Raw genomic sequence first — 115,343 nt, 5'->3', positions numbered from 1 at the left:
TATCGGTTGAGACTTCTTCACTCGAAAGTACTACACCAAATGCTGTGCGTGCAGAAGTCGATATTATGCCTTTGTCAGAGGGGATGTTGTTTGTTAAAAAGCGAAATCATATTCTGTTAAGCCATTATAAGTATGCTTTATTACCTTTATGGCTAGCTGATATTGAGCAAGATGCGGCATTGACTGGTAAGTCTTTACTGTTACCTGTTCGAGTAAATTTAGACTCGGTAAATAAGCAAGCGCTTGAGAAGAACCAATCTTGGCTAACTTTACTTGGGTTTGATATTCAGTTTTTTGAAAAATATATTATGGTCAAAAAGTTACCTCTCAATATATATAGCATTGATGTGGCTGAGCTAATCAATCGCACGTTAGAATGTTGTGCAAATGAGTTTAGTGATATTCAGGATTGGCTGGAATGGTTATATGAGCAGACTCCAACAAGTTATTTTGTTAGTGACAGCTTTACTAATTTACAAATAAAAATACAAAACAATACACAATGCCTTTCAGCAATAGAGAGAAAAGCAGTTAAACTAGACAGTAGTATGTTTAAAACAATTTTAGAGCAAGGCGCACAGTGAGTAAGTTACCTGTCATTACCCTAATGGGGCCAACAGCTGCTGGTAAAACAGCACTGGCAATTGAGTTATGTCAGCATTTAGACACAGAAATTATCAGTGTCGATTCTGCGCTGGTGTATAAAGGGATGGATATTGGTACTGCAAAGCCAAATGCGGAAGAGTTAGCCCAAGCACCACATAAACTAATTGATCTGATTGATCCTAAAGAAAGTTACTCGGTTGCAGAGTTTAGACGCGATGCCATTGAATGCATCGATGCGCTTCATGCTCAAGGTAAAGTACCTATTCTGGTTGGCGGTACCATGATGTACTTTAAGGGCTTAATTGAAGGGTTGTCACCTCTGCCTGAAGCGGATGACAAAGTGCGTGCCCAATTAGAGAAAGAAGCCAATGAACTAGGTTGGCCCGCTCTTCATGCTCTTTTGACTGAAGTTGATCCAGAAGCTGCAGCAAAAATAAGTGAAAACGACTCTCAACGCATTAACCGTGCACTAGAGGTGTATCGTTTATCGGGTAAAACCATGACTGAGTTACAGCAGCAAAAGCAGCCAGAGTTACCTTATACGTTTCATCAATTCGCTATCGCACCTTCTGACCGTAAAGTCTTACATGAAAGAATCGAAAAAAGATTTAAAATAATGTTAGATCAGGGGTTTAAAAATGAAGTTTTGACCTTATATAAGCGAGAAGACCTACATTTAGATTTACCGTCGATACGTTGTGTTGGATATCGACAGATGTGGGAACACTTAGCCGGCGAATACGATCACGATGAAATGTTATTTAAAGGAGTCGCAGCGACTAGGCAGCTAGCAAAGCGGCAATTAACTTGGTTGAGGGGATGGCCAAACGTGACTTGGTTAGAGACTGATGCGCAAGAAAACTTGCAACGTGTTCTAACTTCGCTAAGCTATTAGTAGTTGATAAATCAAGCTGTTCGAGTTTTCTCAACAAAGAAAATATAATAACACCTAAAACGAAGGATAAGACAATGGCAAAAGGCCAATCTTTACAAGACCCATTTTTGAATGTATTACGTCGTGAACGCATTCCTGTTTCAATTTTTTTAGTTAACGGCATCAAATTACAAGGTAAGATCCAATCTTTTGATCAATTCGTAATCTTACTTGAGAACACAGTAAACCAAATGGTTTACAAACACGCTATTTCAACAGTCGTTCCTGCTAGAGCAGTTAATTTCCAATCTGCGCAGAGCGGTGAGAGTTCAGATAACTCTGGTAGCGAAGAAGGTAATTATTAATTTATTAGGAGCGTAATGCTTGTTTGACCGTTATGAAGCCGGCGAACAGGCAATCTTAGTCCATATTGACTTTCAAAACGAAGGAGATCGAGAAGATCTCAAAGAGTTAGAAATGTTGGTATCTTCTGCTGGTGTTAGAAGTTTGGCGGTTGTGCAAGGCAGTCGCCAAGCACCAGATGCTAAATTGTTTGTCGGAACCGGTAAAGCAGAAGAGATTGCTGAGATTGTCAAAATCCACAATGCAGATGTCATCATCTTTAATCACCAGCTCAGCCCCTCTCAAGAAAGAAACTTAGAGAGTATCTGTAAGTGTCGTGTATTAGACAGAACGACGCTGATTTTAGATATTTTTGCCCAGCGAGCACGTACTCACGAAGGTAAGTTACAAGTCGAGCTTGCCCAACTTAGACATATTTCAACTCGTCTGATCCGTGGTTGGACCCACTTAGAGCGCCAAAAAGGCGGGATTGGCTTACGAGGCCCAGGTGAAACTCAGCTTGAAACCGATCGCCGTTTATTAAGAGAGCGTATAAAAAGTATACGAAAAAGGCTTGAGAAAGTAGCCACGGTTCGAGAGCAAGGTAGACGTGCACGTAGTCGAAATGAAGTGCCTACTGTGTCGTTAGTGGGTTACACCAATGCGGGTAAGTCTAGCTTATTTAATTTTGTTACTGATGCTGAGGTTTATGCAGCAGATCAGCTCTTTGCGACACTTGACCCAACGCTTAGAAAGTTAGAGATAGACGATATTGGTCCTGTCATTTTTGCTGATACGGTAGGATTTATAAGACATTTACCACACGATTTAGTTGCCGCCTTTAAAGCGACATTGACTGAGACTCGTGAGGCCGATCTACAATTGCATGTGATAGATGTTGCTGACAACAGAAGAAAAGAGAACATAGAAGAGGTACAATCGGTTCTTAAAGAGATTGAAGCAGATGAAATTCCTCAGCTTTTAGTCTATAACAAGATTGATCTCTTAGAAGATGTTAAGCCAAGAATTGATTTTAACGACGAAGGAGTGCCAATTCGCGTGTGGTTGTCAGCACAAACTGGCGAAGGCACTGAATTACTACTAGAGGCGATCTCTAAGCTACTGGCAAAGAAAGTGTTTGCTCACACACTTTGCGTACCACCTGCATCAGGCAAATTACGTGGTTCGTTGTTTAATTTAAATGGTGTAAAACAAGAAAACTATGATGAGCAAGGCAATTGGCTGCTTGATGTACGTATCCCACAAGTTGATTGGGAAAGACTGAAAAAAGAACAAGGTGCAAATATCGAGCAGTTCATCGTTTCAGATTAAACAAAGACTGTTACGATTTTCTTCGCATAAAGATATAAGTCATGCGAGATATTTGTTAGATTTAACTTAATTCATTTTAGATAACAATGGAGTATAGCTATGGCCTGGAATGAGCCGGGTAAGAATGGCAATGATAACGATCCGTGGAAAAACCGCGGTGGTAAAGATCAAGGCCCACCCGATCTTGACGAAGTATTCCGTAAATTCGGCGATAAGTTTGGCGGTATTTTTGGCGGCAAACCTGGTGGTAGTAACGGTGGTTTAGGCGGTGCAGGTATTACCTTTGTATTGCTAATCGCTATCGTTGTTTGGGCTCTAAGTGGTATTTATACCGTGAAAGAAGCCGAGCGAGGCATTGTATTACAGTTTGGTAAATTCGACCGAATTGCAGAGCCAGGCTTACGCTGGAAGGCAACGTTTATTGAACAAGTGATCCCAATCGACATCGAAGCAGTTCGCTCGTTATCGGCGTCAGGCTTCATGCTGACTGAAGACGAAAACGTAGTAAGTGTTGAATTCGAAGTTCAGTATCGTGTTGTAGACCCAACGCTATATCGCTTTAGCGTGACAGATGCTGATCACAGCTTACAACAAGCGCTTGATAGTGCGCTTCGTTATGTTGTTGGTCATTCACGCATGGACCAAGTGTTAACAACGGGTCGTGAAGTCGTTCGTCAACGTACATGGGACGAGTTAAATAAGATTATCGAACCGTACAACCTAGGCTTAATCGTCACTGACGTGAACTTTAAAGACTCTCGTCCGCCAGCTGAAGTAAAAGATGCGTTTGATGATGCGATTGCTGCACAAGAAGATGAAGAACGTTTCATTCGTGAAGCAGAAGCATATGAAAGAGAAATCGAGCCGCGTGCACGTGGTCAAGTTACTCGTATGACGCAAGAAGCTGAAGGTTACAAAGAGCGTATTATTCTTGAAGCACAGGGTGAAGTCGCACGATTTGAGCAGCTTTTACCTGAGTACCAAGCGGCGAAAGAAGTAACTCGTCAGCGTCTTTACATCGATATGATGGAAGAAGTATTAGGTAGCAGTAGTAAAGTGTTGGTTGATGTCAAAGGTGGTAACAACATGATGTATTTACCGCTTGATAAGATCATGCAGCGCAGTGGTCAACAAGGCGCCATGACACTACCAAATGCGAGCGACCTTAATCAATTACGTCAAACTTTAGGTCAGCAATCACGTAATAATAGTACTGTGAATAGCGCTAGAGACCGTTTTTCAAATGACAGATATAACAACAGTGGGAGATAAGCGTTATGAGAAATTTTAGTTCTATCCTCTTAATTGTTGCCGTGTTGATGTCATTTTCATCGGTGTTTGTTGTTAAAGAAGGTCAACGTGCGATTGTTTTACTATTCAGTAAGGTGCAAAAAGACAGTGAAGACAATGCGGTTGTATACGGCCCAGGTCTTCATTTCAAAGTACCTTTCTTTAGCCAAGTAAAGCAGCTTGATGCGCGTATTCAAACGCTTGACGGTGCACCAGATCGTTTCGTAACGAGTGAGAAAAAAGACTTAATTGTTGACTCATTTGTTAAATGGCGAGTGAACGATTTCAGTGCTTACTACCTGCGTGCGCGTGGTGATAAGCAATATGCTGAAACGCTACTTAAGCAAAAAGTGAACAACGGTCTGAGAACTAACTTTGGTAACCGTACAATCAAAGAGATTGTTTCTGGTGAGCGTAGTGAGTTAATGGCAGAAGCCTTGGTGCAAGCATCTGAGAGTGCAACTGAGTTAGGTATAGAAGTTTTAGACGTTCGTGTAAAACAAATTAATCTACCTAATGAAGTGAGTGAGTCAATCTTCCGTCGTATGCGTGCTGAGCGTACCGCGGTAGCTAAAGAGCACCGCTCTGAAGGTCAAGAAAAAGCTGAAACAATTCGTGCAGAAGTAGATCGTCGAGTGACAGTTATGCTTGCTGACGCTGAGCGTAATGCGCGAAGCGTACGAGGTGAAGGCGATGCAACAGCGGCTAAGATTTACGCTGATGCATACAATAAAGACGCGGAATTCTTCGGTTTCGTTCGTTCTTTAGAAGCATATAAGAAAACCTTTAATAACAAAGGCGATGTTATGGTGCTATCACCAGACAGCGAGTTCTTTGATTATATGAAGGATGCGAAAGGCGCGAAGTAATTTTCGCTACTTTCTAATTTAAAAGCCCTGAATTTTTCAGGGCTTTTTTGTTGCATTTCAAAACATTGTTCTATTCGCGCTCACAGTACAGAAAAAATACCACTTTTACGGTTATCTTCGTTGTCATTTTCTGGTAAAATCCTCGCCTAATTTTTTCTAAGTGATATTGCAATGGGTAAAAACGTCGTTGTACTAGGCACCCAATGGGGTGACGAAGGTAAAGGTAAAGTAGTTGATCTACTAACAGATAAAGCTTCTCTTGTTGTGCGTTATCAAGGTGGCCACAACGCGGGTCATACTTTGGTGATCAATGGTGAGAAAACAGTTCTACACTTAATCCCGTCAGGTATTTTACGTGACAATGTTAAGTGTGTAATTGGTAATGGTGTTGTGTTAGCACCTGACGCGTTAATGAAAGAAGTTGGTATGCTTGAAGAGCGTGGCGTACCTGTTCGTGAACGTCTACTTATCAGTGAAGCATGTCCTCTGATCTTGCCTTACCACGTAGCATTAGACCAAGCGCGTGAATTAGCGCGTGGTGAAAAAGCGATTGGTACAACTGGTCGTGGTATCGGTCCTGCCTATGAAGACAAAGTGGCTCGCCGCGGTCTTCGTGTTGGTGACCTATTCAACCCAGAGCAGTTTGCTGCAAAACTTAAAGAAATTCTTGAATACCATAACTTCACATTAGTTAACTACTACAAAGTAGACCCAGTTGACTTCCAGAAGACTTATGACGATGCAATGGCTGTTGCTGACATCTTAAAAGCTATGGTTGTAGATGTAACTGAACTTCTTGACCAAACACGTGAAGCTGGCGACAACATCTTGTTTGAAGGTGCTCAAGGTACACTTCTTGATATCGACCACGGTACATACCCATATGTAACGTCGTCAAATACAACCGCTGGTGGTGTTGCGACGGGTGCAGGTTTCGGTCCACTTAACCTAGATTATGTACTTGGTATCGTTAAAGCTTACACAACGCGTGTAGGTTCTGGTCCATTCCCTACAGAGCTTTACGATGGTCTTGATAAGCAAGATCCAGTCGGTAAGCACTTAGGTGATAAAGGTCATGAGTTCGGTGCGACAACTGGTCGTTTACGCCGTACAGGTTGGTTTGATGCAGTTGCAATGCGTCGCGCTGTACAGATTAACTCAATTTCTGGTTTCTGTTTAACTAAGCTAGACGTTCTTGATGGTGTTGAAACGATCAAGATCTGTACAGGTTACCAGTTAGAAGATGGCACAGTAACAAACGTTACACCACTTGCAGCTGAAGGCTACGAGAAAGTAACACCTGTTTACGAAGAAATGCCAGGTTGGTCTGAAAATACATTCGGTGCAACGTCAGTAGAGCAGCTTCCTGAAGCGGCTATCAACTACATCAAGCGTATCGAAGAGATCACAGGCGTACCAGTAGATATCATCTCTACAGGTCCTGACCGTATTGAAACAATGATTGTTCGTAACCCATTTGGTGCGTAATTCAATCTTGTTTTAAAAAAAGCTGCTTCGGCAGCTTTTTTTGTGCCTGAATCTTTTCGTGCTGTTTAACTTTGGTATATTTATTGAATGATCTGAGCGTCATTTATCTGGGTGAGTGTTTATGTTTCAAAAGCGTCATTTTATCGGCTTATTATTAGCCAGCATCAGTCAATTCTCTTTTGCACAGCCTGAAGAGTTAAAAGCCGTGCCGCTTTACACCCAAGCTGAATTAATTGAATTAATTAAAAAGAATCAGCATTTGAAGCGTGTAAAAGACGATGAATGTCAGCTAGTTCAAGATATCGAAGCTCGTGCAGAAACTATGGCTTTGCCCTCGTATCAATTTTTATATGGTGACATGCTGGCCTATGCAGTATGTGTAGAGCGCGACGTTGAACTTGGCCTTTATTATATGAAACAGGCAGCAGAGCAGGGTTTGGCGTCCGCATTGGAGCAGTTAGGTAGATATTACGATGTGGGGCAACTCGTGCAAGCAGATAAGGCGATGGCTATCACTTATTTGCGTGAAGCTGCAGCACAAGGTGACTTAAAAGCACAGATGCGTTTAGTGCGCTTATTTAACGAAGGTCATGGCAGCCCAAGAGATTACGAAGACGCTTATAGATGGTTATTTCACTCAGTGGTAGCAGACAAAAAGACCCACAAACAAATAGAGCAAGCATTGGCGAATTTAGCTAAAAAGATGCCTGAGAGTTTGGTTCGTAGAGCAAGGTTACCAATGTAAAGTTGGTAACCCGACTCACTAGTTATCAGCTCATAGCTTCAGATTCATTTTGTAGATATGAATCTTTCAGTACGCTCATCTTTGGAGGTTGTAAGGCGACAATTTTATCTCCCTCTTTTGGTACATATTTCTGCTCACTTACAAAAGGTCGAATTTCAAATTTTTCGTCATCCTTACTGTTGTCTTCAATGATAAATAAGGGCATAGCTTCCTTATTAATTTCTTGATACTTTTGCCAATCGAACTCTTCAGTTAGCTTAGTTGCGCTGATTTTTCCGCCTTTTGAGATAAGGCTACTTAGTTTGGCAAAGCTGCCAGAATCACCAAACAATATTTGCCTAGATAAAAAGGTCGCACTGTCTTTGTTTGCTTTGGCATGGTTTGTTGATGAACGCAATGAAAATACATTTTGTTCGTTTAACAAATGAGAAAAATATTGTACACCAAGTGCATTATGGTGACGGTTAGGAGAGAGAGCGAGTACTTTGTTTAACTGCGTCATTGGTAAGTAACGCTCAGCATGCTCAGATTGCGGGTTGCCATAGTAGCACTGTAAACCGTCCATTCGAGCCATTTTACAGTTTTCCCAAGCAGGATCTGATAAATGCACACTGATGTTTTGCTCTTGTAAACCTTTACCTATGGCTCTTGCAACATGATTTGCGCCAATAATAAGAAGCGTGTTTGGACTTGGCTGACGTACGCCTAAAAACTTAGCAAAGGGGGTGGCTGTTAGGCTTTGCAGTACCACTGTGACTATGATGACTGTAAAAATCAGCGGCACGATTTTTTCGGCATCAGGTATCCCTTTTTCAATCATACTTAGTGCAAAAACAGAACCTACAGCGGCAGCGACAATACCTCGAGGTGCAATCCAAGATAGCAGCACTCGAGATTTAAGAGATAGGTCAGAATTAAACGTTGAAACTGCAATACAAATAGGACGAGCAACGAATAAAACGATGGCGATAAAAATCACAGTATTTAAACCCAGTAACATAATATCGCTAATTTCTAACCTTGCAGCCAAGAGTATAAATAGGCTGGAGATTAAGATCATCGATAAATCTTCTTTGAACTCTAATACAGAATCAATTTCTAAATCATCTTGGTTACCCAGCCAAATACCAAACACAGTTACAGCTAACAGGCCAGATTCATGGCTTAAGTGATTTGACAGTGAAAAGCTAAACAAGACAAGAGCTAGGATCCCAAACTTGTGTAACTCATATGGCAGCCATTCTTTTCTAATTAATAGTGTAGTGAGCCAGCCACTGACTATGCCTATCCCGAGTCCAACCCCGAGTGTTGAGAAGAGGGCCCACATGGTATGACCAAACACCCCACCACTGCCGACCAAACTGACGGCTTCAAAAACGAGCACAGCAAATAATGCACCTATGGGATCAATAACAATACCTTCCCACCTCAATACACGGTCAATGTCTTGGTTTGGTCGCATTGCGTTGAGCATGGGGGCAATCACTGTCGGCCCTGTTACAACTAAAACCGCGCCTAAAATAGCAGCGACTCGCCAATCAAGTTCTAATATGTAGTAACCAGCTAAGGCAATGATGATAAAGGTTGCCAGCATACCTATTGAACATAGATTTCTGACTATTTTCCCTATTCCTTTGAGTTCTTTGAAATGAAGTGTAAGTGCGCCTTCAAAAAGGATAATTGCAACAGAAAGAGAGACTACAGGAAAAAGTAAATCACCAAGTAGCAAATCAGGATCGAGTTGACCACTAATAGGACCCAACACTAGCCCAACTAGCAATAAGAATAAAATTGCAGGTACTTTAAAGATCCAAGCTAACCACTGCGCAAACACTGAAAATATAGCAATTCCAGCAATATAAATAGCTGACATGAACTCTCCTGTATACAACCTCGCCATTTTGTTTGGCTTATCAATCTAAATAGATTGCAGCTTAATTTGAACAAAAAAACTTAAGCGCAACTAAGTTAGAAATTATATTAAGAACAACTAAGTAGAAACTTTTATCCTGTTTTTGTAAATCAATACCGAGAAAAAATGATTATTAAATTAAGCATTCCATTAATGTGAAACTAATTAATGGCTATTCCTGCAAACGTGCTCAATAAAACGAATTGTCAAAAGCCGAGTTATATTCGTGTTAAGCATAGTTTTTAAACTAACTAACTTAAACATAGACCTGATTAGGAGAATATGTATTTAAAATGAAGAAATAATGAAAGGTGGAAAGTGGTGGAGCTAAGCAGGATCGAACTGCTGACCTCCTGCGTGCAAGGCAGGCGCTCTCCCAGCTGAGCTATAGCCCCACATTCCAGTTTGGATACGCTGAGAAATTTATAGTTTTTTTATTTCTCCGTCAATACTGGGGGTAAAAAAATCACAAAGTTTTTGCATGCTTTGTTACACTGATGGTCAAAATAATAAGCATGTTAGTCAGTTTACTATGTTGAAACTCCCTTTTCTGTTCGGACTTATGACGGTTTTTTTGTCTGGATGTATGACAAAGCCTGATGAGCCATTTAAAGTTGCAGATCAAACATTACACACACGTCTGGCTGATGATGGTTCAAAATTATTTGCCTTTATTGTAACCGTCGAGAAACAAGCTCGGGTGAAGTTAGACACTCGTAAAGAGATCTCACGTAGTGAGTTTAAGATGTTTTTAAATGAAGAGCATATCGAAGACTCTCCTGCATTGAAATTAGCCTTAGAAGAGCGTGCGGTACAGCTTTTAAAAACGGCTCTAGGCGTACAGGGTTATTGCCAGCAAGGTTATGATATTGAAGAGGTGTATTGGAAAGAGCGCAAGGTGCAATTAAGAGGTCAGTGTCGTGACTGAAGTTACGAAGGTGAATAAGTTAACTGAGTTAGAGAGCTTATTTAAACAATTAAATCTTAATGCAATAAAATACCAACACCCGCCTTTACACACGTGCCAAGATGCAGATGAACTTAATCTCAATCGGGCTGGTGTGAGGATAAAAAATTTATTTTTACGAGATAATTACGGTAAGCGACATTTCCTATTGTTGGTGCCTGCTGATTATCAGGTGGATTTAAAAGCGCTGTCTAAACAGCAACAGTTATCGCGATTGGGATTTGCATCATCTCAACGATTAGCTAAGTATTTAGGTGTTAAACCGGGCTGTGTTTCTGCATTAGCGGTTTTCAACGATACTGAACAAGTTGTCACAGTATGGGTAGAATCAAGTCTATGGCAGGCTGAGCAATTTCAGTGTCACCCGTTTTTCAATGATCAGACTTGGGTGTTAAACAAAGCAGATTTAGAGCGTTTTTTTGAGTACACAGGTCATGCACCTCAGGTTATAGATGTGCCTTGTTTGTAGTTTGCAAGGCATGCAATAAGCCCAAATGAGCAGCAAACTAATAAACAAGCCAAAAACGCGATATAGCCATATTCTTCAAAGATAAACCCAGGTAAGAATGAGCCGAGTGCGCCACCACTGTAATAAAAAGACACATAGGCACCGTTAGTCACAGAAGCTGGTGCCGTACTAATTTTGTTAGCTAACGGCGCTGCGGTTGCGTGTATAACGAACATACAACCACAGAAAAGGGTAAAACTGATAATAAATAAGCTTAATATATGACTTGTCAGCATGATGTGGCTTATACAATATAAAATGAACATTAGGCTTAGCAGTGCCCATGCGTTTTTAACTTTCCTATTAAGCCATGGTGTGCACACAGACAAAATTGCTCCGACCAAATAGCCAGTGTAGATAAAACCAATTTCTTTATTATCCGTAATGCCATATTGGTTTTGTACAATAAAGGGTAAAAAGTTTAGCAATGCGGCAAAGCAAAAAAACATGAAAAATACTGCTACGAATAGGCGTAAAAGAACAGTGTCTTTTAAATGTGCTAAATGCAACCAAGGCTTTATTTTTTGTTTAGTACTCTCTTCTCTTTTAACTTGTTTAGGAATGATCATCGCAAGGACAACTAAGCTCACACTAACTAAGTAGAAAAAGTTCTGCCATTGCCAAAATGCGGCAAAGTTTGCTGCAAGCATCCTGCCTAAGTAACCCCCAATAATTGAACTACCAATATAAAGGGTCATATTTCTTTGTAATGCATCACCTTGAAAAGTGGTGCCGATATAACTTGTCATGCCTATTAGCGCAGCAGGTAATGTAAGGCCCTGTATAAGTCGACAAATTAATAGTCCTGAGAAGTAATCTGAATAGGCAAAAAGTAAGTTACTTGCAGCAAGGATCAGTAAGGCGATACGCAAAATTGACAATGGATTGAACTGGCTCAGCATAACGCCGTAGCAAAGTGGTGCGATGGCAAGTGGGAGCATAGTCACAGTCATTAATGTTCCACTGTTTGCAATTGAAACATCATATAGTTCAGAAAAAATAGGTAGTAGAGGTTGAGGGGCGTATAAGACTAAAAATGTACAGACAGAGCAAAGCAGTAATTTAAATAATGACATGGTGTCTGATACCCAAAACAGCGCAAATAAGAAACTATTGTGCTAAACCTTAATAGGCTAGTTAAATATTAAAGTTTAATTGCAGAGCATGTTAATGCATGAAACGCGTTAAGTTTAAAGCTTTATCAATTAGTTGGTAATTTTTTGCGCTAAATCACACTTTATTTGCTTTACTTTAGTTAGATTGCAGTTGCACCTCTCTTTGTCGTGTCGTGCATCTGAGTTAATATATTGGGAATTGTATTTTCATGGAGTTGCAGCATGGGTTCTCTACAAGACCAATTACTAAAAGCAGGTTTAACGACTGAGCATAAAGCCAAAGTTGCTAAAACCGAAAAACGTAAAGCACAAAAGAAGAAAAAGAAAAAAGGCGCGACAAGTGATCAATCTGACTTACAAAAGCATATTGAACAAACAAAGCTTGAACAGCAGCGCAAAGCTGAAGAGCTAAATCAAGCTAAGCAAGCAGAGTTAAAAGAGCGCGAGCAAGTTGCGCGTGTTAAGCAAATTTTAGAGCACCACAACCAAGATGAAATTCGTGGTGAAGTCACGTTCAATTTTACGTATGACAATAAAGTAAAAGAGTTGGATGTAAACGAGCAAACTAAACAGGCCTTATCAAAAGGGCGTTTAGCAATTTGTGTTCTTGAAGGTAAGTTTTACGTACTTCAAGACGAGCCAGCGCGAAAGATTGCAGAAGTTGATGAGAAATACATTGTTTTCCATGTTGCTGACGATACAGCAGAAAGCGATGAAGACGACCCTTATGCGGGTTATGAGATACCAGACGATCTAACTTGGTAAAGTCGTGATTGGGGCAAGTAAAGAATTCATATAGTCACACAAGAAGAGAAAATTATGAGTAAAGTAAAATATCTGGTTTTAGGTGCAGGCATTGCGTTCACTGCATTTGCAAACAATGCAGAAGCTGCAGATGGCAAAGCGTTATACACGGCAAAAATGTGCCAAACATGTCACGGTGCTGAAGGTAAAGCACCTATCATGGACGCTTACCCTAAAATCAATGGTCAAAACAAAACATACCTACTTAACCAAATGAAAGACATCAAATCTGGCGCGCGCGCAAACGGCATGTCTATGGCAATGAAAGCGATGGTTGCAAACGTATCTGACGCTGAGCTAGAAGCGATTGCTGATTATTTATCAAAAGTTAAGTAATCTTCACTGGATTATGAAAAAACCACCGCATGTCGGTGGTTTTTATTTTATTGAACATCGAACAAGAGTCATTTAGACTTCTAAACTTCTAAATTGGCTGGTTGAGCCAAGTTAATTTTTTAAGGCAAATTATGTTTGAACTACCAAAACTCAACTTAAAAGACAAAGTCAGCGAACAAGAATGGCAACTTCGTGTTGATTTGGCTGCGTGTTATCGTCTAGTTGAGCATATGCGTTGGGGCGATTTAATTTACACGCATATGTCAGCGCGTTTACCGGGGACAGATCATTACTTGGTGAATGCATTTGGTTTGAGTTTTGATGAAGTGACAGCATCTAATTTAGTGAAGGTTGACTTACAAGGTAATATTTTGGATGACACGCCATTCGAAATAAATCCTGCTGGGTTTACCATTCACAGCGCTATTCATGAAGTAAGAGAAGACGCACACTGTGTGATCCACTTACATACAAAAGAAACCATCGCTGTTGCCAGCCTTGAATGTGGTCTATTGCCATTAAGCCAACACTCAATGTTCTCATTACCCTCTTTGTCTTATCACGGTTATGAAGGCTTAGCGGTAAATGAAGACGAAAAAGTGCGCTTACAGAATGACTTAGGTACTACTAACCATATGTTGTTAGTTAACCATGGTGGTTTGACCGTAGGTCCAACGGTGGGTGATGCCTTTATGCGTTTTTATGACTTACAGCGTGCTTGTGAGATTCAAGTCGCGATTCAAGCGACGGGCCAAAAAGCCGTGCCTGTGCCTCAACCAATCATTGACAATATTTATAATCAAGCAAATGTCGTTCATAGCGGTAGTACAGGTGGTCAGTTAGCCTGGCCTGCAATGCTGAGAAAAGCATACCGCCTTGATCCTAGTTTTGCTGAATAGGAGCTAACATGAAAGTAACTCGCGTCGAAGTTTTTGATATCCATTGTCCAGACAGACCAGCTTGGACTCCAGTTTTTGTTCGTATTCATACTGATGAAGGTATCAGTGGGGTAGGTGAAGCCGGTCTTGCTTATGACTTAGGTCACAGTGCGGCAGCGAGTATGATCAAAGAAATGGCAGAAGCTTTTCTTATTGGTCATGACCCATTTCAAACAGAAATGCTTTGGTCACGTATGCTACGTGAAAGTTTTTGGGGATTAGGTGGTGGCCCTGTAGTTTACGCTGCGATGAGTGCCATAGATACTGCACTTTGGGATATTAAAGGCAAAGCATTAAATCTGCCCGTTTATCAACTTCTTGGTGGTAAGGTAAACCCAGAGCTTCGTACCTATGCGTCGCAATTACAGTTTGATTGGGATGATGAGTTCAAAGCCCTTGTACAGCCTCATGAATATGCAGAAGCGGCACACAAAGCAATTGCCGAAGGATACGACGCGGTTAAAGTTGACCCTATCATGTATGACAAAGACGGTAATACGTATTACGACCGTACTAAGCTTATCTCTCGCGCTGAAATGAAGTTATACCGTGCGCGTATGGCGGCTATTCGTGAAGCGGTAGGCGACGAAGTAGACATTATTTTTGAATGTCATAGTCTACCAGGGGCTACTTCAGCCATTCAAATTGGTGAGATCGCAGAAGAGTTCGACTGTATGTATTACGAAGAGCCGGTGAATTACTTAAACCACTCTTTACATGCGAAAGTTGCCGATAAAGTAGCAGTACCAATTGCTGGTGGTGAGCGTTTATATAACCGCTGGGGTGTCCGTCCATATTTAGAAGACCAAAGTGTTGATGTATTACAGCCAGACATCGGTCTATGTGGTGGTTTTACTGAAACGAAGAAAGTGTGTGATTACGCGGATATCTTTGATGTACGTATTCAAGCGCACGTATGCGGTGGCCCTGTAGCAACGGCTGCATCGCTTCATTTAGAAACGGCTATTCCTAACTTCTTAATTCATGAGCACCATACTTATGCGATCAAGAAATGGAATCGTGAACTGTGTATTCAAGATCCACAGCCTAAAAATGGCGTATTCAAAGTATCAGAAGCACCAGGTATTGGTATTGAGTTAAATGATGAAGTGGTTATGCGTTCAACACGTGTTGAAATCAAATAACAGCTAAGTACCACTAAATCCAAAAAAGGGTCACATTTCAGTGACCCTTTTTTATGGCTTAATCTTAGCTTGGTGGTGCATTAACTAAACTTAGCCATCTCATGCTCAAGGTCTTTCGCCAGCCCTTTAATACTATCTGTTGAACTATGCGCATGATGAGATACATTGGCAGTTTGCGCTGCAGTATCAGAAATAGTGACTACACGCTGAGCGGTATCTTCTCCAGCAGCGAGCTGCTCTTTGGCTGCATGGGCAATCTGATCGCTCATTTGTGAGATAGCGCCCAGAGAATTTGCAACCATCTGTAACGCATCACTGGCATCCTTAGACATTTTAACGGTTTTCTCAGACGTTTCTACGCTTAAGCTCACAGAGTTTTTCGCCTCTTGTGTTGCGGATTGAAGATTACCAATCATGGTATGAATCTCTTCAGTGCTTGACTGAGTTCTTTGTGCTAATTGTCTTACTTCATCAGCTACCACCGCGAACCCTCGACCTTGCTCACCAGCTCGGGCTGCTTCGATGGCCGCATTTAACGCTAGTAGGTTAGTTTGTTCCGCAATGCTTTGAATAACGCTAAGTACATTCGCAATATTTTTAACTTCATCATCAAGGATACGGATATTATTACCAGCGCTGTCAATTTGCTGCTCTAACAAAGCGATTGCTTGCGCGGCTTCAGAGGTTTGCTTGTCAGCATTTTGGCCTTGCTGTTCAGCTTCTTGAACCGAGTGAGCTGCTTGTTCTGCATGTTCAACCACGGTTTGCGCCGAGGCAGTCAGCTCGGTAATAGCAGAGGCAACCATTTGAGTCTCTTCACTTAAGCTACGAGTAAGTTGCTCTAACTCTTCTGAACGGGCCTCACCATCATGGCTTTGTGATTGTAACTCATTGCTAACATGTTGAATGCCATCTACAACACCTTTTAAGCCTTGTTGCATATACTGCATGGCAGCAATGATGCTTTCTTCATTGGCGTTGTTGGTGTTGATATCGGAGCTTAAATTGCCGCGTGAGACACGTTTTACGATTGAAAGTACTGTATCTAGTTCAGCCCCCAACTTGTTAGACAGTCCTAAACCAAACTTAGCCAAAGCAAACGCCAATGCTGTTGCGATGATAAGAGAAATAGCTAAAAGCCACTGTGCAGTGTTCCAATAACGTTCACTGACCTCTTTCATACTGATACCAGTGCCAATATACCAGCCAAAGCGAGATGTTTTTTGAACAACCGAGGTGAGGTCAACGACTTCACCATCTCGGACAGAGTCCCAGTGATAAGTGATGATGCGATTGGTTTTATTTCCGACCAGTCTTTTCACTTTCTGACCTATGCTTTGGCCACTGGCATCTTTAAAGTCGTTAAAGCTGGTGCCTTGCAACTCTGGGTCATGAGGGGTTGCGATAAAATCGAGTTTATCATCCACGACATACACATATTCTGAATCGTGATACTTGTTTTCTCGAAGCATTTCTGTGGCAAGCTTCTTTGCTTGCGCTTCGTCTAATTCGCCTGTTGCAACATAATGCTCAAATTGCTCGACAATATTTACTGTGCTTTTCATAAGTTGATTAATACGGGCTATGTTATCGCTTTCACTTGCATGACGAAGGGCTTGTAAACCAAATATGGCAACCACTAAAAGCGAGACGAAAATTGCCGCAGTAAATAAAATTATTTTTATTCTTAAGGTGATACCAGACAGCACGACGGACTCCTAACTTAATTTAGTCTTTCATGTCTAACATGATTATAGGGTAGATGTTAAGCGGGGATTGAGAAAATGCAGGATTTATGATGTGATATTTTTTCATAAACCCTGCATATTTATGTGGTTATTAGCGAATGAGTTGAACTTCTTGTTCATTTAAGGCGCGGTACTCACCGGGCGCTAAGGTTTCATCTAAAGCTATTCCGCCAATATTTTCTCTATGTAATTCAACAACTTTATTACCTACAGCAGCAAGCATGCGTTTCACTTGGTGATACTTTCCTTCACATATAGAAAGTCTTAAGCTGTAAGAGGCTAAGCGCTCAGCTTTTGCTGGTAAAGTTGCATCTTTTTCACCATGTAGCATGACACCTTTCTCTAATTGAGAGAGCATTTCATCGCTGATAGGTTCTAGGGTTTCTACTAAATACGTTTTGAATTTCTGCTGTTTAGGAGAGGTAATTCTATGTGACCAGTCGCCATCATTAGTGATCAGAACTAAGCCTGTGGTGTCTATGTCTAGACGACCCGCAACATGAAAGTTTTTTAAGTTAGGTTCATCCAGTAAATCGAATACAGTAGCGTGCATATCATCATTGTTTGCGCAAATGTAATCTTGTGGTTTGTTTAACATAAAATAGCGTAAACCTAGATACGCTATATGTTCACCTTGCCATTCAACACGGTCATCTTGTGTGATTGGGTGATCAAACTTTGTGATTTGCTCTCCATTAACTACTGCATTACGTTTTTTTATACCGGCTTTGACTTTGGTGCGAGGTAACTCAGCGATATGGCTAATAAATTTATCTAAACGACAAGGAAATTTCATGTTAAATCACTTCTGTAATGCGTGGAAATGACATTATACGAAAGGTGATATTTTAAATCAGTTCTTTCTGTATACTTCAGGTAATAAATCATAAACATGAACACTGAGTTGATAGTCATAGCCAAGTAAGTTTTCCAAAGCAAACAGTAAAGTTTCACTGAGGAACTGCTTTTTCTCTACTTCACGTCCCGCCATGATATGGGCTTGAATATGTACAAATCCAGCCTTGCCATTACCAAGCTGAAAGTGTTGAAAACTATTCGCTCGGGTTTTTACCGTGGTTAAATCAAATAGCGCTGTGCCAATTGCAGCTTGATGAATGGTTGCGACCAATTCTTCGGTCTTTACATGTAAGTTGTCTGAGTGCTCGATGATAAAATGTGGCATAGATGACTTCGCTCGTTAATTATGCGTAAATAGCGTTATGTTATGTGAATATAGATGTATTGTCAGATGTTTTTAAAACGCGCACTCGGGACTATTTTGATCACTGCAGGCTTGATGGGTTGTAGTGATGACGCTGCCAAAGTCAGTTTGGGATTATTTACTACCAAAGATGTAGTGGTTAAAGCGAAGCAAGATCCCATTGTATCAGGTGTAACTTGCCATATAAGTCACATAGAAGCGGATTTAGATTTTTCAGATCCTTCGGACATGTCAATTGCCTGTCGACAAACAGGCCCGATTACTGCTGAGCAATTAAAGCAAATAGATTTATCAAAAGATGGTGAAGTGGTTTTTAAAGCCTCTAAAAGTATTTTGTTTAAATCATTAAAAGTACGTCGTATTTACGATGCCGATACGCAAACCTTATTGTATTTGTCTTATTCGACTAAAGAGACCAGCGGAAGTCACCATCATGCTTTATCAAGCGTGCCTTTATATAACACTCAGGCGTGGAATTGGACTAATAAAGAAAAATAAATATGTTGTCGCTATTTAAAACAAAACCCCTTGTATCAAAAGAAGAAGAAAGTTGGTTAATTGATGCCTTTATTTGGGCATGCGATAACTTTGATGCCCAATACTTCTTAGAGCATACGCAAGTCATCGAACCGACAGGGCAATTTTTCCCTGATCAGGTTTCAAGTGTTGAGCAAATGGCGCAAACCGTGTTTAAGCGCGTGCGTGATTATGCAGGCTTACAAGTATGGCCTGTTCAACTGGTTAACCCGAATCAAATGATGCCTCAGCAGATTGCGCCTTTTCAATTTGTCGGCTCTAACCGTGGATCGGATGCCCAGATTATTAACCCACCCAGTATCCCTATGAGTCTATCTTATAACCCTAACCAGATTAATCAGCCGCAAGACCTTGTTGCCAGTTTGGCAGGAAGTTTAGCTTTGATGATGGTTTATCAAAAAGGTGTTATGCCGCCGGGGGGGAAAGAGCAAATTCCAGCAGCCAGTGATGCCTTGGCTTGCTATCTAGGGTTTGGGGTGATGATGAGCAATACCGTATATCAGTTTAAAGGTGGATGTGGTTCTTGTTATAACCCATATGCCAACAGGCAAGCGGCTCTTACCGAGCCTCAGACTGTGTTTATGCATGCACTGATCTGTCATTTTAAACCGCAAGTTGATGGTAAGAAGCATCTAAAATCCCATTTGCGCAGTATGTATAAACAGGCGCAAAAGCAGATTAAGGTTTTATTGAATGAATCAGCCAACCCGTACCTGTTAGCGTTAGAAGAGAAGCGCCATGCTCAGTTATCTTGATGAATTTTTATTAATCGCTATCGCGCATTTTTTTGCGGTGGCAAGCCCTGGGCCTGACTTTGCTATTGTACTTAAACAAAGTATTCAACAAGGGCGTAATAACGCCTTATGGACCAGTGCTGGAGTCGGGTTGGGAATATTTGTTCATGTCGCATATTGCCTACTGGGTGTGGCATTGGTATTAGCAAATTCCCCTGAGTTATTTACTATTTTGAAGTATGTGGCGGGTGCGTATTTAGCCTATATGGGAATTCAGGCGCTCAGAGCGAAACCAGCATCTGGAGATAGCAATATAGATACTGCTGAGCGTGTCCAGGCTGAATCAGCGTTTATAGCATTTAAACGTGGTTTTTTAGTCAATGCACTGAACCCTAAAGCGACTTTATTCTTTATGTCACTGTTTACGCTTGTTATTGCCCCAACAACGCCGACTTCGGTGCAAGCGATATATGGTATTTATATGGCATTAGCCACTTGGGCCTGGTTCTCTTTTTTGAGTGTTGTATTAAGTAAGCAATCTGTACGTGCTTTTTTTCACCGAGCCGGGCATTGGTTCGATAGGGGGATTGGCGTTGTATTGATAGCCCTAGCAGTTAGAGTGGTGGTGTAATAATGACAAAAAAACACATTAATTTTGCCTATGGCTCTAACATGTCTACCTCAAGGTTATTTGCGCGTTTACCCAATGCAGAGTTACTCGGTGTTGGCACTTTAAACGCTTATAAACTGACGTTTGATATGCTTTCTACTGATGGCTCAGCAAAGTGTAATATTGTGCCTGCAAATCAACGCGAGGTGTTTGTTCACGGTGTGCTTTATGCGCTAGATGATGAAGAGCTTGCGAGACTAGATGAAATTGAAGGTGTGCGATACGACCGTAAAACGGTTGAGATTGTCCGTCCTTGCGGAGAAATACTCATTGCTCAGAGTTATATTGCGAATACGTTTATAGATACCCACCTGCCTTTTGACTGGTATGTCGAGCACGTTCTAAAAGGCGCGCAAGAGCATCAATTCAACTCAGATTATATAACTCAGATCTCTGCACAAGCATCGCAAAGCGATAGTAATCTTGAACGCGCTGCTAGAGAATGGGCGATCCACAAATTATAAAAGAACAACAACAAGGGAAATTATGAAACTCAAGGCATTATTTTCAGCCATGTGCTTAGTTGCTGCATCAAGCAGCTTCAATGCATTTGCACAACAAGTTAAGCCACAAGACGTGGAGCAAGCTGTCAACGACGCTATGTCGCAATTTAACATACCGGGTATTGCCATTGCAGTGGTAGAGAATGACAAAGTTGTGTTAGCAAAAGGGTTTGGTGTCCGTCACTTAGAGTCACAAGCGCCGGTTAATGCGAATACGTTATTTGGTATTGCTTCTAACTCTAAAGCCTTTACTGCTGCGGCGTTGGCTATGCTTGTGGATGAGGGCAAAATCACTTGGGATGATAAAGTCATCAAGCATATTCCTGAGTTTAAATTACATGATTCATATGCTACTCGAGAAATGACCATTCGTGATTTATTAAGTCATCGCAGTGGTTTGGGTTTAGGTGCGGGTGATTTGATGATCTGGCCAGATACTAATAAATCAGTGCCTGAGCTAATTGAGGGGATCAGCCATTTAAAACCGGTTTCGAGCTTTCGCAGTCAATACGCTTATAACAACTTAATGTTCGTGATGGCCGGTGAAGTGGTTGCCCGTGTAAGCGGTTTAAGCTGGCAAGAATTTGTTGAGCAAAAAATGATGAAGCCGCTTGAAATGACCACGTCTCGTGCTGGTTTTTCTCGTATTGCTAAAGGCAATCAAAACTGGGCTACAGGTCATATTCCAATGGAAGGCAAACTAACCCCTTTCTTTGTGAACTATTTAGAAGATTTTCGTGGTGCAGGTGCCATTGCATCTAACGTCAATGAAATGAGCCAGTGGTTATTAACACAGCTTGATGGCGGTAAAATGCCTAACGGTAAGCAATTGTTTAGCCCTGAGCAGCAAGTACAAATGTGGCACCCGCATATTATGCGTGTCGCCTCTAAAAGTGCCTTTGATGCGTATCGTCAGCAGTTTAGAGGCTATGGCTTAGGTTGGTCGATTGAAGATTACAATGGCTTTAAAAAAGTTGGTCACGGTGGTGGTATTTTAGGTATGGTGTCTCAGGTTGCGATGATCCCTGAGAAAAAGCTAGGTGTAGTGGTTTTATCTAACCAGCAAGCTTATCCCGCATTAACAGCCATTATTAACGAAGTATTTGAAGATGCGTTAGGTCTTAAAGAACAAGACTATGTGACGAAAGCAGCTGAGCGTTTCCACAAAGGTAAAAAAGAAGCCTATGCTAAAGCTGGGACGGTGAAGCTTGAACAAGTACAAGCAGCATTACCGGTACAAAACTATACAGGTACGTTAACCAGCGATTGGTATGGAGATGTAATTGTCGAATATGTGGCAAATGAGCTACGTATTGATTTTACTCATACTAAAATGCTTAAAGGTAAACTAGAGCACCACACCGGCAATACTTTTATTGTGCGTTGGGATGACACATTATTAGAAGCAGATGCGTACATTCATTTTGAAATGGATAAAGCACAGCAAATAAAGTCAGCGAGTATGGAATATGTGAACCCACATATTACGGACTTTAGTTTTGATTTCCATAACTTGGATTTAAAGGCTAAGCGTGCGGAATAACGATAAATAGAAAAAAAGCCCAGTTAGAAAACTCTAACTGGGCTTTTTTGTATTTGGTTAAACTCCGTTTAGGTTATTAACTAGCACCAAAGTCGCAAAGGCGTTATAAAATAGTTTTGTTAAACTGAATGTAAATTTTCTTGGCAAGGACCCGTTATGCGTACCGCAGTTATCAGTCACCCACATTGTCGTAAACATAAAATGATTGCAGAACACCCCGAGTGCCCAGAGCGCCTTGATGCGGTATCTGACCGATTATTGGCATCTGGATTGGATATTGCGGTGGCTCAAAAAAGTGCGCCTAAAGCGGATTTAGAGCATATTGCATTAGTACATGACAGAGCGTTAATCGATAAAGTGCTGACTTCAATTCCGCAAGAAGGATTGAGAGAGCTCGATGGTGACACTTGGTTGTGCCCTGATTCGATGAAGGCTGTTGAGCGTGCGGTTGGAGCGGGTATATTAGCGGTGGATGAAATTCTTGCTGATAGCATTGATGCTGCATTTTGTAATGTTAGACCTCCTGGTCACCATGCTAATCAGTCGACATCTTCTGGCTTCTGTATTTTTAACAACGTGGCTATTGCTGCTGCCTATGCAAAACAGCAGGGTGTGAAACGTATCGCGATTTTAGATATTGACGTACACCATGGTAATGGCACCCAAGATATTTTTAGAGACGATGAAAGCGTACTGTTTTGCTCATTGTTTCAGTATCCGTTTTACCCTAATACCGCCATTGAAAATACCGATACTGTTATTAACTCACCATTGGCGATAGCCAGTGATGGGGTTGATTTGAAGGCGCTATATTCACAGCAATGGGAGCCTACGTTAAGGGCGTTTAACCCCGAACTAATCTTTATTAGTGCAGGCTTTGATGCCCATCTTGAAGATGATATGGGCAGTCTTAAATTCACTGAGGCGGATTATCAATGGCTAACGGAGCAGGTTGCTGAACTCGTTAAGCAAACCGACTGTAAAGGGATTGTCTCCTATCTTGAAGGCGGCTATGCACTCTCTGCACTAGGCAGGAGTGCAGTAACGCACATTAAAGCCTTGGTTGAAGCCTAAAGCTTATTACTCAGCACTCAGGCTATTTAGTCTTGCTTGTAAATCTCACAGGCAAACCCATACAGATCTTGCAAAGAAGTGAAGCTTAGTTTAGCAATACAGCAATGACCGTCTTGAGCCAGTTGTTGCTGCAGCTTTGTTGTTAACTTATGAAGGTTCACGTCAACGCGCTGGTTTGAGGCCAAATTAAATGCTTCACCACTATTTTGAATATACATCGATTCCCTTTTCTGTTCCTCTGAAAGATAGAAAAGCGCATCAGACAGTGACGACTCACTTTCAATATACTCAATGCTTTGTTCTGTTATGAGCAATAAAGGGAGTGCTTGAATAGTCAAAATTTGTCCTCAATCAAAGTTTGTTTCTTAGCCAATATTATACTGGCAAAGATTGACTCAATGCGAGGAGTGCTTAATGACATCTGAAAGTCGCCAACTAAAGGTCAAAGATATCTTTACCAACCAGCTGTTATCGTGTGATATCAGCACCTCATTGTTTAGCGCTGTAACGAAAATGCGTGCGCATAAAGTTAGCTCTATTTTTGTTACGGAAGAAGACAAAATTGTAGGTATTTGGACTGAATCAGATTGCGTTAAGCTCAACTTTTCACAGCAAGGGTTTCAACAAACTCCCATCGGTGAGTTAATGGCAACGCCTGTACACAGTGTACAAATTGATAAAAGCCTAAGTGAAGCCACCATCAAATTTCATCAATTAGGCATTCGCCATCTACTGGTAAAAGATGAGCATTTTGAGCCAGTTGGGGTAGTGTCATTGTCAGATATTGTGCGCAATCAAGGCTTAGATCATTACCTGCATTTTAGGCCAATAGAAGATCATTACGAAAAGAAGGTAACCATTTTAGATAGTAATGATTGCATCTCTAAGGTCATTGATGTAATGAGAATTAAGCAAGTCACTGCGGTCCTCATTAATAATAAGCGTCTCGGTGAATATGGCATTATTACGCAAAGAGACATTGCTTATATGGTACTTAATCCTGATTGGCGTATGCCGTGCTGGGAATTAGCCAGTTACCCAATGCAGTCAGTGGTTCCTAAAGATAGTTTGTTTGATGCTTACCGATTAATGACCGCAAACTCTATTCGTCATTTAGTGGTCAAAGAGCCCACCACAGAGCAGGTAATTGGCTTGTTGGCATTAAAAAATGTCTTAACCGAAATCGAAACCGCATACTGTAGTGAACTCGAAAAAGTGCTCGCTCAACGTGACCTTGCACTGCAAAAGTCAGAGAAAAACCTCTACCTAGCAAACCGCATTATAGATGCGTCTCTAGATGGCATTATGATCACCAGAAGTTCAGGCGAAATTATTCAAATAAACCCTGCGTTTAGTGCGCTTACAGGCTACAAAGATTATGAGGTCTTAGGTAAAACTCCAAATTTATTGAGCTCAGGTATTCATCCACCTGAATACTATAAGCAGATGTGGGCCGAATTAGATGAAAAAGGCGTGTGGCAGGGTGAGATTTGTAATCGCAAGAAAAATGGCGATATTTATGTAGAGTGGCTGACAATTATAGAAATCAATGAACCATACAGCGACGATGTACTTTATGCCGCCATCTTTAGTGACATTACAGAACGCAAAAATGCCGAAGAAAAAATAGTTCGCCTTGCTTATTTTGACGAATTAACTGGATTGCCAAATCGTCGTTTGTTTAACGACCGGCTTTCGATGGCACTTGCTTCAGCGCACAGAGATAAGCAAAAATTATCAGTGATGTTCATTGATTTAGATCGCTTCAAAGAGGTCAACGATACGCTTGGTCACAGTGCTGGCGATGAATTACTTGTAAAAGTGAGTGAGCGAATTAAAGGGCAGCTCCGAGAAGGTGACACATTAGCAAGACTCGGTGGCGATGAATTTGTGGTGTTACTGACTGAAGTAAAAGATTTAGCCAATGTAGTATCTTTCGCAAATGATATTTTAGACTTGCTCGGACAGCCATTCGAGATCAGTGGTATGAGTGTCGGGGCTACGGCATCTATTGGCGCGGCTGTGTATCCCGAAGATGGTTTAGACAGTGAATCTTTGCTCAAACATGCTGATGTTGCTATGTACCGCTCTAAAGAGGTGGGACGTAACTCTTTTCAGCTCTATAAAGCTTCTATGAATGCCCGCTCATTAGAGCGCTTGTCGATGTTAAGCCGTTTTCAAAGCGCTTTAGAATGTAATGAGTTTGAGCTTCACTACCAGCCAGTACAATGTTTAAACGAAGAGCATATTTCGAGTGTTGAGTGTTTACTCAGATGGCAAGATCCTAATTTAGGTATGATCTCACCTGCTCAGTTTATTCCCCTTGCCGAAGAGCTTGGGCTAATCACTAAATTGGATCAGTGGGTGATCAATCGAGCCTGTGAAAAAATGGCATTTTGGCGCCACCAGGGGATTCAACTGCAACGTATTGCGATTAATGTGTCGGCACAGCATCTACATCAAGGTGAATTGGCGTTAACTGTAGCGAATGCCCTAGAGCGCCACCAATTACCGGGAAGTTGCTTAGAAATAGAATTAACAGAGAGCAGCTTTATTAGTAACTTACATGAAGCGAAGAGCGAGCTGAAAAAATTAAAAGCGTTAGGTGTATCAATTGCACTAGACGACTTTGGCACAGGTTACTCTGCTTTAAGCTACTTAACTAAATTACCAATTGATGTACTTAAAATCGATGCCAGCTTTACCTCAAAAGTGCCTGATGAATATGGTAATAGCGAAATTGTGACTGCCATTGTGGCGATGGCAAAAGCCTTAAAGTTGAAAGTAGTCGCTGAAGGGGTAGAGAAGCAAGTTCAAAAAGAGTTTCTAAAACAGCTTGATTGCCATTATTTGCAAGGTTATTTGTTTTGCCGACCTTTAAGTGAATCACATTGGTTGAGGTTTTACCAAGAGCATATACGTTCAAATTTAGAAGCACCAATGCATTAAATGCATCGGTGCTTTATATTATCGGTAACTTAACCTGAGTTTTGGTTAAGAAATTTACGAAGTTAACCTGGGCTCAGGTTAACTTATAACGCTTCGAAAGCCACTTCGTAAGAAGTGAATTTACGAATGTTGATAACGCCTTTATCAAAGATTAAGTACTGGCCTTTGATGCCTTCAAGTACGCCTGACACTTCAGGATCTTTGTCGAAATTAAACGAGCTGATCTTGGTCGGGTATTCTGTAACAGGGAAATCTAAATCAACGACTTCTTCATCTAATTGTTCAATGGCGGTGGCACCAAACAACTCAGCCAACTCATCTAATTTAGCCTGAATTTGTGGAATAAGCTCAGCAGCTGCAGCTTTTAAATCAACATCGACACTGACGCCTTTGAGCATATTGCGCCAATTGGTTTTATCGGCAATGAACTCGGCTAAAGCGACTTCTACGAGACCTGACTGTAAGCGTGTTTGCACTTTAAAAATTGGTAGAGCTTGCGTTGCACCTTGGTCAATCCAGCGCGTAGGAATTTGTGTGTGGCGAGTAATACCGACTTTTAACCCAGAAGTATTTGCAAGGTAAACATAGTGCGGGATCATGCAGTTCGCTTCACCCCATTCAGGCTCGCGACAGGTGCCTTGATCAAAATGACAGGTTTCAGGCTTCATAATACACATGTCACAGCTAGCCAGTTTTTTCATACACACAAAGCAATGGCCTTGTGAGTAACTTTTTTTGGTTTTTTTACCACAGCTACAACAAAAAATATTACCTGTGAAAGTTAGCTTAATCGCTTTGCCAAAATATTGGTTTAGATTAACCAATTCATCGCCTAGTGGAAGATGATATTGAATCGGTTGAGTGTGATCTGCTTTTAGTTTACGCAGTGTACCTTGCATCTTTACGCCCCTAAAGATGTGAAAATTTAAGTGCGCAGTCTAGCAAAGCTGGTGGAGAGATTATACCAATTTTATTAACTGACTAATCATTCTAGCGAGCTAAAAAGCCCACTAACTTCGTCTGAAATTTTTAATATAGAACAACTATATATCAAAATATCATCCTTGTTATTGGACTTTTTCCGGTTACCGGTTTTCTGTCGCAATAATAGATCAGAAGTTAATGCAATTGTTATGAGAAAGGCCCTCGAAAGGGCCTTTAATCATCTAAATAGATACGAGATTACTGTTCGCGAGCAATGGCGCGATAAGCGATATCAGTACGGAACTCAACGCCGTCCCAATTGATTTCGTTAACCAGTGCATAAGCGCGCTTTTGCGCTTCAGTCACAGTGTGACCAAGTGCAGTTGCACAAAGTACACGACCGCCCGCTGTTACAACGTTTTCGCCGTCTTGCTTAGTACCTGCGTGGAATACTTTCTCGCCTTCAGCGTAATCAACACGAAGGCCTGAGATAGCATCACCTTTTGGATAGCTACCAGGGTAGCCTTTTGCTGCAAGTACGACGCCTACCGCTGCACGTGAGTCGAACTTAATTTCAGTTTGATCTAGCTCTTCACGGTTTGCCGCTTGAATTAGCTCTACTAAGTCAGACTGTAAACGTAGCATGATAGGTTGAGTTTCAGGATCACCGAAACGACAGTTATACTCGATTACCTTAGGTGTACCATCAGCGGTGATCATCAGACCTGCGTATAGGAAACCTGTGTAAGGAGCACCCTCACTAGCCATACCTTCAACAGTAGGGTTGATCACTTCGTTCATGATGCGCTCATGAATGTCAGCGGTTACAACTGGCGCAGGAGAGTAAGCACCCATACCACCCGTATTAGGACCTTGGTCGCCATTGTATGCACGTTTATGGTCTTGGCTTGTTGCGAATGGCAGCACGTTTTTACCGTCAACCATGACGATGAAAGAGGCTTCTTCACCTTCAAGGAACTCTTCGATAACTACACGACTACCCGCTTCACCGAATGCATTTCCAGCAAGCATATCGCGGATTGCTTCTTCCGCTTCTGCTTCTGTCATTGCAACGATCACACCTTTACCTGCTGCAAGGCCATCAGCCTTAACAACAATCGGTGCGCCTTTTTCTTTTAGATAAGCAAGAGCAGGCTCGATTTGTTCGAACGTTTGATATTCCGCAGTTGGAATGTCATGGCGCGCTAAGAAGTCTTTTGTGAACGACTTAGAGCCTTCTAGTTGTGCTGCTGCCGCTGTTGGACCGAAGATGGCTAGACCTTCTTCACGGAAACGGTCAACCACCCCAATAACTAATGGTGCTTCAGGACCAACAATAGTTAGCTCAACATTGTTGTCTTTGGCAAATGCAACGAGTGCATCTAGGTCTTCAACACCAATCGCAACATTTTCTAACTTAGGCTCTAGTGCAGTACCTGCATTACCAGGTGCAACAAAAACGGTTCTTACAGAAGGGTTTTGAGCGGCTTTAAACGCAAGAGCGTGTTCACGGCCGCCACTGCCAATGACTAGTACATTCATGGCGTATTTATCCTATTATAACTTTTTGAATTTTAGGGTCATGCGATCGCTTTCCCCAATTGCCTTATACTGCTCAGCTTTTTCTTCACCTAAAGCTAAACGTGGTGGCAATGTCCAAACACCTTTCGGGTGATTAGCGCTATCAAGAGGGTTAGCGTTAATTTCGCTTGCTTCTACCAATTCAAAACCTGCTTTTTTAGCAACTTCGATAACATAGCTTTGCTTCATATACCCTGATGACTTTTGGTCTTCGTCGGCACGGTGTTCAGGTAAACGGTGTTCAACCACACCTAAGATACCACCCGTTTTAAGCGCTTTATTAAATGCTTTAAATGCACTTAAAGTGCCGTCTTCGCCACCACGCATGTACCAGTTGTGTACATTACGGAAGGTTAAAACCATGTCAGCAGAGCCCGCAGGGGCAATGTTTGAGTGAGTGACTGGTGCAAACTCGGTAATTTTTACTTCGCTAAAGCGTGTATCTTCAGCCACTTTCTGTTTAAAGCCAGCCAGTGAGCGCTGGTAATAACCTACTTTTGAATCTGCAGGAAAGTGCGCTGCATAAAAAGTACCTTGGCCTTTAACAACTGGTGCTAAGATCTCTGAATACCAACCACCACCAGGCGCAATTTCAACCACTGTCATATTTGGCTTGAGGCCAAAAAATTCAAGAGTTTGTGCTGGGCGACGGTATTGGTCACGGGCACGATTCTTATCAGAGCGAGCATTATCAGCCACAGCAGAGGTTAACTCAGCAGAGCTAGATGATGAAGATGAACCTGTTGCAGAACAACCAGCAATGGCAGTAACAATGCTAGCAGCGAGAAGTGTTTTTAAACCGAATTTCATTTTTTATGTCCTTCACTTTGAGTGTGTTTTAAGCAGACTACTTGAAATTGGGAGAAAGAAAAAGCGCGAAACGATGAATGTTTCGCGCCTATCGATTAGTGACGGAAGTGGCGCATGCCAGTAAACACCATCGCCATGCCAGCTTCATCAGCTGCCGCGATAACTTCTTCGTCACGCATTGAACCACCCGGTTGAATAACCGCAGTGATACCCGCTTCAGCAGCGGCGTCAATGCCATCACGGAATGGGAAGAATGCGTCAGAAGCCATAACAGAACCTTTAACTTCTAGGTTCTCGTCAGCTGCTTTAATACCAGCAATTTTCGCAGAGTAAACGCGGCTCATTTGACCTGCGCCTACACCAATTGTCATACCGTCTTTTGCGTATACAATTGCGTTTGATTTAACGAACTTAGCGACTTTCCAGCAGAACATTAGATCTTTCAGTTCTTGCTCTGTTGGCTGGCGCTTAGAAACCACTTTAAGGTCACCCATTTCAACCATGCCTTGGTCACGGTCTTGTACTAAAATACCGCCATTAACACGTTTGATGTCAGCTTGCGTCGTTTTGCTTGACCATTCGCCACACTCAAGAAGACGAACGTTCTTCTTAGCAGCAACAATTTGAGTCGCTTCTGCAGAGATACTTGGTGCGATGATCACTTCAACGAATTGACGTGAAACAATCGCTTCTGCTGTGTTTGCATCTAGCTCACGGTTGAATGCAATGATGCCACCAAATGCAGATGTAGGGTCTGTTTTGAAAGCACGGTCGTAAGCTGCAAGAATGTCTTCGTCTACCGCTACGCCACATGGGTTAGCGTGCTTAACGATAACACATGCAGGCTTGTCGAACTCTTTTACACACTCAAGTGCTGCGTCAGTGTCAGCGATGTTGTTGTAAGAAAGGGCTTTACCTTGTAGTTGCTTTGCAGTTGCAACTGATGCTTCTTCAAGGTTGTTTTCAACATAGAAAGCAGCATCTTGATGAGAGTTTTCACCGTAACGCATATCTTGCTTTTTAGTGAATTGCATGTTGATAGTACGAGGGAATTTAGTCTCAACAGCGGCTTCTTCAGTGTAATCAGGCACCATTTTACCGAAGTAGTTAGCAATCATACCGTCGTATTGTGCTGTGTGCTCGTATGCTGCAATTGCAAGGTCAAAACGTGTTTGGTACGTCGTTGAGCCTTCGTTTGCTTGCATGTCTGCAATAACGCGATCGTAATCTGATGCGTTTACAACGATCGTCACATCTTTGTGGTTTTTCGCTGCAGCACGAACCATAGTTGGACCACCAATGTCGATGTTTTCAATCGCATCTTCTAAAGTACAACCCTCTTTTGCAACAGTTTGTGCAAACGGGTAAAGGTTAACAACAACCATATCGATAGCTGAAATGTTGTTTTCTTCCATCACGCCTTCGTCTTGGCCGCGACGACCTAAGATCCCGCCATGTACTTTCGGGTGAAGGGTTTTTACTCGGCCATCCATAATTTCTGGGTGACCTGTGTAGTCAGATACTTCCGTGGCTGCAATGCCGTTCTCTGTAAGTAGTTTAAACGTACCGCCTGTTGAAAGTACTTCAACGCCTTGTGCACTTAGTGCGCGGGCAAATTCAACAATACCGGTTTTATCTGACACGCTTAATAGCGCGCGACGAATTGGACGATGTATATCCATGATGGTTTGGGTTTCCTCAATGATTACTTAAGGGCTAGCTTAGAAGTGCGCTATTTTAGCCTAAAATGAATGAGAAAACGATTAAAAAGGCAGAAGTGAGGGTGAGAAAAACTTAATTTGCACTGTTGATATTTTGCGCGAAGCGTGCTTTTTGAAAATCAAATATGGATGATTTAAAACGCTAAATTGTTAAAATTTAGGCAATAAAAAAGCACCCTAAGGCGCTTTTTTATATTAAGCAAAAACTAAAATTAGTTCATGCCGTACTTTTTAAGCTTCTTACGTAAAGTACCACGGTTGATACCTAGTAAGATCGCAGCACGAGTTTGGTTACCACGAGTATACGTCATTACTTCTTCTAAAAGTGGTGCTTCAAGCTCAGAAAGAACAAGATCGTAAACGTCTTGTACGTCTTGACCGTTAAGCTGTTTTAAATAGTGGTGTACAGCTTTTTTTACTGCATCGCGCAAAGGTTGCGGTTTCTCTTGTGACTGAACGTGAGCGTTAGTAATAAATGGAGAAGTCACATTTTGTTCGAACATCTTTATGTCTCTTTCTTAGTTAGCTGCTAGTGTTTTAAAGTATTGCTCTAATGCCTCGATTTGCTCATTGGGCGTTTCAAGGACATTAAATACTCGCCTAAATTGACCTTCTTGGTCATGGGCCTGCAAATACCAAGATACATGCTTGCGTGCGATGCGCGCTCCCATTGGCTCCCCATAGAATTGATGAAGGTTCACTAAGTGCTCCATCAATATGCTTTGCACTTCAGATAATTCTGGTGCAGGCATATGCTCTGCGGTTCGCAAATAATGATCTATCTCTCGGAAAATCCAAGGACGACCTTGGGCGGCTCGACCAATCATAATGGCATCTGCGCCCGTATATTCCAGTACCTGCTTCGCTTTCTCTGGAGAGGTAATATCTCCATTTGCAACCACAGGAATTGATATTGAACGTTTAATATCCCGAATCGTGGCATATTCAGCTTCCCCTTTGTACATGCAAGCACGCGTGCGACCATGCACAGCCAAGGAAGCAATTCCATTACGTTCAGCTATCTTTGCAATCTCAACACCATTGCGGTTATCGGTATCCCAGCCCGTACGGATCTTTAAAGTCACCGGTACATCTACGGCCGCAACGACTGCTTGAACAATTTCTTCAACCAGTTGCGGATACTGCAATAATGCAGAGCCTGCTAGCTTTTTATTCACTTTCTTAGCGGGGCAGCCCATATTGATATCTATGATCTGCGCACCGTTGTCTACATTGAACTGGGCGGCTTGTGCCATCAACTCAGGATCAGCACCAGCGATTTGTACAGAGCGAATACCAGACTCACCAGAATGATCCATACGGTTCATTGATTTATCTGTTTTCCACACTTTTGGATTTGAAGACATCATTTCTGATACCGCAAGACCGGCACCCATTCGACGACATAGTTGTCTGAATGGTCTATCAGTGATCCCAGCCATCGGGGCTACAATCAAGTTGTTTTCAAGTTGGTATGGACCTATACGCACTTCTATCCAAATCTGCCTCGTTTCAAGGGGCGCTAAGTTTACGGTTTTTTTTGAAAAAATCAAAGGCTAATAATTGAACATTATTGTTTTTTTTTTGAACTTTATATCTTGACTTTTGATAACAGTTTGAAGGGGCTTTCTTATTGTAGGATTTTTGAGCAAAAAGTAGGTGTATACAAGATAATTATATTTGGCATGTAAGTGAAAAAATCGTAAAGCCTGTTAAACACAGGCTTTAGCTGTTACAAGTTACTAACTCTATAGGCAGAGGTTTTTATTTAGTTTGCTTTCATTTGACCACTTACGCGGGTCCATTCCCCTTCTTGCGCAATGGCTTCAAGGTCAACAAATGGTGCGTAAACATCGGCAACAGACTGTGCTTGCTCTTCTAAAATACCTGACATGGCAATTGCACCTGTTGGCTTTAAAAAGCCAAGAATGATCTCATGCAGTTCACGAAGTGGCTGAGCAAGGATATTTGCTACCACAATATCAGCATGAAACTCTGGTTGGTTTTCAGGCAGGTATACTTCAAGTTGCTCGGCTACGCCGTTACGCTCTGCATTATCTTTTGAAGCAATTAATGCTTGCGGGTCAATATCAATACCAATCACGCGCTCTGCGCCTAGTTTGATTGCAGCAATGCCTAAAATACCTGAGCCGCAACCAAAGTCGACAACTGTCTTACCCGTCAAATCTTGGCTTTCGAGCCATTTTAAACAAAGGGCGGTTGTCGCATGTGTACCAGTACCAAATGCAAGGCCAGGATCTAGCAATACGTTTACGGCATCTGGTTCTGGAATATCACGCCAGCTAGGGCAGATCCAAAGGCGCTCACCAAACTTGATTGGGTGGAAGTTATCCATCCATTCGCGCTCCCAGTCTTTGTCTTCTAGCTGTTCTATTTTATAAGTGAGAGTATCGCTAATGTTTGCTTTTAGGTACGCGACAACCACGTCCATATCGTGCGCAGCATCAAACAAGCCAATCACCATGGTTTCTGGCCATAAGATGACTTCGCCCGGCTTTGGTTCGTATACCGGAGTATTACTGCCGTCCATAAAGGTGACTGATGGACAGCCTACGTCTAAAAGTAGATCACTGATTTGGTCAGCACTTTCTTTATTAGCGTGAATGCGAATTTGGATCCAAGCCATGGGGTTTCCTAAATATTATGTTAATAAAAAGGCCGCTTATAGCGGCCTTCAAAATAAGCTTTTTTATTCTTAGCCTTTAACGTCTAAGAAGCTCTTTAATAAGTCAGAGCGTGAAGGGTGGCGAAGCTTGCGAAGCGCTTTAGCTTCAATCTGACGAATACGCTCACGTGTTACGTCAAACTGCTTGCCTACTTCTTCTAGTGTGTGGTCAGTATTCATATCGATACCGAAACGCATACGAAGAACTTTAGCTTCACGAGCTGTTAAGCCTGCTAACACTTCGTTTGTTGCGCCACGAAGACTTTCCATTGTTGCTGAATCAATTGGAGACTCAATTGTGGTGTCTTCGATGAAATCACCTAAGTGCGAATCTTCATCATCACCAATTGGCGTTTCCATTGAGATTGGTTCTTTCGCAATTTTTAATACCTTACGGATCTTGTCTTCAGGCATCATCATACGTTCTGCCAACTCTTCAGGACTTGGCTCACGACCCATTTCTTGTAACATCTGACGTGAAATACGATTAAGTTTATTAATCGTTTCAATCATATGTACAGGAATACGTATTGTACGAGCTTGGTCAGCGATAGAACGTGTAATTGCCTGACGGATCCACCAAGTCGCATAAGTTGAGAACTTATAACCACGGCGGTATTCGAACTTATCAACCGCTTTCATAAGACCAATGTTACCTTCTTGGATAAGGTCTAAGAATTGTAGGCCACGGTTGGTGTATTTTTTCGCAATTGAAATTACAAGACGTAAGTTCGCTTCAACCATTTCTTTTTTCGCACGGCGAGCTTTAGCTTCACCAATACTCATACGACGGTTGATGTCTTTGATGCGCTCGATTGTTAAACCTGTACTTTCTTCAATCGCTTTAAGTTTGTTAATGCAGCGCTCTACTTCAGGCTTAACCTCTTGTAATTTTACTGAATACTTTTCGTTTGCCGCAATTTCTGCGTCAACCCAAGCCATATCAGTTTCATTGTTAGCAAAGTGCTTAACAAAAGTTTTCTTCGGTACCTTAGCGATTTGTACCACTTGCTTCATGACAATACGTTCTTGAACACGTACTTTGTCCATCATTTCACGCATGTTGTTAACCATGCGGTCGAATTGCTTAGGTACTAGCTTGAAAGTACGGAAGTGGTCACCAATTTCAGTGATTGCAACTTGCGCATCAGGATGAGCACGACCTTTTGTTTCAAAGATAACGCGTGCAGCATTATAAAGTTCGCGAAGTTTTTCGAAGTTTTCGCGAGCTTCTTCAGGATCAGGACCTGTATCTGCTTCTTCTTCGTCTTCATCATCTGAATCATCGTCTTCATCATCAAGTTCTTCTTCGCTTAATTCTGAACCGATGTGTGTAGCCGAGATTTGAGTTTCTTCAGCATCAGGGTCAAAGAAACCAGAGATAATATCGCTAAGGCGAATTTCTTCAGCTTCAAATTTATCCCACTGTTCAAGCAGATAAGTGATGGCTTCTGGGTACTCAGCAACTGAGATCTGTACTTGGTTGATACCTTCTTCAATACGCTTCGCGATTTCGATTTCGCCTTCACGTGTAAGTAGTTCAACAGTACCCATTTCACGCATGTACATGCGAACTGGATCGGTAGTACGACCGATTTCTTTTTCCACAGTTGCAAGTGCGGCAGCAGCTGCTTCAGCAGCATCTTCGTCTGTCGTAGTTTCTTGCATCATTAGTTCATCGGCATCAGGTGCATTTTCTGCAACCTTAATACCCATGTCATTAATCATGCTAATGATGTCTTCTACTTGATCTGAATCTATGATGTCCTGTGGAAGGTGATCGTTAACTTCTGCAAACGTTAAGTAACCTTGTTCTTTACCTTTCTGAATCAGAAGTTTGAGTTGTGACTGAGGAGATTGATCCATAGAGAATTATGCTTCCACTCTGATAAGTTGATACAACAGGCGCTAGCACTACAGCATTTTAAGCTAGGCGCACGTGAATAGAACATTATAACAGCAATGATTAATGTTCGCTAGTCATTCTAACGTTTAAGTGCCTGAGTTAATAACGCAAGCTCGAGTTTTTCATCTCTACTTAAACCATCAGTTTTATCTTTTATTAATAGGGTCTCGTGTCGGTAATTTAAACACTGGTTTTCAATAAACTGGAAAGAATCTTTAAAATAATCTTCAAGTTTCTCATCTGCGACACCATGTTGCCAAACAGCTAACTTTTTTAATGCGTCAAATTCAGGCGTCTCTCGGTACTGTTCAAGAAGCTGAGCCGTTGTTATGTCATTATTTTGCAAACATAAATGCTGTAAGTTGAGCAGTAGTTGAATCCCGGGAATGGCCATTTCAGCAAGTTCGGGCATATACTCAACACTATTAGCAAGTTTAGGGTGCTGTAACAATAAACCAATAGCGCCACGCATAGGAGTCACTTTGAATTTCCTTTCTATTGAAAGTTGTTCGTTTGGGTTATCTACTTTTTTTGCGAGCTGCTCTTTGGTTCGTCCAATCAGTTTCGCCAGTGTTTCTACTAGGTTTTCTTGATAAAACTCACTAGGTACTTTTGAAATGAGAGGTAGAGCATCGCTCATTAACTTAGCTTTGCCAGAGTCAGATGTAACATCGCAGTTTTCTAATAACTTGCGGAACAGTACTTTTGAAAAATCTTCAGCTTGATCTAGGCGAGATTCAAATGTGTCTTTGCCTTCTTTTTGCACCAATGAGTCAGGGTCTTCACCGTCCGGCAAAAACACAAAGCGCAAAGACTTGCCGTCTTTCAAATTACTCAAAGCGTTCTCGAGTGCACGCCAAGCTGCATCGCGACCTGCTCTGTCACCATCATAACAACAGATCACTAAATCTGTTGTTCTGAAAAGCGTCTGCATGTGCTCTGGGGTTGTGGCTGTGCCGAGTGCAGCAACGGCATAACTAATACCTTGTTCAGCAAGTGCCACCACGTCCATGTAACCTTCAACAATGAGCATTTTTTCAAGTTTACTATTCGCTTGTTTTGCTTCATATAAGCCATACAGCTCTAAACTCTTATGGAAAATGCGCGTTTCAGGTGAGTTTAAATATTTTGGGCCTTGATCATCGCCCATTACACGACCACCAAAGGCAACGACTCGACCACGTTTATCTCGAATAGGAAACATCAGCCTATTACGGAAGAAGTCGAACTGCTTTCCTGGTGTTTTTTCAGATGCGAGTTTTAATTCGAGTAATTGCTGTTTTTGAGCAGGGTTACGAGCAAGTTGGTCACCCAATGAATTCCATTCGTCCGGGGCGTAACCAATGAGATATTTTTGAACCGTTTCACCTGATAAACCTCGACCCTTAACATAGTCGATGACTTGCGTGGCATTTTTATGGTGTTTCAACTGGTGTTGAAAGAACTTCGCAGTTTGCAACATTAAGTCATAATCAGACTTTTTCTCTTGCATACTGCGTTCAGGTTTACCTGAACCTTGCTCACGTGGTACCTCGAGATTTAAAAGTGCAGCGAGTTCTTCAATGGCATCGACAAACTCAAGTTTGTCATAATCCATCATAAATGAAATCGCGTTACCGTTAGCGCCACACCCAAAGCAATGGTAAAACTGTTTATCTCTAGAGACAGTGAAAGAGGGCGTTTTTTCGTTATGAAAAGGGCAGCATGCTTGATAATCTTTGCCAGCTTTTTTTAGGCCAATGCGGTTATCAATCAAGTCAACAATATCTGTTCTATCGAGCAATTCGTCGATAAATTGTCTTGGGATTTTTCCTGCCATAAATACTCTAGAGCTTATACGAAGAAACCGAGCGCATGGCTCGGTTTACTTAAACATACTATCAGTATGAGGGATTATGCGCTTAATCTTTGCTTAATTAAACCAGAAACTTTACCTAAATCGGCTTTACCTTCTGCTTTTGCTTTGATTAAACCCATAACTTTACCCATGTCTTGCATACCTGCTGCGCCCGATTCGGCGATTGCAGCATCAATCAAAGCTAAAATTTCTTCTTCAGTCAAAGGCTGAGGTAAGAAAGCTTCAAGCGCTTCAATTTCATTGGCTTCAATTTCGGCTAAATCATCACGACCCGCATCTTTATACTGGGTGTATGAATCACGGCGTTGCTTAACTAACTTAACCAGAACAGAAGTAATACCTGCATCATCTAGTGTTGTTTTATTGTCAATTTCACGCTGTTTGATTTCAGCAAGAACCATACGAATAGCACCAAGGCGAACCTTGTCTTTTGCTTTCATAGATTCTTTTTGTGCGTCTTTTAGCTGTGTTAAAAGGCTCATTTATACAAGACCAAAAACGGATTAGTATAATTTAACGCGACGTGCGTTTTCGCGAGAAAGCTTTTTCATGTGACGCTTTACTGCAGCAGCTTTTTTGCGCTTACGCTCAGCTGTTGGCTTTTCATAGTGCTCGCGACGACGAACTTCTGAAAGGATACCTGCTTTTTCACATGAACGCTTGAAACGACGAAGTGCTACGTCAAACGGTTCGTTCTCTCTTACTTTAATTACTGGCATTAAAAATTCACCTACCTAATTTATGAGCTAAGCTCATCTGATCAAATAATGACCACGTGGTTCAAAAATGGTGCGGTATTGTAAGCCGAAGCATTACCGCGTGTAAAGACTAAATTTTAGCAAATTACTTAGCATTTTCTTAATTTCGCTGATAAAGCCTGCAAAGCACTTGTCCTGCTTGTTTTTCTTTTAATACATGCCAATTTTCAGGGGCATCAAAAGTACATTCTTTTTCGACCTCAACATAGATTAATGCTTCATCAGCTAGCCAATTATTCTGCTCAAGTAAATGGCAGCTAGGTTCGGCAAGTCCTTTTCTAAAAGGTGGATCGACAAATATTAAGTCAAATTTATCGCCTTGATTGTCAGAAGTTAAGTGTTCAATGGCACTCTTATTAATTACTTTTGTGTTATCTAGCTTTAAGGTGTTGGCATTGTTTTTTAATTGTTCAGCGGCTTTTTTATTTAATTCGATAAAGGTTGCATGTGCTGCAAATCTTGATAAACATTCAAACCCCAAGCCGCCAGACCCAGCAAAGCAATCCAGTACATTGGCACCTCTGGTATCTTGCATTAACCAGTTAAACACCGTTTCTTTGACTCTATCAGTCGTTGGGCGCAGCCCTTCTAAATCATTAACAGGTAACTTTCTGCCGCGGAATTGGCCACTAATGATCCTAATAAAGCCATTATTGTTGGTTCGTTGAGGTGCTGATTTTTTTCTCATGCTTTTGACATCAAACTGATTGTTATTTGGTGCTTAAATTAACCTAGGCAGCATTTTTACTACCTAGTGTTACGTGATACACTGGTCGAAATTTTCAGTACAACTCTTATTAGCTAACGAAAAGCTTTGTTCTACCAGAGTGAGTTAGTTTATCAGACTTTATCTATATGGTATTTAGCGGGTATGGGAAAAAAGAATAAATTTCTGTCTTGGTTAGGTTTTGGCAAAAAAGACGAAGAGCAACAAAAGGCTCAACAAGCAGAAGAACAGGCGCGATTAGAAGCTGAAAAGCTAGAGCAAGAACGTATTGCCAAAGAACAAGCCGAACGTGAAGAAGCAGAGCGTTTAGCACGTGAAGCAGAAGCGGCTGAGCAAGCACGTTTAGAAGCAGAAAGATTAGAGCAAGAACGTATTGCCAAAGAACAAGCCGAACAAGAACGTATCGCTAAAGAGCAAGCTGAGCGTGAAGAGGCAGAGCGCTTAGCACGAGAAGCAGAGGTGGCTGAGCAAGCACGTTTAGAAGCTGAGAGGTTAGAGCTAGAAAAAGCCGAACAAGAACGTATTGCTAAAGAACAAGCCGAGCGTGAAGAGGCAGAGCGCTTAGCACGTGAAGCAGAAGCAGCTGAGCAAGCACGTTTAGAAGCTGAAAGGTTAGAGCTAGAAAAAGTCGAACAAGAACGTATTGCTAAAGAACAAGCCGAGCGTGAAGAGGCAGAGCGCTTAGCACGTGAAGCAGAAGCAGCTGAGCAAGCACGTTTAGAAGCTGAAAGGTTAGAGCTAGAAAAAGCCGAACAAGAACGTATCGCTAAAGAACAGGCCGAGCGTGAAGAGGCAGAGCGCTTAGCACGTGAAGCAGAAGCAGCTGAGCGAGCACGTTTAGAAGCTGAAAGGTTAGAGCTAGAACAAGCCGAACAAGAACGTATCGCTAAAGAGCAAGCTGAGCGTGAAGAGGCAGAGCGCTTAGCACGTGAAGCAGAAGCGGCTGAGCAAGCACGTTTAGAAGCTGAAAGGTTAGAGCTAGAAAAAGCCGAACAAGAACGTATTGCTAAAGAACAAGCCGAGCGTGAAGAGGCAGAGCGCTTAGCACGTGAAGCAGAAGCAGCTGAGCAAGCACATTTAGAAGCTGAAAGGTTAGAGCTAGAAAAAGCCGAACAAGAACGTATCGCTAAAGAACAGGCCGAGCGTGAAGAGGCAGAGCGCTTAGCACGTGAAGCAGAAGCAGCTGAGCGAGCACGTTTAGAAGCTGAAAGGTTAGAGCTAGAAAAAGCCGAACAAGAACGTATCGCTAAAGAGCAAGCTGAGCGTGAAGAGGCTGAGCGTTTAGCGCGTGAAGCAGAAGCAGCTGAGCAAGCACGTTTAGAAGCTGAAAGGTTAGAGCTAGAAAAAGCCGAACAAGAACGTATCGCTAAAGAGCAAGCTGAGCGTTTAGCGCGTGAAGCAGAAGCGGCTGAGCAAGCACGTTTAGAAGCTGAAAAGCTAGAGCAAGAACGTATTGCTAAAGAACAAGCTGAGCGTGAAGAAGCAGAGCGCTTAGCACGTGAAGCAGAAGCAGCTGAACAAGCACGTTTAGAAGCTGAAAAGCTAGAACAAGAACGTATTACTACAGAACAAGCCAAAGCGGAAAAGCCTAAAAAAGAAGGTTTCTTCTCTCGTCTTAAAAAAGGTCTTTTAAAGACAAAGGCAAACATCGGTTCTGGTTTTGCGGCGATCTTTAAAGGTAAAAAAATTGATGATGACCTTTTTGAAGAGTTAGAAACACAGCTTTTAACCGCTGATTTAGGTGTCGATACCACCATGAAGCTGATCGACAATCTGACGGATGCCGCTGACAGGAAGCAACTTAAAGATGGTGAAGCACTTTACGACTTAATGAAGCAAGAAATGGCAGAAATGCTAAAAGTTGCAGAAAAGCCATTAGAAATTAATGCAGATAAAAAACCATTTGTGATTTTAATGGTGGGCGTAAATGGTGTTGGTAAAACAACGACAATTGGTAAACTTGCCAAGCAGTTCCAACAAGAAGGGAAGTCAGTGATGTTGGCTGCAGGTGATACTTTCCGTGCAGCAGCTGTAGAGCAGCTGCAAGTTTGGGGTGAGCGTAACGACATCCCAGTCGTTGCTCAGCATACAGGCGCTGATAGTGCATCAGTAGTATTTGATGCTTTCCAAGCGGCAAAAGCACGCAATGTTGATGTGCTAATCGCTGATACAGCAGGTCGTCTTCAAAATAAAGACAATTTAATGCAAGAGCTTGAAAAAATTGCGCGCGTGATGAAAAAGCTAGACCCTGATGCGCCGCATGAAGTCATGCTGACCATCGATGCTGGTACTGGTCAAAATGCCATTAGCCAAGTTAACCTATTTAATAAAGCGGTCGGTTTAACAGGTATCACTTTAACTAAGCTAGATGGTACAGCTAAAGGTGGTGTTATCTTTGCTGTTGCTGATCAGTTCCAGATCCCAATTCGTTATATTGGTGTCGGTGAAGGCATTGATGATTTAAGAACTTTCAAAAGTGATGATTTCATCGAGGCGTTATTTAGCCAAGACGATTAACCATAGAAATAAAAGGGAGTATTAACTCCCTTTTTGGTCTCAAAATAATAACATTTAGAGTAGGCCTAACATGATCCAATTTGAGAATGTAAGTAAAACTTACCCTGGTGGCCATAGGGCGTTAGAGAAAGTCAGTTTTGAATTGGCTGATGGAGAGTTAGCGTTTTTAACTGGTCATAGTGGTGCAGGCAAAAGTACGCTGCTAAAGCTAATTAGCGTCATGGAAAGACCTTCGGCGGGTCATGTATATATTAATGGCGTTAACTTAAACGTTGTGAAAAATCGACAAATTCCCTATGTACGGCGTGATATTGGGATTATTTTTCAAAATCATCGACTGTTAGACCGGTATAACGTGTTTGATAATGTGGCGCTGCCATTAGTGATTGAAGGGATGCACCACAAAAATATCACCAAACGTGTTCATGCTGCATTAGATAAAGTAGGACTTTTAAATAAAGTAAAATGTCAGCCTAGTACGTTGTCTGGCGGTGAGCAACAACGTGTTGGGATTGCGCGTGCTATCGTAAACTCTCCGCCTTTATTACTTGCCGATGAGCCAACCGGTAACTTAGACCCAGAATTATCGATGGAAATTCTCAAGCTGTTCGAAGATTTCAATCGTCATGGCACCGCTGTATTAATCGCAACTCATGATTTGGGGTTAATCGCTAGAATGAAGTATAAAAGCCTCACTTTGGATCATGGTCGCTTAATCACAGATCCTTTAGCGCAGGAGGTGCTATGAGTTTACTTTTTAAAAGTCGTAACTCTCAAGGTGGCAGCAATAACCGTAACGGCATTAGCGCGCTGTATTTTTCTCTTCTGAACTTTATCCGCCAAGGCATAAATAGTTTAGGCGAAATGTGGCGAACGCCAATCGCCTCTTTAATGACTATTTTGGTATTAGGGCTGAGCTTAACCTTACCAGCGACTTTATATGTGGTCGTGAAAAACGTACAACAGGTGAGCAGCGGCTTTAGTGATGCTGCTGAGATATCATTATTCGTAAAAGAAGAGCTCAACGATGCGCAAACGCAGACATTGGTAAAACGTTTAGCACTTTACCCAGAAATTGAGAGCGTCAGCTATATTTCCAAATCTCAAGCTCTAAAAGAATTTAAACAGGTTTCAGGCTTTGGACAGGCGTTAGATTATTTAGATGAAAATCCACTGCCGAATGTGGTGTTAGTGACACCGACCGTTCGCTATAGAAAGCCTCAAGCAGCCCAGCAACTCCTGACTAAACTTGAAGCTGAAAGAGAGGTTGAATTCGGTAAGTTGGATATTGCTTGGTTAGAGCGTTTGAATGCACTTTTAAGCCTATTAAAAGAAAGTGTATTTACAGTGGGACTATTATTACTCAGTGCAGTGATACTCATTATAGGTAATACCATTCGCTTATCAATCATGGATAAAAAAGAAGAGATCCAAGTTTTAAAGCTGGTTGGTGCAACAAATGCTTTTATTCATACGCCATTTATCTGGACTGGTATATGGTATGGGGTAATTGGTGGGTTGGTCGCATTTATGAGTGTGGTTATGATGCTCTGGTGGTTAGAGTCAGCAGTCGCTATGGTTGCAGGTGTGTATCAAAGTAATTTTGTATTAACCGGTTTAAATGGCAATGAGCTATTAATTTTGCTCTCATTGGCAATTGGCCTGGGTTTTAGCGGTTCTTATATTTCGGTCAGAAAATATATAAAAGACATAGAGCCAGATAAGGTCTAATTGTTTGTATGTGGAGAGTGCTAAAATTAGCACTCTTAGCAACTTATATGGACTTATCTGTCATTTATATGTCATATCACTGCGTTAGATTCACAACTTGAAACACTTTTAAATTAATTTCAATAATTACTTTTTCTATATTTTTCATTGGTTTATTTTTTTAATTCCAAAATTGAATAAAACTTCTTGCAATTAAGAACAGAAAAGTATTATATAGGTGTTAGCACTCTTTAGGTGAGAGTGCTAAAATCAGCAAAAATGTTTATCACTGAGGTGAAAAATGAGTAACGATATTTACGCAATGGCCCTGACAACAGGACAACAAAGCGCAAGTTTAGATGGCTACTTACAAACTGTAGGCCAAATTCCTATGCTTGATGCTGAGCAAGAGAAAGCACTAGCGACTCGCTTACATCAAGATGGTGATTTAGAAGCTGCTAAGCAACTTATTGTTTCTCACCTTCGCTTTGTCGCGCACATCGCTAAAAGCTATGCGGGTTATGGTCTGCCGCAAGCCGATTTAATCCAGGAAGGGAACATTGGTTTAATGAAAGCGGTAAAACGCTTTAACCCTGAAGTGGGTGTTCGCTTAGTTTCATTTGCTGTTCACTGGATTAAAGCTGAGATCCATGAATATGTATTAAAAAACTGGCGTATCGTTAAGGTTGCGACGACTAAAGCGCAACGTAAATTATTCTTCAATCTACGTAAGAATAAAAAGCGTCTAGGCTGGTTTAACCAAGACGAAGTAGCAACAGTTGCTAACGAGTTAGGTGTAAGTGAAAAAGAAGTACGTGAGATGGAATCACGTATGAGTGGCCAAGATATGGGCTTCGACTTAACATCTGATGATAATGATGATGCACCTGCAAGTAGTTTTTCACCAGTACAGTACTTAACAGATCAAAGTGGTGATCTAGCGGATGTGGTTGAAGAAGAACAATGGCAAGAGCAATCTCAAAATCGTTTGTTTGCAGCATTAAAAACTTTAGACGAGCGCTCTCAAGATATTATTAGCTCACGTTGGTTAGCTGATGAAAAAGCTACCTTACAAGACTTAGCTGCTAAATATAATGTATCAGCTGAGCGAGTAAGACAGCTAGAAAAGTCAGCGATGAAGAAGCTGCAATCAGCAATGCACTAAATATTAAAAGTTTCACGAAATGCCGCTAAATTTAGCGGCATTTTTTATGCCAGTAATAAAATTACAATTGAGCTTACAAGTGTTCGCTAATTGATTATAATGCCGTGCTGATTTAAATAGGAGTGTGGGTTTTGTTAGCTGTTTTACGAGTAATAGCTATGGCGCTATTTATTGTGTTGAGCTGTATTTTTGGGTTATTGCTCTCAATCATAAGGCCGTTTCATAGGAACAATGTACATATTATTGCCAGCTGGTTTGGCAAAATGTCGACTGTGGTTGGAGTTAAACTCGAAATTAATGTCGACCCAAGTGCTAGTAAAGTCGGCCCAGCCATTTACGTCGCAAATCACCAGAATAACTATGATCTATTCACTCTGCCTGCGGCGGTTCCTGAAAATACGGTGAGTATGGGTAAACATAGCTTAAAGTGGATCCCATTTTTTGGTCAGTTATATTGGCTATCAGGTAACATTTTAATTAACCGAGGCAATCGTTCTAAAGCAATGGGCACCTTGGGTAAGTCGGTAGCAAAAATCAAAGAAAATGGTCTATCTGTTTGGATGTTCCCTGAGGGCACACGAAGCTATGGCCGAGGTTTATTACCATTTAAAACAGGCGCATTTCATACTGCGATGAACGCTGATGTGCCAGTGGTACCGGTTTGTATGAATTCAACCCATGATTGTATTAAGCTAAATCGTTGGGACAATGGTACAATCTATATTGATGTGTTGGCACCGATCTCCCTTGATAAAGAAATCAGTGCCAGAGACCATGCTAGTGCAACACACACGCTGATGGCCGAACGTATTGCACAACTTGATGACAAGGTAAAAGAAGATAATGGAAAACTGGCGCGAAATAAGTGAAGACATCGTCGAATCTTTAATCGAAGATGGCTCTTCAACTGAAAAGCTGTACGAAGTGGAGCACCACTTTGTGAGCGAAGACTTTAAGCAGCTAGAAGAAGCGGCTTTAGCTGCATTCAAACTTGGTTATGACGTAGAAGACCCTGCTGAGCTTGAGCTTGAAGATGGCAGTAAGATTTGGGGTTTTGATGTTGTTGTCGAAGCAGAGTTAGATGTTGACGTTATTATGGAAGACGTTGACAAGTTAGCCGCACTTGCTGCTGAATGTAGAGTCGAATATGACGGCTGGGGTACTTACTTCCAAGAGTAAGTTAAATCAGTCTTAAATTAATGAAAAGGAGCGAAAGCTCCTTTTTTAATGCATGTTTTATAGGGTTTTCCTAGTTAAAATGTATTAAATTTAGTCTAAGAGATAGACGACTTACGCTGAAAAATGATACAAACCATGCTTGTATCTAATTTGTTAAAATATGCCGTTATGCTGGTTTCCTTGCCAATCTCTGAATTACAACCTGGGATGTTTGTCGACAGTGTTTGCAAGCAACGCAGCGATGCTAAAATTAAAATAAAATCTCGGGGTATGGTACGAGATCAGAGCATCATTGCTCAATTGCTTTCAAAAGGCGTAATGGAACTAAAAATAGACTTTTCTCAAAGTGATATTGAAGTTCCAGAAAAATACCGTCCAGCTCCAAAACAAGAAGAGAGCAAAGCACCTGAAGAAGCTCCTCGTTCTGCAACAAAGAAAAAAGCCAAGCCTGCGGTCGCAGAAAAATCTTTAGAACAGGAATTTGCCAAAGCCACACAGCAATTCGATCAGCACTCTCAGCAATTAAAGACCCTATACAATGATCTTACTATTGGCGCAAAATTAGATGTTTCTTTGCTGAATCAAGTCAGTAATGAGATAGTTGACTCAGTTCTACGCAATAGTAATGCAATGGCCATATTGAGCCGCATCAAGGACAAGGATGGTTATAATTGGCGCCATATGATTAATTGCACCATTTTGATGAGTGTATTTGCTAAATATCTAGGTATCAAAAATGAGCAAATTCAACAGTTAGCACTTGGCGCGATGTTACATGATGTAGGTCATACAAAATTACCTCAAGGGATCATTAATAAAACTGACAATCTCAATGAGTTAGAGTTTAAAGCGCTTAAGAAGCATGTAGTGCAATCATTGGGGTTGGTAAAAGGTGAGTCAGGGATCAGCCCACTGGTGATGGATATGATTTTAAACCATCATGAAAGGGTTGATGGCTCAGGTTATCCAAGAGGTCTATCGGGGTCAAAAATCAGTAAACCAGCCAGAATGATGGCCATTGTAGATGTATATGATGCAATGACTTCGGAGCGGCCGCATCAAAATGGTGAAGAGCCTATCCACGCTTTAAGGTATTTACTGGCCAATAAAGATCAATTTGATGCGCAGTTAGTGCAAAAGTTTATAAAGTGTTTGGGAGTACACCCCGTTGGTACGATTGTGCGATTAACCAATGATAGATTGGCGCTAGTACTAGAGGGGAATAAGCTGTCACCAATGAAACCTAAGGTGAAAGTCTTCTATAATACTAAGCATAAGCATCACATCACAGGGAAAGAGCTCGATTTACATACTGTAGAAAGCGAAATAAAAGTGGTTGCGAGTGTTAGACCCAGTGATTACGAGCTCAATTTATCCCGCCTGTTAAAGTCTCATCTTTTAATTTAGCTGTATCAGTGCGAGTTAGGCCTTGCCATTTTGCAGATAATACCGCACCTAACTGACAGCTTGTCATCATAATGAGCCATAGAATAGTGCCCTGTTCAGTGTGAAGTGCAAAGCAGCTAAAGGCCAAAGAAATGAGCGCCGCTAAAATAGTGCCTAACCAGAAAAGGTTGATAGGATTATCACATTGCCCTGCTTTATTGCAGGCACAGTAGTTGGCTTTACAAAAGCAATATACGCTTAACCCTGCAAACATCAAAGAGACTAGAATAAGCATGACGAACATGATGAAGGCTCCGTTTTATGTTCCTTTAAAAGATAAGGCTTAGTTTAAAAAGGAGCCGAAAGATTGTCAATCTAAATGAGAATTAATATTATTTGATTCTAAAAACGATAGCCGATATGAATGCCGCCGGTAGACTTCACCTTTTCAGTATCTTCTTGCGCACAGAAAACGAAACACTCACCATCTTCTTCTTTTACGCCAAAACTCGCGCCCACATAAAACCCTTTTTTACCTTGATTACTGAAATAATAATTTGCTTTTGCGACTAAGAACCCGTCACTTGCATAAGCAGCTTGTTGCCCAAGGGTTAGTCCTAAATCAATATGGTCATTTAACTGATACTCATAGCCAAATGCATAGCCAATAATACCTATTGAGGCAAATGCGCTATGCTTTTCATTTATCTCATATGTGTATTTTGCACCGAGAACACCGCCATGTTCAAAGTGGCCAGCACCGAATGACCAAGATGAATTATCATTTGCGTGACTTGAAAAGCAGGCGATAGACAACGTTGATGCGAGTAAAAGTGGTTTAAGCATGGTAAATCCGTTTGTTATTTTTATTGTCGATGAGTGTATCAGTTTGTTTGTTTTTTAGAAACAAAAACGCGAGCCGAAGCTCGCGTTTTCTATGGTGTTAGCAATGATTAAAAGTGTTATTACAAACTCTCAATCTTCGCTTTTTGCTCAAGTAATTTCGCTTTAGCATCAGAGTATTCGGCTAGCTTATCTTTTTCTTTTGCAAGTACAGCTTCTGGTGCGTTGTTAACGAATTTCTCGTTAGCTAACTTGTTTTGAACCTGTGCTAAGCCTTTCTCTGCTTTCTCTAGCTGCTTCGCGATACGAGCTAATTCAGCATCAACATCGATTAGGCCAGCCATTGGGATCATGATCTCAAGGTTTCCAACATACGATGTTGCACACGCTGGTGCATCGTCTTTGTTATCAAGAAGCGTGAACGCTTCAAGCTTAGCAAGAGACGCTAAGAATGCTTTGTTATCCGTTAAGCGGCGCTTGTCTTCGTCAGACGCATTAGCAAGCAATACCGATAATGGTTTGCTTGGGCTGATATCCATTTCACCACGGATGTTACGAATAGCAAGAATGAACTGCTTAACCCATTCTAGGTCGTCCATCGCTTGGCTATCAACATTTGCTTCATTGTATACAGGGAAACCTTGAACCATGATGCTAGTGCCTGCAGTTTCGATACCAGCAAGCGGTGCAACACGTTGCCAAATCGTTTCTGTAATGTATGGCATTAACGGGTGCATTAAGCGAAGTAGGCTTTCTAATACTGTGATTAGAGTATGACGAGTACCACGTTGCTGTACTTCGTTACCTTTAAACAATACTGGTTTAGTAAGCTCTAGATACCAGTCACAGAATTGGTTCCAAGTGAACTCATAAATGGTGTTTGCAGCTAGGTCAAAACGGTAGTTTTCTAGATGTTCAGTATAGGTTTTAACAGTTGCTTCAAATTGGCCTAAGATCCAGCGATCAGCGAGTGAGTATTGTTTTTCAGCCTCTGTAGCGAAGCCACAGTCTTGCTCTTCTGTATTCATTAATACGTAACGGCTTGCGTTCCATAGTTTGTTACAGAAGTTACGGTAACCTTCAAGGCGGTTCATATCCCAGTTGATATCACGACCTGTTGAAGCCATTGCTGCAAGGGTGAAACGCAGTGCGTCTGTACCGTGTGCTTCAATACCGTTTTCGAATGTTTTACGGGTGTTCTTCTCAATCTTCTTCGCTAGCTGTGGCTGCATCATGTTACCAGTGCGCTTTTCAACTAGGCTTTCAAGGTCGATACCGTCAATCATGTCGATAGGATCAAGTACGTTACCTTTCGATTTAGACATCTTATCGCCATTTTCATCACGGATAAGACCAGTGACGTAAACGGTTTTAAATGGTACTTGTGGCTTGCCGTCTTCATCTTTGATGAAGTGCATGGTCATCATGATCATACGCGCAACCCAGAAGAAGATGATGTCGAAACCTGTTACCAATACGTCAGATGGGTGGAAAGTTTTTAAATCGTCTGTGTTTGCCGGCCAGCCTTGCGTTGAGAAAGTCCAAAGCGCAGATGAGAACCACGTATCTAGAACGTCTTCATCTTGCTTAAGTGCAACATCATCAGCAAGGTTGTTATCGCGGCGTACTTCAGCTTCGTCACGACCAACATATACGTTACCTTCGTTGTCGTACCAAGCTGGGATGCGGTGACCCCACCAAAGCTGACGTGAAATACACCAGTCTTGTACGTCGTTCATCCACGAGAAGTACATGTTCTCGTATTGTTGAGGTACGAACTTAATGTCGCCATTTTTAACTGCTTCTTTCGCAGGCTCAGCTAGAGGTGCTACACGCACGTACCACTGATCAGTAAGAAGCGGTTCAATCACTACGCCAGAACGGTCACCGTAAGGTACAGTTAGGCTGTGATCTTCAATTTTTTCTAACAGGCCAAGCTCTTCAAACTCAGCAACAATCGCTTTACGAGCATCAAAGCGGTCAAGGCCGTGTAGGCGCTCAGGAATTGGCGCATCTAATTCAAGCTCTTTACCGTCGAATGTGTAGCTTTCGCCTTCGCTTAATACCGCAGCATCTTTGTTGAAGATGTTGATCATTGGTAGTTGGTGACGTTTACCTACTTCGTTATCGTTAAAGTCGTGGGCAGGTGTGATTTTCACACAACCTGTGCCTTTTTCCATGTCTGCATGCTCATCGGCAACAATTGCAATGCGACGGTTTACGATAGGCAGTAAAATTTCTTTACCGATTAAGTCTTGGTAGCGCTCATCATCAGGGTTTACTGCCACACCTGTATCACCAAGCATGGTTTCAGGACGTGTTGTCGCAACAATGATGTAGTCTTTACCGTCTTTGGTTTTTACGCCGTCAGCAAGTGGGTAACGTAGATTCCACATGTGACCTTGTTTGTCTTTGTTTTCAACTTCAAGATCAGAAATCGCAGTGTGTAGCTTAGGGTCCCAGTTAACTAGGCGCTTACCACGGTAGATTAAGTCTTCTTTGTGAAGGCGTACGAATACTTCTTTAACGGCTTCAGAAAGGCCTTCGTCCATAGTGAAACGCTCACGTTCCCAATCTACAGAAGCGCCTAAGCGACGTAATTGTTTAGTGATAGTGCCGCCAGAGTGGTTTTTCCACTCCCAAATTTTATCGATAAATGCATCGCGGCCTAGGTCGTGACGTGTTTTACCTTCTTCAGCAGCTAACTTACGCTCAACAAGCATTTGTGTTGCGATACCCGCATGGTCAGTACCTACTTGCCAAAGCGTGTTGTTACCTTGCATGCGCTTATAACGAGTCAGCGTGTCCATGATGGTGTCTTGGAAAGCGTGGCCCATATGTAGGCTACCTGTGACATTTGGTGGCGGGATCATAATTGAGTATGCTTCGCCTTTACCTGATGGTTTAAAGTAACCATTGTCTTCCCAGTCTTTATATAAAGACTGTTCTATATCTTGTGGATTATAGGTTTTATCCATTTCACAGAACCTTAATTAGTGCTTAATTTTCAATTTCTTGAGTTGAAATATTGGCGCCAAGCTGACGTAAGTGCACAAAGCGCTGACGCGCGGCTTGCTTGGCGTTTTGCTCCGTCGGTACAAAATCATATACCTGACTGAAGCGTCTTATAAAGTCGGGTAGGGTGGTGGCTAAATTAATTAGCACATTGCGTCTACCAACGGGAGGTGTTTGGCCAATCTCGACAGGGGCACCGCCTTTAGGGCCTTCGCCTTGCAGGTTGTGGGGCACAAAACTATCGGGTTCGAAACACCATAATTGCTCATCAATCAGATGGGCGTCATCAATCGAATCGACGTAGATAAACACACGATGGCCAGCTCTAAACTGCTTCGCGGCAGCGCGAGCGGCAAGATCAAAATGAGCCGGGATAGATGCTTCCGGCTCATTATTTTGTTTTAACACATAAAATCGTGCGTTGATGGTCATAAATTCGCTTCAAATTACATATTTTAACGGTTTTTCAGGGTTAAAATAAGCGTTCAAAATAAACCCGCATTTTGACACAGAACGAACTGACCATCAATCACTCACAGTGGTTAATCTGCTTGGGTTTCAGTTGGCCCCACACGATTTAATAGGTATTGTGTCAACATAGGTACAGGGCGACCTGTCGCGCCTTTGTTTTTACCACTCTTCCAAGCTGTACCTGCAATGTCTAAGTGTGCCCAATTATATTTTTTGGTGAACTTAGATAAGAAGCAAGCTGCTGTAATAGTACCTGCTGCTCGACCGCCTAAATTAGTGAAGTCAGCGAATGGGCTTTCAAGTTGCTCGTGATAGTCATCCCACAGTGGTAGTTGCCATGCGCGGTCACCACTTTGCTCTGATGCTTTTAATAAGTCATGGGCAAGCGGGTTGTGATTTGACAGTAAACCCGTTGCATGCGCACCCAATGCCACAATACAGGCACCTGTCAGAGTTGCTACGTCAACTACGATTTCCGGCTCGAACGCTTCAACATAAGTAAGCGCGTCACATAATACTAAACGACCTTCCGCATCTGTATTAAGTACTTCAACTGTTTGGCCTGACATAGTAGTGAGGATATCGCCCGGACGGTATGCGTTTGAGCTTGGCATGTTTTCACAGCCAGCTAGCACACCAATGACGTTAATTGGCAACTGAAGTTCTGCAACTGTGCGCATTAAACCCAGTACGCCTGCGGCGCCACCCATGTCGTATTTCATTTCGTCCATGGCTTCGCCAGGCTTAATTGAAATACCCCCCGAATCGAATGTCAGACCTTTACCTACAAAAACGACAGGCGCTTGTTCTTCTGGTGCGCCATTGTAGTGAATGACAGACATGACTGATTCGTTATCACTGCCACGACCAACTGCTAGGTATGAGTGCATACCTAATTCTTCCATTTCTTTTTCACCGACTAGATTTACAGAAATGTTGTCAAAAGATTCTAATTCTTGAGCTTGCTCACCTAAGTAACGAGGGTTACAGATGTTTGGTGGCATATTGGCTACGTCTTTACACAGTTTTGCACCAGCAGCAACGGCAAGGCCATGCTCAATGGCGTTTTCGCCAATGGTTAACTCGCGACGCGTTGGTACGTTGAATACGATTTTACGTAGTGGGCGACGTGGATCTGTTTTTTTGCTTTTTAACTGATTAAATGTATACAAGCAGTCTTGTGTTGTTTCTACTGCTTGACGAACTTTCCAGTAAGTATCACGACCTTTAACATGTTGCTCAGTTAAGAAGCACACCGCTTCCATTGAGCCTGTCTCGTTTAATGTGTTGATCGTTTTAGAGATGATTTGTTTATATTGTTTGTCATCTAGTTCACGTTCTTTACCGCAACCAACAAGTAGTACGCGCTCACTTAAGATGTTTGGAACATGATGAAGTAGTAATACTTGACCAGGCTTACCTTCTAAGTCACCACGACGAAGTAAATTAGAAATGTAACCTTCACTGATCTTATCCAGCTGCTCACCGATTGGAGACAAACGACGCGGTTCATAAACGCCAACTACAATACAGGCACTGCGCTGTTTTTCGGGGCTACCACTTTTTACGCTGAATTCCATTGTGACTCCTGAGTCTAAATTATGTCTTTTTGAACTTTATCTGTCTTCGCTTATCCATATCATAAATGCATGATTATCTAGTATGCTTAGTATGATATTTGGTTTTGATGACATATAATAAACTGACTAAAATAATCAGTTTACTCAATTTTTCCTACTATTCCAGTGAAACACGATGTTTTATAGGGGCATATTTTGCTAATTTTTCGCTACCTAACAGCTGAAGTCTTGAAGTCGCAAGTTGCTGTCTTTCTCACTTTAATGACTATTTTTGTCTCGCAAAAGTTTGTCAGAATTTTAAGTGATGCAAGTGATGGAGGCACACCAAGCAATTTAATTCTTTCATATTTGGCACTTAAGTTACCTCAATTGGCAGTTTATATACTTCCTTTAAGCTTGTTTTTAGGGGTTATTTTAGCTTACAGCCGTATTTATGCCGACAGTGAAATGACCGTACTTAAAGCGTGTGGCGTCAGTGAGTGGTATGTAGTGCGTGTGACGCTTGCTTCAAGCGTAGTATTTGCTCTTTTGGCTGGTGTATTAAGTATGTATGTGGCACCTTGGGCTAATGAAAAAGAATATCAGCTTAAAGAACAAGCTGAAGCTGATGCAGGCTTGTCGAGTTTAAGGGCTGGTCGTTTCCAGCAAACTGGCAATGAAAAAGCGGTCGTATTCATTCACGATATCAATCAGCAAGGTAGAGAATTAAATAAAGTATTTGTTGCTCAGTTACCTGAGAAAGAATCCTCACAGTCAGCACGTTTGGTATATGCTCAAACAGGGCGTGTAATCGAGCAAGAAAGTGGCGAGCAACAATTACAACTTGATAATGGCTTCCGCTTTGAAACCGATGGTCAAAGCCAAGCTTTGAGTAAAACAGAGTTTGGAACATATCAAGTACAGATCCAAGAGCAAGAAATTGAGCATCAGCGTCGTAAGTTAGAAGCAATTCCGTCAATGCAGTTACTTGAACTTGGTACGCCTGAAGCCATAGCACAATTTCAACTTCGCCTTTCAACACCTATCTCGATTATTTTACTCACTTTGATGGCGGTTCCCCTTAGTGTTGTAAATCCTCGACAAGGCAAATTTGCTAAGTTGGTGCCAGCAATTGGTTTATACCTAGGTTATTTTATTCTTCTTAATGCTGGTAAATTCTTAGTGGCAGAAGGCAAAGTACCGACCGGGGTAGGACTATGGTGGATTCATATTAGCGCATTGTTTATAGGCGCATATTTAATAGCAAAAGGCCGTCCATTTGGCGTCTGGTTGCGTTCATTATTTGCTAAGCGAGCACAAACAGCATGATGAAAACGTTAGATTGGTATTTAGGCCGCAGTATCCTACAAACAACGAGTTTTGCTCTATTGGTTTTTGTTGGTATTAACACCTTGATTAAGTTTATCGAGCAGTTGAAGTCTGTCGGGCGGGGAACTTATGACATAGGAGCGGCTCTACTTTACACCTTATATAGTATGCCTTCTGACATTGTTGTGTTTTTCCCTATGGCTGCATTGATCGGTGGTTTAATGGGATTAGGGGCGTTGGCTTCAAGTAGTGAACTTGTAGTTATGCAAGCAGCAGGTTGGTCAAGGTTACAAATCATAGCCTCGGTCATGAAAACGGCGATTATTTTAGCTCTTTGTATGATGGCATTAGGGGAATGGGGGGTACCACAATCTGAAAAAATGGCGAAGCAGATCCGAAATCATGCCATATATGGTGGAGAGGTCTTCAATGCTCAACAAGGTGTTTGGGCAAAAGATGGCAATAACTTCATCAATATTGGAAACGTTGAGCAAACAGGTGACCTAAAAGATGTCAGTATTTACCATTTCGACGATTCGTTATCATTAATGAAAGTAACCCGAGTTGAGGTTGCAAAGAGTGTTCCTCAAGGGTGGCAATTCCAAGGCGTTGAAGAAATGATAGTGGCAGATGAGAAAATTACGACTCAATATAGTGAGTCAATGCTCTATGCTTCTCAGCTGACAGCTGAGAAGTTAGACGTAGTTTCAGTGGATCCTGAATCACTTTCTTTCAAGGGGTTGATGTCGTATTTGGCATACCTAGCCCAGAATGAGCAAGATACGAGCACCTATGATTTGGCACTGTGGCGAAAAGTGATGCAGCCTCTAACAATCGCAGTGATGTTGTTGGTCGCATTGTCTTTTATCTTTGGTCCACTTCGTTCTGTTAGTATGGGTGCACGCATTATCATGGGAGTTGTGACTGGCTTAGCATTTCATTTAAGCAATGAAATATTTGGCCCAATTGTTATGGTTTATAATGTCCCAGCATTTATAGGAGCCGCGATGCCGGCCGTTTTGTTTGTATTGGTAGCGACCGTTTTATTGAAGCGTCAACAGTAGAGTGTTGAATTTAAATGAAAAAAGCCAGCATTTGCTGGCTTTTTTCATTTAAAAGACTTTTATTAATGGTCTCTAGAAACAGATAAGTTAGCTAAAGCTATAAGTGCTTGCTTATAATCAGAATCGGGCAAAATACTCAAATAATCAATGGCTTTTTGTGCTTCACCACGTGCTTTTTCCATAGCGAAATCAAGCGCTTTTGTATCAGATAAAGTTGCTAAGATGTCATCTAAGAACTGCATACCATTACCTGTTTCAATGGCTTCCCGAATTTGCGCCACTTGTTGTTCAGTGCCTTTTTGCATTGCATAAATAAGCGGTAATGTAGGCTTGCCTTCAGCTAAATCATCGCCCAAGTTTTTACCCATCTGCTCGGCGTTAGCACTGTAATCCAAAACATCATCAACAAGCTGGAAAGCTGTGCCTAAGTGCATGCCATATAGTTTTAGAGCTTCTTGCACTTCTATGCTTTGTTCAAGCACTACTGCTGGTAGCTGGGTGGCCGCCTCAAACAGTTTAGCTGTTTTACTATAGATAACCTGCATATAACTCTGTTCAGTTGTATCAGGGTCATTACAGTTCATTAATTGCAGCACTTCACCTTCTGCGATGATGTTGGTTGCATCGGCTAGGATTTGCATTACTTGCATATTTTGTAAGCCGACCATAAGCTGAAATGAGCGCGTGTAAATAAAATCTCCGACTAAAACACTTGCGGCGTTTCCAAACTCCGCGTTTGCAGTCGGTTCACCTCTTCTTAACGCGGACTCATCAACCACATCATCATGGAGTAGTGTGGCGGTATGAATAAATTCAACAATTGTTGCAAGCGTTATATGCTTGTTGTCGTTACAACCAAGCGCGCGGGCTGCAAGTAAGGTAAGCATTGGTCTTATGCGCTTTCCGCCACTATTCACGATGTATAAGCCTAGTTGATTTACTAAAGCCACATCTGATTGCATTTGTGCATGAATAAGTTGATTGACGTCTTGCATGTCATCTGCAATTAACGTCTGGATAGCTTTGATATCCATCTTGCTCCGAGCCGAGTTTGGTAATGATAAAACGCGCGAATTGTACTACAAAAATTACGTAAGCTCGATAATTAGTCGTGAATGAGATCAAAAAAACTATTAAATTAATAGTTTGCCTACTAATTAGACAGAAATGTAGGTGTTTGGTCACTGTTTTAAAAAGCTTGATTTGGGTTGTTTGAAAGCCGATAAATCGTCGAAAAATAGCTTTGGTTTACAGGGATTTTTCGATAGACTGTCACAAAATAGTAATTCGCCCTCGTCGTAGCTAATTTTTATGCAAAATCTACAAAAATAGGGTTGCGTGAAGTTTCACATTAGCGTAAACTTCGCGCCCTATTGAAGAATATTAAGTTGCGTCGATTTGAGGGCGCACAACGGAGTTAAATATGTACGCGGTTTTCCAAAGTGGTGGTAAACAGCACCGTGTGACTGAAGGTCAAACAATTCGTCTAGAGAAACTAGACGTTGAGACTGGTGCAGCAGTTGAGTTCGATTCAGTACTTTTAGTTGCTGATGGTGAGAAAATCGAGATCGGTGCACCGTTCGTAAACGGTGGTAAAGTGACAGCTGAAGTTGTTTCACACGGTCGCGGTGAGAAGGTTAAGATTGTTAAGTTTAGACGTCGTAAGCATTCTCGTAAGCAGATGGGCCACCGTCAGTGGTTCACTGAAGTTAAAATCACTGGCATTAGCGCTTAATTTTTAGAGGTACAGAAAGATGGCACATAAGAAGGCAGCTGGTAGTACTCGTAACGGTCGCGATTCAGAAAGTAAACGCCTAGGTGTTAAGCGTTTCGGCGGCGAATCAGTTTTAGCGGGTAGCATCATTGTTCGTCAACGTGGTACTAAGTTCCACGCTGGTTCTAACGCAGGTATCGGTAAAGACCACACTATCTTTGCAAAAGCAGATGGTAAAGTAGTTTTCGAAACTAAAGGTCCTTTAAACCGTAAATACGTTAGCATCGTTGCTGAGTAATCGGTAAAGATTTAGAAAAACCCCGCTACGGCGGGGTTTTTTTTTGTATATAAATTATTAGGGTCTTTATCTAGCAACACAACTCTAGCGAGCAAGAAGCAATTGCTTGAGTTATAATTTGCTATCAGACCTCCCAAAACAGAGAGAAACCATGAAGTTTGTCGATGAAGTTGTAATTAGAGCTGAAGCTGGCGACGGCGGCAGTGGCATAGTGTCATTTCGCCGTGAAAAGTATGTTCCTGATGGTGGTCCTGATGGCGGTGATGGTGGTGATGGCGGTAGTGTTTATCTCGTTGCTGATGAAAACTGGAATACATTGATTGACTATCAGTTTGAGCGATTCCATCGAGCTGAGCGAGGCACCAATGGGCAATCGAGAAACTGTACGGGTAAGAAAGGTGCTGACCTTTTCCTTAAGGTGCCTGTAGGCACACGCGTAACTGACGAAGACACAGAAGAGTGTTTAGGTGATTTAACACAGCACGGTCAAAAGTTGCTTGTTGCTAAAGGTGGTTTTCATGGTTTAGGTAATACGCGTTTTAAATCGAGTGTAAACCGAGCGCCAAGACAAAAAACATTGGGTACGCCAGGTGAGGTTCGTAACCTTAAGTTAGAACTCATGTTACTTGCTGATGTTGGACTGCTTGGTCTACCAAATGCTGGTAAGTCGACGTTTATCCGAAGCGTTTCAGCAGCTAAACCTAAAGTCGCTGATTACCCGTTTACAACTTTAGTACCGAACCTTGGTGTAGTTCGCCCAGAAGCGAGCAAATCGTTTGTGATTGCAGATATTCCAGGTCTTATTGAAGGTGCTTCTGATGGTGCTGGATTAGGTATACGCTTTCTTAAACACTTAGAGCGATGTCGCGTGCTACTACATATTGTTGATGTAATGCCAATTGATGGAACTGATCCGGTTGATAACGCCTTTTCTATCATTAATGAACTTCATCAGTATAGTCCTAAGTTAGCTGAAAAGCCTCGCTGGTTAGTCCTTAATAAAATTGACTTGCTACCAGAAGACGAAATGGAAGAAACATGCTCACGCATCGCAGAAGAACTAGATGCAGAAGTAGTCTATCGCATTTCAGCTGCGAACAAACAAAATACTCAACCGCTTTGTTATGACATTATGGCGTTGCTTGAAAGCATGCCAAAAGATAAATTTGAAGAAGAGCAAACGGAAGAAGAAGTCGAATTCAAGTGGGATACCTATCATCGTGAAGCTAAGAAAAACGCCCAAGACGATGATTGGGATGACGACTGGGATGAAGATGATTATGATGTAGAGGTTATCTACGAGAGATAACTTTTGAAAAAAGGGCTTTGAAAGCCCTTTTTTAATACTAAATACTTAGGGAGTCTGAATGATTATTTCTATGATTGCAGCAATGGCTAATGATCGAATTATTGGTGATGACAATCAGATGCCATGGCATCTGCCTGCTGACCTGCAACATTTTAAGCGTGTCACCATGGATAAGCCAGTGGTTATGGGGCGAAAAACATTTGAGTCAATAGGTCGTCCGTTACCTGGCCGTCGAAATATTGTAATAACAAGAAATACATCTTATCAAGCTGAGGGAATAGAGGTCGTATCAAGCCCTGAAGCAGCATTAGCGCTACTGGAAGGAACATCAGAAGTCATGATAATAGGCGGTGGTAATATTTACGGTCAGTTTTTAACATTGGCCGAACGTTTGTATTTAACCTTTATCGATTTAGATGTTGAAGGTGATACTCAGTTCCCTGATTACTCAAAGGATAATAACTGGTCTGAAGTTGAGTCAGAATCTCATCAACCAGATGAAAGAAATAAGTATGGCTATACCTTTGTAACTTTACAGAAAAAGTTATGAGTTTGTTGCGATAGATTATATTGATTGCTACAATTATATACGTATTCTGTTACGAACAAAGTATTAAAGGGTCGACGAAATGAAATTATCTACCGCACTAGTATCAGCTTCGCTGGTTGTTGCGTCTTTTTCTTTTAGCTTTTCAGCAAAAGCAGATGAGCAGTTAGCTGCATCGTTATGCGAATACGTTGCTGCGAACGATAAAGGTGGTTTGCGTAAAAAGCTTAAAAGCTCTCGTCTAAAAATAAGGAACATTTTCGATGGCGTGTTATGTAATGGTAATAATCTATTACGTCACGCTATTGCTAGTAATGCGGTAGACGCCGGCGGGTATATTGTAAAGAACTTACCAAAAAGTAAATTAGCAGATGGCGCTGATATTGCTTGGGCTGAAAGTAATGGCCATGGTGGTTCAGCTTTAGTTGGTACAATTAAAGAGCGTGCTGGTTTATAATAACAGCCGGTTCTATTAATTCTAAAAAGCCAGAAGTTCTCTCTTCTGGCTTTTTTGTTTTTGTAGCATTCAAGCCACACTAAGTATTAATTTGGTGTGCTTTTCAACCAGTTAGTTTAAAAGATAAACATAAGTTCAGTGGATTAAGCAAAGCTGCATATTCTATGAGCATTTGGCAATAATTTACTATAAAAGTGTTTGACTTATTTTCGTAAGCCTTTATTATACGCATCCACAAGACGGAGAGGTGGCCGAGTGGCTGAAGGCGCTCCCCTGCTAAGGGAGTATAGGGTTTGTAGCCCTATCGAGGGTTCGAATCCCTCCTTCTCCGCCATTTTTAAATGGTTTCTTGTAATTAAGGACGCGTAGCTCAGCTGGATAGAGTACCTGGCTACGAACCAGGCGGTCGGAGGTTCGAATCCTCCCGCGTCCGCCACTTTCTCAAAGTGGTTAAATATATGGGTATCCTAGGTTGGGATATAAAACTAAATCAATTACGGACGCGTAGCTCAGCTGGATAGAGTACCTGGCTACGAACCAGGCGGTCGGAGGTTCGAATCCTCCCGCGTCCGCCACTTTCTCAAAGTGGTTAAATATATGAGTATCCTAGGTTAGGATATAAAATTAAATCAATTACGGACGCGTAGCTCAGCTGGATAGAGTACCTGGCTACGAACCAGGCGGTCGGAGGTTCGAATCCTCCCGCGTCCGCCATCTTTCTCAGATGGTTAAAATAGAGAATTTGATATACGGACGCGTAGCTCAGCTGGATAGAGTACCTGGCTACGAACCAGGCGGTCGGAGGTTCGAATCCTCCCGCGTCCGCCACATCAAACAGTTGATGTGAGAAATAACCGACGAAAGTCGGTTTTTTTATGCCTAAAATTTATATATTTACAGGGCATATGAACCAGACGATCTGAGGTTCACTCCCTATAAAGCAAGTCCCGCGTCCGCCAAATCAAACAGTTGATGTGAGAAATAACCGACGAAAGTCGGTTTTTTTATGCCTAAAATTTATATATTTACAGGGCATATGAACCAGACGATCTGAGGTTCACTCCCTATAAAGCAAGTCCCGCGTCCGCCACATCAAACAGTTGATGTGAGAAATAACCGACGAAAGTCGGTTTTTTTATGCCTAAAATTTATATATCTACTGGGCATATGAACCAGACGATCTGAGGTTCACTACCTATAAAGCAAGTCCCGCGTCCGCCACATCAAACAGTTGATGTGAGAAATAACCATTGAGCGTCGCTTTTTATGCCTAAAACTTATATCTACTGGGCATATGAACCAGACGGTCTGAGGTTCACTATGAATCAAGTATTCCCACCTTAGTGGTAGCTAATTTGCTTCTCGTCGGAGAGCTTACAGCTCTTTAGAGTAAAGCACAGCGCTATGCTGACCTTGCTCATCTTGATGAATGAAATGCTTTATATAGCGCATACCAAGCTTCTTCATGATATTGATAGATCCTAAATTGCCTTCAAGTGCCTCGGCAGAAAAAGCGGCATATGCGTTGTCAGTAGCGAGTTTATTAGCAATATGTTTAGCTGCTTCAGTCGCATAGCCCTTGCCCCAACTAATTTTCTTAAAGCGCCAGCCTAGCTCTAAATTACAGTCGTTACGTTGTTCTGTAAAAAAGCCCATCGGACGGACTAATACCCAACCAATGAACAGACCCTCTTCAAGGGTGTTCACTTGCCATAGACCCCAGCCTTTTTCTAAATTTGTGAACTGTTCTAAGCGAGGAATGAAAACATTTTTAATCGTCTCCATTGAATTAGGCTTACCATGCGTTAAATATTTCATGACGGCAGGATCTTGGTCTAATTCGAATAGTAAATTGGCATCATTTTTATCCATGAGTCGATAACGTAATCTTTGCGAGTTTTGCATCTTCATTTGAGTTCCTTACTGCTTTTATGAGCTTAGTTGATTACAATATGAGGCTTATAACCTAAGGGGCATTAGTGAAAAATTCAGTATTAATTCTACGTCAAAAACAAATAGCTGCGGCCAAGCGAGAGTTTAAAGCGCGAGGTTCAAAGCTATCCCGCTGTGAAGCTTGTTTGCTTTCTGAACATTTGTGTATCTGTGACAATCTAGAAGTTGCTGAAGATTGTCAAAGTGCAGTGTGTCTATTAATGTATCACAATGAAAGTTTTAAGCCCTCAAATACGGGTCGTTTAATCGCAGACGTTGTGCCTGATAACTACGCTTTCCGTTGGGATAGGACAGAGCCAGATGAGGCACTGTTATCACTTCTAAAAGATCCAAGCTATCAGCCAATTGTTGTCTTCCCCGCTGATAGCGCAGAGCCAGAACGCGTAATTACTAAAGTTGAACGTATTGAGTCTAAAAAGCCATTATTTATTTTTTTAGATGGTACATGGCGTGAAGCGAAAAAGATGTTTAGAAAGAGTGAATATTTAGATACTTTCCCGGTGCTTTCTGTGTCCCCTGACTCTCTATCAGACTATAAACTCAGAGTTGCTCCGCATGCTCATCAGCTAGGTACAGCAGAAGTCGCGTGTGTTGTTTTGGCAGAATCAGGAGAAAGCTCTGCAGCAGAGAAGTTAACAGCGCACTTTATTGACTTTAGAGATGCTTACTTAAAAGGAAAAAGAAGTTTAAGTTAAATTCATATCCTCTAAACGAAGAAACGCGGCTCTGTGAGCCGCGTTGACGGAATCTTCTAAGCATCCTGCTTTGGTTTCGAGCTGATCAACTCCATACAATCAATTTCCTTTCACTCGCATTTTTGTTATTTAGCGAGTACTACTTCCTGTAGTGTCCTTCATTGGCTTTATGCCAAACATCCATATGCCCTTATCCGAGCTTCCTGCCATTATCCATAACAAATTTGGCCACCATGGCTCCATAAAATCCTATATACATCCTGTATGGCTCACCTTGAGCACTCATCCTGTTATTCCATAGGTTAATTAAACCGTATTTGGCAATAATTAACTATTACATTCCATTACACATCATGTGTTAGATTGCCTTCACTGGCTTCCTTAAAGTATGTAATAATTTTAATAGAGTTATGTAGCAAAAAAAGGCTGTAAACCTAATTACAGAGTAGATTGATTAAATAGTATTTTTTTAACTTAATGATAAATATAGTTTATTTTTATTTTTGCTGTTTTGTTAAGCTGTTTTTTACTTCAAAGCGACAGTTAAAGTGAGAGATCTCTTACAATGTTAGCTGCTAATTAGACGTTAATAGAAAATCAAGTTACAGTTTTTAATCGGTAAAAGGGTGTACTTTGGAATTAGAATAGTTAAAATTAGTTGATAATAATTATTGTTTGGCTTTGGAGGCCTTATGAAAAAAGCATTGGCTATTCTACTCTCAACCGTTACGTGTTTACCTGCTATGGCGGCCGAAGAAATCAACATTTATTCTTTTCGTCAGCCTTTTTTAATCCAACCTATCCTTGACGATTTCACCAAGCAAACAGGCATCAAAACGAATGTGGTTTTTGCAAAAAAAGGATTAATAGAAAGAGTTAAGCGTGAAGGTAAACATAGCCGTGCTGATGTGGTTTTAACATCAAACTTCAGTGCTTTAATGCAGTTAGAATCAATGGATTTAACGCAGCCAATTAAAAGCGATGTCGTAAATAAAAATGTACCTGCTAGTTTCCGTGATCCAGAGGGGCAGTGGGTTGCACTGACTAAACGTGTTCGTAACGTATATTCTTCTAAAGAGCGCTTAGGTAAATTAGATACGTTAACTTATGAAGAATTGGCTGATGTAAAGTATAAAGGCAAAATTTGTACTCGCTCTGGTAAGCACCCTTATAACCTTGGGTTAGTTGCGTCTATGGTCGCGCATCATGGTGAAGCAGAGACTAAATCATGGCTTGAAGGGGTTAAAGCAAATTTAGCTAGAAAGCCGCAAGGTAATGATAGAGCGCAAGTAAAAGCAGTAAAAGAGGGCTTATGCGATCTTGCATTAGGTAACAGCTATTACTTTGGTAAAATGCTACAAGATGAAAAGCAAAAGCCGTGGGCTGATTCGGTTTATATCAACTTCCCGAATCAGAAAAATCGAGGCGCTCACTTAAATGTTTCGGGTGTTGTTCTAACTAAATATTCGAAAAATAAAGAAAACGCCTTGAAACTTATTGAGTTTATGACAGACAATAAGGCGCAAAATATGTATGCGTCAATGAATATGGAATATCCAGTTAAACCAGGTGTGGCGCTTTCTGAACTTGTGGCATCTTGGGGTGAGTTTAAGGAAGATAACTTACCGTTGTCGGAAATTAGTAAATATCGTCCTTTAGCCCTTAAGCTAATCGATGAGGTAAAATTTGATCTTTAATGCAATCATTACTTTCTCTGTCTAAATGGCAGATTTTTGCTTGGCTGATAGGTGCATGCTTATCAGCACCACTGGCATTTTTAATTTACGAGTCGCTGCAAGGCGACTCTGACGTTTTTACGCATCTGTGGGATACGGTGCTATGGGACTATATCTATAATACCCTTGTCCTCATTGCGGGTGTGCTCCTTTTAAGTTGTTTGATTGCTTTACCACTTGGCTGGTTAACCGCTTATTGTCAATTTCCAGGCAAAAAATACTTCGAATGGGCATTAATGTTACCTTTGGCAATGCCTACCTACATTATTGCTTATGTTTACACTGATTTATTTGATTATGCTGGGCCTGTACAAATTGCTTTAAGAGCGTGGTTTGGATGGCAATCACCAGATGATTATTGGTTCTTTGATATTCGAACATTAGGTGGTGCAATCGTGATGATTGCATTGGTTTTATATCCTTACCTCTACCTCATTTTTAAAACTGCTTTGCGTGAGCAGTCATTTAAGTTATTACAAGCTAGTCAGCTAATGGGTATGAGCCCATTGCAAAGCTTCTTCAAAGTCAGTTTACCTCTTGCGAGGGGCGCGATTGTTGCTGCACTTGCTTTGATCAGCATGGAAACCATGGCTGATTTTGCGACTGTGCATTATTTTGCTGTCAGCACACTCACAACGGCAGTTTATGATACTTGGCTCGGTTATTATTCTTTAACAGCAGCAGCGAAAATTTCTGGGATCATGTTACTGTTCTTATTTGTGGTCATCACACTAGAAAAGATCAGCCGCAAAAATACCACAGTGCATGAAAGGCAAAGTGCCGTGAACGACACGCATTTATATACGCTATCAGGTAAATACGCTTGGCTTGCCAGTATCTACTGTATCGTGGTGTTATTTTTTGCTTTTGCTTTACCGGTTGGCGTACTTGTCAGCTATTCAATAGATTATTTTGATCAAGCATGGAACTCTGAGTTTTTCTTGTATGCTTGGCAGAGCTTGAAGATTTCTCTTTGGGTGAGTGTAATAGCAATCGCTTTAAGTATTATCGTGTTGTTTTATCAACGTATCGGTGAACAAAAATCTAAAGCGTTGCCCGGACGAGTTTCTAGTACCGGCTATGCACTACCGGGGACTGTATTAGCAATTGCGGTTCTACTGCCTCTAACTTTGCTGGATACAAAATTAAATGACTGGCTAGAAGGCACCGCATTTGAGCCTGGTCTGCTTTTTAGCGGTACTATTTTTGCCATGGTATTTGCCTATGTAGTGCGCTTTTATGCCATTGCACAGGGCGCAGTTGAAGCAAGCTATGTACGAATTAGTCCCTCGCTTGATATGGCAAGCCAAAGTATGGGTAAGAATTTTGCGCAAATGCTTGGTAGTGTGCACATTCCACTTTTACGGGGAGGCATCTTAACCGCAGGGTTACTCGTGTTTATCGAATGTATGAAAGAGCTTCCTGCTGCTTTATTGCTTCGTCCGTTTAATTTTGAAACCTTGGCAACCCATGTGTTCCAATATGTAAGTGACGAGCAGCTAGAGCTTGCGTCTATCTCGGCATTATTTATTGTTCTTGTTGGCTTAGTGCCTTTGTATTTTGTTAATCGCTCAATGGAGCAGCACAATTCATGAGTAGTTTGTCTTTAAAAAACTTAAGCTATCAATATGATGGCCAAAAAGTGATTGAAAATTTAGATTTAGAAGTCGCCGAAAATGAAATTGTTTGCCTATTGGGGGCCAGCGGGTGTGGCAAAACCACCACTTTAAAAGCTGTGGCAGGTTTATTAACACCTCAACATGGCCAGATTGTTATTCATGGTAAAACCATGAGTGATGACTCGCAGTTTACTGAGCCACAGCATCGAAATATCGGCATGATGTTTCAGGATTATGCGTTATTTCCTCACTTAACTGTTGCTCAAAATATCGCGTTTGGTTTAAGCAAGTTTAATAAGACTGACAAACAAGCACGTGTAAATGAAATGCTTGAGCTTGTGCATTTATCTGAATTTGCTGAGCGATATCCTCATGAGCTTTCAGGTGGTCAGCAACAACGTGTCGCCATTGCAAGAGCGCTCGCTTATAAACCTAACTTACTTCTGCTCGATGAACCCTTTTCGAATATTGATGCGCAAGTGCGTTTCCAACTTATCAATGACATTCGACAAATCATAAAAGATCAAAAGGTCTCGGCTATCTTTGTTAGCCACTCAAAAGAAGAGGCCTTTGCTTTTGCTGATAAACTGGCTGTAATGCATAAAGGTAAAATAGCTCAATTAGGCGACGCTAAAACGCTATTTGAGCAACCAGCTTGTAAAGAAGTGGCAGAATTTTTGGGGCAGGGTATTTATATACCAGCTAAAGCTGAGAGTAAGCGCGAGTTTACTACTTCATTTGGTAGATTTACTTCGACAAAAGCGTGTGAAATTGCACAAGGTGCTGGACAAATTTATATTCGACCTGCTCATATACAGTTAGAAAATGGCGTGAATAATGACGTTGAAATTCTGCAATCGCGCTTTATTGGGACCGAGTTTATTTACCAAATAAAAGTGGCTGAGCAAATCATTGAAGTGCCAGTCGAAAGTGAACATGCCCTGAATATTAATGAGCCAGTGACTTTTAAAATTAAGCCACATGCGGTAAATTTCTTTTCATAGTCATTACTTATTATAACTTGGGGTATCATGGCTCAGCCGCAGTCAGGAGTGTGTGCAGAGGCAAATCTGCATGGATTACATTTGTTTTTTAATGTGCTTGATGGTCAAGATGAGGCTGTTAGAGTAGCACTAGGGCAATGTGAACGCTTACAATCAGAATTGAGCGACCGCTTTTCTGAATCTATGGTATCGAGCTTTGTCGCCATTGGTGCACAATACTGGCCTCATATTTATCCTGAGTGTATTCCTAAAGAATTAAAAAGCTTCCCACATATTCGCTCTCACGAGCACCTCATGCACACTCAGCCGTTTGATTTGTTATATGTGATACGCTCTGACAGAGAAGATGTGAATCATTTATTTGCGCAAAGTGTCAGGCATATGTTGGCAGGTAAGGTCGAGTTAGTTGCGCATATCCGCACTTTTCGCTTTTTAGACGGTCGGGACTTTAATGGCTTCATATATGGTGCCAACACACCCCATGGGCGTTTTAAGCGTCAAGTGGCCTTAGTTCATGACTCTGAATGCTTTGAAGATCAAGGTAGCTATATTCATGTACAACGTGTGAAATTTGATCTAAACCGTTGGCAACAATTGAGTCTGAATGATCAAGAAGCCATTATGGGACGCTCTCGTTTAGAGAATGAAAAGCTTGAAAACTCACTTGCCAATAATCACGCAGCTCTATCTGAGCTTAAAAGTACTGACAATTTACCACTCTTGCTAGAGCAGAGTATGCCATTTGGAGATGTGTTTGAGCAGGGCTCTTTGTGGGTGAGTTGCGCAGCAAAGGGCGACGCTTTTGAAGCGTTGTTAAAAACTCGCGTTGGCAACGAGCAATATTACGATGCGTGGCTAGACTATTGTCAGGCTGATATGGGAGCTGCGTTTTTTGCGCCATCCGTGCAGTTTCTGCAAAAAATGGCGCAATTAACAGAAAACTAGACGTTATCGAATAAGGTTTTTACTTTCTCAAGCGTTACATCAATTTCAGAGATTTTAGCTGGCGCAATAAAAATAGTATCGTCACCGGCAATGGTACCAAGTACGCCATCAGCAGTGCCTAATGAGTCGAGTAAACGGGCAATTAGTTGAGCGGCGCCTGGGCTGGTGCGAATGATGATCATCATTTCATTGTGCATGATATCAATCACTAATTGTCTAAGTGGGCTTTTAGCTGTTGGTACGCCCATTTCTGCGGGTAAGCAGTACACCATTTCTTGTTTTGCATTACGAGTTCTAACCGCACCAAACTTACTAAGCATACGTGACACTTTACTTTGACTCACATTATCAAAGCCTTGATCTTTCAGGGCATCGACAATTTCACCCTGCGAGCCAAAGTTTTCTTCTTTTAGTAGTGCTTTGAATGCCTTTATCAGTGCTTCTTGCTTTTCGTTTGCTTGCATAATTGAACTCGTTTATTAAATATTACTTAGATTTTACACAATTCTGAATCCAGACCCAACTTTGCAATTAAAAAACAAAGTGAATTGATTGCAAGGTTTACTTAAGTGGTAGGGCATTTTTAGAAACACAAGAATGAATATTTTGAAGTGTAAAGCGAGCTTGCACGCTGAAAGCAATATTTTACAACTATAGTCGAAAAAAACCTTAAAATAGCGCCGATAAATTTGTTTTTACCTGCACTTTTCATTATCTTTACAGCACACACAATTCCACCTTCAAATTATGGAGAATTCCACATGAAAGTTGCTGTATTAGGTGCCGCTGGCGGTATCGGTCAAGCTCTATCTTTACTTCTTAAAAATGGCCTTCCTGCAGGTTCTGAGCTATCTCTATACGACGTAGCGCCAGTTGTTCCTGGTGTTGCTGTAGACCTATCTCACATCCCAACTGCAGTTAAAGTTGCAGGTTTTGGTGCAGATGATCTTGATGCAGCGCTAGCGGGTGCTGACATTGTTCTTATCCCAGCTGGTATGCCTCGTAAGCCAGGTATGGACCGTGCTGACCTTTTCAATGTTAACGCTGGTATCATCAAGACACTTGCAGAAGGTATCGTACGTAACTGTCCTAAAGCACTAGTTGGTGTTATCACTAACCCAGTAAACGGCACTGTGCCAATCGTTGCTGAAGTATTCAAAAAAGCGGGTACTTATGAAGCATCACGTGTATTCGGTGTAACAACGCTAGACGTTATCCGTTCAGAAGCATTCGTTGCTGAACTGAAAGGCGTTGACGTATCTGAAGTTAAAGTACCAGTTATTGGTGGTCACTCAGGTACTACCATTCTTCCTCTACTTTCTCAAGTTGAAGGTGTTGAGTTCACTGAAGAAGAAGTTGCGGCACTTACTCCACGTATCCAAAACGCGGGTACTGAAGTTGTTAACGCGAAAGCGGGTGGCGGTTCAGCGACACTTTCAATGGGTGCAGCTGCAGCACGTTTCTGCTTCTCACTTGTTAAAGGTCTTCAAGGCGAGCAAAACGTTGTTGACTATGCATACGTTGCAGTTGAGAACGGTGACGCAGCATACTTCGCACACCCAGTACGTTTAGGTACAAATGGTGTTGAAGAAATTCTTTCTTACGGCGAGCTAAGCGCGTTTGAAGAGAAAGCGAAGAACGACATGCTAGAAACACTAAACAAAGATATCCAAGAAGGTATCGACTTCATGGCTGCGCAATAATCGCAGCTTGAGTGTTTTAAAAACCCGCTTCGGCGGGTTTTTTTATGCCTGAACCTTTTGTGTTTAACCTTGGTAGCTAAGAGCTAAGAGCTAAGAGCTAAGAGTTAATAAGCGAAAGTTTAAGGCGTTAAAAAAGCAGCTACAGCGCTGCTTTTTTAATTTGATAAGTTACTTAAACTTAGTTATTCAGTGCTAACCTAAGCTCTCTTGAGCGCTCTAGTTGGGCAAGTAAGTCTTTGGCAACTGGTTTGAACTTAGCGAGCTCGGTTCTCGGTAGCGGTTCAGACTTAGGTAGTTTTACAGTTTTCGGGTTGCGGTGAACCCCATTCACTAAAAACTCATAGTGTAAATGCGCACCAGTTACTCGGCCTGTTGCACCAACAGTACCAATTTTTTGGCCCTGTTTTACCTTCTGGCCCGTTTTAACCATACGTTTATTCAGATGCAGGTACTTAGTGACATACTGACTGCCATGCTGGATAAACACATAGTTACCATTGAGCTTATTGTATCCAGACTTAGTTACTTTACCATTACCTGCAGAAACTACTGGTGTACCAACGCGTGCAGCGTAATCAATGCCTCTGTGTGGTCTTACTAAACCAGTAACCGGGTGTTTACGACGTGGGTTAAAGTTTGAGCTGATATATTTAAAGTTGACTGGGGCGCGCAAGAAGGCTTTACGCATACTGCGACCTTCAGGTGTGTAGAAATTACCGTCGGTGTGACGAATTGCGCTAAAACGTTCACCTTGGTTGATAAACTCAGCGGCGATGATTTTACCATTTCCGATCAGCTCACCATCGACATAATGGGTCTCGTAAACCAAAGAAAATGTATCGTCTTTGCGAATGTCATTGGCAAAATCGATATCCCAACCAAAGATGTCTGCAAAGTTCATAATTTGACGTTCAGACAAGCCTGCCGAAATACCTGCGGTCCAGAAGCTTGACTTTATTTTACCGCCAGCGCTTTGATTGACTGTTTCGATTTCTTTGCTGTGAATCGCTGTTTGGTATTTTTGTTCTTCATCTAAAGACACCAGCAAAGTGTCTGTTTTTGAAAGCACATATTTAAGGTGGGTTAACTCACCTTCGGTATTTTTTGCAAAACTCAACACTTCACCAGGATGGATTTTAGTCAGTTTGCGTGTTTCAGCATTGGTGTTAACTAGTTTATGTAGAGTTTGTGCTGAAAAACCTGCACGTTTGAAAAGTACCGCAAGGCTGTCGCCATGTTTTACTTCAAAATCGTTGAATTCAAGGATATCAATTGTGGCTTTTTCTGGCGCTTGAACTTCTGCGGGGGCACTTAAAGTTGTAAGCTGCTCTTCATTTTCAGAAACTTTTACGGGTAATTCGTAACGCTTGCCAACTTCGAGCGCTTTTTTGTCACTGTCTCTTGATGCAGTTGCCTTTTCTGACGGCCATAAAGCAATTATCAGCATGACAGAAATGCAGGTAAGAATAAGCAGTTTGTGTTTTTTAGGAAGCTTATGAACAACGTGAACCATAACGCGCCTTTTCTGCTGTCAAGATAAATCGGTAATAATATTGCAGGATATACGCAATAAAGCGTGAATACCAGTGTTTTGTGCATTTAAACTGATCTGAATATAGGCTAGAATCGTGCGATAAACTGTATATTTTGGAGCGACGAATGGTGGACTTTGAAACTGCATTAGCCGAGATTAAGCGCGGTGCAGAAGAGATTCTTATTGAAGATGAATTAAAGGAAAGATTGAAATCTGGTAAAAAGCTAAAAATTAAAGCGGGTTTCGATCCAACAGCACCAGATTTGCATTTAGGTCACACTGTTCTAATTAATAAAATGAAAACCTTCCAAGACTTAGGTCATGAGGTTATTTTCTTAATTGGTGATTTCACCGGCATGATTGGTGACCCAACGGGTAAAAACGTCACTCGTAAACCATTAACACGTGAAGACGTGCTAGCAAATGCTGAAACATATAAAGAACAAGTTTTCAAAATTCTAGATCCTGCCAAAACCACAGTGGCATTTAACTCTACTTGGATGGAACAATTAGGCAGTGCAGGTATGATCAAACTAGCTGCACGCCAAACGGTTGCCCGTATGCTAGAGCGTGATGACTTTAAAAAGCGTTATGCTGGCGGTCAAGCGATTGCAATTCATGAGTTCTTATATCCTTTAGTTCAAGGTTGGGATTCTGTTGCACTCGAAGCCGATGTAGAGCTAGGTGGTACTGATCAGCGCTTTAACCTACTAATGGGTCGTGAGCTGCAAAAAGATGAAGGTCAGAAGCCACAAACAGTATTAATGATGCCGTTACTTGAAGGTACAGATGGCGTTCAAAAAATGTCTAAGTCATTAGGCAACTATATTGGTATTACTGATGCACCAAACGACATGTTTGGTAAAGTCATGTCAATTTCAGATGAATTAATGTGGCGTTATTACGAATTATTAAGTGCACTTTCAATTGAAGAAATTGAGGGACTTAAGCAAGAAGTTGCAAATGGTCGTAACCCGCGTGACATTAAAATTGATTTTGCCAAAGAAATGATCGCACGCTTCCACAGCGAAGGCGATGCTGAAGCTGCGCATCAAGATTTCATTAAGCGTTTCCAAAAGAATGCTTTACCTGATGAGATCCCGGAAGTGACTATCACAATTGATGAAGACTCTACGATGATCTCTCAGCTGCTTAAAGAAGCGGGTCTTGTAGCTAGTACTTCAGAAGCCATGCGTATGATCAAGCAAGGCGCCGTTAAGTTAAACGGTGAAGAGAAAGTGACTGATAGTAAGCTTGTGATTGAGAAAGGCTCTACACAGATTTACCAAGTTGGTAAGCGTAAGTTTGCAAAAGTGACAGTAAGCTAAACACTCGTTATTTCAAATATTAAAAAGCTGGTTATAAACCAGCTTTTTTTGTGTTTGTTTTTCATGCTTATTTATCTAAGTATTTAAATAAAGATCAATAAACCAATCTAAAAGCCATATCAGTGCGATTAAAGAGAAAGTAAACCACTTAATTCTTTCTAAAAATGTTAAACACTGCTTTATATCTTCTGGCTCAGGGTGACGTTCAGCGCCAATACGCATTTTCGCAAAGCGCTCACCTTGATATTTACACGGGCCGCCTAACTGGATTGATAGATTTGCGGCAAATAGAGATAAGATCCAACCAGTGTTCGTTTGATAGCAGTGCCTTGCATAATGTTTGAAGTAATGAAAAGTTTTCTTACCTTGTAAAAACAATGCCAATAAAAATATAAAGCCTCTAAGCGGTAAAAATTCAATATAAAAAATGGCTGTCTGTAGTGGTTTTATAAATGCGCTATTAGGTGGAACGCGCTTTCGCCAAGCATGATCGCATATCAGCAGTAATTTAAAAGAAAATGCCGCGATGGGGCCGAGTAATAAATAAAAGAAGATCACAAGGTAGTAATGTCGAACTGTTCTTAACGCTGTGCTATCTATGCAGGCTTTAGCAATACCTATACTCGATAGCTCATTGACTTCACGGACTACGTTTTGCGCTAACAGTTGTCTCGCGGTTGCTTTTTGTTTTTGTTGTAGTAGCGCTGCTATGCGTTTGGCTCTTTGTAATACGCGGGTATCTAAACAAAAATAGAGCACTAAGCCCCCAAGCCAAGCTGGATAAAATGCAAACTGACTGATCAGCACCGCAATAAGTACAATGGTAAAAATGGGAAGAAAGAAGCCTAAGGTACCGGCTATTTTTTGTAATGAGCTACTTCTTTTGGGCTTAAAGACCCGAACGCCTATACGTTCAAAAATAAGCGAAAAGAAAGTGATTGGGTTGTAGCTATTGAGCAGCGGTAACACGTGCGCCGCTGCCAGTGCGCAGATAAAAATAATGAGGCTTTGAAAAGCCTCAAATTGCTGAGTCTCTAACATTACAAGCTAGTGTTGTTTAGCTGCTCAAGTAGTTCTGTCACTAGTTTAGAAGAATTTACAGAAGCAACTTCTAGGTATTCTTCAAAAGATTGTGGAGACTCTTTACCTGCAATATCAGATAGTGAGCGGATCACAACAAATGGCGTATGCAGTACATGACATGCCTGAGCAATTGCAGCGCCTTCCATTTCTACAGCTAACATTGATGGGAAATCTTGACGCGTTTTGTCAATGCGAACAGGATCACACATAAAAGAGTCACCAGTACAAATTAGACCAACTTTTGTTTGTGTGTCTTCAAGAATAGCAACACTTGCTTTGGCTGCTTCAATTAATGCCGCATGTGCCGCAAAGCCTGCCGGCATTTGTGGTACCTGACCAATCTCGTAGCCAAAAGCAGTCACATCTACATCGTGGTGACGCACTTCATCAGAAATAACCACATCACCGACATTTAATTCAGGATCAAAACCGCCAGCAGAGCCGGTATTAATGACACAATCTGGGTTAAAATTATCAATTAAAAGTGTTGTCGCAACGGTTGCTGCCACTTTACCAATGCCAGATTGAACTAAAGTAACAGTATGACCCGCAAGCTCACCAGTGTAAAAAGTGAAGCCGCCTTTGGTTAGTTCTTCTTTGTTTTGTAAAGCCTCACGCAAAATTGCAACTTCAGGCTCCATTGCACCGATAATACCTACTTTCATGATTTCTATTCCTCAAAAAATTTCCGCTAGTATAGCCTATCGCACTTTTATAAAAAACTTGTTCATATCAGTGATTATATAAAGCTTTATCATCATAGTATTGATTGCAAAGCGTCCATTTATAAAGAAAAAAGCCCTTTGAATATTCAAAGGGCTTATGTGACATATGGAAACTTTTAAATTTCAGCAAGCTGGGTTTGCGTTGAATGTGCCTTTGCTTGCGAGGGTGAAAGTACTGCTGGCTTCTCAGTTCGAGTTCTGGGTTTGCGAACTGGTTGCGGTTGTTGACCAATTTTATACAAGATGGCGCTGCGTACTTCATTGGCTTTATAGCCTGTTTTTACTTTCATACGAATATGTGGAATATTCGCTGACTCTAAAGCACCATTAACAAACCAATCTTTTTGCGCTTTATGGCCACTCTTGTTCGAATTATTGACAAGATCAACAGCTGCAACAATGTTTAGTGTGGTTTTATCAATGAGTACGTAATCGAGTTGTTTATTTTTAGCCTTTGCCAACGCTGCTCTGCGCGCTTTTTTTGACAAGCCGGGCTTACACTCGATTAAATCAATCAACTTGACACGGCTGACAATCTTAAATTTATCGCCAACTGCACGTTCTAGTAGACTGAGGAAAGTGGCCTCAACAGTACTGAAGACAGATTCTTTACGATTGAAAGGGTATGGATTGCCACCTACATCGGTATATTTTGCAATGACGATCGAGGCGCCAGCTACCAATGCAAAAACTAATAATAAAGCGAACTCCATATAACACTCCACAACAACAATTTGACTTTGATGTTTATAAGCAAAGTTCTTGCCAATTGTGGAGTGAAAGCTAGATTAAGCTGAATAACCGCCAGGTAAGCCTTTGAATGCATAGGCCACTGCGTCGTGAGCATGTAGAGATTCGTAGTGATTAATCTTGATATAGTAGTCGGCAAACCCTGCGTTTTCGAACAGTGCTTTAAGCTTTCTTGCCGCATCTTCACAGAACATAAGGTTTTGGCCGTTCAAACGAGCGAACTCTTGCTCATCTTCACGTTTCACTGCCGCTTGAACGGGGGTTTTAAGTTCATCTTCAACTAAGTTGACTAACCCTACAATGTCGAATTCTTGACAGTTATCATCAAGTTTAATCTTAATGTTTGAAATACTACGTTGCGAATGCGGTGTTGCCAGTACTCCCTCGGTAGTGCCAAGCCATGCATGCACTTCTTCGTGAGAAATGTCTTTATCTTTAAACTTTGCTGCGAAAGCGTCTTGAATAAGTTGACGCGCTAACGCTGCAGAGCAAGGGCAAGTAGAAGAGTAGGTAACATCTAATGCCAGCTCTATAGAAAATGTTTGGTTAACCAGTGAGGCAGTAATGCTAACCGGGTAGCTTTTCCAACCTTGTTTTTTGCTTAATAGAGAAGGTCGTCGCAACGGCAGTTCAAAATTGATGACGACTTTTGCCGCATCGCTGATGTCTTGGTGTGTCGTTACAAATTCGTCGAGCAGTTGCTTTAGTGTATTTGGCGACAAGGCTTGCTCACAAGATAGCGTATCTAGGGCTAAGAATAAACGAGACATGTGAATGCCTTTTGCGTCTTCTTTATGCAGGTTTACAAATGCGTCTGCTTTTGCCGTTACAGGCTGTTCAGGTAAGTCCTTGGTTGCAAGCATTAAAGGTAGCTCGATGTTACCCATTCCTACCCAATCTAATTTACCGGTTTGAAGTGCATCGGCTGAATGAGCAATATCTGGCATTGTAGTCTGCATGTTAACCCTCTTTTTCACGACATTTTTGAGTCGCGCATATTACACTATTTAGCGCTTGAATGCGTATATGTTCGCATTATCAATTAGCGCGTTTATTGAGAACTGTTAAGAACATTATACGTCTATTATGGCTTTTTGGACTTTTAATGCTTTGGGATTAATCACTTGCTTGCGTATAATGAAACAGTTAACGGAGCAAATTGATTAATATGATAGATTCTTCATTTGGATCATGGCTAAAAGTCCTTGCCAATGTGATTAATAAATATGGTGAAAAACAAGCTGGAGTGCTGTGTTATTCCCTGATATTACTCGCCTCATTAATTTTGTCATGTATGTTTTACTATGTGGCGTTAGGCGAGATTGTCATTGTTGATGTATTAGCAATTATGTTTTTTGCTGCTGTTACCTCTCCTGCATTACTGGTTATTTGCATTCAAGCGCTTAAAGAGCTTGAGGCTTCTAGAGTCTATTTGGATACTGCCACTCAACAAGAAAAACTTCTAAATCAGAGTTTAAAAGACAATATTACCCGTCTAAACAGCGAAATCGACGAGCGTAAAATCGCCTTACATGCTAAGCACCGAGCCATTGAAGAATTACGTCGAGAAATCGCTGAGCGTAAAAAAACGCAGTTAGAACTGGCGCAGCAAAGTATGCTACTTCGATCAATTGTCGACTCTTCTCCTGATTTGTTTTATTACCGTGACGAAGAAGGGGTCTTTGCTGGCTGCAACAAGATGTTTGAAAAAGTCATGGGTAAGAGCAGCAATGAGCTTATTGGTAAAAGTGTTTTTGATATTTACCCTGAAAGCTATATTCCAGAAGTGCTTAAGACTGATGAGCAAGTCGCAAAAACGCATCAAGCACTCACGTTAGATGTAGAGTATCCAGTTAATGATGAAAACCGCTGGTTTGAGATGCGTAAACTGCCATTTATCAATGAGCAGGGCGAGTATATTGGTTTACTTGCGTTCGGCCGTGATATTACATCTCGTAAAGAGGCAGAGCAGGAGCTTGAAACGGCTTATAAAGATAAAGGCAAGTTCATTGCAACTTTGAGTCATGAGCTTCGTACGCCACTAAATGGCATTGTTGGCTTAACTCGTATGATGTTAGACACTGAGCTGAGTAAGCAACAAAAGAGCTGGTGTAATACCATTTTCTCTAGTGCTGAAACCTTAGGTAACATCTTCAATGACATTATTGATCTCGATAAAATTGACCGAGAGCAGTTAGACATTGCAGCCGACAGTATCAATGTCTCTGATTTTATAAATGATGTGGTGAACTTTGCAGGACTTATCGCGGAGCAAAAGGGGCTAGAGTTCAATATTAACAGGCAAGGGATCCTAGATGTCTATGCCTCGCTAGACCCGACTCGGTTAAGACAAGTTCTGTGGAATTTAATTAATAATGCGGTTAAATTCACCCACAGGGGCAGTGTGACACTGGATTGTAAGCGGGAAAATCGTGATGGTGAAGTGTGGCTCGTTATGAGCATTACCGACACGGGCTCAGGTATTGCACAAGATCAACTCGCTCGAATTTTCGAAATGTATTATAAAGCACCAAGTGCCAATGGTTCGAATGCCATAGGTTCTGGTATTGGGCTGGCTGTGACAAAGGCGCTAGTTGAAGCAATGCAGGGCAGTATTGAAGTGAGCAGTATTGTTGGTCAAGGAAGTCGTTTTGAGGTTGAAATTCCACTAACCCTGACCGCCGCGCCTAAAGAGCAAAGCTATGCTGGCCGTAGCCTTTACATTCTGTTAGTAGAAGATGTGCCTCTGAATGCAGAAATCGCGACCAACTTACTTGAGCAGCGAGGGCATGAAGTCATTTGGGCCGAAACTGGTGAAGATGCCCTTTCGTTTGTTGCAACTGAGGATGATCTGGATTTGGTCTTACTCGATATGCAATTGCCAGATATTAATGGTGATGAAGTTGCTCGGGAGATTAGAGCAGATAGTCATTTCGATAAATTACCTATCGTTGCTTTAACAGCTAATGTTCGTAGTGCAGAAGAAGAGCTTGAAGGGATCAGCATTCAAGGTGCACTAGCAAAGCCAATCAATACGATTAAGCTTGATAAAATGCTGGCAGAGTTATTTGGTATTAATGCTAGAGCGACTAAGCCTAAACTCATAGAAACTAAAGCCAATTGTGCTGATAAACAAGCTGAATTCATCTTATTAGAAATGGAAACTATCTGTGATTTTATCGATTCAATGGGTGTTGAAGCATTTAAACGAAGCTCTGACTTATTTGCTAAGTTAAGCCCGAAGTATTGTGAAGAATTACAGCAGTCTATTGATAACAGTGACTTTGATGAATACAGCTCTGTAGCACATAAACTCAAAGGCGCATCGGGCTCTGTTGGTTTGAAGCAGGTTCAAGAGCACGCTAAAAAGATGGAAAAAGAAGTATCAGAGGTTGAACCTAAGATTGCACAGGATTGGCTAGATCAATTATATGGCTTGTTAGAAGCTGGGCAAATAGAGCTTAAAACGGTTGTTGATAGTTGGAACGGGTAGAGCTACCTTAGCTTAGGAATAAACTGTTATACCAACCCCTTCAATTAAGTGATCATCTATTATGGGGTTAGGAAAACTTGTCGGTGTCACCGCTTACGTGTTTTGCTAGCGCAAAGGTATCTAAATCTAAGCAGGTAAGGTGAAACTTTTGCTATTTTGTTGTTCTACATAATAAATATTAAAAGAAGCTAGCGTCAGTTTTAGTCTCTCAAAATGATTAAGTATTATTTAGAGTTAATATTAAAGTTCATTGGTTTAAAACAATGAGTTTTAGACATTAAAAAAGGGCCTGAAGGCCCTTTTTTACAAGTATGAACTAATCAATTAAAGTTAGCTATCAATCTTACCGATGAAGCGGTAACCTTCACCGTGAATGGTGCTAATTAGTTCAGAGGTATTTGTATCACTCTCAAAGTGCTTACGAATACGACGAATCGTGACGTCTACCGTTCTATCATTTGCGCGAAGCTCACGACCTGTCATGTGTTTAATTAACTGCTCACGGCTGAAAATACGACCTGGAGAGTCTAGCATTAAACGAAGTGCACGGTACTCACCTTTAGGTAAGCGTTTAGCTTCGCCTGCAGGTGATGTCAGACAACGGCTATTCTCATCAAGCTCCCAACCATTGAAAGTGATTACACCACTGCTTTCAATCGCAGAATCTTCAGGGTTGTTACCTGTACGAGAAATCAAATTACGAGCACGGATAGTTAATTCTCTTGGGTTGAATGGTTTCGTGATGTAATCATCAGCACCAATTTCTAAACCAAGAATGCGATCGACATCGTTGTCACGGCCAGTTAAGAAAATAAGACCTACATTTTTCTTTTGGCGAAGTTCGCGAGCTAAAATTAAGCCATTCTTGCCTGGTAAATTAATATCCATAATTACCAGATTGACATCATCATGAGTCGTTAGCTTGTCGTGCATATCATCGCCATCAATGGCTTCAATTACTTTGTAACCTTCTGCCTCAAATAAACTAACGAGGTTCAAGCGAGTTACGTCTTCATCCTCAACAATCAGAATGACTGGCGTTTGCATTATCATTTAACCTTTTAGGAATATGTTATTTACATTTTATTCGGTACTAGAAGAAAAAACCGAATATTTAAGATTATAGGAGTATATCTAAATGTTAACAAGTAAAATCAGTTAGGGTGAAACTTTGCTACGGCAAGTAACCGAGAAAGCACTTTAAAGTTATGTTTTGCAATCTGTTGCTTATTAACGTAAAGCCTGATTTTATTGCCCTCCTGAACAAGCGCCGCCATTCCTTCATTATCTAAAAAACTTAAGTTATCACTAACCATTAACATATCTAGGGGCGTATTCTTGTCATAAGCGAGCAGTATATCATTGCTAAGAGCTCCATCAAAGTATGTGATTTCACATTGACTGGAAAGTTCCAAAATTTTGGTGTTTTTTTCTACTTTTTTAATGCTTATTGGTAACCCTTTTATTTTTAGGCTTTTATTCTTATTTAATATGGCTCCTGGTCCTGATTTTAGATCATAAAAACAGAAGCGAATGCCTGCATCGCTCATTGATGGAAATTCAATAAAATTGGCCATTTGATATAAAAAAGCAGAGCGGATCTGCTCTGGTGTTTTACCTATAACACCAAAAGAGGAGATTAACAGAGAAAGAGTTAACCAATACCTCATGATGTTAATTCGCCCAGAGGTAAAGAAATAATAAATCGAGTACCGTCGCTATAATCTTCATCTAAAGTAATAGAGCCATCTAGGGCTTGAGTCACAAGATTATAAACTAGGTGCATACCTAAACCGCTTCCACCTTCACCGCGTTTGGTAGTAACAAATGGGTCAAATATTCTCTTTTTAATAGAAGTTGGTACACCGCAGCCATTATCTATATAAGTAATCTCTAAATTGTTTCCGCTACTTTCAGCACCAATCTTTATTTGATTGTCGTTTTCACTTTCAAAACCGTGGATAAGGGAATTTGATATAAGTTGTTCAAATATCTGTTGTAACGGGCCTGTTTTACTCGAAATGGTTAGGTTTTCAGGTAGACTTAATTCAATATCTGGCGATTTAATTGAAATCTCAGCATTCATCGCCATGAGTATATTGCTAAGTAGAGACTTAACGTTAACTTCGGCGCTAATCTCTGTATCTTGACTAACAGCTACACGTTTGAAGTTTGAGATGAGATCTGCTGCTCGGTTTAAATTTCTGTAGATAAGGTCAAGGTTCTCAACCCCATCGTTTATAAACCTTTCTAATTGTTTGGATGTGAGCGTTTTTTGTTCGAATGCGGCTTGTATATCAGCAAGCTTATCTCTTAGAAGCGTTGAACCAGTTACGCCAAGGCCAATTGGCGTATTAACTTCATGCGCAACCCCCGCTACCATTTGACCTAGAGATGCCATTTTTTCACTTTCTACAATCTGGTTTTGATATTGGTGCATGCGTTCTAAAGTGTTGAGCAGTTCTTGGTTTGCTTCACGAAGGGCTATGGTTCTTTGATTTACTTTTTCTTCCAGGCTTTGGTTCAGCTGATTAATTTCTTGTTTATCAGCTTCGTGACGTTCTATTTGATTTTGCGTACGTGAAAGCATGATATTGAGGTTATTTGAAAGGGTATTTAACTCTTCAATATGGCTGCTTGCAGCTCGAGTATTGTAATTGTGGTTTTTAGATACATCCTGCAGCAGTAAAGATAAGTCTTCAATAGGCGTTGCTATTCGCCTTTGAATGTTGCGGGCGACTAGTAGAACTAACAAAAGAACAAATAAGGTCAGTAATATATCAACTAGTATTTTATTGTTGATATATTTATTTAGTCTCTCTAAAGATCCTCTGATGTAGACGTAACCCTCGATTTTACCCTCATATTCGACTGGTTTTATTAATTCAATATAGTTGTCAGTAATTCGAGGTTGTTTTAGCTCTTCAATGCTACCCACTTTTAAAGGCACGGGAGGGGTTTTACTGGCGTTATAGCTGGTAAAGAACACTGGTTTCTTAGTGACGTCGTCTATGTCGTAAATGTGTATGTTTTTGACAAGTTCAACTTTACTGAATGATTTAAGGCGTTTTTCTTCGGTTTTTCTGTCTTCGAAAATTAGCGTGATTTGCGCATTAAAAGCAATGATATCGGCTATCATATCAAGCTTGTTAATAATCAATTGTTTTTGTTCTTTAACGTCAAGGTAAGTAGAAATAGAAATAGACAGCGATAGGCATAGAGCTGTTACGAGCATAACTGCGCTGATCAATACCTTTCTAATGCTTGTTTTTGTTATTTGTTTAGCCATTCGCTAGCCTTTGCAACCTACATGCTTACCAATACGGTTTGAGTAGTAGACATAAACTTCAAATTTTTGAAAAGTTTACAAAAATAAAACGTTATTTATAACTTTAATAAACTTAGTGTAGCAAAGGGAAAAAATAAAAATAACTAAAAATTGCGATGGAGCTTATGCTATTTTTCTCTAAGTTTGAATTAATTCATTCTTTGTTCTTAGAAATATTAATTTAGCATGTTTGATAAAACTTAAGCTGCTTGAGAAGCTTAAAAGGCCATTCATATTTAAATTTTTACAGAATGACCTTCTGTGAGAGCAGTTTACGATTTTTGTGCGTGATACACCGCAAATTTATTATTTTTCGCAATGGTTTCATATTCGCCAAACTGTGCTTCTAAGATTGGCTGATATTTTAAAAAGCTATTAGCAACTATGGTGAGCTTGCCTTTAGGTTTTAAGAATTGCTTAGAAAGCGCTAAAAAGTCTTCAGCAATTTGGTAATCTGTTGAAATACCCGTGTGGAATGGCGGGTTACTGATGATTAAATCAAACTGACCAGACACAGCTTGCATACCATCACTCAAAATCACATTGCCTTCGAGGTTGTTTAGTTTTAGCGTCTGTTCGGTAGCATATACAGCCAAAGCGCTAACATCTAAACAGTTCAGTCTCAATTCTGGTGTTTTTAGTCCTAGGTAAGTGGCGATAATCCCAGCACCACAGCCAAAATCTAGCACTTTGCCTTTATAAGGCACGGCAATTTGCTCGAGCAATAGACGAGTACCATCATCCAGTTTTCCGTGATTGAAAACCCCTGGCACGCTTGCTACTTCGAAGCTTTGGTCGTTGACACTCACAGTGAATGTGGTTTGGTAGCTGCTGATATCAAAACCATCTAATAAGGTTAAGTCAGCAAATTCGAATAGCACGCAGTGCTTTGCGCTTTCTAATTTATAAAATTCACCTGCAAAAGGTTTAAATTGCTTTTCAGCAGATTTAACACCGCCTTTGTTGTCTCCAACAATTAATATACGTGTTTTCGATGAAGCGATAGCTCGGATATTATCGAGCATCATCAAAGCTTCAGGCTTTGACTTCGGGTAGTAATAGATAACTAAATCGAGTTCTTCCAGAACAGGCAAACTATGGGAAACATGACTCGTGATGCCTTTGTGTTTTTGTGAGTCTTGATGATCAGCAACATTATAGCTAAAAGCGTGAATATCGCTATTTGGGTTTAATTGCTTTAATTCGCGAAGAAAGCCGTCACGCATGGTGTTAATCACTAAAATGCGTTCGCCTGTCAGTTCTTCTTCGTTGCGAAGAAGCAATAAACTTGGATTTGCTAATCGACTCATAAATACTCTATTTAAAATCTCTACTTAATTTTGCACAAAGGCAAAATTATACCAATCCTGTTCATTAAGAATTACTGAGGAGAGGTATTAACGTGATACCACTAAGTTAAAAGAGCCATCAGGCTCTTTTAACTAACTAAACATTAATCCTAAAAATTAGAATTTACTTTTAGTTGCTACGTTTGAACATTAAGTCCCAAACGCCGTGACCTAGACGATGGCCGCGCTGCTCAAACTTAGTCAGTGGACGATTGTCTGGACGAGGCACATAATCTTGTGTCTCAGAGATATTTTCGTAACCAGGTGCTGCAGTCATTACTTCTAGCATATGCTCAGCGTAGTTTTCCCAGTCAGTAGCCATGTGGAACACGCCGCCAACTCTTAGCTTTTGGCGAAGGCTCTCAACAAACTCTGGCTGCACAATACGGCGCTTGTGGTGGCGCTTCTTGTGCCAAGGATCAGGGAAGAATAACTGCATTGTTGTTAGGCTGCCATCAGCGATGCAATCAGCAAGCACTTCAACAGCGTCATGTTCAAATACACGCAGGTTCGTTAAACCGGCTTCGTCGGCTTCCATTAAGCATGCACCAACACCTGGGCGGTGCACTTCAATACCGATGAAGTTTAAATGCGGTGCGTTCTTTGCCATTTCAACTAACGACTTACCCATGCCAAAACCGATTTCAAGTACTACGTCGTTGTCGTTGCCGAATACTTGAGAGAAATCTAGTAAGCCTTGGCTATGCTCTAAGCCCATGCTTGACCAACATTTTTCAATGGCAGCAGCTTGTCCTTTTGTTAAACGGCCTTCGCGCTTTACAAAACTACGGACTTTGCGGATGTATTTACCTTCATTTAGAGCTTCTTCTAAATTGGCTTTACTCGATTCGTTCATAATCAATTCTGTGCTGTAAAAATGGGCGCATATTATCCCTATTCCAAGGCTGAAGTACAATACTTGACTGGATATAAAAGCCCTCTACACTGTGCGCCGAGTAAAGTAATCATAGTCGTGGTGATATGCAGGTTTCAAAACAGCAAGCCAAATGGTTTGCCGAGCAAGTAGTAGAGTGGTACCACCTTCATGGTCGTAAGACCTTACCCTGGCAATTGGGCAAAACGCCTTACAAGGTATGGGTGTCTGAAGTGATGTTGCAGCAAACACAAGTTGTTACTGTGATCCCTTATTTTGAGCGTTTTATGGCGCGCTTTCCGACGATTGTCGATTTAGCGGATGCACCAGAAGATGAAGTTTTGCATCACTGGACGGGGTTGGGTTATTACGCCCGAGCACGTAATTTGCACAAGACCGCGAAAATTGTGCGTGATCAATATGCGGGTAAGTTTCCTGAAACCTTTGAACAAGTTGTTGACTTACCTGGGATAGGGCGCTCGACCGCTGGCGCGATTTTGTCGCTTTCACTAGGTCAGCCGCATCCGATTTTAGATGGTAATGTAAAGCGTGTCCTAGCTCGATTCTTTATGGTTGAAGGCTGGTATGGGGTTAAAAAAGTAGAAAACTTACTTTGGTCCTTAAGCGATACCATCACGCCAAAAGACAATGTCACTGAGTTTAACCAAGCCATGATGGATTTAGGTGCTAGCCTTTGCTCGCGCAGTAATTTCAACTGCGAAGCGTGTCCGTTAGTGAGTCAGTGCCAAGCTTATGCAAACAACCAAGTTAAAGCTTTCCCTAACTCTAAACCGAAGAAAGAAAAGCCAAAAAAGCAGGCGTATCATTTGATAATTAACGCAGATAACAAGGTGCTTATGGAAAAGCGCCCAAGCTCGGGCATTTGGGGCGGATTGTTTGGCTTCTTTGAGTTTGAGTCATTACAAGAAGTAGAGACCTTTATTGCTCAGCAGGGGTTAAACGGAAAAATACAATCTCTAGAATCGTTTGTGCATATTTTTACGCATTTTGAACTGACGATACATCCGCAAATTTTGAAGTTAGATACTATTCCAGATTGTGTTCATGACAATCCGCTTATCTGGTTTGATTTGACAGAGCATCCAGAAGTTGGGCTTGCAGCACCAACGAAAAAGTTAGTTAAACTCCTAGGCACAATGGGGTAGACTAACGTCATTAATCGAGCATTTAATTAGGTGATGAACTATGGCACGCACAGTGTTTTGTCAGAAATTACAAAAAGAGGCTGAAGGCCTTGCTTTTCAACTTTACCCTGGTGAAGTGGGTGAAAAGATTTTCAATAATATCTCTAAAGAAGCTTGGCAACAGTGGCAGCATAAACAAACTATGCTGATCAATGAAAAGCACCTAAACATGATGGATCCAGATCACCGTCAGTTGCTAGAAGAGCAAATGGTCGGTTTCTTATTTGAGGGTAAAGAAGTAGAAATCGAAGGCTATCGTCCACCTGAGAAATAATCTTCTTAATTTTTATCTAAATTTAAAAAGCCCCGCAAACTCTAGTTTGCGGGGCTTTTATTTGTGTCTTACTTTTCGGTGCTATTTGCGATTAGTGAAGAATACGTGCTCTGATAGTACCTTCAACTGCGCTCAACTCTTTCAGCGCTACTTCAGAATGGTCGGTATCAACATCAATAACAACATAACCAATTTTGTCGTCGGTTTGTAGGTACTGAGCTGCAATGTTGATGCCGTGCTGAGCAAATGCTTGGTTAATTTGTGTAAGCACACCTGGGCGGTTGACGTGAACGTGTAATAAGCGGCTACGATTCGCAAGCTCAGGTAACGATACTTCAGGGAAGTTTACCGCGCTTAGTGTAGAGCCATTATCTGAGTATTTAGCCAGTTTACCAGCGACTTCAATACCAATGTTTTCTTGTGCTTCTTGTGTCGAACCACCTACGTGTGGGGTTAAGATCACGTTATCAAATTCGCGCAGTGGAGAAACAAACTCTTCGTCGTTAGATTTTGGTTCTACCGGGAATACGTCGATTGCAGCACCAGCTAGCTTTTTATCTCTTAGAGACTCAGATAGAGCATCGATATCGACTACCGTACCGCGAGAAGCATTAATTAAAATCGCACCTTGCTTCATCACTTCAAGCTCAGCCATGCCGATAAGGTTCTTAGTCGATGGTGTTTCAGGAACGTGCAAGCTTACTACATCGGCGCGCTGTAAAAGTTGCGTCAGGTTTTGAATTTGTTGTGCATTACCTAGCGTCAGTTTGTCTTCAATGTCGTAAAATTCAACTTTCATACCGATGTTTTCAGCCATAATACCAAGCTGAGTGCCGATATGACCGTAACCAATAATACCTAAAGTTTTACCACGGGCTTCATAAGAGCCAATTGCTGATTTGAACCACTCACCACGGTGAGCCATGGCGTTACGTTGCGGAATACCACGAAGTAACAAAAGAATTTCGCCTAGTACGAGCTCTGCTACCGAGCGTGTATTTGAGAATGGCGCGTTAAATACTGCTATACCACGCTCTTTAGTCGCCTGCAGGTCAACTTGGTTAGTACCAATACAGAAGCAGCCTACTGCAACCAGTTTTTCTGCTGCATCAATAACGCGTTGGTTTAAGTGAGTACGCGAGCGAATACCCACAAAGTGAACGTCTGAAATACGTTCGATGAGTTCATCTTCAGGTAAGGAAGTCTTAACATAATCAATGTTGCTATACCCATTGCGCTTTAGGGTTTCAACTGCGCTTTGGTGTACGCCCTCTAACAACAGTATTTTGATCTTTTCTTTTGCTAAAGAAACCTTACTCATGACTCATTCCTATTTTACAATTTTAGGACCTTCTGGTGTCCCTGTGATAACGATGTCAGCGCCGCGCTCTGCAAATAAGCCGTTGGTAACTACGCCGACGATTTGGTTAATTTGTTGCTCAAGCTGCTTTGCATCGTTGATCTCTAAACCGTGAACATCCAAGATCACGTTACCGTTGTCAGTGATCACGCCCTGACGGTAAACCGGATCGCCACCTAGTTTAAGCAGTTCTCTTGCCACATAACTGCGTGCCATAGGGATCACTTCAACTGGTAGTGGGAATGTACCCAAAGTTTCTACGTGTTTGGTGTTATCAACAATACAAATAAATTTATCAGCTACTGCCGCTACGATTTTTTCACGGGTTAATGCTGCGCCACCACCTTTGATCATGTCATTTTGTGCATTGATCTCATCAGCGCCGTCAACATACACGTCTAACTTAGCCACATCGTTTAACTCGTAAACTTCAATGCCTAGTGCTTTTAACTTATCAGTAGAAGCTTCTGAGCTAGATACTGCGCCTTTAATGTCATCTTTAATGCTGCCTAACGCATCAATAAAATGGTTTACCGTAGAGCCTGTGCCAACACCTACAATAGTGCCTTCTTCTACAAACTCTAGTGCAGCCCACGCCGCTGCTTTTTTCATTTCGTCTTGAGTCATTTCAGTTCCAAGGTTGTTGTCAAAAGTTGTCAACGCAAGTATACCGAAATCGTAGGCAAAGTGACGTGTTTTAAGCGTTCAACTTTGAAGTTTTACCACTGGTAAAACTTCGTCGGTGTTAAAATCTGCTCTAAAGGTACATCCCATGCTTCTATTGGTAAGCTTTCTACTTTCTGACAATCGTGGGCAAGACCAATTAACTTAGGCTTTTCACGTTGTTCAGCATAGTGCTTGGCCAATGTTCTATCGTAGTAGCCGCCGCCCATTCCAAGTCGATTACCTTGCTCATCAAATGCAACTAAGGGCATTAGCAAAATATCTAATTCTGGAAGCGGGCAAATTTGGCTGCAATTCAGCTTAGGTTCCAAGATAGCATAGCGATTCGCCACCATGGGTGAGTTTTCTTCATATTGCTGAAATAGTAATGAGGCGCCGTTAAAAGGGTGAATTATAGGTAGGTAAACTTGATGTTTTTTAACTCTAAGTGTCTGAATTAGCTTGTTTGTGTTGAGTTCTCCATCATTGCTAAGATAAAGCCCTATTTTGGCCTTTTTAGAGAGTTTTATGTGTTGAGAAAAATTAATAGTTAAGTTTTCTTCAGCTTGATTTTGAAATGATGGAGTTAGGTTTCTTCTGGCTTCGCGCACTTTTTTTCTAATTTCAGTACGCGATATTTTCTGTTCGTGAATTTTACTCATGTTACAAAGCGACTAGTTCAGGAAAAGCAAGTGCGATGGCTAATATGATCAACAGAATGATGAGTACAACACCGAGACCATATTGTACTTTTTTACTGCGCTTGGGTGGTGGATCAAGCTCAAGTTCATCAAATAGGTCGTCATCTTGCCAATCATCTTCGACTTTATTCTCTTTTACTATTTCTTGTGAAGGCAAACGCTGCTCTAATTCTTCTAGACGTTCTTCGATTCGAATAAGACTTGATGTAATGTAATCAAGGGCTTCGAGGATACGTTCATCTTTAGAATTTTGAATTGAGCTTGTGCTATTTGCACTGCTTTCAGTAGATTGCAGCTTGGCATGCAAACCGAAACTGGCCAATAACTTTACTTGTTTAAGGCATTTGGCTTTTTCGCTGGGGGCAAATAAAGATTTGCCTTGCGTGAACGCTGTGATTTTTTGCGGCGTTGTTTTAAGTTTTAAGCTGAGCTGCTCGATGGCGGCAGATTCACTCACGCTGCTATCGAAGCCGGCAAATACAACACGGTATTTGTCAGTCATGGAAACATCCTTAAATTCGCTAATGCTTTGAGTATACCCAAATTTTAAAGACATGCGAATGAAGGAGGAGCTTTATCATGGCCTTATAAGCAAGATATAAGGCCATGGAATAAGTTTTTAGTACTTAGCTGACTTGCCATTCGGTAGGGCGTTTTGAATAAATTCACGTAAGTCTTGATTCGATTGCTCTAAATCAGCACGACGTAAATACATCATATGGCCTGAGCGATAACCTTTAAAGCTTAAACGGTCACGCATTTTTGCACTTGGGTCGAGTTGCCACATCGTATATTTTGCATCGAAATAATTGGTTGCACCGTCATAGTATCCCGCTTGCACTAACACATTAAGGTAAGGGTTTTGCGCCATGGCTAAACGTAGTTGCTCACCAGTGTTGTTGTTTGTTCGATCCCATGGATGAACCGAGCCAAACATATTGTATTTAATGTCGGTTTTGTAATTTAACTCTTCACGTAGATAGTAATTAATGGCTGGCGTGAAAGAGTGCAGCCATGAGGTTAGCTCAGGCCAATAATCAGGGCGACTGCCAGCATCGCGTTTATCAATACCTAAATAACGAGAGTCTAAGCGGCCAAGTGTTTGACCTCTACCTCTTAGCAGCTCCTTCCAAAAAGCGCTGGTTGGAATGTCTAAATTGTTTTGTGCAACAAAGGTTTCTGATAAACCACTGAACTTAGCAACTTGTTTAATTGTTTGTTGTTTTTCAGCATCGCTGATAAATGCACCTTTTGCCAATGCCGGTAGATATTGGTTAATGGTGTAAGTTTCAACTTCTTCTAATACGTCTAACAAGTCTTTATTTTGTAGCTCTGGCGCTAAAGCTTTGTGGTACCAAGCTGCTGCCGCATAGTAAGGTAAGCGATTAGCTGCTTTTACAGGGCCTTGGCGTTTAATGCCAATATCAGTAGGCGATACAAGTACTACGCCATTTAAGTACATCCATTGGCTGTTTTGTAGTTCGTGAGCAAGACCTGAGACACGGGTTGTACCATAGCTTTCACCAATTAAAAATTTAGGCGATAAAAAGCGGTTGTTTCGATTTACAAAAGTGTTTAGCCATTCTGCTAGATATTTGATATCAGCATTGACACCAAAGAAACGCTTTTTCTGCTCCGCCTTGCTAGGCATTTTTCCATCTTTGTTTGGTAAAACACGCGAATAGCCAGTATTCACAGGATTTACGAAAACAATGTCGGCTACGTCTAAAACTGAGTAAGGGTTAGTTTGTACACCGTACGGCTGAACTGGATAGCCCTCGGTATCGATATTTAATGTTTTAGGGCCTGTATAGGCAATATGCATCCATACTGATGCTGAGCCGGGGCCACCATTGAATGAAATAAGCAGTGGACGTTTACTTATATCTTTAACATCCGTTTTTTTGTAATAGGTGTAATGCAAAGTGGCGATCGGATGACCTTCTTCATCCCATACTGGTTGAGTGCCAGTGGTCGCAGTGTAGTTAATTCTTTCACCCAGAATTTTAGTTTTATGCTTAGTAACAACTTGATTGTCTATGTCGATTTGGCGGCTATGTTCACTGGCATTGACCGCATGACTAATCAGCAATGCTGCACTGATGATGATGGTTTTTAATTTCATTAGTTTATGTCCTCCGAATTTAAATAATGTTCTCCTCCCACTGAATATGCAAAGTTTATGAGTCCAAATAAGGGCAAATTGAGACGGGTGTATAAATGGTCGAAATTTATGCACCAGCTCAGTTCAATGTGAATAATTACGCACTTTTTTGGTGCATTCTATTTAGTTTATATTCGGTTATTTTTTGTAACTTAATGTATTTAATTGCTTTTTAATTTTGGTATAGAGCTTGATTATTCATTGTCAATATAACGCATCACAATGTCGAAGGGGGCAATATGAAAATGATCAGCGCTATCATTAAGCCATTTAAGCTTGATGAGGTCCGAGAAGCATTATCAGAACTCGGTGTAGAAGGCATGACAGTCGTTGACGTAAAGGGATTTGGGCGTCAACGCGGTCATACTGAACTATATCGAGGGGCTGAGTACCAAGTGGATTTCATTCCTAAAATCAAAGTCGAAATCGCAACACAGAGTGAAAACGCAGAGCGAATTGTTAATAAGTTAAGTGAAGTGGCTAGAACCGGCAAAATCGGTGACGGTAAGATTTTTGTGTATGACCTAGACCAAGTAGTGCGTATTCGTACTGGTGAATTCGACGAAGAAGCGATTTAGGAGTAAGAATAATGGAAAACAGTATTATAGAACTCAAGTTCTCATTAAACACATTTTATTTTTTAATTTCTGGCGTCTTAGTAATGTGGATGGCTGCGGGCTTTGCTATGTTAGAAGCAGGCTTGGTACGCTCAAAAAATACCACTGAAATTCTCACAAAAAATATCGCGCTGTATGCCATTGCTTGTACCATGTTCTTGCTGGTGGGTTACAACATTATGTATGTAGATAATACGGCGGGTGGCATAGTGCCGAACTTTGGCGCTTTGATAGGTAGTGCTGCAGATGATGCAACTCATGCATTAGAAGCTGACTTTTTCTTCCAAGTTGTATTTGTAGCAACGGCAATGTCAATTGTATCGGGTGCTGTTGCTGAACGAATGAAGCTATGGGCTTTCTTGGCATTCACCGTTGTTTTAACCGGATTAATTTATCCAATTGAAGGTTTTTGGACTTGGGGCGGTGGCTTCTTATCTGAAATGGGTTTTGTTGACTTCGCAGGTTCAGCGATTGTACATGGTGCGGGTGCAGCAGCTGCATTAGCTGGCGTGTTATTGCTTGGTGCGCGTAGAGGGAAATACGGTAAAAATGGTGAAGTTTACCCAATCCCAGGTTCAAATATGCCACTTGCAACTTTAGGTACATTTATCTTGTGGATGGGCTGGTTTGGTTTTAACGGTGGTTCACAACTATTCATTGCAGATAAAGCAAATGCGGTTGCTGTGAGTCAAATTCTTGTGAATACCAATGCTGCGGCGGCAGCTGGTGCAATTGCTGCACTGTTAGTATGTAAAGTGCTTTGGGGTAAAGCTGACTTAACTATGATTTTAAATGGTGCATTAGCTGGTTTAGTCGTAATTACTGCAGAACCCGCTTCACCATCACCGACACTGGCAGTTTTACTTGGCGCATTAGGGGGTTCTTTGGTGGTATTCAGTATCGTGTTCCTTGATAAGGCTAAAATTGATGATCCTGTAGGTGCGATTTCTGTACACGGTACATGTGGCGCATTAGGTATCATGTTAGTACCACTATCAAATGGTGATGCGAACTTTGTAACTCAGTTAATTGGTTTAGTAAGTATCTTTGCTTTTGTATTCATCGCTTCTTACATTGTTTGGGCCATTTTAAAATCAACAATGGGTATTCGAGTTGGTGAAGAAGAAGAGTTATCAGGTATGGACCAACATGATTGTGGTGTTGATGCTTATCCTGAGTTCGTAACTGTTCGCGGTCAATAGTTGTGAAAGTTTTCAATTTGCACACAGTGAGTGAAGAACAAATATCAGAAGTATCGAGACAAGATTTACTGAGTGGTGTTCATGTGATGAGAGTTACCCACTGTGTGCATTTTGAAAAACTAAAAAGAATCAAGCCTAACTTAGCAATGAGTTAGGCTTTCAGGTCTTGTTAATCTAAGGTAATCTATGGTGATTAAATTGGCATTAACCATTCGTGAATAAAGGCATGGCCGAAAAAAAGACTCCCAACCCAAAATCGTCTACAAAGAAAGCAACACCGAAAAAAAGCGCTGCGCCTAAATCGAAAAATACAAAAAATACCAAAAAAACTACAAAACAGTCTAAAAGCAAATTAGCCCAATTTAAACAAAGAACCTTACTAGGTCTTTGGCGTTTGTTTTGGAAAGGTAGCATCGCCGTTCTTGCAGTCTTAGCCTTCTACGTACTTTATCTCGATGCTAAAGTCACGAAGCAATTTGAAGGGAATAAATGGCAGTTGCCAGTGCAGGTCTATGCCCGGACTATGGATTTCCGCCCTGATCAGTATTTGTCAGAAAAAGAAGTACTTTGGGAATTAAAACGCTTAAATTATTCAGAAGTAAATCAACTTAGTCGCACAGGTCAGTATGTGGTTGAAGGGCGAACTATACGTATTTATCGACGCGCTTTTGAGTTTTATGATGGTGTTGAACAAGGCAAAGTATTTACTCTGAATTTTGCAGGTAAAAAATTAGCCAGCATAGTCAATGAGTCAGGTCGACGTGTGCCTAAAGCTCGATTAGAGCCTGTACAGATTGCGCGTATCGGCAATGACTCAAAGCAAGACAGAGAGTTTGTTCCACTCGATAAATTTCCCACTATTTTAAAAGATGCGCTATTGGTTGTGGAAGATAGAAACTTCTATGAACATCATGGTGTATCTGTCATGTCTATTCTTAGAGCGCTTTATACCAACATCAAAGCAGGAAGAACGGTACAAGGCGGCAGCACATTGACTCAGCAGTTAGCTAAAAACTTCTACCTAACCCGAGAACGTACTCTTACGCGTAAGATCAATGAAGCCTTAATCGCGATGATTTTAGACTTCAGATACAGCAAAGATGCCATCTTAGAAGCTTATTTAAACGAGGTTTACTTAGGGCAGGCATATAATCAAGGTGTGCATGGTATGGGACTGGCAGCAGAGTTTTACTTTGCAAAGCCTGTTGATGAGCTTGAGTTTGATCAAATTGCTTTATTAGTGGCTATGGTCAAAGGGCCTTCTTATTACAACCCGAGGCGTTATCCAGAACGTGCTCAAGAACGTCGTGATCTGGTACTCAGACTACTGGCCGAAAATGGTTATTTAAGTACCAATGAGTATCGTCAGTCGCTAGAAAGGCCAATTAAAGTTGAGCCATTAAGCCGTGACCGGCAACAAAATTATCCAGGTTACCTAGAGTTGGTAAATCGAGAGCTAAAAGAATTATTACCTGATCAGCAAGTCATCAATGCTGGTGTGAGGATATTTACGTATTTCGATTTACAAAAACAAGCCGCAATGGAAGAGTCTATCCGCAAAGGTTTACCTTATTTAGAGCGCAAATATAAAACTGAAAAACTTGAAACCGCGATGCTCTCAGTCAACCTTGAGAAAGCGGGGGTGTCTGCTTTGGTTGCTGGCCGAGATATGCGCTTTAGCGGTTTAAATCGCGCACTCGATACCAAGCGACAAGTGGGGTCGCTGGTTAAGCCTGCAATATATCTTTCGGCCTTTGAGCAAAATACTCACAACCTTGGCACATTATTAGAAGATGGGCCGCTAGAGGTCAAAGATAGTTCAGGCGATGTATGGACACCTGAAAACTTCGATCATAAATTTAGAGGCGAAATGCCGCTTTATGAAGCGTTTAGTAAAAGTATTAATATACCAGCGGTCAACCTAGGTTTAGATATTGGCGTACATAAAGTCGCTGAAACACTGAGTGAATTAGGTATTCAGCAGCAGGTTGAACAATACCCTTCGTTACTTCTTGGCGCTCTGGAGCTTTCTTCATTCGATGTGGCACAGATGTATAGCACCATTGCCAGGCAAGGCCGCTATCAGCCCCTTACTAGTATTGCAGCTATGACCAATTCGGTTGGGCGAGTATTGTATGAACATCGAACGCGTTCAGAACAGCGTTTTGCTGAAGAATCAATTTATATGACCAATTACGGCTTAAAAAGAGTTACTAAAGATGGCACAGCAAAACGCATTAACCTTCACTTCCCGTCTATTCAGCTTGCGGGTAAAACAGGCACAAGTAATGATTTAAGAGATAGCTGGTTTGCAGGATTCGATCACAATACAGTGACAGTGACTTGGCTAGGACGAGATGACAATAAGCCAACAGGTTTGACTGGGTCTAGTGGTGCGCTTGAGCTATACATTCGCTATCTGAAGCCGCTTAATCCACAGGCTATAGCTGATCAGAGACCAGATGGCGTGCGCTGGGCGTTTGTGAACCCAAAAACAGGCCGCCAAGCTGCACCTAGTTGCGGTAAGGTTATACAGTTGCCTATTAGGCGAGAGCTGTTTAACCCAACGCCAACGTGTTCATAAATTGGCGTTACCTATTATAAAAGGGCTAAACAGCATCATTAAAACTGGAATTTCTTAACCGCACCTTCAAGCTGAGTGCTCATGGCTGCAAGCGCATGGGCATCATCTTGAGTGGCGATTGCAGATTCAAGAGTGTGTTGAGCAACATTGTTAATGGTGGTCGCATCGCTCAAAGCTTGTTGAGTGGCTTGAGATTGTTGCTGGACTAACACACTAATATGCTGCCCCTGATTATCTATGTCGACCATGCTGGTTTGGGCTTCTTGTAACACCTGATTGGTTTTTTCTGCTGCAAGCACGCCTTGCTCCATTTGCTCAACACTTCGACGCATTTTGTCTTGTGTTGTATTTGAAGCTTGTTGAAGTGCATTAATGATGGTATGAATTTCTTCAGTTTGCTGCTGAGTTCGTTTAGCAAGAGTCCTGACCTCATCGGCAACAACGGCAAAGCCACGCCCTTGCTCTCCAGCACGAGCTGCCTCAATAGCAGCATTAAGCGCGAGTAAATTGGTTTGTTCGGCTATTTCACTGATTGCGACACTGACCTTACTAATATCTTGGCTATCTTGTGCCAGCTTATCAAGTGCTTGTCGACTTTCTTCAAACTCTTGTTGCAACATTGTCATATGCTGAGCAAGTTCTGTCGTGTTTTCACTGCCTTGCTTTACATGACTTGCCGCTGTGCTTGCTAACTGTGTTGCCTCTTGGGCTGAATGCTCAACAGAAGTGGCGGCATGATTCATTTCTTCTAACGCTTCTACAATAGTACCGATATTTTGCTGCTGCTGACTGACATCTTCACGTGTACTTTGGCTGATTTCGTTGAGCTTGCTGGTGGCATTTTGTAGGTTACCACTGGTACTTTTCACATCGCCAAGCAGATTAACCATAGCATCAAGTACTTGGTTATACTGGAAGGCAATAATGCTCATTTCGTCATTACCAATCGCCGTTGCTTTGGCGCTCAAATCACCTTGTGCTGCTTTACTTGCGTTGTGCTCAAACGCGCGAATATTGTCTACCACTGCAAAGTAAAAACCGAACATAAGGTAGCTGGCTAGCAGCAATGACACAATCGCAGCAAGTACAACACTGTTTCTGATAATTTGTTGAGACGATAAGCGTTCGTTTAGTAATGTTTTTAAAAGTGGGGTTGCCGTATTGATGAGCATACTCACTTGTTCAAGCGTATCACTTTTTAAACTATTGAATTGGCTTTGTGATAATTGTAATTCATCAGGGTCAAGCAGATTGTTTTGAATACTGTTTTTAAAAGCATGTACGGATCGTGTGACCTTATCTAGTTGCTGTGATAGCGCTGATTTTACAATTTGATTATCGGCAATTGCTACTGCCAGTTTACCTTCTAAACGCTCAGCGTAACTGGGCAGTGATTTATTGTAGTTAGAGAGTGCAATAAACGTGTCTGGGGTAAATGAACCCGTTTGGATCACCAATGATGCTTGCTCAGAAGTGAGATTTATTTGTTCAATCAAGCTCGGAACAGATTCAACCAAAGAGCGGTTTATATAAGAGCGTGCAATATCGCCATCAATGGCGAGTTTTGATTGAATAGAAACCTGTTCGAGGGCATGTTGTTGTGCGCTATCTGTGATAACAAAACCATTTCCTCTGGCTAATTGACTATTTGCCTGCTTATTTTCAGACATAATATTTTGTAAAAGTTTGGGGTAAAGCGCTAAACCACTTTGCTGCTGTTGTGTGAGCGCAATATTTTGGCTAAGAATAGAGCTTAAGAAGAATAAGCTGACACTGAGTGGAACAAGTAAAATACCAAAAATTAGACTGATTTTGCTTTTATATTTCAAGTTGGCCATTAGAGAAATAGCGGGTGAAAAAAGCGTTTTTGATCCTTGCATGAGCGTCACTTATTAATTGTGTGTATTAGATAGACCGAGCAAGTTTTAATTTTAGTTCAAAATTATTTTTTTTCTTTAAAAAACAAAAAAGCCCACAAATGTGGGCTTTTAATTTATTGCTACAAAACTTCTTATAACTTTTTAAATACTTTTGCAGCTGCGGCAATCGTGTCTGCAATATCAGCGTCTGTGTGCATTGAGCTTACAAAGCCAGCTTCAAAAGCAGAAGGGGCAAGATAAACACCTTCTTCAAGCATTAAATGGAAAAACTTTTTAAAGCGCTCTAGGTCACATTCAGTTGCTTGCTGGTAGCTATTTACAGACTCAGCGGTTGTGAAGAAGAAACCAAACATGCCACCCACATAGTTAGTAGTCAGTGGAATTCCAGCTTCATTAGCAGCTTGTTGGAAACCTTCGCACAGTGCTTTACTTTTTGCCTCAAGCTCTTGGTGTAAGTTACCTTGACTTAATAGCTCAAGTGCTTTTAAACCAGCGGCCATCGCGATTGGGTTACCTGATAGCGTACCAGCTTGATATACAGGACCTACTGGTGCGATGAAATCCATGATTTCTTTTTTACCGCCGAAAGCACCTACTGGCATACCGCCGCCGATTACTTTACCTAAACAGGTTAGATCAGGCTGAATGTTGTAATAAGCCTGTGCGCCACCTAGTGCAACACGGAAGCCCGTCATGACTTCGTCAAAAATAAGCACTGATTTGTGCTCATCACAGACAGAGCGAAGTCCCTCAAGGAATCCTTCAACTGGCGGAATACAGTTCATATTGCCCGCAACAGGCTCGACGATAATACAAGCGATTTCGTCTTTGTACTCATTGAAGATAGCTTTAACTTGCTCAATGTCGTTGAACGCTACCGTTAATGTGTGCTTAGCGAAATCAGCAGGAATACCCGGAGAGTTAGGCACACCCATAGTTAAGGCTCCAGAACCTGCTTTAACTAATAGTGAATCAGCGTGACCGTGGTAACAGCCTTCAAACTTTAGAATTTTGTCACGGCCTGTGAAACCACGAGCAAGACGGATCGCACTCATTGTCGCTTCAGTACCAGAGCTTACCATGCGTACTTTTTCGATTGATGGCACGAGCTCTTTGACTTTCTCAGCCATCAAGATTTCAGTTTCAGTTGGTGCACCGTAACTAAGACCACGCTCAACCGCTTCTAAAACGGCTTGCTTAATTTCTGGGTGGTTGTGACCTAAGATCATAGGACCCCAAGAGCCCACATAATCAATGTATTTTTTATCATCAGCGTCGTAAGTATAAGGACCTTCAGCATTGGTAATGAAAAGTGGTGTGCCACCTACACCATTGAATGCACGCACTGGTGAGTTAACGCCACCAGGAATTGATTCTTGAGCACGAGAAAATAAATCTTGGCTAATTGTCATGTATATAGTCCTATTTTAACTGTTACGTTTACGGCTGAACCAAGGCACATCTACTTCGTAGTTCTGTACTTGGTTTTCAACGCCTAAAGTTAACGCGAATAACGCCATGCGGATCAATACGCCATTTTGTACTTGGCGGAAGATTGCTAAGTTGTCGTTATTGTTTAAATCATTGTCTAGCTCATTTGCATCACTGCGGCTATCGCGAGGTAGTGGATGCATAAGCACAGAGGTTGGCTTGCAGTGTGCATTATAAATTGACTGGCTAATTCTAAAGCCGCCACGGTACTTATTGGCTTCTTCTTGCGATGGGAAACGCTCTTCTTGAATGCGGGTTTGATAAACGATATCAGCGGCTAGGTTACCTTCCATTTTCGAAACCAGTTCGATTTGGTGACCCGCGTTCGATACAGTATCAAGAATATAGTCAGGCATTTGTAAGCCATCAGGTGCAACCATAGTGAATTTAACATCTTTGTAGTGGCACAACAGTTTTGATAAAGAATGTACGGTACGGCCGTATTTTAAGTCGCCTACTAGTGCTATGTGCATGCCATCGATGCCACGCTCAAAACGGTGTAGTTCTTTATCTATGGTTAAAAGGTCAAGTAATGCCTGAGTAGGGTGCTCATTTGGACCGTCACCACCGTTGATAACTGGCACATCAGAACCTGTAGCAAACTCAGCAACAGAGCCTGCATCTGGGTGACGCATAGCAACTGCATCCGCATAAGCTGAAATAACGCGCGCGGTATCGTATAAAGATTCACCTTTTGCAAGAGCTGAGCTTTGCATGCCCGTCGTTTCACGAACCAAGCCACCTAATAAATTGAACGCAGTACCAAAGCTGACACGCGTACGTGTACTTGGTTCAAAAAATAGGTTAGCTAGAACAGCACCTTCAAGCACATTAGTACGTTTTTGCTTTTTAGCATATGGTTCCATTTTCTTTGCTACAGCAAAGATCTGTTCAATGGCATCTCTGTTTAATTGATTTACAGAGAGAATATTTTCACCTTGGAAACTTAACATGAGGCGATCCCTAATCAGAAAATGACGAGCGATTAAAAGCGAGGCTTTCAACCAATATATTTAGCAGGCCAAGACTGGCTGACTTGGCGCAGCATAATAGCATAATTAACCTGAGCTCTGGATAATAAATCTATCTCCAGCGGCTACTTTCAACGTTAACTGCGTTGAATTTACTTGCAATAGACCAGCTATTGACGCGTAAATTCGCCTGGTTATCGCTAAAAGTCTCCGGCTGCAGACTTGAAAAATGACTTATCATTTCAATATCAATACGCTAGTAAATCTCTTAACCAAAGTTCAGTTTAATTAAAAGCTAGGTTTGAGTATTGCGAGCATGATTATCGCTAAAAGCAATAACACTGGAAATTCATTAAAGATCCGATAGAAGCGGTCACTACGTGTGTTTCTATCATGTTTGAAATCAGCAAGCAGCTTAAAGCAGTAGCCATGGTAGATATACAGGATAATAACCAAGACAAACTTGTAATGTAGCCATAGGTTATATTTGAACCATTCTCGGCCGTACTCGAAAATCATTAACAAACCAAAAACTAAAGTTAGCACGGCAAAAGGCGTCACAAAAAACAGTAATCTGCGTTCCATCACTTTTAGCATGGCACTACAAGGTGGCTCCTGGTTAATGGAGTGATACACGAATAAGCGGGGCAGGTAAAAAATGCCGGCAAACCATGCCACCATAAAAAATATATGAAGTGCTTTATATACGAGTAATGCTGTCATTTGGCCTCCAGCTTAACTGGTTCTTATTGTTAGAATTTGACGGATTTGATCCCAACGGACCACTCCCATAACGTGGTGTTCATCTTTTTGGTTAAACACATATACGGCGCCACTTCGTTTATCGTTTAACAAATCAAAAGCATCAGACATAGTTGCTTGGCTGCTCAGGCCATGCATCGGAATATAAGAAATATTCATTGAGTCATCTGACATTAAACTTAAATCGTATTCTGCCAGCCGATAACCATTTTGTTCATCAAATACGATAAGAGGAGTGTGACTGTTCACTACAGATAATGATTCTTTGATTTGTTCTTTATCGTCTGAGTAAAGTAGTTTGAACTGCTCATTCATCTCTTCCACAATACCTACTTTCTGTAGTACTTCACTGGCAGGCGATACTTGGTAAGCCAAGCCCTGGAAATCAAGTTGCTGTAAAAAAATAGAACGATTTCCGAATACTTGTAATGCCGTCACGTACGCAGTTGAAATCACTAACATAGCAGGGACAATAATTTGTGGACTGGCGGTTAACTCCATTACGGCTGTAAGTGCAGCTAAAGGGGCGTGTAAAGTTGCTGCCAGTAAACCCGCCATACCTAGTACGCTGTAGGTACCTGCAATATGTTGATCAGGGCTAATAAATTGACCGAAGTAAGACATTAAGGTGCCCATAACAACACCTAAACCAATGACTGGGCCGATTAACCCGCCAGGAATCCCCAAACCGATAGCAAATAAAGTTGCCAATAACTTGGCTATTAAAATAGTCGTGAGTAATTGAATATTTTCTGGCGATGTGACAGCCAGCGTGATGGCACTCATACCTGAACCCATAGCCTGTGGCACTAGGTTACCGATCAAGCCGGCAATTAACCCAGCTAGCATCAAGCGTGGGAACATGCTTAAAGGTTTAAATGTACGAATTATCATCATTAGGTTTTGGTTAAATGCAAAGGCAATTGCACCCAAAATAACACCACAAATTACCAAATACGGATAATGCCAAAAGCTTAAAGGGGTGACACTGATAAGGGCAAGCTCAGTATCGTGGCCAAATACAAATTGTGTGGCTAACGCGCCTGTGACAGCGGCAAGCATGATTGGCACGAATATATGTACTTTATACTCACGCAGCACGACTTCCATTACAAAGATAACCGCAGCGAGTGGGGTGTTAAATGATGCGGCAATACCCGCAGCAACACCGCACCCTGAAAGTGTTCTTGCAGCATTCCAAGGTAAGTGTAGTCGCTCAGATAACACACTTGCACCCGTCGCCCCCATATGTACCGAGGGACCTTCTCGACCAACCGAAAAACCGCTAATAAGGGCCAATGCACCACCAAAAAATTGGTTAGCAGTATTCCAGATTGGCATTTGCCCATAATGATGTTTAATTCGGTGAATAACGAAAGGTATACCAAGACGGTAATGTTTAAAGCCTGTCATCGCAGCGAATAGAGCAATTAAAAAAGCGGCTACAACAGGTAGGCTAACTCTTAAGTGCTCAGGTAACTGTGTGAAATCATCATGGGAGTCTAGAAATAAGCTTTGTACACCATAAATCGTCAGTCTGAATAAGATAATCAGAATTGCAGCGATTAAACCAGCAGCCACACCCAATAAGCATAGCTGAACAGAGGTTTTTGGTTTGGCTAATTGGCGCCGGAGGGCGTCCAGAGACATGGCTTTATTCCCACAAAAAACAGACCCCTAAGTGTATCAAATAAATTGGTTTTCGTCTTGTTTTCGCGCAAAGAAGATAGGTTTTCTGATCGGTTTTGGGCTGGTATTCTACAAACGGATTACTTGATTAAAATACTCGGGTATTAGATAATCGCGCCATTATCAGAATTAAGGGTCGAGAGCATGTCTGATCAGTTACCAATTCAATTTAGCGACGCTGCAGCAAAGCGTGTAAAAGAGCTTGTTGCGGAAGAAGAAAACCCAGATTTAAAACTACGTGTGTACGTGACAGGTGGTGGGTGCTCTGGTTTCCAATATGGTTTCACATTCGATGAGAAAGTTAATCCAGGTGATTTGGAAATTGAGAAAAATGGCGTATCTATGGTTGTTGACCCAATGAGTATTCAATACTTGGTTGATGGCATTGTTGATTACACTGAAGGGCTAGAGGGCGCGCGCTTTTTTGTGAATAACCCTAATGCGACGACAACATGTGGTTGTGGCGCAAGCTTTAGTGTTTAATACTTTTAAAATTACAAAGCCACGCAGTAGCGTGGCTTTTTTTATGCGCTTTGCGTGACCCAAATCATTAACACAAAAAAACTCAGCACAAATACGCTGAACGAGAGTATATAAATAAACCCTTTCTTTCCCTGCTTAATAGGCACTCCTTGGCTTTTTAAAAACCAATACCAAAGTATGCATAGTACAAGTGGTAATAAAAAAAGTACTCTAATCATGGTTATCCTTTTAGCAACATATTTAATTTAGCTTTAGTCAATAATCTTCTAAGAAAATTTTTTATTCATTTTTTTAGAATAAAAAGTTAATTAATTTGTATTAAGTGTAAAGTTAATGCTCTAATATTTATCATTAAATTTATTATTTTTATTAGTGTAGACGCAAAATATAGTCTATACCTATTTTGGGACATGGGTACAAACTCTGGATTTACTACGTCCCCCTGTGATATACAGTATATGTTAAGTTGAGACGGGCATATTTCAACTTAAAGAAACAATAAAATCATCGAGTAGGAGATGTAACATTATGATGGGTAAAACGGTTTCTTCTGAAGAAAACGGTAAGTTAACAAAGTGGCTTAAAAGCAAGCGTCATGAAAAAGGTCATACAATGCGAAGCCTTGCGCAAGTTTTAGGAACACCACATTCATTTATTGGCAAAATTGAAAACCAAGAGCGTCGTTTAGATGTGATTGAGTTCCTTCGTTACTGTGAAGCACTAGAAGTGGACCCGTATGAAGGCTTAAGCTTACTTAACAAAGAAGAAGCATAAGTTTTATAACTAAAGGTGCGTACTGTTACGCACCTTTAGCTGCAGTTGAGTTTTTATGAAACTGCTTTTCTATGGCATAGAGTTTATGTCTAATCATGTAAAGAAACAGTAAAGAAGGAAGTACCATCATTGCTGTTATTGCAAAAAACAACGCCCAGTTTCCATTCAACCAGTCATCAATTACTACACCACTATAAGCTGATAATAAAGTACGGCTTAAGCTACTTAAAGAAGCTAGTAATGCATAATGTGTTGCACTAAAGGCGCGATCGCACAGCATTGAAATGAATGCCACCATGGCAACCAAAGACCAAGCTTGTGTGAAACCATCAACAACAATAGCAAGTGCATATAAATGCTCTTTTGGACCAGCTATGGCAATCCAAGAAAACATTAAATTAGAAGCTGCCATGGCGATACCGCTGACAAATAAGCCTTTAACTATGCCGTATTTGTGGTTGAAAATACTGCCTAAAAAAGCAAATACGATGGTAATGAGACCGGTACCAAGTTTCGAATACTGACCAATTTGGGTGTTGGTAAAACCAATTTCTTTGTAAAACACAATCGACATTCGTGCTAAAAATGCTTCACCTACTTTAAATAAGAAAATAAAAGCGAGTAAGGCAAAAGCGGTTTTTACGCCATTTTTAGTAAAGAAACTTTTAAAGGGTTCAACTAATGTTACCGCTAACCAAGCGAATAGGCGCTGCCATATGGAATTACCGCTCGCAAATAATTTATTTTGATATTCTTTTTCTAGTTGAGCATGAGTGAGCTCACGATGTGAGTTTGGCTCTTTTGCAAACAAGGTCACCAGCATCAATAATAAAACAATGCCAGCGAGTACAAAATAAATTTGTGACCAATCAAAACTGGGTAAGTCAGCTAAAAAGAAGGGCAAAGCACCTAAAAGCGCATATCCTGACCACCAACCTGAGGTTGCCATTGCCGCGGCCGCAGTGGCCTTTTCACTCTCAGTTGTATCAAGCGAGTCAATACGAAAAGCATCGATGGCAATATCGTGTGTTGCGCTGGCAAGCGCAATTAAAAAACATAATAAGGCAGCTAAAAACAGCTGATCTTTGAGAGTAATAAAGCCAAGACTCAGTGTTGCGGAGAAAGTAACCATCTGGCCAAGTAAAATCCAGCTACGTCGCTGACCTAATAGATTGCCCAGCAGAGGGAGTTTTAAACGGTCGAGTAAAGGAGACCAGAGAAAGTTGATGGTATAGGCGCTGAATACCACGCCGAATAAACCAATCATACTGCGGCTTAAGCCTTCATCTTTCAGCCAAGCAGACATCACTGAGCCAATGAGTACCCATGGAAACCCACTGCTTAAGCCAAACAAAAAGATGGTGAGAAGGCGTTTGTCTTTGTAGTAGCCTAAGTATTCACTTAGGCTAGAGTTGATTTGCATGACTATCCCGTCAATTAAAGTGCTTCAGCTTTTAGGATCTCAACTTGATAGATCATCACAGGCTTTTTAGGCACAAAATCGTAACCGATTTTTTCATTAAACCCAGTTTCTACTTGCGTGATTTTATCCAGTGTTTCATAGCCTTCCATAACATTACCAAACACAGCGAACCCCCAGCCTCTGCCCGGGTTTAAATGGTCGTTGTCTTTCATGTTGAAGAAAAACTGACGAGTGGCGGTGTGCGGCTCATTATCTTGATACGCCATGGCAATGGTATACATGTCATTCTTTAAACCATTCCCGCTTTCATTGAAAATCGGTTTACGTTGGAATAAGCCATCATAGTCTTTGTCATAACCACCACCTTGGATCACAAAGAACTCATCAATCTCTGAGTATTGATCTTTTTCAATACGATGGAAGACAGAGTTTTTGTAATCACCATTGACCACATAAGTCAGGAAATTATTCACAGTAAGCGGTGAGCGTGATCTGTCTAGTTCGACAATAATGTCCCCTTCACTGGTGATTATTTTCACGCGTGGGAACAGGTTGTTTTTTTGAACAAATCGGCCTTCTTTATTACTAGCAAAGGCATGACTACTTATACAGATAATGAATAGGGTGATCAGTAACTTTTTCATGATTATCCTTTGAAGAAGTTAATTAAAGCAGGGTCTGAGACAATACGGGTAATCACTTGCTCACTCAACTCGTTAAGTTGGCCCTCTACTTTAGCTTGTTCGTGCTTTAATGGACCTGTCATTTGAGCCTGACCAGAATAAGTTTTCTCGAATGTGCGCTTACCTTGCGTTGCTATTACTTTGATTTTAGCAACGGCATTACTTTCATGTTGCGTGTAAGACTCTGTTACTTTTGAATGAAATGAATCAATGTGCAGTGTTAATGTGTTACTACCCATTGAAGAGAGCTGCGCACCATTGGTTTTAAGGGCTTGCTCAAACGCCATTTTTACCCGTTTGCTTAGCTCGGCATCTGGTAGGTATTCTGCAGGCTCTTGATCGACCACCTTGATTGTGAATTTACTGATCCTATGGTCTTCGACCGCTAAGGTTACTGGTACATTAAAGTCGGCGACTTTGCCTGCCTTATAGACTGGGTTTAAGATCACAGATTTTGGTTGGCTGGCACAACCTGCCAGCAACATGCCACACAATACAAGTGCAATTTTTTTCATTTTTAGCCTCTCTTTGTGGTGCTTAGCACAGTAAATTTCTTATTATTACCAATGACTTTACAGTTTCCGAACAAGCGGAGCAATTTTTCTTGATAATCTAAATGACGGTTGCCAATAATTCTTAATTCGCCGCCGGATCTGAGGGTTTGTTTCGCCTGTACGAACATCTGCCACGCAATATGATCCGTGATTGCTTGTGCTTGGTGAAATGGCGGGTTACACAAAACCAAGTCTGCACTGTTAGGTGCAAAATCAGTTAAACAATCATCTTGAACAAACTCACAATTTTGCAAGCGCTCAGGTAAGTTGTTCTCGATATTTGCTTTGGCACTAGCCACAGCCATGGCCGACTCATCAACAAAAGTGATTTTAGCATTTGGCATTTTTGCCAATGTTTGTAAGCCGATAACACCATTTCCACAGCCTAAATCAATAATCCTTAACGGTTTCTTACCCTGAGGTAAATAATTGCTAAAAAAACGCGCGCCAATATCAAGGGAGTCACGAGAAAATACATTAGCGTGGTTTAAGACAGTGAATTCAGTTTTTTCTAAAGGCCAGCTCACCGGAAACTTACAAGTCTGCTTTTTGTGTTTTGTTTGACTAAAAATAAGACGTGATTTCTTAACTGCTAAACTGGTCGAAGGCTCAGCAATAAAATGGCTGAAGCTTTTTAATGTAGAGGTGTGTATTTCTTTCGCTTTACCCGCAGCGATCACCGGCACATCATGTTCAAACTGACTGAGTAAGCTTAGTTGGTACTGTAAAAAGCCAGCATTTTTTGGGATTTTGATAAGAATAAGATCAACGTCGCTAGGTAAATCTGAAAGACTATCAAGTAATACAGTTTGACGACTTTCTAACTCGTTTTCTTTAAGATTATATAGGCATGCTTGCTGACTGACATAAGAGTCATTAAAACTGGTCACTTTGCGAGAAGTTTGCGTATCTAAAGCATGTAATGCACAGCTTAAGGCGCCAAAGCTATCGTTTAACACCAAAATATGTTGCGCGTTGGTGTGTTCGTTTTGAATATGCTCGATCAAATACTCATCGGCAGAATCCCACGCTTGCAGGCTTCTATTTTTCTGATCTAGTGGAAATCGATGTAAAGTAAGCGTGTGACCGCCCAATACAGCTTCAGTCGTCATAGTTTTTTATAAGTAGTCATTTTATGAGGTGAATAATAACATGACATCAAAACTCACTAAACCTGAGTTGCCAGCGGGGTTTGCTTATTTTCCAAATTTGATCTCATTTCAAAAAGGGCTCGACTTGTATGAACATCTCACTGGAGAGTTAAACTGGCAACAGCCCAGTATTCAGGTTTTCGGTAAATTTCATCCTATTCCTCGTTTGCAAAGTTTTGTGGCAGATGAAGGGGTACATTATGCCTATTCAAATCATACACTAGATAATCAAAGTTGGACTCAGCCGTTGGCGGTTATGCGAAATAAACTGCAAGGTCATTACAATCAGTCGTTTAATGCCCTGCTATTAAATTGGTATCGAGATGGTCATGACACTATGGGGTGGCATAGTGATGATGAAGCTGAGCTGGGAGTAGATCCCTTAATTATCTCGATTTCTTTAGGTGCTGCGCGTAAATTTAAGATCAAACATAAAACGACAGGGCAGCAATGGGAGCTAATGCTAGAGCATGGCAGTTGTTTAGTAATGTCTGGTCACAGTCAGCAACTTTTCCAGCACTCATTGCCAAAACAAAGCAAAGTAAAAGGTGGTCGTATCAACCTGACATTTAGAAGTATTGTTAAATAATCCTATCTCGGTATAGTAGCCACAATTGAAAAATGCAGAGTTTATATTCATGTCAATGCAATCTCAGATCGAAGAAAAAATCGCTGCGGCAATCGCTTGCAAGCATTTAAATGTCATTAATGAAAGTCACATGCACAGTCGTGGCGAAGAGTCTCATTTTAAAGTGATTGTGGTCAGTGAAGAGTTTGCGGGTAAACGATTATTACCGCGCCATCGCCAGATTAACGATATTCTAAAAGTTGAATTAGCTGAGCATATTCATGCTTTGTCTATCCATGCTTACACGCCTGACGAGTATTCTGAGCAGCATGGACAAATCCCTGAATCACCAAAGTGTTTAGGTGGCTCTAAATTCGATAAATAGTCAAAATTAGGGTTAAGCGAGACTTTTATCATCGAATTAAGCCTAATTTTATAGCTGATCAGACCTGTATTTTTAAGATCAGCCTTTAAACTACGCTCCGTAAATTTAAATAAAGATAGGAATCATCATGGTCATTAAGCCGAAAATTCGTGGTTTTATTTGTACCAATGCACACCCAGCAGGTTGTGCCGCTCACGTTCAAGAGCAAATCGATTATGTAAAAGCACAAGGACAATTAGAAAACGGTCCTAAAAACGTACTTGTAATTGGTGCATCAACGGGTTACGGCCTAGCTTCTCGTATTACAGCAGCGTTTGGCTCTGGTGCTAAAACTCTGGGTATTTTCTTCGAAAAAGAAGGTACTGAGAAAAAGCCAGCTTCAGCAGGTTGGTATAACACGGCAGCTTTCCAAAACGCAGCAGAAGCGGCGGGTCTTTGGTCTAAGAATATCAACGGCGATGCGTTTTCTGATGAGCTTAAAGCTAAAACAGTTGAAACGATTAAAGCTGAAATGGGCAAAGTGGATTTAGTAATTTACAGCCTAGCGTCTCCGCGTCGTACTGATCCTAAAACGGGTGAAACGCATTCATCGGTACTTAAACCTATCGGTCAAGACATCACAACGAAGAACTTAAATACATCTAAGCGTATTATCGATTCGATAAGCGTAGAAGCTGCGAATGAAGATGAAATCGCTAACACAGTTAAAGTGATGGGTGGTGAAGATTGGGAACTTTGGATCAATGCATTAAAAGATGCTGACGTATTAGCTGAAGGTTTCAAAACAAGCGCTTACACTTATATTGGTAAAGAACTAACTTGGCCAATTTACGGTCACGCTACAATCGGTAAAGCGAAAGAAGACTTAGATCGCGCAACGAAAGCAATCCGTGAAGCGACAGCTGAACTAAAAGGTGAAGCGTATGTTTCTTCACTTAACGCTGTAGTGACACAAGCTAGTTCTGCTATTCCAATTATGCCACTTTATATTTCAGCTTTATTTAAAGTGACTAAAGCAGATGGTACTTACGAAGGTACGATTGAGCAGATCCACGGTTTATTCAACGAAAATCTATATGGCGCAACCCCACGTTTTGACGATGGCGGTCACTTATTCCAAAATTACAAAGAGCTCGAAGACGACGTACAGGCACGTATTCAGCACATTTGGGATACGGTTGATACAGACACCATTGATGAGTTAACAGACTATGTTGGCTACCACAATGAATTCTTGAAATTATTTGGCTTCGGCGTAGATGGTGTTGACTACGAGCAAGACGTAGACACAGTGGTTGAAATTAACAACTTAGTTTAATCACTAGTATCACTTTTATAACTAGGTCGGCTTTGCCGGCCTTTTTTGTTTATTCATATTTATTTTTTCTGCTAACACCTGAAGTTTTCTTCTGTTTATTAAAAATGATTCATTGCGTATTTCAGCAACTGGACTTTGGTCTAAATTGAACTAAATTCATTCTATTCTCTCCTCGAAAAGACCTTGTAAATCTGGATTAATTTCATAATTCCACTCGCATAGTGGGGGTTATTAATGTTAAAATCACAGAAATATGTGAGGACTCGTCCACAAGGTTTTAGTTATGGATTGTTTTGTCGCTTGGCTTTGCCGAATACAGAATGGTCACTTTCTAGATCTTGGGGCAAAAAAAGATTTTTCAATTTCTTTCCGTTAATGTAATGCAAGTGCGTATGATCAACATAAAAAAAGGTCTGGACTTACCAATAGAGGGCGCACCTCAGCAAGTAATTCATGATGGCGTAGCTGTCAAACGAGTTGCCGTGCTAGGTGAAGAATATATCGGTATGCGTCCAACCATGCATGTTCGCGTGGATGACCAAGTCAAAAAAGGCCAAGTTCTTTTTGAAGACAAAAAGAACCCAGGCGTCAAGTTCACTGCACCAGCTTCTGGTGTAGTTAAAGAAATTAACCGTGGTGCTAAGCGTGTTCTTCAATCTATCGTGATTGAAGTGCAAGGCAACGAGCAGGTTACTTTTGAAAAGGTGGCGGCTGCTGATTTAAGCAACCTAGACCGTGAAAAAGTAAAAGAAGTGCTTGTTGAATCTGGTCAGTGGCCAGCGCTACGTGCTCGTCCATTCAGCCGAGTGGCAGCACTAGATGCAACTGCAAGTTCAATCTTTGTGACTGCAATCGACACAAACCCATTAGCTGCAGATCCGGCTGTGATCATTGCTGAAAACGTTGAAGCGTTTGAAGCGGGTCTAGCTGTAGTATCTCGCTTAACTGATGGCAAGGTGTTCGTATGTAAGCAAGCAGGTAGCACTGTACCAAGCTCTTCACTTTCTCAAGTTGAAGTTCATGAGTTCGGTGGTAAACACCCTGCAGGTTTAGTAGGTACTCACATCCATCACCTAGATCCAGTATCTGAAAACAAGCAGGTATGGCATTTAGGTTACCAAGATGTGATTGCATTCGGTAAGTTATTCCTTACTGGTGAAATCTACTCTGACCGTGTAGTTGCTTTAGCGGGTCCTCGCGTTAAGAATCCTCGCTTAGTTAAAACACAAGTTGGCGCTTCTCTAACTGATTTAGTTGCAGGCGAGCTTGAAGACGGTGATAACCGAGTCATTTCTGGCTCTGTGTTAGCTGGTAAAACAGCAACCGGCCCTCACGCTTTCCTAGGTCGCTACCATACTCAAGTATCAGTATTACTTGAAGGTCGCGAGAAAGAACTATTTGGTTGGATTGCACCAGGTAGCAACAAATTCTCTGTAACACGTACATTTATCTCACACTTAGCGCCGAGCCGTTTGTTCAATATGACAACGTCTACAGGTGGTTCTAAGCGTGCAATGGTGCCAATCGGTAACTATGAGCGTGTTATGCCACTCGACATTCTACCTACACCACTACTTCGTGACTTAATTGCACGTGATTTAGATAGTGCGATTGCGTTAGGTGCATTAGAGCTAGATGAAGAAGATTTAGCACTGTGTACTTTCGTATGTCCAGGTAAGTATGAGTACGGCGCAATCTTACGTGATTGCCTGACTACTATCGAGAAGGAAGGTTAATCCCATGGCCTTAAAGAAATTTCTAGAAGATATCGAGCCGCATTTTGAACCTGGCGGTAAGCATGAAAAGTGGTATGCCCTGTATGAAGCAGTCGCAACCGTTTTCTACACTCCAGGTTATGTAAACAAAGGTGGCACGCACGTTCGTGACAACATCGACCTAAAACGTATTATGATTTTAGTGTGGATGGCGACATTCCCTGCAATGTTCTTTGGTATGTTCAACATCGGTCACCAAGCTGCACTAGCAATTGGTAATGGTTTTGAAATTGCTAACACTTGGCAGGCTGCTATTTTCCAAGCATTAGGTGGTGAACTAACAGCACAATCAGGTATTGGTGCTAAGTTCTTCTACGGTGCATGTTTCTTCCTGCCAATCTATGCGACGGTATTTATCGTTGGTGGTTTCTGGGAAGTATTATTCGCTTCAATCCGTAAGCACGAAGTTAACGAAGGTTTCTTCGTAACGTCTGTATTATTTGCATTGATCCTTCCTTCTACAATTCCATTATGGCAAGCCGCGTTAGGTATTACTTTTGGTGTTGTAGTTGCAAAAGAAGTATTCGGTGGTACAGGTCGTAACTTCCTTAACCCAGCATTAGCAGGCCGTGCGTTCTTATTCTTCGCATACCCAGCTGATATCTCAGGTGATACGGTTTGGACTGCAGTTGATTCATTCACAGGTGCAACAAACCTAGGCCTAGCGGCGCAAGGTGCACTTGATTACAACAACATGGCACTTTGGTGGGATGCTTTCTATGGCTTCGTACAAGGTTCTATGGGTGAAGTTTCAACGCTAGCACTAATGATTGGTGGTTTGTTCCTAATTTATGTTCGTATTGCGTCATGGCGTATCGTGCTTGGTGTATTCCTAGGTATGGTAGTGATGTCTCTACTTCTGAACATGATTGGTTCTGAAACTAACCCTGCATTTGCTATGCCTTGGCACTGGCACTTAGTACTAGGTGGTTTTGCATTCGGTATGTTCTTTATGGCGACTGACCCAGTTTCTGCGTCTTTCACAAATAAAGGTAAATTCGCATACGGTGCACTAATCGGTGTAATGGTTGTTCTGGTACGTGTAGTTAACCCTGCATACCCAGAAGGTATGATGTTAGCAATTCTATTCGCTAACCTATTTGCACCATTATTCGACCACTTCGTTGTACAGTCTAACGTTAAGAGGAGATTGGCACGTGTCTAGTAACAATGAAACTATTGGCAAAACGCTAGGCGTTGTTGTTGGCCTATGTTTAGTATGTGCAGTTGTTGTTTCTATGGCATCTGTTCAATTACGTCCACTACAACAAGCAAATAAAACTCAAGACGTGCAACGCAATATTCTTGCTGCAGCAGGTATTGAAAGTTCAGCAGATGTTTTCAAAACGTTTAACGAAAATATCGAAGCACGCGTTGTTGATATGAAGACGGGTGAGTTTGTTGATACAGATCCAAACTCTTTCGACTTCGAATCAACTAAGTTCGATGCAAAGCGCAGTGTGAAGCTTGAAAAAGCGCAAGATAAAGCCGGTGTTCAGCGTATGACGACTGAATCTCCAGTTTACTTCGCTAAAGATGCTAACGGTCAAGTAGATACTATCATTCTACCAATCCAAGGTTACGGCCTTTGGGGTATTATGTACGGTTTCCTAGCACTAGATGCTGATACTAAGACTGTTAAAGCAATTAACTTCTACAAGCATAATGAAACACCGGGTCTTGGTGGTGAAATCCAAAACCCACGTTGGACGTCTATGTTCGAAGGTAAAAAGCTACCACTTGATATCGTAAAAGGTACTGCTGGTAACAACGAACACAAAGTAGATGGTCTTTCTGGTGCGACATTAACATCTGTAGGTGTTGATAACACAGTTGACTTCTGGACAGGCGACAAAGCGTTCGGTCCATTCCTTGCGAACGTACGTAAAGGAGCATTGAACTAATGGCAAATGCAAAAGAAATGAAAGAAGTCTTGTTTGGCCCTGTTTTTGCGAACAACCCAATTGCGCTTCAAGTACTTGGTATTTGTTCTGCACTAGCAGTGACATCAAGCCTTAAGAATGCACTTATCATGTCAATCGCTCTGACATTAGTATGTGCTTTCTCAAGCTTATTTATCTCTATGATCCGTAACCACATCCCATCAAGCGTTCGTATCATCGTTCAGATGACTATCATCGCTTCATTGGTAATCGTGGTAGACCAAACGCTTCAAGCGTTTGTATATGCAACAGCGAAAGAGCTTTCGGTATTCGTTGGTCTAATCATTACTAACTGTATCGTAATGGGTCGCGCAGAAGCATACGCAATGAAGACACCTCCACTGATGTCATTCCTTGATGGTATCGGTAACGGTTTAGGTTACTCAGTTGTACTTCTAACAGTTGCATTCATTCGTGAACTAGGTGGTTCAGGTACACTATTTGGTATCGAGATTTTACCACTTATTTCTGAAGGTGGTTGGTACCAGCCTATGGGTCTATTAATCCTACCGCCAAGCTCGTTCTTCATCATTGGTTTCTTCATCTGGGTACTTCGTACTTATAAGAAAGACCAAGTAGAAGCGAAGGCATAAGGAGAGAGAGATGGAACAATATATCAATTTATTCGTTAAAGCGGTTTTCATTGAAAACTTAGCGTTATCTTTCTTCCTAGGTATGTGTACTTTCCTTGCTGTATCTAAGAAAGTAACTACATCAATGGGTCTAGGTGTTGCAGTAATCTTCGTTCTTGGTGTTGCTGTTCCAGTAAACCAATTAGTTTACTCAGCAATCTTAGCGCCAGGTGCACTAGAGTGGTTAGGCTTCCCTGAAGCTGACTTAAGCTTCCTTAAGTTCCTAACTTTCATCGGTGTAATCGCAGCACTTGTACAGATCCTTGAGATGACGCTAGACAAGTTCTTCCCTGCGCTTTACAACGCACTAGGCATCTTCTTACCACTAATCACTGTAAACTGTGCGATTTTCGGTGCAGTAGCATTCATGGTTGAGCGTAACCTGAACTTCGGTGAGTCTGTGGTATTTGGTTTAGGCTCAGGTGTAGGTTGGGCACTAGCAATCGTATTACTTGCTGGTATCCGTGAGAAGATGAAGTATTCAGACGTACCAGATGGTCTTCGTGGTTTAGGTATTACCTTCATCACAGTAGGTCTAATGGGTCTTGGCTTCATGTCATTCTCTGGTATTTCACTTTAATTTAGCGAGGAAAAATCATGCTTGAGGTATATTTAGGCGTAGGGATGTTCATCGCTATCGTTGTAATGCTTGTATTGATCATCATTGCAGCGAAGTCGAAGCTTGTACCAAGCGGTGACATCACAATCAGCATTAACGGTGACCCTGAAAAGGCAGTTACTTCAGCACCAGGTGGTAAACTACTAGGTGCACTAGCAGACGCTGGTATCTTCATTTCATCTGCTTGTGGCGGTGGTGGTTCTTGTGGCCAGTGTACTGTTCACGTTAAAGCGGGTGGTGGTGATATCCTGCCAACTGAGCTTGACCATATTTCAAAAGGTGAAGCACGTGAAGGTTGTCGTCTAGCGTGTCAGGTTGCTGTTAAAACTGACATGGAAATCGAAGTAGAAGAAGAAATCTTCGGTGTTAAGAAGTGGGAATGTACAGTTATCTCTAACGATAACAAAGCGACATTCATCAAAGAGCTTAAGCTTGGTATCCCTGATGGTGAGGTTGTACCTTTCCGTGCAGGTGGTTATATCCAAATCGAAGCGCCAGCTCACCACGTTAAATACGCTGACTTCGATATTCCTGAAGAATATCGTGCAGATTGGGAGCGTTTTGGTTTCTTCAATCTTGAGTCTAAAGTTGACGAAGAAACGATCCGTGCATACTCAATGGCTAACTACCCAGAAGAGTACGGCATCATCATGCTTAACGTACGTATCGCGACTCCGCCGCCAAACAACCTAAGCCTACCATGTGGTAAGATGTCATCGTTCATCTGGTCACTTAAAGAAGGTGATAAAGTGACTATTTCTGGTCCATTCGGTGAATTCTTCGCGAAAGAAACTGATGCAGAAATGGTATTCGTAGGTGGTGGTGCTGGTATGGCGCCAATGCGTTCACACATCTTCGATCAGCTTAAGCGTCTTAACTCAGACCGTAAGATGTCTTTCTGGTACGGTGCACGTTCTAAGCGTGAGATGTTCTACGTAGAAGATTTCGATGGCCTAGCGGCTGATAACGAAAACTTTGAATGGCACGTAGCTCTTTCAGATCCTCAACCAGAGGACAACTGGGAAGGTTACACAGGCTTCATCCATAACGTTCTTTTAGAAAACTACCTGAAAGACCATGAAGCGCCAGAAGATTGTGAGTTCTACATGTGTGGTCCTCCAATGATGAACGCGGCTGTAATCAACATGCTTAAAGATTTAGGTGTTGAAGACGAAAACATCTTACTAGATGACTTCGGTGGCTAAATCAGCGTTATCTCAGTGAACACTTCACTGAAATAAGATAGACTTAAACCCCAAGCAATAAGCTTGGGGTTTTTTTTGGGATAGAGAAAAGTATGAAGAAACTAGTAGGCATTTTTGTATTACTGATCACGGTTGTTTTGACAGGGTGTTTTGACAACAAACAAGAGATTGAACCTATTGTTATTCAGGGTAAAACAATGGGAACCACTTATACGGTCAAAGCCTTTCCAATTAATGAAGATTTAACTGCAGAGACATTAAAAACAGAAGTTGATAACACTTTGATTGCGGTGAATCAGTCTATGTCACCTTGGGTGAAAAACTCAGAGATTAATCAATTCAATACGTTGGCTGCAAATACTT

110 protein-coding genes and 6 tRNA genes (2 of these 116 running past the window's edge) are annotated in these 115,343 nt (G+C 41.4%); 65 read left to right on the top strand and 51 right to left on the bottom strand.

Translation table 11 applies throughout. The annotated features are described in order from the left end of the window. From mutL to PP2015_RS14450, 8 genes are all read left to right on the top strand, one after another. Positions 1-584, top strand: partial view of a DNA mismatch repair endonuclease MutL gene (gene mutL / locus PP2015_RS14485; protein ID WP_058030981.1) — the end only. The gene continues 1,276 nt to the left of window position 1, outside the view; only the last 584 of its 1,860 coding nucleotides appear in the window; its start codon lies off the left edge, out of view; its stop codon occupies positions 582-584. 23 nt (positions 585-607) lie between these two features. Then, positions 608-1,501 carry a tRNA (adenosine(37)-N6)-dimethylallyltransferase MiaA gene (gene miaA, locus PP2015_RS14480; RefSeq protein WP_058031661.1) on the top strand — a complete coding sequence of 298 codons (894 nt, stop codon included), beginning with the start codon at positions 608-610 and terminating at the stop codon, positions 1,499-1,501. A gap of 74 nt (positions 1,502-1,575) precedes the next feature. Beyond that, positions 1,576-1,845, top strand: coding sequence for an RNA chaperone Hfq (gene hfq / locus PP2015_RS14475; RefSeq protein WP_058030980.1), 270 nt, complete (start codon positions 1,576-1,578; stop codon positions 1,843-1,845). A 19-nt stretch (positions 1,846-1,864) separates the two neighbouring features. Next, on the top strand, positions 1,865-3,154 hold the full coding sequence (gene hflX / locus PP2015_RS14470) for a ribosome rescue GTPase HflX (RefSeq protein WP_058030979.1): 1,290 nt from the start codon (positions 1,865-1,867) through the stop codon (positions 3,152-3,154). A 99-nt stretch (positions 3,155-3,253) separates the two neighbouring features. Beyond that, positions 3,254-4,426 carry an FtsH protease activity modulator HflK gene (gene hflK, locus PP2015_RS14465; RefSeq protein ID WP_058030978.1) on the top strand — a complete coding sequence of 391 codons (1,173 nt, stop codon included), beginning with the start codon at positions 3,254-3,256 and terminating at the stop codon, positions 4,424-4,426. A 5-nt stretch (positions 4,427-4,431) separates the two neighbouring features. After that, positions 4,432-5,313, top strand: a complete 882-nt coding sequence (hflC, locus tag PP2015_RS14460) for a protease modulator HflC (protein WP_058030977.1) — start codon at positions 4,432-4,434, stop codon at positions 5,311-5,313. Between the two features lie 171 nt (positions 5,314-5,484). Then, positions 5,485-6,801 (top strand): adenylosuccinate synthase, encoded by a 1,317-nt coding sequence (locus PP2015_RS14455; RefSeq protein WP_058030976.1) that lies wholly within the window; start codon positions 5,485-5,487, stop codon positions 6,799-6,801. A 121-nt stretch (positions 6,802-6,922) separates the two neighbouring features. Continuing rightward, positions 6,923-7,546 (top strand): tetratricopeptide repeat protein, encoded by a 624-nt coding sequence (locus PP2015_RS14450; RefSeq protein ID WP_058030975.1) that lies wholly within the window; start codon positions 6,923-6,925, stop codon positions 7,544-7,546. A gap of 25 nt (positions 7,547-7,571) precedes the next feature. On the opposite strand, the gene PP2015_RS14445 is transcribed toward PP2015_RS14450, so the two are convergent. Both PP2015_RS14445 and PP2015_RS14440 read right to left on the bottom strand, forming a co-directional pair. Further along, positions 7,572-9,419, bottom strand: a complete 1,848-nt coding sequence (locus PP2015_RS14445) for a cation:proton antiporter (RefSeq protein ID WP_058030974.1) — start codon at positions 9,417-9,419, stop codon at positions 7,572-7,574. A 358-nt stretch (positions 9,420-9,777) separates the two neighbouring features. After that, a tRNA-Ala gene (locus PP2015_RS14440) sits at positions 9,778-9,853 on the bottom strand. Between the two features lie 191 nt (positions 9,854-10,044). Between PP2015_RS14440 and PP2015_RS14435 the strand changes: the two genes are divergently transcribed. Then, a complete protein-coding gene (locus PP2015_RS14435; protein WP_128724732.1) occupies positions 10,045-10,386 on the top strand; it encodes a hypothetical protein in 342 nt (113 codons plus the stop codon). Then, on the top strand, positions 10,379-10,894 hold the full coding sequence (locus tag PP2015_RS14430; protein WP_227009225.1) for a prolyl-tRNA synthetase associated domain-containing protein: 516 nt from the start codon (positions 10,379-10,381) through the stop codon (positions 10,892-10,894). Before PP2015_RS14435 ends, PP2015_RS14430 begins: the two co-directional genes overlap by 8 nt. On the opposite strand, the gene PP2015_RS14425 is transcribed toward PP2015_RS14430, so the two are convergent. Beyond that, positions 10,867-12,009, bottom strand: coding sequence for an MFS transporter (locus PP2015_RS14425; protein WP_058030973.1), 1,143 nt, complete (start codon positions 12,007-12,009; stop codon positions 10,867-10,869). The genes PP2015_RS14430 and PP2015_RS14425 overlap by 28 nt on opposite strands. Positions 12,010-12,270: 261 nt before the next feature. Here PP2015_RS14425 and PP2015_RS14420 point away from each other — a divergent pair, with 261 nt between their 5' ends. The 4 genes from PP2015_RS14420 (at position 12,271) to PP2015_RS14405 (ending at position 15,271) form a co-directional block, all read left to right on the top strand. After that, complete coding sequence (locus PP2015_RS14420) at positions 12,271-12,813, top strand: DUF2058 domain-containing protein (protein ID WP_058030972.1); 543 nt, start codon at positions 12,271-12,273, stop codon at positions 12,811-12,813. Positions 12,814-12,867: 54 nt separating this feature from the next. After that, complete coding sequence (locus tag PP2015_RS14415) at positions 12,868-13,188, top strand: c-type cytochrome (protein WP_058030971.1); 321 nt, start codon at positions 12,868-12,870, stop codon at positions 13,186-13,188. Between the two features lie 131 nt (positions 13,189-13,319). Then, positions 13,320-14,087 carry a class II aldolase/adducin family protein gene (locus PP2015_RS14410; protein ID WP_058030970.1) on the top strand — a complete coding sequence of 256 codons (768 nt, stop codon included), beginning with the start codon at positions 13,320-13,322 and terminating at the stop codon, positions 14,085-14,087. Between the two features lie 8 nt (positions 14,088-14,095). After that, positions 14,096-15,271 carry a mandelate racemase/muconate lactonizing enzyme family protein gene (locus PP2015_RS14405; protein ID WP_058030969.1) on the top strand — a complete coding sequence of 392 codons (1,176 nt, stop codon included), beginning with the start codon at positions 14,096-14,098 and terminating at the stop codon, positions 15,269-15,271. Positions 15,272-15,351: 80 nt separating this feature from the next. Here the strand turns inward: PP2015_RS14405 and PP2015_RS14400 are convergent, their stop codons facing one another. The 3 genes from PP2015_RS14400 to PP2015_RS14390 form a co-directional block, all read right to left on the bottom strand. Next, positions 15,352-16,980, bottom strand: coding sequence for a methyl-accepting chemotaxis protein (locus tag PP2015_RS14400; protein ID WP_058030968.1), 1,629 nt, complete (start codon positions 16,978-16,980; stop codon positions 15,352-15,354). Between the two features lie 130 nt (positions 16,981-17,110). After that, entirely contained in the window at positions 17,111-17,815 is a 705-nt protein-coding gene (locus tag PP2015_RS14395) for a pseudouridine synthase (protein ID WP_058030967.1), read from the bottom strand. 57 nt (positions 17,816-17,872) lie between these two features. Then, complete coding sequence (locus PP2015_RS14390) at positions 17,873-18,202, bottom strand: 5-carboxymethyl-2-hydroxymuconate Delta-isomerase (protein WP_058030966.1); 330 nt, start codon at positions 18,200-18,202, stop codon at positions 17,873-17,875. 66 nt (positions 18,203-18,268) lie between these two features. On the opposite strand from PP2015_RS14390, the gene PP2015_RS14385 reads away from it, so the two are divergent. The 6 genes from PP2015_RS14385 to PP2015_RS14360 all read left to right on the top strand — a co-directional run bounded on the left by PP2015_RS14385 (position 18,269) and on the right by PP2015_RS14360 (position 23,302). Beyond that, the gene (locus PP2015_RS14385) at positions 18,269-18,739 is read left to right on the top strand and encodes a CreA family protein (protein WP_058031658.1); all 471 of its coding nucleotides are present in this window, start codon (positions 18,269-18,271) and stop codon (positions 18,737-18,739) included. Positions 18,740-18,741: 2 nt separating this feature from the next. Continuing rightward, positions 18,742-19,533 carry a hypothetical protein gene (locus tag PP2015_RS14380; RefSeq protein ID WP_058030965.1) on the top strand — a complete coding sequence of 264 codons (792 nt, stop codon included), beginning with the start codon at positions 18,742-18,744 and terminating at the stop codon, positions 19,531-19,533. Next, positions 19,517-20,143, top strand: a complete 627-nt coding sequence (locus tag PP2015_RS14375; RefSeq protein WP_058030964.1) for a LysE family translocator — start codon at positions 19,517-19,519, stop codon at positions 20,141-20,143. Before PP2015_RS14380 ends, PP2015_RS14375 begins: the two co-directional genes overlap by 17 nt. Before the next feature lie 2 nt (positions 20,144-20,145). After that, positions 20,146-20,646 (top strand): gamma-glutamylcyclotransferase family protein, encoded by a 501-nt coding sequence (locus PP2015_RS14370; RefSeq protein WP_058030963.1) that lies wholly within the window; start codon positions 20,146-20,148, stop codon positions 20,644-20,646. A 22-nt stretch (positions 20,647-20,668) separates the two neighbouring features. After that, complete coding sequence (locus PP2015_RS14365) at positions 20,669-22,228, top strand: serine hydrolase (protein ID WP_058030962.1); 1,560 nt, start codon at positions 20,669-20,671, stop codon at positions 22,226-22,228. A gap of 156 nt (positions 22,229-22,384) precedes the next feature. Then, positions 22,385-23,302, top strand: coding sequence for a histone deacetylase family protein (locus PP2015_RS14360; RefSeq protein WP_058030961.1), 918 nt, complete (start codon positions 22,385-22,387; stop codon positions 23,300-23,302). 26 nt (positions 23,303-23,328) lie between these two features. Here the strand turns inward: PP2015_RS14360 and PP2015_RS14355 are convergent, their stop codons facing one another. After that, positions 23,329-23,640 (bottom strand): hypothetical protein, encoded by a 312-nt coding sequence (locus PP2015_RS14355; RefSeq protein ID WP_058030960.1) that lies wholly within the window; start codon positions 23,638-23,640, stop codon positions 23,329-23,331. Positions 23,641-23,716: 76 nt separating this feature from the next. Here PP2015_RS14355 and PP2015_RS14350 point away from each other — a divergent pair, with 76 nt between their 5' ends. Continuing rightward, positions 23,717-26,251: an EAL domain-containing protein gene (locus PP2015_RS14350; protein ID WP_058030959.1), complete on the top strand. Its 2,535-nt coding sequence runs from the start codon at positions 23,717-23,719 to the stop codon at positions 26,249-26,251. 83 nt (positions 26,252-26,334) lie between these two features. Here PP2015_RS14350 and PP2015_RS14345 read toward each other — a convergent pair whose 3' ends face one another. From PP2015_RS14345 to rsmD, 12 genes are all read right to left on the bottom strand, one after another. Continuing rightward, positions 26,335-27,150: a DUF2797 domain-containing protein gene (locus tag PP2015_RS14345; RefSeq protein WP_058030958.1), complete on the bottom strand. Its 816-nt coding sequence runs from the start codon at positions 27,148-27,150 to the stop codon at positions 26,335-26,337. A 283-nt stretch (positions 27,151-27,433) separates the two neighbouring features. Continuing rightward, entirely contained in the window at positions 27,434-28,717 is a 1,284-nt protein-coding gene (purD, locus tag PP2015_RS14340; protein ID WP_058030957.1) for a phosphoribosylamine--glycine ligase, read from the bottom strand. A gap of 15 nt (positions 28,718-28,732) precedes the next feature. Further along, positions 28,733-29,566 (bottom strand): class I SAM-dependent methyltransferase, encoded by an 834-nt coding sequence (locus PP2015_RS14335; protein ID WP_058030956.1) that lies wholly within the window; start codon positions 29,564-29,566, stop codon positions 28,733-28,735. A gap of 95 nt (positions 29,567-29,661) precedes the next feature. Next, positions 29,662-31,248: a bifunctional phosphoribosylaminoimidazolecarboxamide formyltransferase/IMP cyclohydrolase gene (purH, locus tag PP2015_RS14330; protein WP_058030955.1), complete on the bottom strand. Its 1,587-nt coding sequence runs from the start codon at positions 31,246-31,248 to the stop codon at positions 29,662-29,664. A gap of 251 nt (positions 31,249-31,499) precedes the next feature. Continuing rightward, positions 31,500-31,790 carry a DNA-binding transcriptional regulator Fis gene (gene fis / locus PP2015_RS14325; RefSeq protein WP_005491017.1) on the bottom strand — a complete coding sequence of 97 codons (291 nt, stop codon included), beginning with the start codon at positions 31,788-31,790 and terminating at the stop codon, positions 31,500-31,502. A gap of 15 nt (positions 31,791-31,805) precedes the next feature. After that, entirely contained in the window at positions 31,806-32,777 is a 972-nt protein-coding gene (gene dusB, locus PP2015_RS14320) for a tRNA dihydrouridine synthase DusB (RefSeq protein WP_058030954.1), read from the bottom strand. Between the two features lie 278 nt (positions 32,778-33,055). After that, positions 33,056-33,934: a 50S ribosomal protein L11 methyltransferase gene (prmA, locus tag PP2015_RS14315; protein WP_058030953.1), complete on the bottom strand. Its 879-nt coding sequence runs from the start codon at positions 33,932-33,934 to the stop codon at positions 33,056-33,058. Between the two features lie 69 nt (positions 33,935-34,003). After that, a complete protein-coding gene (gene rpoD / locus PP2015_RS14310; RefSeq protein ID WP_058030952.1) occupies positions 34,004-35,839 on the bottom strand; it encodes an RNA polymerase sigma factor RpoD in 1,836 nt (611 codons plus the stop codon). A gap of 119 nt (positions 35,840-35,958) precedes the next feature. Further along, the gene (gene dnaG / locus PP2015_RS14305) at positions 35,959-37,698 is read right to left on the bottom strand and encodes a DNA primase (RefSeq protein ID WP_058030951.1); all 1,740 of its coding nucleotides are present in this window, start codon (positions 37,696-37,698) and stop codon (positions 35,959-35,961) included. A gap of 74 nt (positions 37,699-37,772) precedes the next feature. After that, complete coding sequence (locus PP2015_RS14300) at positions 37,773-38,219, bottom strand: GatB/YqeY domain-containing protein (RefSeq protein ID WP_058030950.1); 447 nt, start codon at positions 38,217-38,219, stop codon at positions 37,773-37,775. A 21-nt stretch (positions 38,220-38,240) separates the two neighbouring features. Further along, on the bottom strand, positions 38,241-38,456 hold the full coding sequence (gene rpsU, locus PP2015_RS14295) for a 30S ribosomal protein S21 (RefSeq protein WP_010362466.1): 216 nt from the start codon (positions 38,454-38,456) through the stop codon (positions 38,241-38,243). A gap of 139 nt (positions 38,457-38,595) precedes the next feature. Continuing rightward, positions 38,596-39,183 (bottom strand): 16S rRNA (guanine(966)-N(2))-methyltransferase RsmD, encoded by a 588-nt coding sequence (rsmD, locus tag PP2015_RS14290; protein WP_058030949.1) that lies wholly within the window; start codon positions 39,181-39,183, stop codon positions 38,596-38,598. 183 nt (positions 39,184-39,366) lie between these two features. Here rsmD and ftsY point away from each other — a divergent pair, with 183 nt between their 5' ends. The 7 genes from ftsY to PP2015_RS14255 all read left to right on the top strand — a co-directional run bounded on the left by ftsY (position 39,367) and on the right by PP2015_RS14255 (position 47,200). After that, positions 39,367-41,739, top strand: a complete 2,373-nt coding sequence (gene ftsY / locus PP2015_RS14285; protein WP_083496596.1) for a signal recognition particle-docking protein FtsY — start codon at positions 39,367-39,369, stop codon at positions 41,737-41,739. 70 nt (positions 41,740-41,809) lie between these two features. Beyond that, entirely contained in the window at positions 41,810-42,487 is a 678-nt protein-coding gene (ftsE, locus tag PP2015_RS14280; RefSeq protein WP_058030948.1) for a cell division ATP-binding protein FtsE, read from the top strand. Next, entirely contained in the window at positions 42,484-43,470 is a 987-nt protein-coding gene (ftsX, locus tag PP2015_RS14275) for a permease-like cell division protein FtsX (RefSeq protein WP_058030947.1), read from the top strand. Before ftsE ends, ftsX begins: the two co-directional genes overlap by 4 nt. Positions 43,471-43,750: 280 nt before the next feature. After that, positions 43,751-44,614 (top strand): RNA polymerase sigma factor RpoH, encoded by an 864-nt coding sequence (rpoH, locus tag PP2015_RS14270; protein WP_058030946.1) that lies wholly within the window; start codon positions 43,751-43,753, stop codon positions 44,612-44,614. A gap of 131 nt (positions 44,615-44,745) precedes the next feature. Next, entirely contained in the window at positions 44,746-45,483 is a 738-nt protein-coding gene (locus PP2015_RS14265) for a 1-acylglycerol-3-phosphate O-acyltransferase (RefSeq protein WP_058030945.1), read from the top strand. Beyond that, positions 45,458-45,793, top strand: coding sequence for a ribonuclease E inhibitor RraB (gene rraB / locus PP2015_RS14260; RefSeq protein WP_058030944.1), 336 nt, complete (start codon positions 45,458-45,460; stop codon positions 45,791-45,793). The genes PP2015_RS14265 and rraB overlap by 26 nt, the downstream gene beginning before the upstream one ends. 168 nt (positions 45,794-45,961) lie before the next feature. Further along, entirely contained in the window at positions 45,962-47,200 is a 1,239-nt protein-coding gene (locus PP2015_RS14255) for an HD-GYP domain-containing protein (protein WP_058031656.1), read from the top strand. Here the strand turns inward: PP2015_RS14255 and PP2015_RS14250 are convergent. The 5 genes from PP2015_RS14250 to pepA all read right to left on the bottom strand — a co-directional run bounded on the left by PP2015_RS14250 (position 47,160) and on the right by pepA (position 53,088). Further along, the gene (locus PP2015_RS14250; RefSeq protein ID WP_058030943.1) at positions 47,160-47,483 is read right to left on the bottom strand and encodes a hypothetical protein; all 324 of its coding nucleotides are present in this window, start codon (positions 47,481-47,483) and stop codon (positions 47,160-47,162) included. The genes PP2015_RS14255 and PP2015_RS14250 overlap by 41 nt on opposite strands. Before the next feature lie 98 nt (positions 47,484-47,581). Beyond that, entirely contained in the window at positions 47,582-48,025 is a 444-nt protein-coding gene (locus tag PP2015_RS14245) for a hypothetical protein (protein ID WP_058030942.1), read from the bottom strand. A 119-nt stretch (positions 48,026-48,144) separates the two neighbouring features. Next, the gene (locus PP2015_RS14240) at positions 48,145-51,000 is read right to left on the bottom strand and encodes a valine--tRNA ligase (protein WP_058030941.1); all 2,856 of its coding nucleotides are present in this window, start codon (positions 50,998-51,000) and stop codon (positions 48,145-48,147) included. 22 nt (positions 51,001-51,022) lie between these two features. Next, a complete protein-coding gene (locus PP2015_RS14235; RefSeq protein WP_058030940.1) occupies positions 51,023-51,469 on the bottom strand; it encodes a DNA polymerase III subunit chi in 447 nt (148 codons plus the stop codon). A 110-nt stretch (positions 51,470-51,579) separates the two neighbouring features. Then, positions 51,580-53,088, bottom strand: a complete 1,509-nt coding sequence (gene pepA / locus PP2015_RS14230; protein ID WP_058030939.1) for a leucyl aminopeptidase — start codon at positions 53,086-53,088, stop codon at positions 51,580-51,582. 195 nt (positions 53,089-53,283) lie between these two features. On the opposite strand from pepA, the gene lptF reads away from it, so the two are divergent. Together lptF and lptG are read left to right on the top strand one after the other, a co-directional pair. After that, positions 53,284-54,396, top strand: coding sequence for an LPS export ABC transporter permease LptF (lptF, locus tag PP2015_RS14225; RefSeq protein WP_058030938.1), 1,113 nt, complete (start codon positions 53,284-53,286; stop codon positions 54,394-54,396). After that, positions 54,393-55,460, top strand: coding sequence for an LPS export ABC transporter permease LptG (lptG, locus tag PP2015_RS14220; RefSeq protein ID WP_058030937.1), 1,068 nt, complete (start codon positions 54,393-54,395; stop codon positions 55,458-55,460). Before lptF ends, lptG begins: the two co-directional genes overlap by 4 nt. A gap of 62 nt (positions 55,461-55,522) precedes the next feature. Here the strand turns inward: lptG and ispB are convergent, their stop codons facing one another. Continuing rightward, positions 55,523-56,494 (bottom strand): octaprenyl diphosphate synthase, encoded by a 972-nt coding sequence (ispB, locus tag PP2015_RS14215; RefSeq protein WP_058030936.1) that lies wholly within the window; start codon positions 56,492-56,494, stop codon positions 55,523-55,525. 389 nt (positions 56,495-56,883) lie between these two features. Between ispB and rplU the strand changes: the two genes are divergently transcribed. The 10 genes from rplU (at position 56,884) to PP2015_RS14165 (ending at position 60,613) form a co-directional block, all read left to right on the top strand. Beyond that, positions 56,884-57,195: a 50S ribosomal protein L21 gene (rplU, locus tag PP2015_RS14210; protein ID WP_058030935.1), complete on the top strand. Its 312-nt coding sequence runs from the start codon at positions 56,884-56,886 to the stop codon at positions 57,193-57,195. A 19-nt stretch (positions 57,196-57,214) separates the two neighbouring features. Further along, on the top strand, positions 57,215-57,472 hold the full coding sequence (rpmA, locus tag PP2015_RS14205; protein ID WP_058030934.1) for a 50S ribosomal protein L27: 258 nt from the start codon (positions 57,215-57,217) through the stop codon (positions 57,470-57,472). 151 nt (positions 57,473-57,623) lie between these two features. Further along, positions 57,624-58,781: an Obg family GTPase CgtA gene (cgtA, locus tag PP2015_RS14200; protein WP_058030933.1), complete on the top strand. Its 1,158-nt coding sequence runs from the start codon at positions 57,624-57,626 to the stop codon at positions 58,779-58,781. 58 nt (positions 58,782-58,839) lie between these two features. Then, entirely contained in the window at positions 58,840-59,331 is a 492-nt protein-coding gene (gene folA / locus PP2015_RS14195) for a type 3 dihydrofolate reductase (protein WP_171041724.1), read from the top strand. A 79-nt stretch (positions 59,332-59,410) separates the two neighbouring features. Then, positions 59,411-59,785, top strand: coding sequence for a DUF3718 domain-containing protein (locus PP2015_RS14190; RefSeq protein WP_058030932.1), 375 nt, complete (start codon positions 59,411-59,413; stop codon positions 59,783-59,785). 241 nt (positions 59,786-60,026) lie between these two features. Further along, positions 60,027-60,119 (top strand) — tRNA-Ser (locus PP2015_RS14185). Between the two features lie 25 nt (positions 60,120-60,144). Further along, positions 60,145-60,221, top strand: a tRNA-Arg gene (locus PP2015_RS14180). Between the two features lie 62 nt (positions 60,222-60,283). Continuing rightward, positions 60,284-60,360: transfer RNA gene (locus PP2015_RS14175), tRNA-Arg, on the top strand. A gap of 62 nt (positions 60,361-60,422) precedes the next feature. Further along, positions 60,423-60,499, top strand: a tRNA-Arg gene (locus PP2015_RS14170). A 37-nt stretch (positions 60,500-60,536) separates the two neighbouring features. Then, positions 60,537-60,613, top strand: a tRNA-Arg gene (locus tag PP2015_RS14165). Between the two features lie 546 nt (positions 60,614-61,159). Here the strand turns inward: PP2015_RS14165 and PP2015_RS14160 are convergent. Next, positions 61,160-61,696, bottom strand: coding sequence for a GNAT family N-acetyltransferase (locus tag PP2015_RS14160; protein ID WP_058030931.1), 537 nt, complete (start codon positions 61,694-61,696; stop codon positions 61,160-61,162). 68 nt (positions 61,697-61,764) lie between these two features. On the opposite strand from PP2015_RS14160, the gene PP2015_RS14155 reads away from it, so the two are divergent. From PP2015_RS14155 to PP2015_RS14135, 5 genes are all read left to right on the top strand, one after another. Continuing rightward, entirely contained in the window at positions 61,765-62,433 is a 669-nt protein-coding gene (locus PP2015_RS14155; RefSeq protein WP_058030930.1) for a tRNA-uridine aminocarboxypropyltransferase, read from the top strand. A 692-nt stretch (positions 62,434-63,125) separates the two neighbouring features. After that, positions 63,126-64,130, top strand: coding sequence for a Fe(3+) ABC transporter substrate-binding protein (locus PP2015_RS14150; RefSeq protein WP_058030929.1), 1,005 nt, complete (start codon positions 63,126-63,128; stop codon positions 64,128-64,130). Then, positions 64,130-65,764: an ABC transporter permease gene (locus PP2015_RS14145; protein WP_058030928.1), complete on the top strand. Its 1,635-nt coding sequence runs from the start codon at positions 64,130-64,132 to the stop codon at positions 65,762-65,764. The genes PP2015_RS14150 and PP2015_RS14145 overlap by 1 nt, the downstream gene beginning before the upstream one ends. Then, positions 65,761-66,792, top strand: coding sequence for an ABC transporter ATP-binding protein (locus tag PP2015_RS14140; protein WP_058030927.1), 1,032 nt, complete (start codon positions 65,761-65,763; stop codon positions 66,790-66,792). The genes PP2015_RS14145 and PP2015_RS14140 overlap by 4 nt, the downstream gene beginning before the upstream one ends. 27 nt (positions 66,793-66,819) lie before the next feature. Next, positions 66,820-67,737, top strand: a complete 918-nt coding sequence (locus PP2015_RS14135; protein WP_058030926.1) for a Dyp-type peroxidase — start codon at positions 66,820-66,822, stop codon at positions 67,735-67,737. On the opposite strand, the gene argR is transcribed toward PP2015_RS14135, so the two are convergent. Then, entirely contained in the window at positions 67,734-68,201 is a 468-nt protein-coding gene (gene argR / locus PP2015_RS14130; protein WP_058030925.1) for a transcriptional regulator ArgR, read from the bottom strand. The two genes, PP2015_RS14135 and argR, sit on opposite strands and share 4 nt — an antisense overlap. A 297-nt stretch (positions 68,202-68,498) precedes the next feature. Between argR and mdh the strand changes: the two genes are divergently transcribed. Next, positions 68,499-69,440: a malate dehydrogenase gene (gene mdh, locus PP2015_RS14125; RefSeq protein ID WP_058030924.1), complete on the top strand. Its 942-nt coding sequence runs from the start codon at positions 68,499-68,501 to the stop codon at positions 69,438-69,440. 178 nt (positions 69,441-69,618) lie between these two features. On the opposite strand, the gene PP2015_RS14120 is transcribed toward mdh, so the two are convergent. Further along, positions 69,619-70,953 (bottom strand): peptidoglycan DD-metalloendopeptidase family protein, encoded by a 1,335-nt coding sequence (locus tag PP2015_RS14120; RefSeq protein ID WP_058030923.1) that lies wholly within the window; start codon positions 70,951-70,953, stop codon positions 69,619-69,621. A gap of 149 nt (positions 70,954-71,102) precedes the next feature. Here PP2015_RS14120 and tyrS point away from each other — a divergent pair, with 149 nt between their 5' ends. Continuing rightward, positions 71,103-72,302 carry a tyrosine--tRNA ligase gene (gene tyrS / locus PP2015_RS14115; protein ID WP_058031654.1) on the top strand — a complete coding sequence of 400 codons (1,200 nt, stop codon included), beginning with the start codon at positions 71,103-71,105 and terminating at the stop codon, positions 72,300-72,302. A 75-nt stretch (positions 72,303-72,377) separates the two neighbouring features. Here the strand turns inward: tyrS and PP2015_RS14110 are convergent, their stop codons facing one another. From PP2015_RS14110 to folE2, 4 genes are all read right to left on the bottom strand, one after another. Continuing rightward, the gene (locus tag PP2015_RS14110) at positions 72,378-73,343 is read right to left on the bottom strand and encodes a cobalamin biosynthesis protein CobD/CbiB (RefSeq protein ID WP_058030922.1); all 966 of its coding nucleotides are present in this window, start codon (positions 73,341-73,343) and stop codon (positions 72,378-72,380) included. Continuing rightward, positions 73,343-74,050: a 5'-methylthioadenosine/S-adenosylhomocysteine nucleosidase gene (mtnN, locus tag PP2015_RS14105; RefSeq protein WP_058030921.1), complete on the bottom strand. Its 708-nt coding sequence runs from the start codon at positions 74,048-74,050 to the stop codon at positions 73,343-73,345. The genes PP2015_RS14110 and mtnN overlap by 1 nt, the downstream gene beginning before the upstream one ends. Positions 74,051-74,226: 176 nt before the next feature. After that, positions 74,227-74,823: a DUF2726 domain-containing protein gene (locus PP2015_RS14100; RefSeq protein ID WP_058030920.1), complete on the bottom strand. Its 597-nt coding sequence runs from the start codon at positions 74,821-74,823 to the stop codon at positions 74,227-74,229. Between the two features lie 75 nt (positions 74,824-74,898). After that, positions 74,899-75,819 (bottom strand): GTP cyclohydrolase FolE2, encoded by a 921-nt coding sequence (gene folE2 / locus PP2015_RS14095; RefSeq protein ID WP_058030919.1) that lies wholly within the window; start codon positions 75,817-75,819, stop codon positions 74,899-74,901. Positions 75,820-76,028: 209 nt separating this feature from the next. Between folE2 and arcB the strand changes: the two genes are divergently transcribed. Then, entirely contained in the window at positions 76,029-78,353 is a 2,325-nt protein-coding gene (arcB, locus tag PP2015_RS14090) for an aerobic respiration two-component sensor histidine kinase ArcB (protein ID WP_058030918.1), read from the top strand. A 330-nt stretch (positions 78,354-78,683) separates the two neighbouring features. On the opposite strand, the gene arcA is transcribed toward arcB, so the two are convergent. The 5 genes from arcA to trmB all read right to left on the bottom strand — a co-directional run bounded on the left by arcA (position 78,684) and on the right by trmB (position 83,886). Then, entirely contained in the window at positions 78,684-79,400 is a 717-nt protein-coding gene (gene arcA, locus PP2015_RS14085) for a two-component system response regulator ArcA (RefSeq protein ID WP_058030917.1), read from the bottom strand. A 107-nt stretch (positions 79,401-79,507) separates the two neighbouring features. Further along, positions 79,508-80,023, bottom strand: coding sequence for a YfiR family protein (locus tag PP2015_RS14080; protein ID WP_058030916.1), 516 nt, complete (start codon positions 80,021-80,023; stop codon positions 79,508-79,510). Beyond that, positions 80,020-81,642, bottom strand: a complete 1,623-nt coding sequence (locus PP2015_RS14075; RefSeq protein WP_058030915.1) for a sensor histidine kinase — start codon at positions 81,640-81,642, stop codon at positions 80,020-80,022. The genes PP2015_RS14080 and PP2015_RS14075 overlap by 4 nt, the downstream gene beginning before the upstream one ends. Positions 81,643-81,953: 311 nt before the next feature. Then, the gene (locus PP2015_RS14070) at positions 81,954-82,991 is read right to left on the bottom strand and encodes a methyltransferase (protein ID WP_058030914.1); all 1,038 of its coding nucleotides are present in this window, start codon (positions 82,989-82,991) and stop codon (positions 81,954-81,956) included. Between the two features lie 169 nt (positions 82,992-83,160). Next, complete coding sequence (gene trmB, locus PP2015_RS14065) at positions 83,161-83,886, bottom strand: tRNA (guanosine(46)-N7)-methyltransferase TrmB (protein ID WP_058030913.1); 726 nt, start codon at positions 83,884-83,886, stop codon at positions 83,161-83,163. A gap of 125 nt (positions 83,887-84,011) precedes the next feature. Here trmB and mutY point away from each other — a divergent pair, with 125 nt between their 5' ends. Both mutY and PP2015_RS14055 read left to right on the top strand, forming a co-directional pair. Further along, the gene (gene mutY / locus PP2015_RS14060) at positions 84,012-85,070 is read left to right on the top strand and encodes an A/G-specific adenine glycosylase (protein ID WP_058030912.1); all 1,059 of its coding nucleotides are present in this window, start codon (positions 84,012-84,014) and stop codon (positions 85,068-85,070) included. A 40-nt stretch (positions 85,071-85,110) separates the two neighbouring features. After that, positions 85,111-85,383 carry an oxidative damage protection protein gene (locus tag PP2015_RS14055; protein WP_058030911.1) on the top strand — a complete coding sequence of 91 codons (273 nt, stop codon included), beginning with the start codon at positions 85,111-85,113 and terminating at the stop codon, positions 85,381-85,383. A 91-nt stretch (positions 85,384-85,474) separates the two neighbouring features. On the opposite strand, the gene serA is transcribed toward PP2015_RS14055, so the two are convergent. The 5 genes from serA to PP2015_RS14030 all read right to left on the bottom strand — a co-directional run bounded on the left by serA (position 85,475) and on the right by PP2015_RS14030 (position 90,232). Then, a complete protein-coding gene (gene serA, locus PP2015_RS14050; protein ID WP_058030910.1) occupies positions 85,475-86,704 on the bottom strand; it encodes a phosphoglycerate dehydrogenase in 1,230 nt (409 codons plus the stop codon). Positions 86,705-86,713: 9 nt separating this feature from the next. Beyond that, complete coding sequence (gene rpiA / locus PP2015_RS14045; protein ID WP_058030909.1) at positions 86,714-87,370, bottom strand: ribose-5-phosphate isomerase RpiA; 657 nt, start codon at positions 87,368-87,370, stop codon at positions 86,714-86,716. A 92-nt stretch (positions 87,371-87,462) separates the two neighbouring features. After that, positions 87,463-88,068 (bottom strand): 5-formyltetrahydrofolate cyclo-ligase, encoded by a 606-nt coding sequence (locus tag PP2015_RS14040; protein WP_058030908.1) that lies wholly within the window; start codon positions 88,066-88,068, stop codon positions 87,463-87,465. A 1-nt stretch (position 88,069) separates the two neighbouring features. Beyond that, positions 88,070-88,609, bottom strand: coding sequence for a hypothetical protein (locus tag PP2015_RS14035; protein WP_058030907.1), 540 nt, complete (start codon positions 88,607-88,609; stop codon positions 88,070-88,072). A 117-nt stretch (positions 88,610-88,726) separates the two neighbouring features. Beyond that, entirely contained in the window at positions 88,727-90,232 is a 1,506-nt protein-coding gene (locus PP2015_RS14030; RefSeq protein WP_058030906.1) for a S10 family peptidase, read from the bottom strand. 278 nt (positions 90,233-90,510) lie between these two features. Between PP2015_RS14030 and PP2015_RS14025 the strand changes: the two genes are divergently transcribed. From PP2015_RS14025 to mrcB, 3 genes are all read left to right on the top strand, one after another. After that, positions 90,511-90,849 carry a P-II family nitrogen regulator gene (locus PP2015_RS14025; protein WP_058030905.1) on the top strand — a complete coding sequence of 113 codons (339 nt, stop codon included), beginning with the start codon at positions 90,511-90,513 and terminating at the stop codon, positions 90,847-90,849. An 11-nt stretch (positions 90,850-90,860) separates the two neighbouring features. After that, positions 90,861-92,090: an ammonium transporter gene (locus PP2015_RS14020; protein WP_058030904.1), complete on the top strand. Its 1,230-nt coding sequence runs from the start codon at positions 90,861-90,863 to the stop codon at positions 92,088-92,090. A 226-nt stretch (positions 92,091-92,316) separates the two neighbouring features. Further along, positions 92,317-94,674, top strand: a complete 2,358-nt coding sequence (gene mrcB / locus PP2015_RS14015) for a penicillin-binding protein 1B (RefSeq protein ID WP_058031653.1) — start codon at positions 92,317-92,319, stop codon at positions 94,672-94,674. Positions 94,675-94,712: 38 nt separating this feature from the next. Here the strand turns inward: mrcB and PP2015_RS14010 are convergent, their stop codons facing one another. From PP2015_RS14010 to PP2015_RS13990, 5 genes are all read right to left on the bottom strand, one after another. Further along, positions 94,713-96,554, bottom strand: coding sequence for a methyl-accepting chemotaxis protein (locus PP2015_RS14010; protein WP_058030903.1), 1,842 nt, complete (start codon positions 96,552-96,554; stop codon positions 94,713-94,715). Between the two features lie 131 nt (positions 96,555-96,685). Continuing rightward, a complete protein-coding gene (hemL, locus tag PP2015_RS14005) occupies positions 96,686-97,966 on the bottom strand; it encodes a glutamate-1-semialdehyde 2,1-aminomutase (protein ID WP_058030902.1) in 1,281 nt (426 codons plus the stop codon). Between the two features lie 15 nt (positions 97,967-97,981). Further along, positions 97,982-98,998 (bottom strand): aspartate carbamoyltransferase, encoded by a 1,017-nt coding sequence (locus PP2015_RS14000; RefSeq protein ID WP_058030901.1) that lies wholly within the window; start codon positions 98,996-98,998, stop codon positions 97,982-97,984. Positions 98,999-99,304: 306 nt separating this feature from the next. Beyond that, a complete protein-coding gene (locus PP2015_RS13995; RefSeq protein WP_058030900.1) occupies positions 99,305-99,739 on the bottom strand; it encodes a CopD family protein in 435 nt (144 codons plus the stop codon). Positions 99,740-99,751: 12 nt separating this feature from the next. Then, positions 99,752-101,428: a chloride channel protein gene (locus PP2015_RS13990; RefSeq protein WP_058030899.1), complete on the bottom strand. Its 1,677-nt coding sequence runs from the start codon at positions 101,426-101,428 to the stop codon at positions 99,752-99,754. A gap of 183 nt (positions 101,429-101,611) precedes the next feature. Here PP2015_RS13990 and erpA point away from each other — a divergent pair, with 183 nt between their 5' ends. Both erpA and PP2015_RS13980 read left to right on the top strand, forming a co-directional pair. Next, complete coding sequence (gene erpA, locus PP2015_RS13985; RefSeq protein ID WP_058030898.1) at positions 101,612-101,950, top strand: iron-sulfur cluster insertion protein ErpA; 339 nt, start codon at positions 101,612-101,614, stop codon at positions 101,948-101,950. A 528-nt stretch (positions 101,951-102,478) separates the two neighbouring features. Further along, positions 102,479-102,724: a helix-turn-helix domain-containing protein gene (locus PP2015_RS13980; protein ID WP_058030897.1), complete on the top strand. Its 246-nt coding sequence runs from the start codon at positions 102,479-102,481 to the stop codon at positions 102,722-102,724. A gap of 25 nt (positions 102,725-102,749) precedes the next feature. Here PP2015_RS13980 and PP2015_RS13975 read toward each other — a convergent pair whose 3' ends face one another. The 4 genes from PP2015_RS13975 to PP2015_RS13960 are packed head-to-tail and all read right to left on the bottom strand — an operon-like array spanning position 102,750 to position 106,496. Next, the gene (locus tag PP2015_RS13975) at positions 102,750-104,147 is read right to left on the bottom strand and encodes an AmpG family muropeptide MFS transporter (RefSeq protein WP_058030896.1); all 1,398 of its coding nucleotides are present in this window, start codon (positions 104,145-104,147) and stop codon (positions 102,750-102,752) included. Positions 104,148-104,161: 14 nt separating this feature from the next. Then, positions 104,162-104,791, bottom strand: a complete 630-nt coding sequence (locus PP2015_RS13970; protein ID WP_058030895.1) for a peptidylprolyl isomerase — start codon at positions 104,789-104,791, stop codon at positions 104,162-104,164. A gap of 2 nt (positions 104,792-104,793) precedes the next feature. Continuing rightward, entirely contained in the window at positions 104,794-105,345 is a 552-nt protein-coding gene (locus PP2015_RS13965) for a YajG family lipoprotein (protein ID WP_058030894.1), read from the bottom strand. 2 nt (positions 105,346-105,347) lie between these two features. Continuing rightward, positions 105,348-106,496 (bottom strand): methyltransferase, encoded by a 1,149-nt coding sequence (locus PP2015_RS13960; protein ID WP_058030893.1) that lies wholly within the window; start codon positions 106,494-106,496, stop codon positions 105,348-105,350. Positions 106,497-106,536: 40 nt separating this feature from the next. Here PP2015_RS13960 and PP2015_RS13955 point away from each other — a divergent pair, with 40 nt between their 5' ends. The 10 genes from PP2015_RS13955 to PP2015_RS13910 all read left to right on the top strand — a co-directional run. Further along, a complete protein-coding gene (locus tag PP2015_RS13955; protein ID WP_058030892.1) occupies positions 106,537-107,124 on the top strand; it encodes an alpha-ketoglutarate-dependent dioxygenase AlkB family protein in 588 nt (195 codons plus the stop codon). Positions 107,125-107,173: 49 nt separating this feature from the next. Continuing rightward, positions 107,174-107,488 (top strand): BolA family protein, encoded by a 315-nt coding sequence (locus PP2015_RS13950; RefSeq protein ID WP_058030891.1) that lies wholly within the window; start codon positions 107,174-107,176, stop codon positions 107,486-107,488. A gap of 127 nt (positions 107,489-107,615) precedes the next feature. Further along, a complete protein-coding gene (gene fabV / locus PP2015_RS13945; RefSeq protein WP_058030890.1) occupies positions 107,616-108,806 on the top strand; it encodes an enoyl-ACP reductase FabV in 1,191 nt (396 codons plus the stop codon). A 392-nt stretch (positions 108,807-109,198) separates the two neighbouring features. After that, positions 109,199-110,542 carry a Na(+)-translocating NADH-quinone reductase subunit A gene (locus PP2015_RS13940; protein ID WP_058031652.1) on the top strand — a complete coding sequence of 448 codons (1,344 nt, stop codon included), beginning with the start codon at positions 109,199-109,201 and terminating at the stop codon, positions 110,540-110,542. A 4-nt stretch (positions 110,543-110,546) separates the two neighbouring features. Beyond that, on the top strand, positions 110,547-111,746 hold the full coding sequence (locus PP2015_RS13935) for an NADH:ubiquinone reductase (Na(+)-transporting) subunit B (RefSeq protein WP_058030889.1): 1,200 nt from the start codon (positions 110,547-110,549) through the stop codon (positions 111,744-111,746). Continuing rightward, on the top strand, positions 111,739-112,485 hold the full coding sequence (locus tag PP2015_RS13930) for a Na(+)-translocating NADH-quinone reductase subunit C (protein WP_058030888.1): 747 nt from the start codon (positions 111,739-111,741) through the stop codon (positions 112,483-112,485). The genes PP2015_RS13935 and PP2015_RS13930 overlap by 8 nt, the downstream gene beginning before the upstream one ends. Further along, on the top strand, positions 112,485-113,117 hold the full coding sequence (locus tag PP2015_RS13925) for an NADH:ubiquinone reductase (Na(+)-transporting) subunit D (RefSeq protein ID WP_058030887.1): 633 nt from the start codon (positions 112,485-112,487) through the stop codon (positions 113,115-113,117). Before PP2015_RS13930 ends, PP2015_RS13925 begins: the two co-directional genes overlap by 1 nt. A 10-nt stretch (positions 113,118-113,127) precedes the next feature. Then, the gene (gene nqrE / locus PP2015_RS13920) at positions 113,128-113,736 is read left to right on the top strand and encodes an NADH:ubiquinone reductase (Na(+)-transporting) subunit E (RefSeq protein ID WP_058030886.1); all 609 of its coding nucleotides are present in this window, start codon (positions 113,128-113,130) and stop codon (positions 113,734-113,736) included. A gap of 17 nt (positions 113,737-113,753) precedes the next feature. Continuing rightward, positions 113,754-114,980, top strand: a complete 1,227-nt coding sequence (gene nqrF, locus PP2015_RS13915) for an NADH:ubiquinone reductase (Na(+)-transporting) subunit F (RefSeq protein ID WP_058030885.1) — start codon at positions 113,754-113,756, stop codon at positions 114,978-114,980. 92 nt (positions 114,981-115,072) lie between these two features. Further along, positions 115,073-115,343: the start of an FAD:protein FMN transferase gene (locus tag PP2015_RS13910; protein ID WP_058030884.1), read on the top strand. The gene runs 746 nt beyond the window's last position; only the first 271 of its 1,017 coding nucleotides appear in the window; it begins with the start codon at positions 115,073-115,075; its stop codon lies beyond the right edge, outside the window.

The organism is Pseudoalteromonas phenolica, assembly GCF_001444405.1.
GTDB classification, from domain to species: Bacteria; Pseudomonadota; Gammaproteobacteria; order Enterobacterales; family Alteromonadaceae; genus Pseudoalteromonas; species Pseudoalteromonas phenolica.
This window is presented reverse-complemented; position numbering and strand designations above follow the sequence as displayed.

Excerpts from the sequence above, each read along its gene's own strand:
- rpiA (WP_058030909.1), bottom strand. The coding sequence starts at position 87,370 with ATGACTCAAGACGAAATGAAAAAAGCAGCGGCGTGGGCTGCACTAGAG.
- PP2015_RS14135 (WP_058030926.1), top strand. The coding sequence starts at position 66,820 with ATGGCTCAGCCGCAGTCAGGAGTGTGTGCAGAGGCAAATCTGCATGGA.
- PP2015_RS14070 (WP_058030914.1), bottom strand. The coding sequence starts at position 82,991 with ATGAGTCGATTAGCAAATCCAAGTTTATTGCTTCTTCGCAACGAAGAA.
- PP2015_RS13995 (WP_058030900.1), bottom strand. The coding sequence starts at position 99,739 with ATGACAGCATTACTCGTATATAAAGCACTTCATATATTTTTTATGGTG.
- PP2015_RS13950 (WP_058030891.1), top strand. The coding sequence starts at position 107,174 with ATGTCAATGCAATCTCAGATCGAAGAAAAAATCGCTGCGGCAATCGCT.
- rraB (WP_058030944.1), top strand. The coding sequence starts at position 45,458 with ATGGAAAACTGGCGCGAAATAAGTGAAGACATCGTCGAATCTTTAATC.
- prmA (WP_058030953.1), bottom strand. The coding sequence starts at position 33,934 with ATGGCTTGGATCCAAATTCGCATTCACGCTAATAAAGAAAGTGCTGAC.
- cgtA (WP_058030933.1), top strand. The coding sequence starts at position 57,624 with ATGAAGTTTGTCGATGAAGTTGTAATTAGAGCTGAAGCTGGCGACGGC.
- mdh (WP_058030924.1), top strand. The coding sequence starts at position 68,499 with ATGAAAGTTGCTGTATTAGGTGCCGCTGGCGGTATCGGTCAAGCTCTA.
- PP2015_RS14080 (WP_058030916.1), bottom strand. The coding sequence starts at position 80,023 with ATGAGGTATTGGTTAACTCTTTCTCTGTTAATCTCCTCTTTTGGTGTT.
- hfq (WP_058030980.1), top strand. The coding sequence starts at position 1,576 with ATGGCAAAAGGCCAATCTTTACAAGACCCATTTTTGAATGTATTACGT.
- serA (WP_058030910.1), bottom strand. The coding sequence starts at position 86,704 with ATGAGTAAGGTTTCTTTAGCAAAAGAAAAGATCAAAATACTGTTGTTA.
- arcA (WP_058030917.1), bottom strand. The coding sequence starts at position 79,400 with ATGCAAACGCCAGTCATTCTGATTGTTGAGGATGAAGACGTAACTCGC.
- PP2015_RS14240 (WP_058030941.1), bottom strand. The coding sequence starts at position 51,000 with ATGGATAAAACCTATAATCCACAAGATATAGAACAGTCTTTATATAAA.
- PP2015_RS13960 (WP_058030893.1), bottom strand. The coding sequence starts at position 106,496 with ATGACGACTGAAGCTGTATTGGGCGGTCACACGCTTACTTTACATCGA.
- PP2015_RS14390 (WP_058030966.1), bottom strand. The coding sequence starts at position 18,202 with ATGCCACATTTTATCATCGAGCACTCAGACAACTTACATGTAAAGACC.
- PP2015_RS14445 (WP_058030974.1), bottom strand. The coding sequence starts at position 9,419 with ATGTCAGCTATTTATATTGCTGGAATTGCTATATTTTCAGTGTTTGCG.
- PP2015_RS14055 (WP_058030911.1), top strand. The coding sequence starts at position 85,111 with ATGGCACGCACAGTGTTTTGTCAGAAATTACAAAAAGAGGCTGAAGGC.
- PP2015_RS13990 (WP_058030899.1), bottom strand. The coding sequence starts at position 101,428 with ATGTCTCTGGACGCCCTCCGGCGCCAATTAGCCAAACCAAAAACCTCT.
- PP2015_RS14150 (WP_058030929.1), top strand. The coding sequence starts at position 63,126 with ATGAAAAAAGCATTGGCTATTCTACTCTCAACCGTTACGTGTTTACCT.
- nqrE (WP_058030886.1), top strand. The coding sequence starts at position 113,128 with ATGGAACAATATATCAATTTATTCGTTAAAGCGGTTTTCATTGAAAAC.
- rpsU (WP_010362466.1), bottom strand. The coding sequence starts at position 38,456 with ATGCCAGTAATTAAAGTAAGAGAGAACGAACCGTTTGACGTAGCACTT.
- PP2015_RS14450 (WP_058030975.1), top strand. The coding sequence starts at position 6,923 with ATGTTTCAAAAGCGTCATTTTATCGGCTTATTATTAGCCAGCATCAGT.
- purD (WP_058030957.1), bottom strand. The coding sequence starts at position 28,717 with ATGAATGTACTAGTCATTGGCAGTGGCGGCCGTGAACACGCTCTTGCG.
- PP2015_RS14245 (WP_058030942.1), bottom strand. The coding sequence starts at position 48,025 with ATGCTTAAACCACTTTTACTCGCATCAACGTTGTCTATCGCCTGCTTT.
- PP2015_RS14300 (WP_058030950.1), bottom strand. The coding sequence starts at position 38,219 with ATGAGCCTTTTAACACAGCTAAAAGACGCACAAAAAGAATCTATGAAA.
- PP2015_RS14360 (WP_058030961.1), top strand. The coding sequence starts at position 22,385 with ATGCGTACCGCAGTTATCAGTCACCCACATTGTCGTAAACATAAAATG.
- PP2015_RS14375 (WP_058030964.1), top strand. The coding sequence starts at position 19,517 with ATGCTCAGTTATCTTGATGAATTTTTATTAATCGCTATCGCGCATTTT.
- PP2015_RS13955 (WP_058030892.1), top strand. The coding sequence starts at position 106,537 with ATGACATCAAAACTCACTAAACCTGAGTTGCCAGCGGGGTTTGCTTAT.
- hemL (WP_058030902.1), bottom strand. The coding sequence starts at position 97,966 with ATGACAATTAGCCAAGATTTATTTTCTCGTGCTCAAGAATCAATTCCT.
- PP2015_RS14255 (WP_058031656.1), top strand. The coding sequence starts at position 45,962 with ATGCTGGTTTCCTTGCCAATCTCTGAATTACAACCTGGGATGTTTGTC.
- PP2015_RS14405 (WP_058030969.1), top strand. The coding sequence starts at position 14,096 with ATGAAAGTAACTCGCGTCGAAGTTTTTGATATCCATTGTCCAGACAGA.
- PP2015_RS14190 (WP_058030932.1), top strand. The coding sequence starts at position 59,411 with ATGAAATTATCTACCGCACTAGTATCAGCTTCGCTGGTTGTTGCGTCT.
- rplU (WP_058030935.1), top strand. The coding sequence starts at position 56,884 with ATGTACGCGGTTTTCCAAAGTGGTGGTAAACAGCACCGTGTGACTGAA.
- PP2015_RS14000 (WP_058030901.1), bottom strand. The coding sequence starts at position 98,998 with ATGTTAAGTTTCCAAGGTGAAAATATTCTCTCTGTAAATCAATTAAAC.
- nqrF (WP_058030885.1), top strand. The coding sequence starts at position 113,754 with ATGCTTGAGGTATATTTAGGCGTAGGGATGTTCATCGCTATCGTTGTA.
- arcB (WP_058030918.1), top strand. The coding sequence starts at position 76,029 with ATGATAGATTCTTCATTTGGATCATGGCTAAAAGTCCTTGCCAATGTG.
- PP2015_RS14410 (WP_058030970.1), top strand. The coding sequence starts at position 13,320 with ATGTTTGAACTACCAAAACTCAACTTAAAAGACAAAGTCAGCGAACAA.
- PP2015_RS14335 (WP_058030956.1), bottom strand. The coding sequence starts at position 29,566 with ATGAAATTCGGTTTAAAAACACTTCTCGCTGCTAGCATTGTTACTGCC.
- PP2015_RS14350 (WP_058030959.1), top strand. The coding sequence starts at position 23,717 with ATGACATCTGAAAGTCGCCAACTAAAGGTCAAAGATATCTTTACCAAC.
- pepA (WP_058030939.1), bottom strand. The coding sequence starts at position 53,088 with ATGGAATTCAGCGTAAAAAGTGGTAGCCCCGAAAAACAGCGCAGTGCC.
- lptG (WP_058030937.1), top strand. The coding sequence starts at position 54,393 with ATGATGAAAACGTTAGATTGGTATTTAGGCCGCAGTATCCTACAAACA.
- PP2015_RS14395 (WP_058030967.1), bottom strand. The coding sequence starts at position 17,815 with ATGAAATTTCCTTGTCGTTTAGATAAATTTATTAGCCATATCGCTGAG.
- PP2015_RS14160 (WP_058030931.1), bottom strand. The coding sequence starts at position 61,696 with ATGAAGATGCAAAACTCGCAAAGATTACGTTATCGACTCATGGATAAA.
- PP2015_RS14420 (WP_058030972.1), top strand. The coding sequence starts at position 12,271 with ATGGGTTCTCTACAAGACCAATTACTAAAAGCAGGTTTAACGACTGAG.
- purH (WP_058030955.1), bottom strand. The coding sequence starts at position 31,248 with ATGGATATACATCGTCCAATTCGTCGCGCGCTATTAAGCGTGTCAGAT.
- mrcB (WP_058031653.1), top strand. The coding sequence starts at position 92,317 with ATGGCCGAAAAAAAGACTCCCAACCCAAAATCGTCTACAAAGAAAGCA.
- trmB (WP_058030913.1), bottom strand. The coding sequence starts at position 83,886 with ATGAACGAATCGAGTAAAGCCAATTTAGAAGAAGCTCTAAATGAAGGT.
- folA (WP_171041724.1), top strand. The coding sequence starts at position 58,840 with ATGATTATTTCTATGATTGCAGCAATGGCTAATGATCGAATTATTGGT.
- PP2015_RS13925 (WP_058030887.1), top strand. The coding sequence starts at position 112,485 with ATGGCAAATGCAAAAGAAATGAAAGAAGTCTTGTTTGGCCCTGTTTTT.
- PP2015_RS14345 (WP_058030958.1), bottom strand. The coding sequence starts at position 27,150 with ATGCAAGGTACACTGCGTAAACTAAAAGCAGATCACACTCAACCGATT.
- rsmD (WP_058030949.1), bottom strand. The coding sequence starts at position 39,183 with ATGAGAAAAAAATCAGCACCTCAACGAACCAACAATAATGGCTTTATT.
- PP2015_RS14250 (WP_058030943.1), bottom strand. The coding sequence starts at position 47,483 with ATGTTCGTCATGCTTATTCTAGTCTCTTTGATGTTTGCAGGGTTAAGC.
- PP2015_RS13980 (WP_058030897.1), top strand. The coding sequence starts at position 102,479 with ATGATGGGTAAAACGGTTTCTTCTGAAGAAAACGGTAAGTTAACAAAG.
- PP2015_RS14025 (WP_058030905.1), top strand. The coding sequence starts at position 90,511 with ATGAAAATGATCAGCGCTATCATTAAGCCATTTAAGCTTGATGAGGTC.
- PP2015_RS14235 (WP_058030940.1), bottom strand. The coding sequence starts at position 51,469 with ATGACCATCAACGCACGATTTTATGTGTTAAAACAAAATAATGAGCCG.
- PP2015_RS13940 (WP_058031652.1), top strand. The coding sequence starts at position 109,199 with ATGATCAACATAAAAAAAGGTCTGGACTTACCAATAGAGGGCGCACCT.
- PP2015_RS14040 (WP_058030908.1), bottom strand. The coding sequence starts at position 88,068 with ATGAGTAAAATTCACGAACAGAAAATATCGCGTACTGAAATTAGAAAA.
- PP2015_RS13935 (WP_058030889.1), top strand. The coding sequence starts at position 110,547 with ATGGCCTTAAAGAAATTTCTAGAAGATATCGAGCCGCATTTTGAACCT.
- PP2015_RS14075 (WP_058030915.1), bottom strand. The coding sequence starts at position 81,642 with ATGGCTAAACAAATAACAAAAACAAGCATTAGAAAGGTATTGATCAGC.
- PP2015_RS14145 (WP_058030928.1), top strand. The coding sequence starts at position 64,130 with ATGCAATCATTACTTTCTCTGTCTAAATGGCAGATTTTTGCTTGGCTG.
- PP2015_RS14020 (WP_058030904.1), top strand. The coding sequence starts at position 90,861 with ATGGAAAACAGTATTATAGAACTCAAGTTCTCATTAAACACATTTTAT.
- PP2015_RS14030 (WP_058030906.1), bottom strand. The coding sequence starts at position 90,232 with ATGAAATTAAAAACCATCATCATCAGTGCAGCATTGCTGATTAGTCAT.
- folE2 (WP_058030919.1), bottom strand. The coding sequence starts at position 75,819 with ATGCAGACTACAATGCCAGATATTGCTCATTCAGCCGATGCACTTCAA.
- PP2015_RS14010 (WP_058030903.1), bottom strand. The coding sequence starts at position 96,554 with ATGCAAGGATCAAAAACGCTTTTTTCACCCGCTATTTCTCTAATGGCC.
- PP2015_RS14380 (WP_058030965.1), top strand. The coding sequence starts at position 18,742 with ATGTTGTCGCTATTTAAAACAAAACCCCTTGTATCAAAAGAAGAAGAA.
- PP2015_RS14100 (WP_058030920.1), bottom strand. The coding sequence starts at position 74,823 with ATGGAGTTCGCTTTATTATTAGTTTTTGCATTGGTAGCTGGCGCCTCG.
- PP2015_RS14110 (WP_058030922.1), bottom strand. The coding sequence starts at position 73,343 with ATGTTAGAGACTCAGCAATTTGAGGCTTTTCAAAGCCTCATTATTTTT.
- PP2015_RS14035 (WP_058030907.1), bottom strand. The coding sequence starts at position 88,609 with ATGACTGACAAATACCGTGTTGTATTTGCCGGCTTCGATAGCAGCGTG.
- PP2015_RS14425 (WP_058030973.1), bottom strand. The coding sequence starts at position 12,009 with ATGTCATTATTTAAATTACTGCTTTGCTCTGTCTGTACATTTTTAGTC.
- fabV (WP_058030890.1), top strand. The coding sequence starts at position 107,616 with ATGGTCATTAAGCCGAAAATTCGTGGTTTTATTTGTACCAATGCACAC.
- PP2015_RS13965 (WP_058030894.1), bottom strand. The coding sequence starts at position 105,345 with ATGAAAAAAATTGCACTTGTATTGTGTGGCATGTTGCTGGCAGGTTGT.
- hflK (WP_058030978.1), top strand. The coding sequence starts at position 3,254 with ATGGCCTGGAATGAGCCGGGTAAGAATGGCAATGATAACGATCCGTGG.
- rpoD (WP_058030952.1), bottom strand. The coding sequence starts at position 35,839 with ATGGATCAATCTCCTCAGTCACAACTCAAACTTCTGATTCAGAAAGGT.
- argR (WP_058030925.1), bottom strand. The coding sequence starts at position 68,201 with ATGCAAGCAAACGAAAAGCAAGAAGCACTGATAAAGGCATTCAAAGCA.
- PP2015_RS14370 (WP_058030963.1), top strand. The coding sequence starts at position 20,146 with ATGACAAAAAAACACATTAATTTTGCCTATGGCTCTAACATGTCTACC.
- ftsX (WP_058030947.1), top strand. The coding sequence starts at position 42,484 with ATGAGTTTACTTTTTAAAAGTCGTAACTCTCAAGGTGGCAGCAATAAC.
- fis (WP_005491017.1), bottom strand. The coding sequence starts at position 31,790 with ATGTTCGAACAAAATGTGACTTCTCCATTTATTACTAACGCTCACGTT.
- PP2015_RS14455 (WP_058030976.1), top strand. The coding sequence starts at position 5,485 with ATGGGTAAAAACGTCGTTGTACTAGGCACCCAATGGGGTGACGAAGGT.
- PP2015_RS14120 (WP_058030923.1), bottom strand. The coding sequence starts at position 70,953 with ATGGTTCACGTTGTTCATAAGCTTCCTAAAAAACACAAACTGCTTATT.
- rpoH (WP_058030946.1), top strand. The coding sequence starts at position 43,751 with ATGAGTAACGATATTTACGCAATGGCCCTGACAACAGGACAACAAAGC.
- PP2015_RS14415 (WP_058030971.1), top strand. The coding sequence starts at position 12,868 with ATGAGTAAAGTAAAATATCTGGTTTTAGGTGCAGGCATTGCGTTCACT.
- PP2015_RS14385 (WP_058031658.1), top strand. The coding sequence starts at position 18,269 with ATGTTTTTAAAACGCGCACTCGGGACTATTTTGATCACTGCAGGCTTG.
- rpmA (WP_058030934.1), top strand. The coding sequence starts at position 57,215 with ATGGCACATAAGAAGGCAGCTGGTAGTACTCGTAACGGTCGCGATTCA.
- hflC (WP_058030977.1), top strand. The coding sequence starts at position 4,432 with ATGAGAAATTTTAGTTCTATCCTCTTAATTGTTGCCGTGTTGATGTCA.
- ftsE (WP_058030948.1), top strand. The coding sequence starts at position 41,810 with ATGATCCAATTTGAGAATGTAAGTAAAACTTACCCTGGTGGCCATAGG.
- mutY (WP_058030912.1), top strand. The coding sequence starts at position 84,012 with ATGCAGGTTTCAAAACAGCAAGCCAAATGGTTTGCCGAGCAAGTAGTA.
- PP2015_RS14435 (WP_128724732.1), top strand. The coding sequence starts at position 10,045 with ATGACAAAGCCTGATGAGCCATTTAAAGTTGCAGATCAAACATTACAC.
- PP2015_RS13975 (WP_058030896.1), bottom strand. The coding sequence starts at position 104,147 with ATGCAAATCAACTCTAGCCTAAGTGAATACTTAGGCTACTACAAAGAC.
- ftsY (WP_083496596.1), top strand. The coding sequence starts at position 39,367 with ATGGGAAAAAAGAATAAATTTCTGTCTTGGTTAGGTTTTGGCAAAAAA.
- PP2015_RS14140 (WP_058030927.1), top strand. The coding sequence starts at position 65,761 with ATGAGTAGTTTGTCTTTAAAAAACTTAAGCTATCAATATGATGGCCAA.
- dnaG (WP_058030951.1), bottom strand. The coding sequence starts at position 37,698 with ATGGCAGGAAAAATCCCAAGACAATTTATCGACGAATTGCTCGATAGA.
- mtnN (WP_058030921.1), bottom strand. The coding sequence starts at position 74,050 with ATGAAAGTAGGTATTATCGGTGCAATGGAGCCTGAAGTTGCAATTTTG.
- PP2015_RS14365 (WP_058030962.1), top strand. The coding sequence starts at position 20,669 with ATGAAACTCAAGGCATTATTTTCAGCCATGTGCTTAGTTGCTGCATCA.
- miaA (WP_058031661.1), top strand. The coding sequence starts at position 608 with ATGGGGCCAACAGCTGCTGGTAAAACAGCACTGGCAATTGAGTTATGT.
- PP2015_RS13970 (WP_058030895.1), bottom strand. The coding sequence starts at position 104,791 with ATGAAAAAGTTACTGATCACCCTATTCATTATCTGTATAAGTAGTCAT.
- erpA (WP_058030898.1), top strand. The coding sequence starts at position 101,612 with ATGTCTGATCAGTTACCAATTCAATTTAGCGACGCTGCAGCAAAGCGT.
- ispB (WP_058030936.1), bottom strand. The coding sequence starts at position 56,494 with ATGGATATCAAAGCTATCCAGACGTTAATTGCAGATGACATGCAAGAC.